Here is a 112,543-nt window from a genome sequence, read left to right as displayed (position 1 = left end):
CGTACGACCTGGTTGTCGAGGAAGGGGGCGTGGAGGCGCTGGCCCCGGATCTCGGCGGCCTGTTCCAGGACGCGGTGGTCGGCCGCCGCGCGGGCGAGGGCGGCACGCGCGCGTGCCTCGCCGGGGCGCTGGACGGAGGCCGGGAGGGTCGCCGCCCGGTTCAGGCGAACCGATACTTCAGCGAGGGCCTCGCCCGTCAGCCAGCGCGCCGCCGGGCCCGGCCGCGACCAGGTGAGGGCGGAGAGCGAGGCCTCCAGGGGGCCGAAGCCGTCCGGGGCCGTGCGGTTCGCCTCCAGGACCCGCCTCGCCGCCGCCTCCAGACCCGTGCGGTACGGGGTGCGGGCCAGCTTCCGCGCCGCCCGGTACACCGTCAGCGGGACGAGCAGCGAGCCCGCCGAGGGGCCCGAGGCCTTCGCGAGCGCCGTCACCGGACGCACCAGGGAGCGGCGCCTGCGGTCCATCAACAGGTCGGCGAGGCGCGCCGGGTGTGCGTCCAGGACCTGCTTCGCGCCCATGCCGGTGAAGTGGTCGGCGCTGCCGCCCGCGAGCCGCCTGCGGTGCCGCTCGGCCGTGACCAGGGCGGGTCCCGGCTCGTCGGTGAGCGGGCCGTCCAGGGCGGCGTACGGGAGCGCCTCCTCGCCTCCCGCGACGACGACGTGGTGGAGGCGCGGGTCCGCCGCGATCTCCCGCGCCCGCTCCAGCTCCGCCGTACGCCGCGCACCGGCCCTCGTCGCCAGGTCGTTGAAGGTGACGGCGAGCAGCCGCTCCCCCGCGCCCGTGCCGTGTCCGGTGATCGTGCCCGGCACCCCCGGGAGGCCCGCCGCGAGCAGGGCGAGCGTGCCGGAGGCGCTGCCGCCGGACAGGTCGGCGCCGATGCCGGGCGCCGGGCCCGCGCCCCGGGCCGCGCGCCGGTCGGCCGGTCCCATGCCGGGGACCGGGCCCGGGTCGGGGAGGGGCGTCTCGGGCGCGTGCCGGGGGGCGGTGAGCCGGGCTCGTACGGCCTCGATCAGGGCGTCCCGTACCCCTTCGACGGCCTGTCGGGGGTCGGCCTCGGGCGCCGCGACGGCGAGCGAGGCCACCTGCTCGTAGCCGGTGATCTCGCGCGAGCCCTCCCGCAGGATCAGCGCGTGGCCGGGCGGCACCCGCCGCACTCCCTCGTACGGGGTGGAGTCGCGCAGCGCCTCCGGGGTCTCGGGGCAGGCGAGCAGGGCGGCGAGGTGGCCGATGTCGAGCTGGGCCTCGACGAGGTCGGCGAGCGGCAGGGCGGCCGTGGCGTACGCGGTGCCGCCCGCCCACGGGGTGTGGAACACCGGCCGGGCGCCCGCGAGGTCGCCGGTGACGGTGACGCGGCGGCCGGTCTTCACGACGGCGGTGTAGCTGCCGGGCCAGGCGGTCAGGTGCCGCAACGCGCCCCCGCGCGCGGTGAGCAGGCCGATCCGCAGCTCCTCGTCGCTCGCGGCGCAGCAGCCGAGGACGGCGAGGCGGGTGTGGTCGTCGACGGCCACCACGCGCACCTCGTCGGGGCGCCAGTCGCCGACCGCCCACAGCGGATCGGGGTCGCCCCACAGGAGTTGTGCGCCCACCGGTTGCACCGTGCGCCCCTCGGCCGCGCGGTCGGGACCGGGGGCGTATCCGGGGTCGTACGGGGAGGACGAGGCGTACGCGCCGTTCACCGACCCCGCCCGGCCCCCCGCGGCCGTTGCGAAGCTCGCGGCGACACTGCTCCAGCCCACCAGCCATCGCATCGGCGCCTCCACATCCGTTTCGGTGGAGGACATGCTGCCACGACAACGGCGCACGGGGCGGGGTCCGGGTGCACGCGCGCGAAAGCCGAATGCGCCCCTGGCATGGGCCAGTTGAAGATCGGCTGCGCACCGGCGTCATTCGGCCAAATATCGATCCCCGTCGGAGGTTTCGGCGGGCGTCCGGGCGGGGCGCCGGGCCACCGGCGGCCCGGGAGGCGCTCCCGCCTCCCGGCACCGACCGCCGCCCGCGGGGAATGGGGCGGCGGTGTCCCCCAGCCCGCCGGTCCGGGACTCCGTTCCCGGCCGAGCGGGCCGACCCACGCGATATTCATGGAAGCGCTCCCCCGACGGCCGGACGAGAGCGCACGGCCGGGCGCACGGCCACACGGCGGGAGCACGAGCCGCTCCGCCGGCCCCGTCCGTCGCACGGTCACACAACAATCTCGCCATACGGAACACCGCCCCTTAACGGTGGGGATGCGGCGAACTACGCTGTGTTTACGAATGCCGCACGCCTATGCCCGGCGTCGTGGCGGCCGTCTGGGTGGTCGAGGGGTGGCGTCATGTCCAGGGAGCAACGCGGGCCGAACGAAAAGCTCGGCACGGTTCTCGCCCTCGCGGGAATCAGCAACGCCGGGCTCGCCCGGCGCGTCAACGACCTCGGTGCGCAACGGGGACTGACGCTTCGTTACGACAAGACCTCGGTCGCCCGGTGGGTGTCCAAGGGCATGGTGCCGCAGGGCGCCGCGCCGCACCTGATCGCCGCCGCGATCGGGCAGAAGCTGGGCCGGCCCGTGCCGCTGCACGAGATCGGGCTCGCGGACGCCGACCCGGCGCCCGAGGTGGGGCTCGCCTTCCCGCGCGACGTGGGCGAGGCGGTCCGCTCGGCCACCGATCTGTACCGGCTGGATCTCGCCGGCCGACGGGCCGGCGGGGGCGGCATCTGGCAGTCGCTCGCCGGGTCCTTCGCGGTCAGCGCGTACGCGACGCCCGCGTCCCGCTGGCTGATAACCCCCGCCGATCCGTCGGTGGAGCGTGAGGCCCCGCGGCCCGTCGGCGCCGGCGCGGCGGGCGCGTCGGCCGCGGAGCACGTGCGCGTGGGCCACAGCGACGTCGCCAAGCTCCGCGAGGCCGCCGAGGACGCCCGCCGCTGGGACTCCAAGTACGGCGGCGGCGACTGGCGTTCGTCGATGGTGCCCGAGTGCTTACGGGTGGACGCGGCGCCGCTGCTGCTCGGCTCGTACTCGGACGAGGTCGGCCGGAACCTGTTCGGCGCGACCGCCGAGCTCACCCGGCTCGCCGGCTGGATGGCCTTCGACACCGGGCAGCAGGAGGCCGCCCAGCGCTACTACATCCAGGCCCTCCGGCTCGCCCGCGCCGCCGCCGACGTGCCCCTCGGGGGCTATGTCCTCGCCTCCATGTCCCTCCAGGCCACCTACCGGGGCTTCGCCGACGAGGGCGTCGACCTCGCCCAGGCCGCCCTCGAACGCAACCGGGGGCTCGCCACCGCCCGCACCATGTCCTTCTTCCGGCTCGTCGAGGCCCGCGCGCACGCCAAGGCCGGCGACGGGGCCGCCGCCGCGGCCGCGCTCAAGTCCGCCGAGGGCTGGCTGGAGCGCTCGCGGGAGGGCGACGCCGACCCGACCTGGCTCGGCTTCTACTCGTACGACCGGTTCTGCGCGGACGCCGCCGAGTGCTACCGGGACCTGCGGATGCCGCGCGAGGTGCGGCGCTTCACCGAGCAGGCGCTGTCCCGGCCGACGGAGGAGTTCGTCCGCTCGCACGGGCTGCGGCTGGTGGTGTCGGCGGTGGCCGAGCTGGAGTCGGGCAACCTGGACGCGGCCTGCGCGGCCGGTACGCGCGCGGTGGAGGTGGCGGGGCGGATCTCCTCGGCGCGGACGACCGAGTACGTACGGGACCTGTTGCACCGGCTCGAACCGTACGGGGACGAGCCGCGCGTCATGGAGCTGCGGGAGCGGGCCCGCCCGCTGCTCGTCGCTCCGGCGTGACGGATCCGACGTGACGCACGTCCCACGGTGTGGGCGTTTAGCGGCATTGTCAGTGGGCCAGTGCACTATCGGGGTGGGAGGTGGCGCTGGTGTTTGACTGTGACGTGCTGGTGATCGGCGGCGGGATCGTCGGTCTCTCGACGGCGTACGCGGTGACGCGTGCCGCCCCCGGCACCCGGGTCACGGTCCTGGAGAAGGAGCACGCGCTCGCGCGCCACCAGACCGGGCGCAACAGCGGGGTGATCCACAGCGGGATCTACTACCGGCCGGGGTCGCTCAAGGCGCGGTTCGCGGTCGAGGGCGCGGCCGAAATGGTCAAGTTCTGTGCGGAGTGGGGCATTCCGCACGAGGTGACGGGGAAGATCATCGTCGCCACCGCGCGCGAGGAGCTGCCCCGGCTGCACGCGCTCGTGCAGCGCGGCCGGGAGAACGGCATCCCCGTGCGCGAGCTCGGCCCGGCGCAGATCAGCGAGTACGAGCCGCGGGTGCGGGGGCTCGCCGCGATCCACGTCGGCACGACCGGCATCTGCGACTACGGGGCGGTGGCGGAGCGGCTCGCCGAGGCCTCCGAGGCGCGGATCCTGTACGGCGCGGAGGTCGTCGCCGTCGACCGGCGGTCGTTCGGGGTGGCCGTGCGGACCGCCGACGGGCGCGTGGTGCGGGCGAAGGTCCTGGTCAACTGCGCGGGGCTGCACTGCGACCGGATCGCGCGGCTCGCGGGCGACGACCCGGGCATGCGGATCGTCCCCTTCCGGGGGGAGTACTACGAGCTCGCGGATCCGTCGCTTGTCCGGGGCCTGGTCTACCCCGTCCCCGACCCGGCCTTCCCGTTCCTCGGGGTGCACCTGACCCGGGGCATCGACGGCGGCGTCCACATCGGGCCGAACGCGGTCCCGGCGCTCGCGAAGGAAGGGTACGGCTGGTCCGTCGTCCGCCCGCGCGAACTCGGCGCCACCCTGGCGTGGCCCGGCTCGTGGGCGATCGCGCGGGCGCACTGGCGGTACGGGGCGGGCGAACTGCACCGGTCCGTGTCGAAGCGGGCCTTCACGGAGGCCGTGCGGCGGCTGCTGCCGATCGTGTCGGAGTCCGACCTGCGGCGGGCGGCGCCGGGGGTGCGGGCGCAGGCGGTGCTGCGGGACGGGACGCTCGTCGACGACTTCCTGATCCGCGAGGCGGCGCGGACGGTGCACGTCCTGAACGCGCCTTCGCCCGCGGCGACCGCTTCGCTGCCGATCGGGCGCGAGGTGGCGGGGCGGGCGCTGGCGCGGCTGTAGCCCGCCGCCCACACGGGCGCGGGGTCGGGCGGAGGGGCTTCCGGGCGGTCCGCCGTAGACTTGGTCGCATTGTGTCTGAGCAGATTGAGAACGGCCCGCAGCCCGTCGCCGACCCCGTCCAGCCCGCCCCGCGGCGCGGCAGTCGGATGTTCGCCCCCGGCGAGGGGCCCATGCCCGATCCCGCCGGGGCCCACCACGAGCGGCGGATCCGCAGCTTCCAGCCGCGCCGCAGCCGTGTCACGTACGGGCAGGCCGAGGCCATGCTCAAGCGGTGGCCCGACTGGGGACTCGACATCGACGGCAAGCGGGTCCTCGATCTCGAAGAGATGTTCGACGGACTGCCCGTCGTCCTCGAGATCGGCTTCGGGATGGGCGAGGCGACCGCCCAGATGGCCGCCGCCGATCCCGCGACCGGGATCCTCGCCGTGGACGTGCACACCCCCGGCCAGGGCAATCTCCTCGGGCTCGCCGACCGCAACGGGCTCACCAACGTCCGCGTCGCCAACGGCGACGCGATCATCCTGCTCCGCGAGATGCTCGGCGACGCCACCCTCGACGGCTGTCGGGTCTACTTCCCGGACCCGTGGCCCAAGGCCCGCCACCACAAGCGCCGGCTCATCCAGCCCGAGTTCCTCAGCCTCCTCGCGCCGCGGATGAAGCCCGGGGCCGTGCTCCACTGCGCCACGGACTGGGAGGAGTACGCCGTGCAGATGCTGGAGGTGCTCTCCGCGCACCCGGACTACGAGAACACGCAGGCCGACGGCGGCTACGCGCCCCGCCCCGACTTCCGGCCCCTCACCCGCTTCGAGGGACAGGGCCTCGACAAGGGGCACGTCGTGCACGATCTGCTCTTCCGGAGGAAGTAGCCCCGCTGTCGGTGCGGGTCGTTAGGGTCGATCACGTGTCGAACCCCGTGCCCGTCGAAGGACCCGTGCCCGTCGAGGGACCCGTTCCCGTACCGCACCGGGACGCCGAGGAGCCGGCCTTCCCCGCCGCCGCCGACCGGTCCCAGTGGCGCTATCGGCCCCGCCGGGCCTTCTGGCGCAGCCGGCTGGTCCGCGCGGTCGCCGTCGTCACCCTGCTCGCGCTCTGCGCCCTGGTCATCCTGGTGCTGGTCCGCGAGCAGACCGGCACGCAGGGCTTCCTCGTCGGCCTGGGCCTCGCCGTGCTTCCCGTACCGCTGCTCATGTCGGCGTTCCGCTGGCTCGACCGGGTCGAGCCGGGCCCCTGGAAGAACCTGCTGTTCGCGTTCGCCTGGGGCGCCTTCGCCGCCGCGCTCGTCGCGATCCTGGCGAACTCCTTCGCGGTCCGCTGGATCGCCACGGCCACGGCCGATCCGGACTCCGCCGACACCCTCGGGGCCACCGTCGTCGCCCCGGTGGTGGAGGAGAGCGCCAAGGCCGCCGCGATCCTGCTGCTGTTCCTGTTCCGCAGGAGGTACTTCGGCGGGCTCGTCGACGGGGTCGTGTTCGCCGGTTTCACCGCGACCGGCTTCGCCTTCACCGAGAACATCCTCTATCTCGGCAACGCCTTCGGCGAGGACCAGGAGTTCGGCTCGACCGGCCTCGGTTCGGTGACCGCCGCGACCTTCTTCGTACGGGTCGTGATGTCGCCGTTCGCGCATCCGCTGTTCACCGTGCTCACCGGCATCGGCTTCGGTTTCGCCGCCCTCGCGCCGCGCGGGAAGCGGCTGCGCCGGGTGCTGCTGCCGCTGACCGGGCTGCTGCTCGCCATGGGACTGCACGCCACCTGGAACGGCTCGGCCACCGTCGGCGGCCCGCTGGCCTTCTACGCGGTGTACGGGGCGCTCATGGTCCCGGCCTTCGGCCTGCTGACCTGGCTGGCGGTGTGGAGCCGGCAGCGCGAGCTGCGCACGATATCCGGGGAGCTCCCGGCGTACGCGGCGGCCGGCTGGCTCGCCCCCGCCGAGCCGGTCGCGCTGTCGTCGATGCGCGCCCGGCAGATGGCCCGCGCGTTCGCCGCCCGGACGTACGGCCCGCCGGCCGCCCGCGCGGTCGGCGAGTACGAGTCCTTCGCGACGACCCTCGCGTTCCTGCGGAACCGGGCCCGGCGCGGCGCGGCGGGACCCGACTTCCCGGCCCGGGAGCAGGAGCTGCTGCACCACCTGTGGCAGCGCCGCGCGGTCGCCTCCCCCGCCCTCACGTACGCGGCGCGGGCGACGGGCCGGGCCTGGGCGCCGCCGCAGTACCTGGACTACGACGGCTACAACCCGTATCGGAGTTAGCTCGCGGAAGCCTCGGTGAGGAGGGCCAGTTCCGCCTCCGTCAGCTTCAGGTCCGCGGCCGCCACCAGGGCCGGGAGCTGTTCGACCGTGCGGGCCGAGGCGATCGGCGCGGCGACGGTCGGCCGGGCGGCGAGCCAGGCGAGGGCGACGGTGGCGAGCTCCGCCCCGTGCGCCTCGGCGACCGTGTCGAGCGCGGAGAGCACGGCTTGGCCCCGCTCGGTCTCGGCGAGCGCGGCGGCGCGGTAGGCGCGGGCGCTCTCGACGGTCTTCCCGGGGCGGTACTTGCCGGTGAGGAAGCCGGCCGCGAGACCGTAGTACGGGACGGCCGAGAGCCCGGCCTGCTCGACGGTCTCCAGGAGCGGGCCCTCGTAGGTGTCGCGCGAGACCAGGTTGTAGTGCGGCTGGAGGGCGACGTACCGGGCGAGGCCTTCGGCCTCGGCGAAGTCGAGGGAGGCGCGCAGCCGCTCCGGGGAGATGTTGGAGGCGGCGACGGCACGCACCTTGCCGTCCTTCACCAGCTGGTCGAGGGCGGTGACGATCTCCTCGACCGGGACGGACTCGTCGTCGAAGTGCGTGTAGTAGAGGTCGATGTGGTCGGTGCCGAGGCGGCGGAGGGACTCCTCCGCGCCCGCCTTGATGGTGGTGGCGGACAGGCCCTTGAACCGGGGGTGGGCGCCGACCTTGGTGGCGACGACGATGTCGGAGCGGTTGCCCCGGGAGGCGAGCCAGCGGCCGATGACGGTCTCGGACTCGCCGCCCTCGTTGCCCTCGGCCCAGGCGGAGTAGACGTCGGCGGAGTCGACGAAGTTGCCGCCGGCGGCGGCGTAGGCGTCGAGGACGGCGAAGGACTGCGCCTCGTCGGCGGTCCAGCCGAAGACGTTGCCGCCGAGTGCCACGGGGAAGACGTGCAGATCGGAGCTGCCCAGCGGGCGGAGAGAGGTCATGTGTGGATCAACCCTCCCCGCCGCCGGGCCTATTCCGTGCGGGTTCTCAGGGGTTCAGGCCCTTGGACTGGAGCCAGGCCATCGGGTCGATGCCGGAGCCGCCGGGGGTGTGGACCTCCATGTGGAGGTGGGCGCCGGTGACGTTGCCGGTGGCGCCGACGCGGCCGATGGTCTCGCCGGTGGACACGGTCTGGCCGGCGCCGACCAGCATGGACGAGAGGTGGCAGTACCAGACCTCGGTGCCGTCCTCCAGCTCCAGGACGATCCGGTAGCCGTAGGAGCCGGACCAGCCCGCGGACTTGACGGTGGCGCCGTGGACCGCCTTGAGCGGGGTGCCCGTGGGGGCGGCGAAGTCGAGGCCGGTGTGGTAGCCGGAGGACCACATCGATCCGGACTGCATGTAGGTGGCGGTGAGGGTGTACGAGGAGACCGGCAGCGAGTAGCCGGCGGCGAGCTGGGCGAGGCGCGCGGCCTCGGCCGCCTTGGCCTCGGCCTCCGCCTTCGCCTTGGCCTCCGCTTCGGCCTTCGCCTTGGCTTCCGCCTCGGCCTTCGCCTTCGCGTCGGCGGCCGCCTTCTCCGCGGCGGCTTCCTTGGCCTCGGCCTCCGCGGCGGCCTTCTCGGCCGCCGCCTTCTCCGCCGCGGCCTTCTCGGCGGCGTCGGCGGAGGCCTGCTGCTGCTCGGCCTGCTGGAGGATGCGGGCGCGCAGGGCCTCGCCCGCGGCGGGGGCGGTGGTCTGCTCGTCGGCCGCGGTGGTGTAGGTGGCGGCGGTGAGCGGGTTGGCGGCGGCGGCCGTGGTGACGGGCGCGCTCTCCTCCTCGGGGAGGAGGTCGCCGACGCCGGGGAGGTCGTGGGCGTCCGGCAGGTTCAGGTCCGGGAGGTCCGGCAGCGATATGGCGACCGGCGGCTTGTCCTGCGCGGTGGCGAGGCCGCCCGCGCCGACGGCCGCGATCACGCCGACGCCGAGGACGGTGGAGGAGCGGGCGAAGTTGGAGCGCTGCTTGACGACCCGGTGCCGGCCGCCGGAGCGGCTCTCGGCGCGGAGGGAGCCCTCGGTGGGGTTCCACTCGGTGTCCGGGGCGGAAAGACCCGCACCGCCACCGAAGGCATCGAAGGGGGCTTCGGGTGCGGGGGTGTTGGACGCCACGGAGGCGCGCTCCTTTCCTTCCTTCTCGCCTACCGGGTTAGCTGACGGGTTCGGAGCAGGAAGGTCTCCTACGGGCCCCTCCGTACGAGACGAAGGCGTCCGATTCACCCCAATTGGTGGTTCCCCGGTTCCTTTTCAGGATTCGGCGCGTGCGCACGGTGCCGCCTCTTGCGACGGCTGGGACGACCGCGCTGCGTTATCGAACGTTAATAGACAGGGGGTCCCGATTCCAAGCCGTCGCTCTTGATCATTCATTGAATTGAGGGAGTATCGCCCGAGTTGAGCCCCCTTCAGAAAGGCGTAAGGGGAGGGTGGTGAAACCCTTGCGATCTGACGTTATGTCAATTGTTATCGCAGTGACACCCCTCGACTACGCCCGGTGACCGGACCCGCCCGGCGGCACCACCGGCATCGTCCGGCGCCGCTCGGGCTGCCCCGTCGCCGGGCGGCTCACCGCGAGCAGCGCCATGTCGTCCGTCGACCCGCCGCCCGTGTGGAGCCGTACGTCGTCCACGAGCGCGTCGAGCAGCTCCTCGGGTCCCGGGAAGATCCGCCCGGCGAGCCGCGCCGCCGGATCGTAGAAGACGCCCTGCGCGTTCCGCGCCTCCGAGAGGCCGTCCGTGTAGAAGAGCAGCGTCGCGCCGGCCGGGAACGGCCGCGCCTCGCCCCGGTCCGGCCACATCGCCAGCTCCCCCATGCCGAGCGGCAGCGCCGCCTCGCCCGGCTCCAGCGGCTCCACGCGCCCGTCCGCGTACAGCATCAGCGGCGGCGGGTGCCCGCGGTTGACGACCCGTACGAAACCGTCGAAGGTCCCGCTGCCGTCGCCGCGCGGGATCTCGGCCAGGACGGCCGTGGTGAACCCCTCGAAGGAGTCGAGGTCGTCCCGGCGAGTGCCCTCCCGGGCCAGGGCGCGTTCGAGGCGCTGCGCCACGCCCTCCAGGGTCCGCTCCTGCTCGGCCGCCTCCCGGAAGGCGCCGATGACGACGGCGACGGCCTCGACCGCCTCCAGCCCCTTGCCGCGGACGTCCCCGACCACCAGCCGCACCCCGTGCGGGGTGTCCTGGACGGCGAACAGGTCGCCGCCGATGAACGCGTCGGCCTGCGCCGCCTCGTACCGCGCCGCGCACTGCAGCCCCCCGATCCGCTCGGCGGGCATCGGTAGCACCGCCTTCTGCGCGGTCTCCGCGATGACCCGCGCCGAGGCGAGCCGTTCGCCGCTGCGGCGCACGACCCGGTTGATGAGGAGGGCGAGCGCGGAGACCGTGAGGACGGTCATGCTCTCGGTGAAGGCCGCGATCTCGTCGATGGTGCCGTTGTAGGCGTGCAGCCCGACGGAGGCGAGGACGGCGGCGATCCCGGTGATCAGGGTCGTGAGCGTGGAGAAGAAGGGCGCGGCGATCAGCGGGGCGGCGGAGAAGAGCGGCGCCGCCGTGTACTCGGGCGGGGTCGCCACGTCGAAGACGACACCGCCCACGATGACCAGCGGGGGCAGGGCGCGGATGAACCGCCGGGCGCCGCCGTACTCGGGGCGTCCCTCACCGCCCCGCCGCCCTCCGCCCGCCGCTCCTAGGGGGTGCCCCACCTGTGCTCTCCTGCCCGGTCCGACCGGCCGCGGTCCGCACCGCGCCCTCCCAGGGTGGCCGCCGCCGGACGGGGCGGCGACTCCCATGGGGCCGAGTGGCGTACGGGCCCGGCCGGCCGCCCCCACCCTCGTACGAGGCCGGCGCCCCACCCCGTACGAGAGTCGGCGCCCCACCCCGTACGAGGCCGGCGCCCCACCCCCGTACGGGTCAGTCGGCCGCCAGGCGCCCGCCCCGGCCGAGCAGTGCCATCGCCGCCGCGCACCCCACGCCCACCCCGCACAGCACCAGCCACGGCGTCGCCGACCAGCCGGTGACGTCGAGGAGCGCGCCCGTCCCCAGGTTCCCGAGGGTGATCCCGATCCCGCACACGGTGTTGTAGAGCCCGTAGTGGGTGGCCACCCAGCGCCCCCGGGACAGGGCGACGACCGTGTCCATCTCGTACGGGTAGAGCACCGCGTTCGCGACGGCCAGGACCGCCGCACACAGGAGCAGCCCCACCGGGCCGCGCCCCAGGGCGGCCGGGACCAGGAAGGCCCCGCCCATCAGGGCGAGCCCGAGGACGAGGCACCGCTCCCGGTCGAGCCGGCGCTTGCACCAGGCCGTGATCCGCAGCTGCCCGGCGAGCGCGACGAGCGCCGAGACGACGAACAGCGCGGTCGTCACGCCCGTGCCGCCCGCCGCGAGCGGCAGCGCCAGATAGACCTGGAAGGACAGCACGTACGAGCCGGTCATGGCGAGCGAGAAGAGCCAGAAGGTGCGGTGCGCGAGCACGGTGCGGAACTGCCCCCGCTGCTCCCGTGGCGCCTCGGAGACCCGTACGGGCAGATGCCGGAGCTGTACGAGGGTCAGGCCGGCGAACAGCACGGCGGCGACCACGCACGTCAGCCGGAACGACACCCCCGTCAGGGCCACCCCGACGAGCGGCCCGAGCAGGATGCCCGCCTGGTAGTACGCGTTGAACAGCGCGAAGGCCTGGACGCGCCGCTCCTCCCCCGCCTCCGCCGCCAGGTACGCCCGCACCGCCGGGTTGAACAGCGCCCCCGCGAGGCCCGTCGCGAGCGAGGCGGCGATCAGCATCGGCAGCGACTGCGCGAAGGCGAGCGCCCCGAAGCCGACCGTCCGCAGGGCGCAGCCGGCCACGATGAGCGGCTTGAAGCCGAGCCGGTCGGCGAGCGCCCCGCCGACGAGGAACATGCCCTGCTGGGAGAGGTTCCGGGCGCCGAGGACGAGGCCCACGGCCCAGGCGGCCATGCCGAGCCCGTCCGCGAGGTGCGCGGCCAGGTACGGCATGAGCATGTAGAAGCCGAGGTTGATGGTGAGCTGGTTGAGGAAGAGGAGCCGCACGGCCGGTTCGAAGGTGCGGCTCTGCTTCCAGATGCCCCCCTTGGCGGGGGCCGTCGCCGTGGTCACTTGGCCCGCTCCAGGACTCGGCGGGTCCAGCCGCTGACGGTCTCGGCGGAGACGTACCCGGCGGGGTCCTCCCGTACGGGACCGTCGAGCAGCCCGTGCGCCGCGCAGAACTCGTCGTTGAAGACGGTGTCGAAGTACCGCTGCGGCCCGTCCGGGAAGACGGCCGCGATCCGGGTCCCGCGCGGGCGCGTGCGGGCCAGCCAGCTGGCGACGAGCGCGACCGCGCCCACGCTCCAGCCGCCGGTCGCGAACTGCCGCGAGGCAAGCCGGCGGGCCGCCCGTACCGCCTCCGCCGGGCCCACCCAGTGGACCTCGTCGAAGGCGCCGTGGTCGACGTTGCCCGGGTGGATGGAGGAGCCGAGGCCCCGCATGAGGCGTTCCCCGGCCGGCAGGCCGAAGACGGTGGAGTTCACGGAGTCGACGCCGACGAGTTCGAGGGCCGGGCTGCTGGTGGCGCGCAGCGCCCGGGAGATCCCGGCCGAGTGGCCGCCGGTGCCGACCGCGCAGACGAGGACGTCGATCCGGTCGAGCTGCGCGGACAGCTCGGCGGCGAGCCCCCCGTACGCGGCGGGGTTGTCGGGGTTCCCGTACTGGTCGGGCCACCAGGCCCCGTCGAGCTCGGCGAGCAGCTCGGCGACCCGGTCCATCCGGGCCTGCTGCCAGCCGCCGTGCGGGCTCGGCTCGGGGACGACGTGGACCCGGGCGCCGTGGGCGACGAGCATCCGCTCGACGATCGGTTCGAGACCGGGGTCGGTGACGACGTGCACGGGATGGCCGTGGAGCACGCCCGCGAGGGCGAGGCCGAGACCGAGGGTCCCGGAGGTCGACTCGACGATCGGGGCGCCGGGCCGCAGGTCCCCGCGGCGGCGGGCCTGCTCGACCATGTGGAGGGCGGCGCGGTCCTTGATGCCGCCGAAGTTGAAGCCTTCGAGCTTGGCCCAGTAGCCGTCGTCCGTCCACAGCAGGGGGGTGTTGCCGACGGTCTGCTCGGCGACGGGCAGCGGGTAGCCGGTCAGTGGTGCGGTCATGATCGGTACGTCCTCGGGGTGGGTACGCGAAAGGGAACCTGGTCACGCGAGTGCGGGACCCGGTTCAGTTCCGGTCCACCCCGAGGGCGATGAGCAGTCGGCCCGGCTCGGGGCCGGGGCCCGCCCGGTTCCGGACGCAGCGCGCGCGGGGATCGGTGCGGAGGTCCGCCGTGTACGGCAGGAGCACGGCTCCGCCGGCGTCGGGCACGGCGAGCGGGGAGGCGGCGACCTGCGCGGGAAGGTGGGCGTCGAAGGTCCAGGCGTCTCCGGACCGCTCGCAGCCGTGCGGGAGCGCGGGGGCGGAGACGGTCGCGGTGCCGGAGGTCGGCAGCACGTGCCCGTGGGGGCCGTGGCAGACGCTCACGAGCAGGGCGAGGAGCGCGAGCAGGACGAGCACGGCGGGCGCCCGCCGGCTCACATCGCTCACACGCTCGTCACTCATGGTGCGCGTGAGGCTACGGTGGGGCGCAGCACGCCTGCAAAGAGGCGGGCCCGGTTTTGGCCACCGTTTACATCAGACAGGTCTCACGGGCAGGTCTCAGAGGTTCCGCTCCGCGTAGACCCTCATCGCGTCCCGGACGAGGAGCGCGGTGCCCTCGCCGTGCTTGTCGTAGTTCACGGTGAAGCGCGGGTCGTCGACGTACATCTGCCCGAGGCCGATCACGTACTCCTTGCTCGGCGTCGTGGTCGTCGACAGCCAGGCGATCTGGCGCCGCGTGATGGCCTGCACCTCCTCGCTGTCGGCGGCCAGGCCGTCCCGGGCCGCCTGCCCGAAGTCGCGGGCGATGCCGGCCTGCTCGGCCATGAACGCCTTTTTCTGCGCGTCGGTGAGCGAGCGCCACCAGCGGTCGCCCTTCTCGTACGCGTCGCGGCCCCAGCGCTCGGAGACCTCCTCCTCGTACCGCGTGTGGTCGAAACCGTCGAACACTTCCTCGGCCATGAGCTCTTCTCCCTTCTCGGTCTTGTCGAGAGTGGTCCGCACCGACGCGATCTGGCGTCCGATGCGCTCGCGTTCCTGCTCCAGGAGGGCGAGATGGGTGCGCAGGGCGGCGGACGTGTCCCGCTGCCCCGCGAGGACCTCGGCGATGGCGGGCAGCGAGAGCCCCAGCTCGCGCAGCAGCAGGATCCGCTGCAGCCGCACGAGCGCCGCCTGGTCGTAGTACCGGTAACCGTTCGCGCCGATCCGGCTCGGTTCAAGCAGTCCGCGCTCGCCGTAGTGGCGGAGGGTGCGGCTGGTGGTACCGGCCTTCTTGGCGATCTCCTGGATCGACCACTCCATGCCGAGAACGCTAAATCTTGACGTTGCGTAAAGGTCAAGCGGAGAGGATCCGGGAACCATGAAGCCCCGGAAGCCATGAAGCCCTGGAAACGACGAAGACCGGAAACGACGAAGACCCGGATTCCTGAGAATCCGGGTCTTCGTTGCTACTGAGTAGCGGGGACAGGATTTGAACCTGCGACCTCTGGGTTATGAGCCCAGCGAGCTACCGAGCTGCTCCACCCCGCGTCGGTGAACATGACTCTACGGCATGACCGGGGCGATCACGAAATCGGTTTTCCGTGGGCCGACGTCAGCAGCCGCAGTCGTCGGAGTCGACCGGCGCCGTCAGCGGGTCGGCGGCCTTCTCCGCGGGCCCCTCCCACGTCTCGTACGCGAAGCCCTCGCGCACCCAGTACTCGAAGCCGCCGAGCATCTCCTTCACCTGGAAGCCCAGCTCGGCGAGGGCGAGCGCGGCGCGCGTGGCGCCGTTGCAGCCGGGGCCCCAGCAGTACGTGACGACCGGCACGGACCGGTCGAGCAGCTGCTCGGCCTGCTCGGGGATGAGCGCGGTCGGCAGGTGGATCGCGCCGGGGACGTGGCCCTGGTCCCAGGAGGCGGTGGACCGGGAGTCGATCACCACGAAGCCCGGGTCGGTGCCCTCGGCGGCGGCGGTGGCGAGCGCGGAGGCCACGTCGGAGACGTCGGCGTGGAAGGCGAGGCTGGCCGAGAAGTAGGCGGCCGCGGCGGCGGGGGAGGCCGGCGGGGTGCGGAGTACGGGGTTGACCGGGGTCGTTGTCGTCGTCATGGTGATCAATCTACGGACGAAGATCACCGTGCTGAAGTGGGGATTCACGGTGGTCGGGGGCTTCGGCCGGGGAATCCCGGGCGTTCGCCGCGAGACGGCGGGGATCTCACGTACCGGGACCGTTGCCGGGGCCGTTTACCGGACCGCCCGGCTCGCCTCCGGTGTCACATCCAAGGGAATCGATCCGTCATGACGGCATGACGGGACGCGAACGGGGAGATCGACGAGTGGACCACACCGAGAAGGTGGACAAGGGGTTCCTGGCCCGGCGCTTCGACGCCGACCGCGGCCATCTGCGGGCGGTGGCGTACCGGATGCTGGGCTCGCTCAGCGAGGCCGAGGACGCCGTCCAGGAGGCCTGGTTCAAGCTCAGCCGCAGCGACGTCAGCGGCGTGGAGAACCTCAGCGGCTGGCTGACCACGGTCGTCGGCCGCGTCTGCCTGGACATGCTGCGCTCGCGCGGCTCGCGCCGCGAGGACCCGCTGGAGTACTACGTCCCCGATCCGGTGGTCCGGGTCGCCGACACCACCGACCCGGAGCACGCGGCCGAGCTCACCGAGTCCGTCGGGCTCGCGCTCCTCGTCGTCCTGGACACCCTGGGTCCCGCGGAGCGGCTCGCGTTCGTGCTGCACGACATGTTCGCCGTCTCCTTCGACGAGATCGCGAAGATCGTGGACCGCACCCCGGCCGCGACCCGCCAGCTCGCCAGCCGCGCCCGCCGCCGGGTGCAGGACGCCACCCCGGCGCCCGGTCCCGACGCGCGGCGGCAGCGGGAGATCGCCGACGCCTTCCTCGCCGCGGCGCACGGCGGGGACTTCGAGGGGCTGCTCGCCGTCCTCGACCCGGACGTGGTGCTGCGCGCGGACGGGGGCAGGACCCTCGCGGCCGTCTCCAAGGTCGTGCGGGGCGCCGAGGCGGTCATCGCGCAGGCCCTCACGTACGCGAAGTTCCGTACGGGCGTGCTGCAGGTCGTGGCCAACGGCCAGCCCGCGGTGGTGTCGGTCGTCCAGGGCCGCCCGGGCTCGATCATGACGTTCACGATCGTCGAGGACCGCATCGTCGAGCTGCACATCCTGGCGGACCCGGAGCGGATGGCCGTGCTCGGCCTCACGGAGGAGGACCTGGCCCGCGCGGAGTACTGAGCCGCGCGGAGCACTGAGACCGGGGCCGTACCGCGTGCGGCCCCGGCCGTGTGCGGTACGGCCGAATGCGACCCCGGTCGTGTGCGGCCCTCGCCGCGTGGGGCCCTGACCGAGTGCGGCCCTGACCGCGTACGGCCCCGGCCGAGTACGGCCCCGGCCGGGGGTCGGTCACTTCTCCCTGGCGGTCCACCAGCTCCCGACCGCCAGGGAGACGCCCGCGCTCGCGACGCCGAGGAGGGCGCCCGCGGCGACGTCGCCCGGGTAGTGCACCCCGGTGTGGACCCGGGAGTAGCCCACGGTCCACGCCAGGGCCGCGAGGGGCAGCGCGGCGGGCGGCAGCACCGAGCCGACGGCGGTGGCGAAGGCGACCGCCGACGCGGTGTGCCCGGAGGGGAACGACGCCGAGGCCGGCATGGGGACATGACGGCCCACCACCACCCGGGCCGCCTCCCGGTCCGGCCTCGGCCGGCGGACGAGCCGCTTGCCGAGCAGGTTCGCCGAGGCCGAGGCCACCGCGATCGCCCCGACCCCGGCGAGCGCGGCCCGGCGCGGCCGGCCCGGCACGAGCGCGAGCGCCGCCGCGACGGTGAACGAGATCTTGGAGTGGTTCGCCGCCGTGGAGAGCCGGCGGAACGCCGTGTCGAGCGTGGGCGTGGGGGTGGCGGCCACCGCCGCGTAGACGGCGCCGTCGACGGCCCGGATGTCGTGCAGGACCGCCCGGAGGGTCCCGGTCTTCGTGTCGTCGGTCATGCGCCGCTCCTAGTCAGGGGTACTGGGGTTCAAGAGGTACGGGTGTCCCACGGGTTTCCGTCGCCGGCGGCGGGCTCCTCGGGGAAGGCCAGCCGGGTCAGCCGCCGCCAGTCGAGGGGCGGCGGGGGCACCGGGGACCCCGGCCGGCCGCGGGGCACGAGGACCCGCAGGGCTCGGGGGCGGAGGGTGCAGACGACGGGCGTGGGCAGGGTCAGGGCCTCGCCGTCCACGGCGACGGAGATAGTGGCGCCCGGGGCGCCCCCGACCTCCACCCTGCGGGCCGTCAGGACCTTCAGGCCGGTCGCCCGGTTCCCCAGGACGGCCAGCTCGGCGGCCTGGGCGGCGCCGTCCACGCGGATGCCGATGACCCCGAGCTCGCCCCCGTCGAGACGCGTCCTGCGGGCGGCGACCGTACCGAGCGGATCGGGCGCCGCGTACGGGTTGTTGCTGACGAGGAGCGCCTGCTGCCCGGTGAGCGGGGTGGCGTCGGCGGTCGCGTCGAGGCGGTCGCCGAAACCGCCCTGGAGCAGGTCGGGCAGGACCTCGAGCGCCGTGCCGGCCTTGTCGTCGCGGTACTCGGGGCGCTGGACGACATCGGCGTACACCCCGAAGGAGACGGTGTTGACGAAGGGCCGCCCGGCGACGTCGCCGAGGTCGATCCGGAGCTCCTCGCCGTCGGTCAGGGCGTCGAGGCAGCGGGAGGGGTCGGTGCGGTCGAGGCCCAGGTCCATCGCGAAGTGGTTGCGGGTGCCGGCCGAGATCACCAGGAACGGCAGATCGTGCTCGGCGGCGACCTCGGCCACCAGCGCCTGGGTGCCGTCGCCGCCCGCCACGCCGAGCAGATCGGCGCCCTCGGCCACGGCCTTCCGGGCGAGCCCGCCGACATCGGCCGGGGCCGACGGGTCGAGCAGGATCACCCGGGCGCCGAGCGCCTCCGCCCGCTCGACGAGACCGAACCGCGCGACCTTCCCGCCACCTGACTTCGGGTTCATGATCAGTACGGGCCGGCGGGGCGGGGGGACGCTCTCCCCCCGCATCAGCGCCTTCCGCTCGTCCTCCGGGCGCCGCAGCGCGGCCCGCGCGCAGGACAGCGCGACGCCCCACAGGCCGAGGGCGACGAGGGCGTTCACCCAGACGCCCCCGGAGACGTACAGGCCGAGGGTCGTGAGGGGCGCGGCCGCGGCGAGGATCGCCCCGAACACCCGCACCGGCCCGCGGTGCGCGAGGAACCACCAGACGCCCGCGGCCGTCGCGGCGAGCCCCACGACCCCGCTCAGCAGGATCAGCATCCCGCTGCCGAGCGCGGTCAGCAGCGCCGCGCAGGCGCCCCCCACGGCGAACAGCGCATAGCGGGCCAGCTGCCGCGCCTCCCCCGCCGGATCACCGGAACCGCTCGCCGCCACCGACCCCACCTCCACACTCCGCGTCCACGTTTCCCCACGTTCCCCGGCGCCGCCCCCGTACGGAGCCGTTCGGACGAACGAAGTTCCGAGAAGAAGGACCGCGAAACGCCGAAGACAGTTCTCGGGAAGCGATGACTTTCCGACGGCAGCCTTGTCTTCACTCCCGTACGGAACCCCACGTCTTCACTCCCGTACGGCACCCCACCACGAAGCAGCCCCGGACGAACAGGAACGACCCCATGCGCATCGTCATCAGCGAGTTCATCAGCCTCGACGGCGTCGTCCAAGCCCCGGGCGGTCCCGAGGAGGACACCGACGGCGGCTTCGCGCACGGCGGCTGGACGCACCCCTTCTTCGACCCGGAGGTCGTGGGCGGCGCGTTCGACGAGGCGACCGCGCAGGCCGAGGCCCTCCTCTTCGGCCGCCGCACCTGGCAGACGATGGCCGCCGCCTGGCCGGAGCGGGCCGGCGACCCCTTCGCCGACCGGATGAACGCCCTCCCGAAGTACGTCGTCTCCGGCACCCTCGGCGAGGCCGACCTCGGCTGGAACACCACGCTCATCCCCGGCGACAAGGCCGTGGCCCGCCTCCGCGAACTCCACGGGACGCCCGGCGGAGACCTCCTCGTCATGGGCAGCCCCAGCCTCGCCCGCACCCTCCTGGCCGAGGACCTCGCCGACGAACTCCGCCTGATGGTCATGCCGGTGCTCCTCGGCGGCGGAAAGTCGATCTTCCCGGCGGACGGCGCCCTGCGCACCCTCGAACTGGCCTCCACGGTCACCAGCCCCCAGGGCGTCAACGTCTGCGTCTACCGCCGCCCGGAAGCCCACTGACCGCACAACGAGGGAGCGCATCCTGCATGTTCTCCTCGATGACACCCTGTCATCGAGGAGCGTTCACGACCCGCTCCTAGCGTCGCTGGCGCCCGGCAAGTCCGGGTGCGCCCGCCGCACGGCCCGCCAAGAGGCCGGTGCGCGGCGCCCAGCCTCCCCTAGGAGCATCCGCATGCGCATGTCCGTCAGAATGCTGACGGTCCTCGCCACGACCGGCGCGCTCGCCGCCGGTACGGCCGTGGTCGCCAACTCGGCCCCGCAGCACCGGGGCGACGACAACGAGATACACAACGTCATCTACCTGCTCGGCGACGGCATGAGCCGCTCCCACGTCGCCGCCGGTCGCGAGCGCTTCTACGGCGCCACCGGCAGGCTGAACATGGAGAAGCTGCCGAACTACGGCGCCGTCTCCACGTACGCCGTCGAGAAGGACAGCGACCAGCCCGCGCTGGTCACCGACTCCGCCAGCTCGGCCACCGCCTGGTCGTCCGGCGTGAAGACCTACAACGCCGCTCTCGGCGTCGACGCCTACGAGAAGCGCGTCGCGACGCTGATGGAGCAGGCCCACCAGGCCGGCTTCGCCACCGGCAACGTCTCCACCGCCGAGATCACCGACGCGACCCCGGCCGCCCAGTTCAGCCACGCGCTGCTGCGCGGCTGCCAGGGCCCGGTCTACTCGGACGCCTCCTGCCTGCCCAGGAAGGCCGACGGCACGTTCGAGGACAAGCCGGCCGACCAGACCATGATCACGCCGATCGCCGAGCAGATCGCCCGCAACGGCACCGCCGACGTCATCCTCGGTGGCGGCCTGGCCCGCTTCGAGCCGGACGACCAGAAGGCGCTCCAGGCCCAGGGCTACCAGGTCCTCGGCAGCTTCGGCGACCCGTCGCTGCCCGCGCAGACCGCCGCCTCCCAGCGGGTCGCCACCAAGGACGACCTGGCGAACGTCAAGCGCGGCAAGGTCGTCGGCCTGTTCAACCGCGGCAACCTGACCGTCGAGAACGCCAAGGCGAAGCTGCCGGCCGACGCGCCGCAGAAGCAGGAGCCGACGCTGGCGGAGATGACCCAGAAGTCCATCTCCCTGCTCAGCAACCGCTCCAGGAAGGGCTTCCTGCTCCAGGTCGAGGGCGCCCAGATCGACAAGCGCTCGCACGCCAACGACGCCGCGCAGACCCTCGACGAGGTCAAGGCGTTCGACGACGCCGTCAAGGCCGCGGTCGACTTCGCGAAGAAGGACGGCCACACCCTGGTGATCGTGACGGCGGACCACGAGTGCGCCGGCTTCAACATCATCGAGAAGGGCTCCTTCACCAACGCCGAGGCGGCCGCCCCGCCGGCCAACACCGACGCGGGCAACCCGGCGAACAACTCCACGCCGTCGCGCTCCTCCTCGGCCAACGTCAAGGACCCGGCCCGCTCCTCCGGCATCGTCAACGGCGCCGGCGCGAACGACCCGAAGAACTTCGGCCCGGCCACCTTCCGCACCCCGGACGACGCGGCGGACGTGAAGGACGGCAGCCCCGAGGCCAGCCTCTGGCTGGCCTACCTGTCCGGCAACCACACCGGTGCCGACGTCCCGCTGTACGCGTACGGCCCCGGCGGCAAGCGCTTCGCCGTCAGCCAGAACAACACCGACCTGTACAGCAAGATGTACCGCTCGCTGTTCGGCCGGGCCCCCCAGGCCCACTGACGGCAGCGCGGGGCCGGTGGCGCGACGACGCCCCGGCCCCGCGCCCCCACACCTCCAGGAGTACGCCGATGAGCCCGCTCACCCGCACCACGGCCGCCGCGCTCGGCCTGATCCTCCCCGCCATGGTGGCGCTCACCGGCTGCAGCGGCGGCACCGAGGACGACCACCGGGCCGCCGAGCAGCCGCCCGCGTCCGCGGCACCGGTCACCTTCCCGGCCCCGCGCACCGCGCCGGCTCCGGCCCCGACGCTCTCTCCGGCCCCGGCCAAGGGTGAAGTCCGCATCGAACAGGGCCCCTTCACCGACCGGGTGCGCCTCACCCGCCTCACGCTCACCCCGAAGCCCTCGGTCACCGGCCACCTCGCCATCACCTCCGACATCAGCGACGTCCTGGCGCTGGAACTGCGGGCCGCCTACTACGACTCCTCCGGCCGCCTCCTCGGCACCGGCACCTTCCAGTACCAGGAGGAGGGCGAGACCGGCCACGGCGAGGCCCACACCGGCCCCCGTGCCGCCGGCGACGGCATCGACTTCACCGTCCCCGCCAAGAACCTCAAGGGCGCCCCGACCACCGCGGTCGTCTCCGTCCCCGTACTCGTGAACGAGTAGCGGCAGCGCCCGGACCGGAAACCCCCGAACGCCGAAGCGCCCCGACCGGAAGGATCCGGTCGGGGCGCTCCTCTGCACCTGTAGGCCGTGTGGGACTCGAGCCCACAACCAATGGATGAGAAGTCCTGGCTGGGGTCGGATGGGTGGTGCAGCCTGGAGGCATGGGAGCGCGGTCGGCAAGCAGCTCCCTCACCAGGGGCGTTTCAGTTGCTGAGGCGGTTCAGCCGCCAGCCGATCGACCCACTGGGGTTCCCCCCGCCTGTCGCGCGGACGTTGAGGGTGAAGTCCGCCGGCGCGTTGGTGATTCTCTGGCTGACGATCGTGCCGTCGCACGCGGCGCTGGAGGGCTTCAGGCCAGTTCCTGTGATCTTTACGCTTGTGGTGCCGACGCAGACGACCTGGAGGGCGTAGCCCTTGCCGCGGTCGAGGACGGTCTGGGTATGCGCCCCTTCGGCCAGCCGCTCGAACCCCATGGCGACAAAGGCCGGATCGTCATCAGTTGAGCCGTCTCCGAGCGCCAAGCGCACCTGGGCCTCGCCCACGCTGCTCGTGGAAGCTGCAGTATTCGGGGAGCTGGTGTGTACGGGCGGAGTCGGCTCAGGGTCGGGTTGCGACGTACAGCCGGTCAAGCCGGCCGCCAAAAGACAGATGAGCACGCCGGCTGTGCGCTGTGGGCCTGTCATGAGGGAGTCTCCCAGTACTTCCATCCGGTCTCCCTCGTCGGGAGCTTCGCCGTCCAGCTCTTGACGAGAGTCTTGCCGCAACGGTCCGCGCTCGTCCTGTACTTGCCCCAGACGACCTTGAAGCCGTAGGAACCGTACTGCAAGTGCCCGTACTTCCGGGGAGAGACATCCTGCTGATAGGTGTGGCCGATGGTGTAGGTGAACTCTGCGCCGATCGTCGTGTTGATCGTCGCCTTGGCCGATGCGACCACGGCACTCAGTTCTGCTTCTCCACCTGCGGTGATCTCCGCCTTCACAGAGCCCGCCTTGGTGACACTGACGATCATTTTGCCACCTGGACCGTCCTTGAACGAGGTGCCCGGCAGCAGGGAGGGCACGAAGTAGCTGGTGCTGGAGACAATCGAGCGCCACTCCCGGTAGGGGTTGTCGCAGCGATGTGCCGAGCCTGTGTCGTCGGTGGCGTCGGGCAGCTGGGCGAGCGGGTCGTCGGAAGCGTTCAGCACGAAGGTTTCCCCCAGTTCATAGCTGGGGGCAGGAGTGGAGTCCTCCACGGGTGCCGCGGACGCGGAGCCTGTGAGGGCGGCAACCAGAGCCAACGTGAATGCAGGAACGGCAATTGCGCTGAGCTTTAAGCGAGATTCGATCATTTTCCCCTCCCCGTGCACCCCATTTTGGGGCGCTGCGAAGAACCTAATGATCACGCGGGCCGCTTTCTACTGCTTGCCGGCAACTCTGAGGTTTGCTTGAGGTTCGGCGTGATTCTGGGGGGTCCATCCAGGACAGGCATGTTCGCGCCACGCTTGACCTAGAAGGAAGCAATCTCTCCCCAGCAAAACGTGACATCAGTAGTGACACGAAATGCGGACCGGTATATAACCGGCCAGAAGTCGATAGCCAATGGCCGACAACCAACTACGCAGACCGGCGCGAAAGGAACCCTCTCATTCCCTGATGGCCACAGTGCGCCTGGAGAGGTAGACAGAAAGCCGAATCAATAGGTCTCGACCTCAGCGGCCAGCATGCGAAGCTCCTGCGCCTCTGGGACTCCGCTGTACCGGCGCAGGCGGACGCGCATGTCCTGCAAGGCGGCCTGGACCTTGACCCAGCGGATGCCGTCGGCGCAGTCGAGGAAGTCGCGCCAGGTGGCCAGGGTGCCGTCGACGTCGCCTTGGCGGAGGCGGACGCCGCCGAGGTCGGCGAGGACGATGGCGCGGGTACGGCGGCGGTCGAGGCCGTGGATGTCGAGGGCGAGGTGCTTGGTGGCCATGCGGCGGTCGTCGTCCTGGGCGGCGGCGTTGGCGAGGGTGGCCTCGTAGTAGGCAACGGCGCGCGGATTGTCGAGGTGGCGGCCGTGGTCCACGCAGGCTTCGCCGAGCTGGACGGCCTCGGCCCGGTAGCCGAGGTCGACGCACTGCACGGCGAGGCCACGGAGGGCCGTCGCGGACAGTTCCGGGTCGCCGGCTTCGGCGGCCAGGCGGAAGGCGTGGGCGTAGTAGCGCTGGGCGAGTCCGCGCAGTTCGGGGGTGTCGCCTTCGTCCTGGGCCATCCACCGTGCGCGGCCGGAGGACCGGATCAAGCGCCAGTGCGTCCCGCGCCGTGGCCGGCCCGAGGACGCCGCGGCCCTGGTGGCGTTCCTCGTAGGCCCCTCCGCCTCGTTCATCACGGGGCATTCCGTCCACGTCGACGGCGGCTGGCTGCTGCACTGAGACCGTCAACAAGTAAGGAGACGAACCGAAATGATCGAACGAGTCCGCGCCGTCCTCATCACCGCCGACGACACGATGCTGGTCATCCGCCGCACCCGGCCCGGCATCCCCGAGTACTGGGTCCTGCCCGGCGGCGGCGTCGAACCCGGCGACGAGTCCCGCGAGGCCGCCCTCCACCGGGAGATCCACGAGGAGATCGCGGGGAAGGCCGACATCGTCCGCCTTCTCCACACGCTGGAGTCCGACGACGAGCGCCAGCTCTTCTACCTCGCCCGCATCGCGACCTGGTCCTTCGAGGACCGCACCGGCCCCGAGTACAGCGCCGAAGGACGCGGCGAATACGCCCTGGAGGAGATCCCGCTGACCGTGGAGGGCCTCGACGGCATCGACCTCAGGCCCGAGGAGATCGCCCACGTCCTGCGGGGAGCCGTCAGCGCCGGAAGCCTCGGAGCCGGGGCATCGCTCTGAGCCTTCGAGTACGTCAACACGCCGCCAGGACCGGCACTGAGATGAGCCGGCCCTGGCGGCGCCCATGTACTGCTGCATGAACATGAGGGTGCGTTGCTTGGGTGGTCTCCGCGTCACCGACTCCTCGGCCGGGAGGCCATCGGCGTCATGCTCCAGGCCATGGGACGAAACAGCCAGCGCCGCCGGAGCGCACGCGTCGCTCGGGCAGCACACGACCTGAGGCCCGACCTCTCCGAGATCTCCCGGGTCCGAACCCGGAAGCGCCTGCGGGCGGACATCGCCACCTGGATGGAGAACCCCTCGAAGGGCCCCGGAGGGTCCTTCCTCGAAGGTGAACATCCCTCCGACCCCACCATGGTCATGGCGATCCTCATGGCCTGGCTCATCGGGGCAAGGGAGCAGATCGCCGAGGATCAGGCCCGGGACTCCGTCCTCTGGGTGTCGGACAACCTGGGAATCCAGCACGACGACCTTCTCCAGGTGTCGGGGTTCATCGGCCACCCGGACGCCCCCGACCTGACCCTGAACCAGGCGGTGGAGCACTACGGAGACCCGATGGCCTTCGTCCTCTCCATGGTGCTGCTGTCCGGCGGTCTGGTCGCCACGGTCGGCGACAGGGACCCGAACTGGCTCAAGCAGTTCGACCTGACGTCCTGAACGTATTCGGCCTCTGCCCCGGAGTACCGGCCCGTCCGCTCACGCATCGCTCACGCAAGCGCCCCCGAACGACGGAGCGCCCCGACCAGCCGAAACCGGTCGGGGCGCTCCTCTGTACCTGTAGGCCGTGTGGGACTCGAACCCACAACCAATGGATTAAAAGTCCACTGCTCTGCCAATTGAGCTAACGGCCCGTGGACAAGCACACCCGTGCAGCATAGCCCGAGAGGGCCCGGGAACCGATCGGGTATCCGACACCGGCCGCGCCGCGGGCCCGGTCGGTGTCGGCCGGGCCCGCGGAGGGACGGAAGGAATCAGAAGAGGGCCTTGAAGGCGTTCCAGCCGGAGCCGACCAGGACGCGGGAGCCGTACGGGCCGGTGCAGGTGCCGTTGTAGGCGTAGAGCCTGCCCGTCGTGTCGCGGGCCGCGAGGTCCGCGCAGCCGTCGCCGGAGATGTCGCCGGTCCCCACCAGGGAGGAGTAGCCGCCCCAGCCGCTGCCGACCTTCACGCGCGCGGTGACGCCGCCGGTCGCGGTGGAGTAGTACCGCCAGAGCACGCCCGAGGCGTCGACGCCGAGGAGGTCGCCGCGGCCGTCGCCGTTGAGGTCGCCGGCGCCGACGATCTTCTTGTACAGCTTCCAGTTGGCTCCGATCCTGACGCGGGCCTTCACCCGGTGGTCGGCCGTGCCGGCGTAGAAGTACACGTCGCCGGTCGACGCCTGACGCGCGACCAGGTCGGCGTATCCGTCGCCGTTCGCGTCGCCCGGGGACGTGAGGACGTCGTACTGTCCCCAGCCCGAGCCGATGGCGGTGTACGGGGAGGAGGCCGAGACCACCTTGTCGCAGCCCGGCCGGTAGGCCCGCAGCTGGTCGCCGACCCGGACGAGCACGTCGGCGCAGCCGTCGGCGTTCACGTCCCCGAAGGGCACCAGGACGGACGAGGTCGCGAACTTCGTGCCGGTCCCCGCGGTCCGCGCCGAGAAGCCGCCGTAGCCGTTGCCCTTGTACATGGACACCAGGCCCGCGGTGTCCATCACCAGGAGGTCGCCCTGCGTGTCGTTCCCGGCCAGGTCCCGCCAGGCCGGGCGGCCGCCGGTGACCGAGACCGTGCCGGTGAGGGACAGGTCCTTGCCCTGGCCGTCGGCCGTGCTCGCCGCCAGGTGCCAGGAGTACCGGCCGTTCACGACGGGCTTGCCCGCCGCCGTACGGCCGTCCCAGGAGACGTCGATGCGGCCCCGGGTCTCGCCGCCGCCGTAGCTGCGGATCACGGCCCCGGTGTACACGTCCCGCAGCGTCAGCTGCCAGATCGAGGCGGGCTTGGACAGCGTCCAGGACGGCTTCCAGCCGTCCTTCGCCCGCATGCCCGCCGGGACCTTCGCCGAGGCGGCGGTGAGGTCGGAGGCGGGCACGCCCGTCCACACCGTGTGGATGCGGTTGTCGGCGTCCTTGTACGCGACGCCCCCGCCGAAGCGGTCGACGGTCCAGGCCACCCGGCGGCCGCCGTACACGGGCGTGGAGTCGACGAGCGTACGGGCCGCCGCCGTGCCGGTGTGGAAGTCGGTGATCCGGAGGTACGGGCTGTTCCGGTCGACGTAGTAGCCGTCGCCGAGGAGGCCGCCGTCCCCGTACGAGCGGGGCAGCGCGATCCTGGCGCCGCTCTTCAGGTCGACGACGCCCTGCTTGGCGTACCGCGCGCAGGCCCAGTAGAGCCAGCGCCCGCCCGCGGTCTGGAGCTCCGTCAGCGGGCAGCCGGAACCGGTCGTGATCTTGCCGAGGTCCTTGCCGGTGGCCAGGTCCCTGCGGGCGACCTCGCCGTCCGTCTCCGTGCTCGTGAACAGCGTGTCGCCCCACAGGGCGACGGCGGCCTGCTCCTGCCGCGACACGACCTTCGAGGCGTCCAGGTCCACGACGATCGTCTCGGCGTCGGCGGCGAGTTCACCGGGGAACATGGGCTGCCCGCTCTGGACGACCGCCCAGCGGCCGAAGGCGTCGCCGATCCAGCCGTCGCTGTCGCCGTCGATGGTGACGCGGGTCGTCTTCCCCGTGGTGCCGCGGGCGATGACCGCCCGCTGGGTGTACGGGATCCGGGGGTAGGAGACCGTGCGGCCGTCGCCGGTGTCGAGGAGCGGCGAGCCGTTCCACTCGGCGTTCGCCTCGACGCCCTGCCAGGCCGGCGCGGACTGCCCGGTGTGGACCGGGCCGACGGGCAGCGTCCGGCCGTAGAAGCCGGGACCCTTCGGTCCGTCGTACTCCAGGGTGGTGAGCCGGCCGGCGCCCAGCGCGAGCGCGTCGATCTTCGCCGGGAGCGGGTCGAGGCGGCGCAGCTTCTCCAGGGCGGGTGCGCCGCCGCTCTTGCCCGGGACGACCTTGAGCAGGGACCAGTCGGTGGCGGAGGTGCCGCCGACGACGGCCGCGCCGGAACCGTCGCCGATCTGGGTGATCTCGCCCTCGGCCCGCTCCAGGAGGGTCTGCTGCTCGCCCGTCGGGGAGAGCGCGACGAGGCGGCGGTGGAGCGCCGCGTCCGTGCCCTCCTCGTCGTCGACCGCGAGGACCCGGTCGCCGACGAGTCCGATGCGGCGGACCGAGAGTCCCTCGGGCAGCGGGTAGGTCGTCTCGGGCGCGTCGAGGTCGGCCAGCTGCCGGATGTGGACCGTACGGCCGCTGTCGACCCAGGCGATGCGCTCCGGGGTCACCGCCACCGGCCCGGTGAGGACGTCGAGCGACGGGGTGGGCGAGGCGATCACGCGCATCGTCCCGGTCCGCAGGTCGACGACGCCGAGGTCGGTGTACGCGTACGAGGGGGAGCGGTCGAAGCGGATCACGGCCGTGTCGGCGTCACCGGCCACGAGCCGCGCCATGTGCAGGTCGGCGCCCTCGGGCCAGCCGGTGACGGGGACGGTCGTCCCGTCGCCGACGCGCCGGAGGAAGTAGCCGGTGGTGGTGGCGAGCGAGGAGCCGGGCGCGTACTGCTGGAAGAGCAGCGTCTCGCCGAGGATCCCCCGGAAGCTCGTGTCCTCCGGGATGGTCAGCGGCTGTTCCTCGCCGGTCCGCACGTCGCGGAGGTAGTGGGTGCCGATGCCGTGCTGGAGGTACACGTAGGGACCGCCGGTCCCCCGGTCGGCATAGGCGTCGTTGCCGTCGCCGTATCCCAGCGGCACGCTCGTGCCGCTCGCGAAGTCGGTCCACTGCGGCTCCTCGCCGCTGTGCTCGTCGGAGTCCTCCGTGCGGTGCGCGTAGCCCGTGGGCCCCACCGCGAGGACGGTCTCCTTCCGGGGCACGGTCCGCCAGTTCGGCGTGACGTCCAGCTGGTCGATGCCCACGACGGGCGCGGCCGTCGCGGTCGGCGAGAGGCCGATCCCCGAGGCGAGCAGCGCTGCGGCGAGGACGGCGGTACGCGCGCGGGGCAGCCGCGCGCGTGGGTGACGGGTCAAAGAGAGGTCCCTCCCCGGGGAAACCTGATGTGCGGGATGCGGGGAGGGGTCTGGGCCGGGCCCCCTGGCCGGCACTCCTCACCCGCGTCGGTCGTCCGGCCGAGCGTATCCCGGCCGAACGGTCGTACGAGACGGGGCCCGTGCGGCACCGGAGTGCTCGTACGGGCCCTGAGGGTCCTGCGTCAGGACAGCGTCTTGTACATCTGCCAGCCGCCGCCGATCTTCACCCGGGCGGCGAAGGCGCCGGTGCCGGTCCCGGCGTACCGCCACAGCACACCGGCCGTGTCCCGGGCCACCAGGTCCGCCTTGCCGTCACCGGTGAAGTCGCCGACGCCCACCAGGGAGTTGTAGGCCTGCCAGCCGCTGCCGATCCTGACCCGGGCGGCGAAGGCGCCGGTGCCGGTCCCGGCGTACCGCCACAGCACACCGGCCGTGTCCCGGGCCACCAGGTCCGCCTTGCCGTCACCGGTGAAGTCGCCGACGCCCACGAGGGAGTTGTAGATCTGCCAGCCTCCGCCGATCCTGACCCTCGGCTTGAACTTGCCCGTGCCGTCGTCGGCGTACATCCACAGCTCGCCGGCGGGCGTGCGGGCGAGGAGGTCGGTCCGGCCGTCGCCCGTCAGGTCGCCGGACGCGGTGAGGCTGTTGTAGATCTGCCAGCCGCTGCCGATCGTCCGCTTCGGACCGCTCGGCGCGAACGCCGTGCCGCAGCCGCCGTCGTACCGGGTCAGGACGCCCGCGGCGTCGCGCACCAGGAGGTCGTTGCACCGGTCGCCCGAGAGGTCCCCGAAGGGGACGACCGTCGAGGTGGCGGGCCAGCCGGCCGCCGAGGCGCCGGTGCCGAGGCCGCCGGTGCCCGTGCCGGTCCGCACGGCCAGCGTCCCGGTCGGGGTGAGGCCGAGCAGATCGCCCTTGCCGTCGCCACTGAGGTCGCGCCACTTGGGGAGCGGCTTGACGGGGGCGGGGGCGGTGGTGGCGGCCCGCAGCTGGGTGGTGAAGTCGCCGGTGGACTGCTCCCACACGGCGACGGGACGGTTGGCGGCATCGACGGTGACCAGACCCAGTGCATAGCCGCTGGTGTTGGTGGAGAGCGGCGTCGGGGTCGCGGACCAGGCACCGTCGACGCGCGAGGAGGCCATCAGCTTCCGGTTCGTGTTCCCCTGGGTCCAGACGGCGTGGAAGGTGCCGTCGGGGCCAGCCGTCAGGTCGAACTGGTCGTCGGGGACGTAGCCGGTGGAGATCGTCTTCAGCGCGGACCAGGTTCCGGAGGCGGACCGCGTGGTCGTCCGTGCGGTGAACCCGGTGCCCTCGTCGTAGGCGACGCCGAGCAGGGTGACGTCACCCTGCGGGTTGATGGCGACCTTGCGCCAGGCACCGGTCCGGAAGCCGTTGGCGGGCTCCTCGGCACCCCAGGTCAGGCTGCCGGCCGGACGCACGGCGATCACCTGCGTGTCGGACCCGGACGTCGGGTCGTCCGTCGACCTCCAGGCCAGCGCGGCGTGTCCGCCGCTGCCGACGGTCAGGGTGGGGCCGGTGGGGTAGGTACCGGGCTTGGAGACGGTGACCGGCTTCGACCACGTGCCGCCCGCCGCCCGGTCGGTGACCTTGACCTCACCGGTCTTGGCGTCGCCCTGGACGTAGGCGACGGTCGCCGTGCCCTGGGCCGAGTAGATGAGCTGCGGCGGGCCGTTGAGCCCCCCGTCCGCCACGGGCTCGTCGAGGCGGACCGGCTCGGACCAGGCGGCGTCCGGGGCGGTACGGACCGAGGAGTACACCCCGGCCTTCCCCGCCGAGAAGCCCTGCCAGACGGCGACGAGTTCGCCCGACGGCGAGCCGGCCAGTTGCCCGCTGTGCACCCAACCCGGGTCGCTCATGATGTCCGTCGGGTCGGACCACGTCGTGGCCCCGGCCGCGAGGGTGGCCATTCGGAACACACCGCCGGGCTTCTCGTCCCCCGGCCCACCGTCGTTCGGATACTCCATCCAGGCCGCCGTGACCGACCCGTCGGCCGAGACCGTGAGGTTGGCGTCGGAGCGCTCGCTCGGCAGGGTGCGCAGGACGTGCGCCGCGCTCCAGGCGGAACTGCCCGCCGGACGGTGCGAGACGACGAGCTCGGTCGTGCTGTGGTCCGCGGCGATCCGGTACCAGAGGGCGACGACCGTCCCGTCCTTGGCGGTCTTGAGGTCCTTGAGGCTGTGGATGGACGTGCCGTCCGTCAGCGGAGCGGACGCCGCCCACGGGTCGATCGCCGCGGCGGCGGCAGCGGCGGCCGGCACGGCGGTCGCCGTCGCGGCCAGCGGGCCGACGCCGGCGAGAAGGGTCGCGGCGGTGACGGCCGCGATGGAATGGCGTAGAAGAGCGCTACGAGGCACTCGGGTCCTCCCCTGAGGATCAAGTAGAGGCATGGAAAGACGGCGGCGCTCGTGCTGAACAGTAGGTTCGCGGCCCCCCGGCCGCACCGCCCCCATGCGAGTGCGCCGATGCTAACAGCCGTCCCCCACCTGTCGACAGCGATTTCGAACCCGTTCAAAGCAGCAGGGCCCGTACGCCACCGAAGTGTCGTACGGGCCCTGCTCAGCGTTCTACGCGATGTCAGCCGTTGCGCTTCCAGCGCGGCTTGTCGTCGCGGCGGCCGAAGGAGCCGCCGGTCGAGCCGGTGCTGCCGCGGTGGTCGTCACGACGGCCGTACGGGCGGTCGCCGCCCGAGCGGAAGCCGCCGGCGGGGCGGTCGTCGCGACGGTCGCGGTTGAACGGACGGTCGCTGCCGCGGTGGCCGCCGCGGTCGTCGCGGTTGAAGCCGCCCGACGGACGGTCGTCACGACGGAAGCCACCCGAGGGACGGTCGTCGCGGCGGAAGCCGCCGGACGGACGGTCGTTGTCACGACGCTCGAAGGAACGGCCGCCGCGGTCGTCGCGGTTGAAGCCGCCCGACGGACGGTCGTCACGACGGAAGCCACCGGACGGACGGTCGTCACGACGGAAGCCGCCACGGTCGCCACCGCGGTCGTCACGGTTGAAGCCGCCGGAGGGGCGGTCGTCGCGACGGAAGGACGGGCGGTCGTTGTCACGACGCTCGAAGGAACGGCCACCGCGGTCGTCGCGGTTGAAGCCGCCCGAGGGACGGTCGTCACGGCGGAAGCCACCGGACGGACGGTCGTTGTCGCGGCGGAAGCCGCCACGGTCGTTGTCCCGGCGGAAGCCACCGCGGTCACCGCGGTCGTCACGGTTGAAGCCACCGCGGTCACCGCGGTCGCGGCGCTCGAAGTTGCCCCGCTCGTCGCGGTAGGTCGAACGCTGCTCCTCGCGGCGCTCCTCGGCCTTCGCGGCGCGCTCGGCCTCGACGGCCGCGGCGGCGACCTCGGCCTCGGCGGCCTCGGTCACCTCGGCGACGGCCGCCTCCGGGTCCTCGCCGCGCTCGCGGGCGGCGCGGGCCACCAGGCGGTCGGCCTCCTCGCGGAGCTCGACGGCACGGCGCTGCAGGCGCTCCAGCTGCTTGGTGAGGTCGACGACCTCGCGCTCGGCCTGCTTGGCCGAGTTGTTCGCGGAGTCGGCCTGGACCTCGGTCAGCGAACGGGCGCCGGTGATCTCGGCGACCTCCGGGTCGAAGGCGCCGGCGCCGCCGACGATGTGGCGCGAGGCGTCGACGCCCGCGTCCTCCATCAGGCGGAAGATCTGGCGGCGCTGGTGCGGCAGGGCCAGGGAGACCACGACGCCGGAGCGGCCGGCGCGGGCGGTGCGGCCCGAGCGGTGCAGGTAGTCCTTGTGGTCGCCGGCCGGGTCCACGTTCAGGACCAGGTCGATGCCGTCGACGTGGATGCCTCGGGCGGCGACGTCGGTCGCGACGAGCGCGTTGACGTAGCCGTCCTTGAAGTCGGCCAGGGTGCGCGTGCGGGCGCCCTGGGTCATGCCGCCGTGCAGGGCGTCGGCCTTCACACCGGCCTCGCGCAGCTGCTCGGCGATGCGGTCGGCGCCCAGCTGGGTGCGGACGAAGATGATCGTGCGGCCCTTGCGCGCGGCGATGGCGGCGGTGACCGGGGCCTTGTCCTTCGGCTTCACGACGAGGACGTGGTGGGTCATCGTGGTGACGGCGCCGGCGGACGGGTCGACCTCGTGCGTGACCGGGTTCACCAGGTAGCGCTTGACGAGGGTGTCGATCTCGTTCTCCAGGGTGGCGGAGAAGAGGAGACGCTGGCCGCCCTCGGGGACCTGGTCGAGCAGCTCGGTGACCTCGGGCAGGAAGCCCAGGTCGGCCATCTGGTCGGCCTCGTCGAGGACGGCGACCTGGACCTGCTCCAGGGAGCAGGCGCCGCGGTTGATGATGTCGCGGAGACGGCCCGGGGTGGCGACGAGGATGTCGACGCCGCGCTCCAGGGCGTAGATCTGGTTGCCCATGGACGTACCGCCGCAGACGACCTTCATCTTGAGGCCGAGCACGTCGCCGTAGGGCTGGAGGGCGTCCGCGACCTGCATCGCGAGCTCACGGGTCGGGGTGAGGATGACGCCGCGGGGCTTCTTCTTCTCGGTGTGGCCGTCCGCGAGGGTGGCGAGCAGCGGCAGACCGAAGGAGAGGGTCTTGCCGGAGCCGGTGCGGCCGCGGCCGAGGATGTCCTTGCCGGCCAGGGCGTCCGGGATGGTCGCCGCCTGGATCGGGAAGGGGGTGGTCACGCCGTTCTGCGCGAGCTTGCGCACGACGCCCTCGGGCAGACCGAGGTCGCCGAAGGTGATGGTGGGCTCGTCGGACTCGGTCTCCTCGACGACCGCCTCGGCGGTGTCGTCGGACTCGATCTCCACGATCTCGACGGTCTCGGTGGCCTCTACGGCCTCGACGATCTCGTCGTTCTCGGGCATGACGGCGTGGTCAGAACTGAAAATGGACATGCGAAATGCGAAACCTTCCGGAGTCTCGGCACGCGCCCGTCAACTCCGTGATTTCGCAAACGACCGCCTCAATGCGGTCAGCCACGGCTAGGGAGAGTACGCGCCACGCGGCGCTCTTCTGTGTCGGCGCCGGGCAATAGGATCAAGCGATCTACCACCATACGGACTCTCCCCCACCTATGGCAAATCGGACTGCGTCACACCGGCTCGGCCTGCGGTGACGCCGCCGGCTCCGGGGGCGCGCCCGGTCCGTCCGCCGCCCGCATCGCACCCATCTGGGTGTCGGGTCCCGGCGTCGGCGGATCGCTGGGGTTCGAGGTCGGCTCCGGGGTCGGCTCGGGGGTCGGGGTGGGCGGCTCCGGGGTCGGGGTGGGCGGTTCCGGGGTCGGCTCCGGCGTGGGCGTGGACCCGCCCCCGTCCGGGCCCCCCGCACCTCCCCCGCTGCCGCCGCTCCCTCCGCTGCCGCCACTGCCCCCGCTGCCGCCGTTCCCGCCGCCGCCCGAGCCGCCGCCCGGCACCTCGTGGCCGCCACCCGTCGGCTGCGACTTCGGCGGCCCGCCGGACCCGCCCGGGCCCTCCACCGGCAGGACGGCGCCCGGCGAGGGCTTCGCGGTGCCCGACGGCGAGCCGCTCGGGACCGGGGACTCCTCGCCCGCACCGGCCGGGGCCGGCCCGCCCTTCTCCGGCCGGCCGTTCCACGAGCCGCCGCCCCCGCCCCGGACGCCCCCGCCGCCGTCGCTCTCGGCCGCCGCGCCGTGCTTCCCCCCGGACGCGCCGGGCGCCGGCTTCGCCCCCTCGTCACTCACACTCATACAGCCGCTCAGACCGGCACAGGCCGCGACGGCCAGCGCGGTGGCGGCCCATCTCACCGGGGTGGGCAAATGGCGCACGGGGGGCACCTCCAGGACACAACGGGCAGGAACGGAACGCGTCGCACTGCCCAACTCCCCCGGCACCACAAGGGACACGCGGGAAGAGGCCCGAGCCTCAGCCGTAACCGAGCGCGTGCAGCCGCTCGTCGTCGATGCCGAAGTGGTGGGCGATCTCGTGCACGACGGTGATCTCCGTCTCCGCGACCACGTCCTCGCGCGACTCGCACATCCGCAGCGTCGGCCCCCGGTAGATCGTGATCCGGTCGGGCAGCACCCCGGCGTACCACTCGCCGCGCTCGGTCAGCGGCGTCCCCTCGTAGAGCCCGAGCAGCTCGGGGTCCTCCGGGGAGGGCTCGTCCTCGACGAACACGGCGACGTTGTCCATCAGCCGTGTCAGCTCCGGCGGGATCCGGTCCAGGGCCTCGGCGACAAGCTCCTCGAACTCCTCGCGCGTCATCTCCAGCACGGGCCCATTCTCCCCCTGCCGGAATCCGTTTTGGCGATAGCGGCCGGCATCCCATATGCTTCTCACGTCCCCGACGCACTGAGAAGTGCGCAGGTGAGCCTCTAGCCCTCATCGTCTAGTGGCCCAGGACGCCGCCCTTTCAAGGCGGTAGCACGGGTTCGAATCCCGTTGGGGGCACGCAGTACCGTGTGCGAGACTAGTGATCGCGCACAAAGCAAGGCTCTGTGGAGCAGTTGGTTAGCTCGCCACCCTGTCAAGGTGGAGGTCGCGGGTTCAAGTCCCGTCAGAGTCGCTGAGGTCAGCAATGACCTCGTGGCTGGGTAGCTCAGTTGGTACGAGCGATCGCCTGAAAAGCGATAGGTCGCCGGTTCGACCCCGGCCCCAGCCACAGAGAGAAGGCCCCGTTCGAAAGAACGGGGCCTTCTTCGTTCCCCGAGAGGTGCGGCCGTACGGGAAGGGGCCCGCGCCCCTCCCCGCAGCCACCGCTCAGACCTCCTCGCGCCGCCGCGCCCTGCGGCCCCGCAGCGCGAACCCGAGGCCCACCGCCGCCACGACCGCGACGAGCAGCGCCCAGTCCGGCACCGAACGGCCGAGCGAGGCGACCCGCTCCTCCACGGCGAAGGACTCGTCCACCGACAGCAGGCCCGGCAGCGCCGTCGTCCCGTCGAAGACGAGGAACAGGGTGCCGAGGGCGATGAAGAAGAGGCCCGAGAGCAGCGAGGTGAAGTGCACCTCGAAGCGGCCGATACGGAGCGGGCGGCCGCGCAGCCAGCGCCGCCGGCCCAGCTCGTACCGGTCCCAGAGCAGCGCCAGGACGAACAGCGGGACGGCCATGCCGAGCGCGTACACCGCGAGGAGCAGTCCGCCGTACGCCGGGCTGCCGCTCAGCGCCGCCACCGTCAGGACGCTGCCGAGGATCGGGCCCGCGCAGAAGCCGGCGAGGCCGTAGACCAGGCCGAGGGCGTAGACGGAGAGCGCCGAGGTGGGCCGGATGCGGCCGCTCGCCTCGGCGATCCGGCGGGAGGTGAAGCCGAGGCCGAGGATCTGGAGGACGCCGAGCCCGATGATCAGCCAGCCCCCGGCGGTGACGAGCAGGTCCCGGTGGCCGTAGAAGAACCGGCCCGCGAGGGAGCCGGCCGCGCCGAGCGGGACGAGGGTGGTCGCCAGGCCCGCGTAGAGGATGCCGGTCCTGGCCACGAGCTTCGCGCGCGTGTCGATCGAGTACGCGAAGAAGGCGGGCAGGAGCAGGGCGCTGCACGGGCTGAGCAGGGCGAGGAGGCCGCCGAGGAAGGCGGCGAAGTAGCCGATGCCCGAGGTCACTGCTCGCCCTTCGAAGGCGCGGCCTTCGCCGCCGCCTCGATGGCCTCCGTGAAGGTCTCCAGGGGCTGGGCTCCGGCGATCGGGCGGCCGTTGATCAGGAAGGACGGGGTGGAGGTGGCGCCGAGCGCGTACCCCTGTTCCTGGTCCTTGCCGACGGCCTCCCGGGCCGCCGCGCTGTCGCTGTCCTTCGCGAACCGGCCGAGGTCGGCCACGCCGGCCTCCTTCGCGAGGGCGGCGAGGCGCTCCTTGCCGAAGCCCTTCTCCTTGGCGCCCTCGGCGTAGGCGGCCTTGTGGAACTCCCAGAACCGGCCCTGCCGCCCGGCCGCCCAGGAGGCGCGGGCGGCGTTCTCCGACTCCTCGCCGAAGATCGGGAAGTTCCGCCACTCGATGCGCAGGACGCCCTTCTCGACGTACTTCTTCACCAGGACGGGCTCGGTGTCGCGGGCGAACTTCCCGCAGTAGCCGCACTTGAAGTCGGCGTACTCGATGAGCACGACGGGCGCGTCGGCGCGGCCGAGGGCGAGCTTGTCGGAGGCGTCGCGGCGGGCGTACGCCTCCAGGTCGGCGTAGACGCCGGCGGAGGGGTCGGCGGAGACCTCGGCGACGGACGAGGAGCCGGAGGCGCCGGGGGACGCGGGCTTGGTGGCGGTGTACGAGGCGAGGCCGGCCAGTACGGCGGCAACCGCCACCCCGGAGACGATCATGAGCGGCTTGGACTTGGACGTGGACGTGGACGTGGGCATGCAGGAACGATAGGCATCCACCCCCGGGGAAGCCGCTCGTAAATGGGTTCGCCGCTTCTCGTCCGCAGGTGCGATCCTGGATCCCGTATGTCTACTTCCTTCGCCGCCCTCCAGTCCGTCCTGGCCGAGGTCTCGCTGCGGGACTCGCACCGGCTCGGCCGCCGTCTCGAAGGCGCCCGCCGCATCCGCAAGCCCGAGGCCCGCGCGGCCGTCCTGGACGAGATCGCCGCAGAGGCGGCCAAGGCCAAGGAGCGCACCGACGGGCGCGCCTCCCGCGTGCCCGCGGTCACGTACCCCGAGCAGCTGCCCGTCTCCCAGAAGAAGGACGAGATCCTGGAGGCGATACGCGACCACCAGGTCGTGATCGTCGCCGGTGAGACGGGTTCCGGAAAGACCACGCAGATCCCGAAGATCTGTCTGGAGCTGGGCCGGGGCGTCCGGGGCATGATCGGGCACACCCAGCCCCGCCGGATCGCCGCCCGCACGGTCGCCGAGCGCGTCGCCGAGGAGCTGAAGACCCCGCTGGGCGAGGCCGTCGGCTGGAAGGTCCGCTTCACCGACCAGGTGAACCCGGACGCGACCTTCGTGAAGCTGATGACGGACGGCATCCTGCTCGCCGAGATCCAGACGGACCGCGAGCTGCGCGCGTACGACACGATCATCATCGACGAGGCCCACGAGCGGTCCCTCAACATCGACTTCCTGCTCGGCTATCTGGCCCAGCTGCTTCCGAAGCGCCCCGACCTGAAGGTCGTGATCACCTCCGCGACGATCGATCCGGAGCGCTTCTCCCGCCACTTCGGCGACGCCCCGATCGTCGAGGTCTCCGGCCGTACGTATCCGGTCGAGGTCCGCTACCGCCCGCTCCTCGAAGAGGACAGCGAGGAGTCCGACCGGGACCAGATCACCGCGATCTGCGACGCCGTCGACGAGCTCCAGAAGGAGGGACCGGGCGACGTCCTGGTCTTCCTCTCCGGCGAGCGCGAGATCCGCGACACGGCGGACGCGCTGATCAAGAAGAAGCTCTTCAACACCGAGATCCTCCCGCTCTACGCCCGGCTTTCGCACGCCGAGCAGCACCGGGTCTTCCAGGCGCACTCCGGCCGCCGGATCGTCCTCGCGACGAACGTCGCCGAGACCTCCCTGACCGTCCCCGGCATCAAGTACGTGATCGACCCGGGCACCGCCCGCATCTCGCGCTACTCGCACCGGACCAAGGTGCAGCGCCTCCCGATCGAGCCGATCAGCCAGGCCAGCGCCAACCAGCGCAAGGGCCGCTGCGGCCGTACGAGCGACGGCATCTGCATCCGCCTCTACTCCGAGGACGACTTCCTCACCCGTCCGGAGTTCACGGACGCGGAGATCCTCCGTACGAACCTGGCCTCCGTCATCCTCCAGATGACCGCGGCCGGCCTCGGCGACATCGAGAAGTTCCCCTTCATCGACCCGCCGGACCACCGGAACATCCGGGACGGCGTGCAGCTCCTCCAGGAGCTCGGCGCGATCGACCCGGCGGAGAAGGACCCGAAGAAGCGGCTCACGCAGCAGGGCCGGAAGCTGTCCCAGCTGCCGGTGGACCCGCGGCTCGCCCGGATGGTCCTGGAGGCCGACAAGAACGGCTGCGTCCGCGAGGTCATGGTGATCGCGGCGGCGCTGTCCATCCAGGACCCGCGCGAGCGGCCGTCCGACAAGCAGGCGCAGGCCGATCAGCAGCACGCCCGCTTCAAGGACGAGACGAGCGACTTCCTCGCCTTCCTCAACCTGTGGCGGTACGTCCGCGAGCAGCAGAAGGAGCGCGGCTCCTCGTCCTTCCGCCGGATGTGCAAGCAGGAGTACCTGAACTTCCTGCGCATCCGCGAGTGGCAGGACATCTACGCCCAGCTGCGGACGGTCGCCAAGCAGATGGGCATCCATCTGAACGAGGAGGACGCGCCGGAGCAGTCCGTGCACGTCTCCCTGCTCTCCGGCCTGCTCTCCCACATCGGTCTGAAGGACGTGAAGGAGAGCAAGGAGAGCCAGGGCTCGAAGCGCGAGGGCACTCGGAACGAGTACCTGGGCGCGCGGAACGCCAAGTTCGCGATCTTCCCCGGCTCCGCGCTCTTCAAGAAGCCCCCGCGCTTCGTCATGTCCGCCGAGCTGGTGGAGACCTCGCGGCTCTGGGCCCGGGTCAACGCCCGGATCGAGCCCGAGTGGATCGAACCGCTCGCGCAGCACCTGGTGAAGAAGACGTACAGCGAGCCGCACTGGGAGAAGGACCAGGCGGCCGTGATGGCCTTCGAGAAGGTGACGCTGTACGGCGTCCCGATCGTCGCCGACCGCAAGGTGAACTACGGGCGGATCGACCCGGAGGTCTCCCGCGACCTGTTCATCCGGAACGCGCTCGTCGAGGGCGACTGGCGCACGCACCACAAGTTCTTCGCGGACAACCGCAAGCTGCTGACCGAGGTCGAGGAGCTCGAACACCGGGCCAGGCGCCGGGACATCCTCGTCGACGACGAGACGCTCTTCGACTTCTACGACAAGCGCGTCCCCGAACACGTCGTGTCCGGCGCCCACTTCGACTCCTGGTGGAAGCACAAGCGCCGCGAGGAGCCGGAGTTCCTCGACTTCGAGCGCGAGATGCTCATCAACGAGAAGGCCGGGGCGGTCACCAAGGACGACTATCCGGACTCCTGGCGCCAGGGCGCGCTGAAGTTCCGGGTGACGTACCAGTTCGAGCCGGGCGCGGACGCGGACGGCGTGACCGTCCACGTACCGCTCCAGGTGCTCAACCAGGTGACGGACGAGGGCTTCGAGTGGCAGATCCCGGGTCTGCGCGCCGAGGTCGTCACCGAGCTCATCCGGTCGCTCCCGAAGCCGATCCGCCGCCACTACGTCCCGGCGCCGAACTTCGCGACCCGCTTCCTGGACACGGTCGTCCCCGTCCAGGAGCCGCTGACGGGCGCGCTCGCCCGGGAGCTCCAGCGGATGGTCGGCGTCCCGGTGACGGCCGAGGACTTCGACTGGGCGAAGGTCCCCGAGCACCTCAAGGTGACCTTCCGGATCGTCGACGAGCGGCGCCGGAAGCTGGCCGAGGACAAGGACCTGGAGACGCTGCGGCTGAAGCTGCGTCCCAAGGCCCGTCAGGCGCTCTCCAAGGCCGCTGCGGCGGCCACGGGCGGCCCGGACGGCTCCGGGCCCTCCCTGGAGCGCACGGGCCTCAAGGACTGGACGATCGGGACGCTCACGAAGGTCTTCGAGACCAAGCGGGGCGGCCAGCCGGTCAAGGCGTACCCGGCGCTGGTCGACGAGGGCGACAGCGTGGCCGTGCGGCTCTTCGACTCGGAGGCCGAGCAGGCGCAGGCGATGTGGCGGGGCACCCGGAAGCTGATCATGCTGAACATCCCGGTGAACCCGGCGAAGTTCGCCTCGGACAAGCTGACCAACCAGCAGAAGCTGGCCCTGTCGTCGAACCCGCACGGCTCGATCCAGGCCCTCTTCGACGACTGCGCCACCGCCGCGGCCGACAAGCTGATCGCGGACCACGGCGGCCCGGCCTGGGACGAGGAGTCCTTCCGGAAGCTGTACGACAAGGTCCGCGCCGACCTGGTGGACACGACGGTGCGGACGGTGGGCCAGGTCCAGCAGATCCTGGCGGCCTGGCAGGCGTGCGAGCGCCGGCTGAAGTCGACGAACAGCCTGGCCCTGATCAACAACCTGACCGACGTGAAGGCGCAGCTCGCCTGGCTGATGCCGGCCGGCTTCGTCACCCGTACGGGCCTGAAGCGGCTCCCGGACCTGATGCGCTACCTGGTGGCGGTGGACCGGCGGCTCCAGCAGATGCCGACCGGGGTCCAGCGGGACACCACCCGGATGGAGAAGGTCCAGGAGATGCAGGACGAGTACGCCTGGCTCCTGGAGCAGCTCCCGAAGGGGCGTCCGGTGCCGTCCGAGGTCACCGACATCCGCTGGATGATCGAGGAGCTGCGGGTGAGCTACTTCGCGCACGCGCTGGGCACGGCGTACCCGATCTCGGACAAGCGGATCGTGAAGGCGATCGACGCGGCGGCCCCGTAAGGGGGCCCCGCCGACGGCGAGCGGCCCCGTAGCGGACCCCTCGCCGTCGGTGAGTTCGACCGCACCCCCTGACCTGCTGTACAGTCTGTCTCGCAGCCAAGGTCCTGTGGAGCAGTTGGTTAGCTCGCCACCCTGTCAAGGTGGAGGTCGCGGGTTCAAGTCCCGTCAGGATCGCAAAAACGAAGGCCCGCACCAGAAGGTGCGGGCCTTCGCCGTGCACCGAGGTCGCGCCACGCGGCGGAGCCGCGAATCGACACAGCAAGTCCCGTCAGGATCGCCTCGCCGAAGGCCCGCATCGTGAGATGCGGGCCTTCGTTGTGTTCCCGTGTCTTGACGGGGTCGCGCGCCCGCCGGTACCCCGGACTTCAGGGAATCGGGGGCCCACACCGGAGGTGGTCGCGCATGGCCGCGGCGTCCGCAGCACGGCATGACACACGAGCGCTGCTGCGTGCCCATCTGGCGGCCGCGTCGCGGTACGGACACCTCACCCGTCAGTGCGCGGTCTGCCATCGCCTCCTGCGGCTCGCCATGGAGCTCCCCGAGCCGGAAGAGCCGGCGGAGGTGGCGGAGGAGCCGGAGGCGGCGGCGGAGAGCAGTGAGGACGAAAGTCCCACCAGCCCATGACCAACGGCGGGTTGGGGGCGCTCCGCGAAGTGGGAGGCTGTTCCTTGGCAAGAGATCGCCGATGTGACGGGTGTCACTGAAACCGTTTCAGGAACGACCACACTTACACCCTCCCTACACCACCCCGATTTAATATGTGCAATTGCACCACTCCGGAGAGAGTGTGGCGCCGGGCACAAAAAAGATCGCGCTGGACCCGGCGGAGTCCAGCGCGATCGTTGACGAAGACCTGTTGGGGCAGGAGTCCGTCGGCAGTACTAGGGGTGGGCGACCGGATTGGGGGATCCGGACGGGCCCGGTGTTACGGGGTGTTGCAGGGTTCTGCAGGGTTCTGCGCGACCTCAGGCCTCGCTGCGCTGCTGCGGAATGCCCGCCAGCAGAGCGCGAACCTCGGCCTCGCGGTACCGGCGGTGCCCACCCAGGGTGCGGATGGACGTGAGCTTGCCCGCCTTTGCCCAACGGGTCACCGTCTTCGGGTCCACGCGGAACATCGTGGCAACCTCGGCAGGGGTCAGCAGCGGCTCGGCATCAGGGGTGCGAGCGGTCATGAGCGGCCTCCTCGGGAGAACCGAACCAATCTCGGTTCTTTCCTCTAAATTCTGCACCTTGACCCGCCTTGCCCGAAATGGCAGAAGCGGGTCGAGTCGGTTATAGGACGAACGGCTTGTCCTCGGCACTACAACTACACCATCCGTCCAGCCGCGTCGGCCAAACCGATGGAATTGCCCTCGCAGGTGTTCATCAGCGGCGGAAGTCGACCGACCATGCCATAACGGACAGTCACACCGCTGTGACGATCAGTCACAGAGCGATCAGGAGTCCTCAGACCCCCCATAGAGTGCAATGCTGAGCGTTCCGCCCGAACTTGGGCGGAAGGAACCCTCCCCGGACTCCTTGTCCTATTTTGGCACGAGGGTGGGCGATCGACGCAAGGGTGCGTTACGTGCTGTCCGTCACGCTTGAGCCAAAGGCCCGGATCGGGACCAACGTCCTTGCACGACGTCACCCGGTCGCCTGAAGATCATTTACACCCGCCTGACATGTCTTGTCGATACCGACCTGACGAATCTGTCCGACTGATGTCAGTTCGCGAACCGCAGGTCCCTGACCGTCCGCCAGCGTTCCGCGAGACGTCCGTACACCTCGCTCGCCGCCTCGCCGTCCCCGGCCCGCAGCGCGGCGATCCCCTCCGCCAGTTGGGCCGCCGAGCGATCCTCCGCCAGCCACCGGGCCGGCAGCGCGTGCACCAGCCCCCCGAAGTCCAGCTCCACGAGCGCCCGCGGATGGAACTCCTCCAGCCAGCGCCCCACCTCGATCAGGCCCTCCGTCATGGGACCGTCGTCGATCGACTCCCGCAGCGCCTTCAGCGCCCGCGCGAGCCGCCGCCGCGCCTGCGCCATCGTCGTCCGGTAGCGGAGCACCGGCGCCCGGCCCGCCGCGCGGTCCCCCGGCTCGTACTCCCTGTCCTCGTCCCCGAAGAGCGCGAACCAGCGCAGCGGCACCTGCCACACCCCGGTACGGATCCACGGCCGGGCGTCCGGGTTCCGCAGCAACCACCGCTCGTAGTCGCCGGCCACCTGCCGGCGCACCACCGGCGGCAGCATCGCGTCGAGCACCGGCGCCGGGTACGGACCGGCCGCCAGCTCCTCCATGGCCAGCCAGCCGCGCAGCCGGGTCCGCCACGGGCAGATCACCACCACCCCGTCCAGGTGCGCGACGAAGGCCTCCCCGCTCTCGTGGACCGGCACCGGCACCGGGGGCGTCGGCAGCAGGTCCGCGAGCGAGCGCCGCAGCTCCTCCTGCGCCCCCGGGGTGCGCGGCCGGCGGGCGTACCGGGCCCAGTGGGACCGCTCCGGCTCGGGGAACGCGGCCAGCGGCTCGTACACCCGCAGATAGGACGCGTAGGGAACGGGGACCGTGGGAGCGACCGACATGTCGCGAATCCTTCCACGGAGGTACTCCCCGAGGGGGTGATCCTCGGCACTGCGGCCGATCTACGCCCAGGTAGGACTTACCCTCTTGCCGAACTGGTCCTCCCCCACCCGTAGGGAGGGCCGCAAACCGCCGCTTCGTACTTGGGAGTCACCACCGTGACCGATGTGACCGGCGTTCCTGCTGACGTACTGAGCACCCTGTTCCACTCGGAGCAGGGTGGCCACGAGCAAGTCGTGCTCTGCCAGGACCGCGCCACCGGCCTCAAGGCCGTCATCGCCATCCACAACACCGCCCTGGGCCCGGCCCTCGGCGGCACCCGCTTCTACCCGTACGCCACCGAGGCCGAGGCGATCGCCGACGCGCTCAACCTGTCGCGCGGCATGTCGTACAAGAACGCCATGGCCGGACTCGACCTGGGCGGCGGCAAGGCCGTCATCATCGGCGACCCGGAGAAGATCAAGACCGAGGAGCTCCTCCTCGCCTACGGCCGCTTCGTGGCCTCCCTCGGCGGCCGGTACGTCACGGCCTGCGACGTCGGCACCTACGTCGCCGACATGGACGTCGTCGCCCGCACCAACCAGTGGACCACCGGCCGCTCCCCCGAGAACGGCGGCGCCGGCGACTCCTCCGTCCTCACCGCCTTCGGCGTCTTCCAGGGCATGCGCGCCGCCGCGCAGACCCTGTGGGGCGACCCGACGCTGCGCGGCCGCAAGGTCGGCGTCGCGGGCGTCGGCAAGGTCGGCCACTACCTCGTCGAGCACCTCCTGGAGGACGGCGCCGAGGTCGTGATCACCGATGTGCGCGAGGAGTCGGTGCGCCGGATCACCGACAAGCACCCGCAGGTCACCGTCGTCGCCGACACCGACGCCCTGATCCGCGTCGAGGGCCTCGACGTCTACGCCCCCTGCGCGCTGGGCGGCGCCCTGAACGACGAGACCGTCCCGGCCCTCACCGCGAAGATCGTCTGCGGCGCGGCCAACAACCAGCTGGCGCACCCGGGCGTCGAGAAGGACCTGGAGGCGCGCGGGATCCTCTACGCGCCCGACTACGTGGTCAACGCCGGTGGCGTGATCCAGGTCGCCGACGAGCTGCACGGCTTCGACTTCGACCGCTGCAAGGCCAAGGCGACGAAGATCTTCGACACCACCCTGGAGATCTTCGCACGTGCGAAGTCCGACGGCATTCCGCCGGCCGCCGCGGCCGACCGGATCGCCGAGCAGCGCATGGCGGACGCCCGCCGCGGCTGATCCGCACGGGGGCGGGCCCGCCGCAGGGGAGACCACGGGAAGCCCGTGGAGAGACTTCGCTCACGCCTCTCGGCGGGTCGGCCCTCAAGAAGAGGTTAAAATCGCGATTGACCAGCGAGGAAAGGGCACCTCGATGGTTCTGTACCGGGGTATGTGATGCGCGCGGCGTACCGTAGACCCACGGAAACAGGTACCGTTGAAGCCCTACGGACCGGTCTCTCTACCGAGAGTCCGTTCCGAATCATGAACGCGTGTCAAGACTCTGGGGCCGACGAGCCCCGTCACCGAGGGGGTCGAGCCATGGGGCGCGGCCGGGCAAAGGCCAAGCAGACCAAGGTCGCCCGCCAGCTGAAGTACAGCAGCGGCGGGACAGACCTGACGCGTCTGGCCAATGAGCTGGGCGCTTCGACTTCGAGCCAGCCGCCGAATGGCGAGCCGTTCGAGGACGACGACGAGGAAGACGACCCGTACGCCCAGTACGCGGATCTCTACAACACGGACGACGAGGACGAGGACGACGAGTCCGGTCCCTCTGCGTCCCCGCGTCGCGCTTGACCTTCTGAATCACCGAAACCCGGACCGGGGTCACCCGGCCGGGTTTCTGTGCTGTCCGCACACAAGACGCCTCTTCCGCACACGGGACGCCTCTGTGGGCGGATACGCCGACGGGGCGCCCCCTCAGGAGCGCCCCGCCTCGTACTTCTCGTGACTACTACTTCGACTACTGCTTCGCGGCGTTTCTAATTTGAATACGTGCCGACCAGCTCGGCGCCGGTCGTGTGCGCCCCGCGCTCGGTGATCTCGCCCGCGACCCAGGCCTCGACCCCGCGGTCCGCCAGCGTCGCCAGGGCCACGTCCACGGACCCGGCCGGCACGACGGCCATCATGCCGACGCCCATGTTCAGGGTCTTCTCCAGCTCCAGGCGCTCCACCTGACCGGCCTTGCCGACCAGGTCGAAGATCGCGCCCGGCGTCCAGGTCGAACGGTCGACCGTGGCGTGCAGCCCGTCCGGGATCACCCGCGCCAGGTTGGCGGCGAGGCCGCCGCCCGTGATGTGGCTGAAGGCGTGGACGTCCGTGGTCCGGGTGAGGGCCAGGCAGTCGAGCGAGTAGATCTTCGTGGGCTCCAGGAGCTCCTCGCCGAGCGTCCGGCCGAGCTCCTCGACCTGCTGGTCGAGGGTCATGCCGGCGCGGTCGAAGACCACGTGCCGGACGAGCGAGTACCCGTTGGAGTGAAGGCCCGAGGAGGCCATGGCGATGACCGCGTCCCCCATACGGATGCGGTCGGCGCCGAGCAGCCGGTCGTACTCCACGACGCCCGTGCCCGCGCCGGCGACGTCGAAGTCGTCCGGGCCGAGGAGGCCCGGGTGCTCCGCCGTCTCGCCGCCGACCAGGGCGCAGCCGGCGAGGACGCAGCCCTCGGCGATGCCCTTGACGATGGCGGCGACCCGCTCGGGGTGGACCTTGCCGACGCAGATGTAGTCGGTCATGAAGAGCGGCTCGGCGCCGCAGACGACGATGTCGTCCATGACCATCGCGACCAGGTCGTGGCCGATCGTGTCGTACACGCCCATCTGGCGGGCGATGTCGACCTTCGTGCCGACGCCGTCGGTCGCGGAGGCGAGCAGCGGACGCTCGTAGCGCTTGAGGGCGGAGGCGTCGAAGAGGCCGGCGAAACCGCCGAGGCCGCCGAGGACCTCGGGGCGCTGCGTCTTCTTCACCCACTCCTTCATGAGCTCGACGGCGCGGTCGCCCGCTTCGATGTCGACGCCCGCGGACGCGTAGCTGGCACCGGTGGTCTCAGACATGGGTGAGAACTTTCGTGTCGTCGTACTACAGCTCGTGCTGCTCGTACCGCCCGCGCCGCGGGTCGCGGCGCGGGCGGCGGGGTCTTACGGGCGACGGAGGGCGTCGGAGGCCGCGGTGGCGGCAGGTCCTGCGGCCAGCTCGGTCTCCAGGAGCTGCTTGCCGAGCAGCTCGGGGTCCGGGAGCTCCATCGGGTACTCGCCGTCGAAGCAGGCACGGCAGAGGTTCGGCTTCTGGATCGTGGTCGCCTCGATCATCCCCTCCAGGGAGATGTACGAGAGCGAGTCCGCGCCCAGCGACTTGCCGATCTCCTCGACCGACATCCCGTTGGCGATCAGCTCCGCGCGGGTCGCGAAGTCGATGCCGAAGAAGCAGGGCCACTTGACCGGCGGCGAGGAGATCCGGATGTGGACCTCGGCCGCACCGGCCTCGCGGAGCATCCGGACCAGGGCGCGCTGGGTGTTGCCGCGGACGATCGAGTCGTCGACGACCACGAGCTTCTTCCCCTTGATGACTTCCTTGAGGGGGTTCAGCTTCAGCCGGATGCCCAGCTGGCGGATGGTCTGGGAGGGCTGGATGAAGGTGCGCCCGACGTAGGCGTTCTTCACCAGGCCCGCGCCGAAGGGGATGCCCGAGGCCTCGGCGTAGCCGATGGCGGCCGGGGTGCCGGACTCCGGCGTCGCTATCACCAGGTCGGCCTCGACCGGCGCCTCCTTGGCGAGGCGGCGGCCCATCTCCACGCGGGAGAGGTACACGTTCCGGCCGGCGATGTCCGTGTCGGGACGGGCCAGGTACACGTACTCGAAGACACAGCCCTTGGGCTTCGCTTCCGCGAATCGCGAGGTGCGGATGCCGTTCTCGTCGATCGCGATCATCTCGCCCGGCTCGACCTCGCGGACGAAGCTGGCGCCGCAGATGTCGAGGGCGGCGGACTCGGAGGCGACCACCCAGCCGCGCTCCAGACGGCCGAGGACCAGCGGGCGGATGCCCTGCGGGTCACGGGCCGCGTAGAGCGTGTGCTCGTCCATGAAGACGAGGGAGAAGGCGCCCCGGACGTCGGGGAGGACCTTCGCGGCCGCCTGCTCGATGGTGAGCGGCGTGCCGTCCTCGTCCACCTGGCCCGCGAGGAGCGCGGTGACCAGGTCGGTGTCGTTGGTGGCGGCGACCCGGTTGGTGCGCCCCTCCTTCTTCGGGAGGTCGGCGACCATCTCGGCGAGCTGCGCCGTGTTGACCAGGTTGCCGTTGTGGCCGAGCGCGATCGAGCCGTGGGCGGTTGCCCGGAACGTCGGCTGCGCGTTCTCCCACACAGAAGCACCAGTGGTCGAGTAGCGGGCGTGACCGACCGCGATATGACCCTGGAGGGAACCGAGAGAAGTCTCGTCGAAGACCTGGGAGACAAGTCCCATGTCCTTGAAGACGAGGATCTGGGAGCCGTTGCTTACCGCGATTCCCGCGGATTCCTGACCCCGATGCTGGAGGGCGTAGAGCCCGAAGTACGTGAGCTTTGCGACCTCTTCACCCGGAGCCCAGACACCGAAGACGCCACAAGCGTCCTGGGGGCCTTTCTCACCGGGGAGCAGATCGTGATTGAGTCGACCGTCTCCGCGTGGCACGTTTCCGAGTGTAGACGGGCTCGACCACTGGTCCGAATTGGCGAAATGCAGAGGTGGCCGCACTCGTGCGATCGCACCAAATGATCGATTGCGGCTTGGAGGGGCCCACGAAGCAGGCGGGGTAAGGGATTCCGACCCCCGGGCCCCGTCGAGCGGACGCTCGTACCAGGCCCGGGGCGGTCCCGCGATGTGACGGACGCCGCAGTCGGCGGCCGCTCAGCGGGCGGTCGCGGCCGCCGTGAGGCCCTCGCCGGAGGCGTCGGTGAGCGTCAGGGTTCGGTGGTTCAGCCGATAGGTGAGCGGGCCGTCGAGGAGCTCGTACAGCCTCGTCTCCAGCTTCATCTGCGGGGGCGTGCAGATCATCCGGGTGGTCGCCGCCGGGCCCTCGACGGTGAGGGTCCGGGCCTTCTCGTCGAGGCGGGCGTGCGCGGAGAAGTTGTTGCAGCCGAGGTTGCCGGTGACCCGGCCGTCGGCGCCGATGACGAACCGGGCCTTGGCCCCGCTGCCGGCGGGCAGGGAGGATGCCGTGTCCCCCGAGACGAGACCGTCGATCTTCCACGTGGTGCCGCGCAGCGGGACGGCCGGCTCGGCGGTCAGCTCCAGGACGTTCCGGCCGTCGGGCGAGGTCAGCCGCAGGTCCTCGCCCTTGAGCGTCCCCTTCAGCGGACCGGAGAAGGCCTCCAGGAACTCCGGCTCGAAGGCGGCCCGGTCGCCGGAGCAGCCCATCATGGTGAACTGGTGCCGGGTGACGGTGAGGGTGTCCCCCTGCACGGCGACGTCGGCGCCGAAGGCGTTGCAGCCGCCGTTCCCCTGGGCCCGGCCGTTCTCCTCGAAGTCGACGCGGGCGCCGTCGGGCGCGGTGGACCTGCGGCCGTCGACCGTGACGGCGTCGACCGTCCAGTGCGTGCCGGCGACCGGCAGGTCCGGGGAGACGGTGCCCGCGCCGCCGGACCCGGTGCCTCCCTCCGTACCGCAGGCGGTGAGCAGCAGGAGGGGGACCAGGACGGCGAGTGCGCGTGGCTTCGGCATGTCGGTGGGACGGAGCGGGAGGGCGTACGGTTCCGGGCGTGGGCCGTCCGGGGGGCCGGGGCCGTCCGGGGCCCGGGCCATCAGGGGGAGCTCAGGCCATCAGGGGGAGGAGGTCCTTCAGATCCGCGCGCTCCCCGCTCGCGCTGACGTGCGCCTCGTCCAGCTTCGCCGCCCACTCCGTACGGCCCGTGGCGAGCCTGATCCAGGTCAGCGGGTCCGTCTCCACCACGTTGGGCGGGGTGCCCCGGGTGTGCCGGGGGCCCTCCACGCACTGCACCACCGCGAACGGCGGGATCCGCACCTCGACCGCCCCGCCGGGTGCCTTCACGGCGAGCGCGTCGGCGAGCAGCCGGGTGCAGGCGGCGAGCGCCTGCCGGTCGAAGGGGATGTCGAGACCGGCGGCCCGGTTCAAGTCGTCGGTGTGGACGACGAGTTCGACGGTACGGGTGACGAGGAAGTCCCCCAGGCGCATCGGCCCGATCCACAGGTCGAGCACATGGTCGTCGCCGTACTTGGCCAGCGCTTCCGTGAGCCTGGCGCCGGCCCGCTCGTACAGCTCGGGGACGGGCGCCCCCGTGAGCGTCTCGCGCGCCGCGTCGGAGATCTTCCCGGCCAGCGCGACCGTGGTGAAGGGCCAGTCGTGCGGAAGGAGCCGTCCCTCGGCGGCGGGCGGCCGGTCGAGGCCGCGGGCCAGCGAGTCGGCGATCCACGCGACGTGCCCGGCGAGGTCGGCGACCGTCCACTCCCCCAGGTGCGTGGGACGGGCCAACTGGTCCGGTGCGAGACCGCGTACGGCGTCGGCGACGTGCCCGAACTGGGCCAGGACTGCGGCCCGGGTCTTTGCGGAGTCGTACGTGCGGGGGCGCTTCTTGGCGGGTGGCATGGCCCGAGGCTAGCGCTGAGACTGGAAAGAGAAGGTCCCCTTTTTCGCGAGAGGCTGTGACGGGACCATGACCCACCACGAGCACCCCGACGCCGCCCTCGTGCGGCAGGGCTACGAAGCGTTCAGCAAAGGCGACATGGAGGCACTGGGCGCCCTGCTGACCAGTGACTGCACCCACCACGCGCCCGGCACCACCCGGTTCGGCGGGCACTTCAAGGGCCGGGACAACGTCCTCGGCATGTACCGGGACATGGTCGAGTACACCGGCGGCACCTTCCGCGTCGAACTCGACGGCGTCTTCGCCGACGGCCGGGGCCATGTGATCTCGACCCACAAGTGGTTCGCCGAGCACGGCGACCGCGGGATCGAGATGCGCGGCGCCCTCTTCTTCACCCTCGTCGGCGGCAAGGCCTCCGACATCGACGAGTGTGTCGAGGACATCGCCGAACTCGATGCCTTCATGTCCCTGGACGACTGACCGGCAACGGAAAGCCCCCGCCCGAAAGCGGGGGCTCACACCGTCTGCGTACCGACGATCAGGCCAGCAGGCCCGGGATCGTCGCCTCGTGCGCCTCGCGCAGCTCCGTGAGGGAGAGCGCGAACTCGCCCTGCACGTCCACCGCGTCGCCGTCGACGACACCGATCCGGGTCGCCGGCAGACCCCGCGCACCGCACATGTCGGTGAAGCGGAGCTCCTCGCTGCGCGGGACGGCGACGACCGCACGGCCGGCCGACTCGCTGAAGAGGAACGTGAAGGCGTCCAGGCCCTCGGGGACGACCAGGCGCGCGCCGTTCCCGCCGCGCAGGCAGGACTCGACGACCGCCTGCACGAGACCGCCGTCGGACAGGTCGTGCGCCGCGTCGATCATGCCGTCGCGGGAGGCCGAGATGAGGATCTCGCCGAGCAGCTTCTCCCGGTCGAGGTCCACGGCCGGCGGCATGCCGCCGAGGTGCTGGTGGATCACCTCGGACCAGGCCGAACCGCCGAACTCCTCCTTGGTGTCGCCGAGCAGGTAGAGGAGCTGGCCCTCTTCCGCGAAGGCGATCGGGGTGCGGCGGTTGACGTCGTCGATCACACCGAGGACGGCCACGACGGGCGTCGGGTGGATCGCGGTCTCGCCCGTCTGGTTGTAGAGCGAGACGTTGCCACCGGTGACCGGGGTGCCCAGCTGGAGGCAGCCGTCCGCGAGACCACGGGTGGCCTCGGCAAACTGCCACATCACGGCCGGGTCCTCGGGCGAACCGAAGTTCAGGCAGTCCGAGATGGCCAGCGGCTTCGCACCGGAGGCGGCGACGTTGCGGTACGCCTCCGCGAGCGCGAGCTGCGCACCCGTGTACGGGTCGAGCTTGGCGTACCGGCCGTTGCCGTCGGTCGCCATGGCCACGCCGAGGTTGGTCTCCTCGTCGATGCGGACCATGCCCGCGTCCTCGGGCTGCGCCAGGACCGTGTTGCCCTGAACGAACCGGTCGTACTGGTCCGTGATCCAGGACTTCGAGGCCTGGTTCGGGGAGGAGACGAGCCTGAGGACCTGGTCCTTCAGCTCGGCGCCGTTCTGCGGCCGGGGCAGCTTGCCGGCGTCGTCGGCCTGGAGCGCGTCCTGCCAGTCCGGGCGCGCGAACGGCCGGTGGTAGGTCGGGCCCTCGTGGGCGACGGAACGCGGCGGCACGTCGACGATCTGCTCGCCGTGCCAGAAGATCTCCAGGCGCTCGCCCTCGGTCACCTCACCGATGACGACGGCGATGACGTCCCACTTCTCGCAGATCTCCAGGAAGCGGTCGACGTGCTGCGGCTCGACGATCGCGCACATGCGCTCCTGCGACTCGCTCATGAGGATCTCCTCGGGCGAGAGCGTCGCATCGCGCAGGTGGACCTTCTCCAGGTCGACCCGCATGCCGCCGGAACCGGCGGAGGCCAGCTCGGACGTGGCGCAGGAGAGCCCGGCGCCGCCGAGGTCCTGGATGCCCGCGACGAGCTTCTCCTTGAAGATCTCCAGGGTGCACTCGATGAGGAGCTTCTCCTGGAAGGGGTCGCCGACCTGGACGGCGGGGCGCTTGGCCGGCTTGGTGTCGTCGAAGGTCTCGGACGCGAGGACCGAGACGCCGCCGATGCCGTCGCCGCCCGTGCGGGCGCCGTACAGGATCACCTTGTTGCCGGGGCCCGAGGCCTTGGCGAGGTGGATGTCCTCGTGCTTCATCACGCCGATGCAGCCGGCGTTGACCAGCGGGTTGCCCTGGTAGCAGGAGTCGAAGACGACCTCGCCGCCGATGTTCGGCAGGCCCAGGCAGTTGCCGTAGCCGCCGATGCCGGCGACGACACCGGGCAGCACGCGCTTGGTGTCGGGGTGGTCGGCCGCACCGAAGCGCAGCGGGTCGACGACCGCGACCGGGCGGGCGCCCATGGCGAGGATGTCGCGGACGATGCCGCCGACGCCGGTGGCCGCGCCCTGGTAGGGCTCGATGTACGAGGGGTGGTTGTGCGACTCGACCTTGAAGGTGACCGCGTACCCCTGGCCGACGTCGACGACGCCCGCGTTCTCGCCGATGCCGACGAGCATGGCGTCGTTGACGGGGGTCTTCTCGCCGAACTGCTTCAGGTGGACCTTGCTGCTCTTGTAGGAGCAGTGCTCGGACCACATGACGGAGTACATGGCGAGCTCGGCGCCGGTGGGACGGCGGCCGAGGATCTCGCGGATGCGCGCGTACTCGTCCTCCTTGAGGCCGAGCTCCTTCCAGGGCTGCTCGCTGTCCGGCGTCTCGCTCGCGTGCTTGACGGTGTCGAGGCTCATCAGGCGTTGACCAGCTTCTTGAGGATCGAGGTGAAGAAACCGAGGCCGTCCGTCTTGCCGGTGCCGATCAGCGGCTCGACGGCGTGCTCCGGGTGCGGCATGAGGCCGACCACGTTGCCCGCGGCGTTGGTGATGCCCGCGATGTCGCGCAGCGAGCCGTTGGGGTTCATGTCCAGGTAGCGGAAGGCCACCCGCCCCTCGGCCTCCAGCTCGTCGAGCGTGCGCTCGTCGGCGACGTACCGGCCGTCCATGTTCTTGAGCGGGACCTCGATCTCCTGGCCCTCGGAGTAGTCCGAGGTCCAGGCGGTCTCCGCGTTCTCCACCCGCAGCTTCTGGTCGCGGCAGATGAAGTGGAGGTGGTTGTTGCGCAGCATCGCGCCCGGCAGCAGATGGGCCTCGGTGAGGATCTGGAAGCCGTTGCAGATGCCGAGGACGGGCATGCCCGCCTTCGCCTGCTCGATGATCGTCTCCATCACCGGCGAGAAGCGGGAGATGGCTCCGGCCCGCAGGTAGTCGCCGTAGGAGAAGCCGCCGGCGAGGACCACGGCGTCGACCTGCTTGAGGTCCTTGTCCCGGTGCCAGAGCGACACGGGCTCGGCGCCCGCGAGGCGGGCGGCACGCAGCGCGTCCTGGTCGTCGAGCGTTCCGGGGAACGTGACGACGCCGATGCGTGCGGTCACGACTCCACCTTCACGACGAAGTCTTCGATCACGGTGTTGGCAAGGAAGGTTTCGGCCATCTCATGGATGCGGGCGAGGGCGGCGTCGTCGACCGGTCCCTCCACCTCCAGCTCGAAGCGCTTCCCCTGACGGACGTCGGCGATTCCGGCGAATCCCAGGCGAGGCAGTGCACGCTGCACCGCCTGCCCCTGAGGGTCGAGAATCTCCGGCTTGAGCATGACGTCGACTACGACGCGTGCCACTGGCACTCCCGGTGGTGTGTTGCGTGGGCGGTTCCCTCAGCGTACCTGCCTCCAAATTCTACGCGGGTAGAGATCTGAAGGATCCTACAAAAGCCCGGTTCAGAGCGGTGTGCGTCACACGGACAACCCCCACACGCCGAACGCACACTCCCGCCCAAAATTCGAGTGAAATATTGCGGACCGCATTGCACCGGGACACGCTGAAACAATTGCCGGGGCTTCCCCATACGACGCCTACCGCTGTACAAAGGAATCCAGAAGAAAGCAGCATTGTTCCGACACAGCCGTACGGTCGGCATCGTCGCACGTCAGGGGCGCCACAAGCGCTCTCCCGACCTCGGCGGCCGCAGGAAAGGACCGATATCCGTGGCTCAGCGTGTGGTGGTCACCCTCTCCGACGACATCGAAGGCGGAGAAGCTGCTGAAACGGTTGCGTTCGGCCTCGACGGGAAGATGTACGAGATCGACCTGAATGCTGCCAATGCAAAGAAACTCCGCAAGGCCCTCGCGCCCTACCTCGCCGCCGGACGCAAGATCCCCGTCCGGGCGACGGTCGGCCGGCGCCCCGCGGCCGACTCGTACACCCACACCGCCCTCGCCCCCGACCCGGCGGCGGTCCGCGCCTGGGCCCAGTCCAACAAGATGGACGTGCCCGCCCGCGGCCGGATCCCCAAGCGCGTCTACGAGGCCTTCCGCGCGGCGAGCTGAGCGGGGGCCCCGAGAGGGGTGACGGGGCGCGGGGCCGCCGGCCTCGGCTGCGAACCTCAGCCGCGAACCTCGGCCGTGCACCTCGGCCGTGCACCTCGGCCGTGCACCTCGGCCGAAGCCTCGGCCGAAGCCTCGGCCGAAGCCTCGGTCGGAGCCGATTTGCATTGCACCCCCCTTGATCGGCTAGAGTCTGGATCACGCCGAGGGGCGAGGCCGAAAAGCCGAGTCCCCAGCAGCGTGCGGGTGTAGTTCAGTAGCAGAACAGCCCCCTTCCAGGGGGAAGGCGCAGTGTGCGATCCCTGTCACCCGCTCTGCGAGAAACGCGTTACCGACCACTCCGGTGGATCAGGTAGAGTGGTGCTCGCACCGAGCAGCGAAAGCTGACCGGTAGCAATGCGGACGTGGCTCAGTTGGTAGAGCATCACCTTGCCAAGGTGAGGGTCGCGAGTTCGAATCTCGTCGTCCGCTCAGGGAGCAAAGGCCCCGGTTCTCAGGAACCGGGGCCTTTGTCGTACCCCCGGAGTGTTCCCCCGCCTCCCCGGGGCATGACATTTGTCAGCCGGGACGATGACAGCGCGCACTGCCCTCCGCCCCATACGGCCCGGAGGCTGGAGCCATGACAGCTGAAGCCCTGACACCGGCCATCGAGGCGACCGACCTGAGCCGCAGCTACGACGGCGGCTTCGAGGCGGTGCGCGGCATCTCCCTCTCCGTGCCCCGGGGCGAGATCCTCGCCCTGCTCGGCACCAACGGCGCCGGCAAGACCTCCACCGTCGAACTCCTGGAGGGCCTCGCCGCCCCGACCGGCGGCACCGTCCGCGTCCTCGGCCACGACCCGTACCGCGAACGGTCCGTCGTCCGCCCCCGCATCGGCGTCATGCTCCAGGAGGGCGGCTTCCCCTCCGACCTCACCGTCGCCGAGACCGTACGGATGTGGGCCGGCTGCACCAGCGGCGCCCGGCCGACCGGCGAGGCCCTCGGCGCCGTCGGTCTCGCCGACCGCGAGAAGGTGCGGATCAAGCAGCTGTCCGGCGGCGAACGCCGCCGCCTCGACCTCGCCTGCGCCCTCCTCGGCCGCCCCGAGGTCCTCTTCCTCGACGAGCCCACCACCGGCCTCGACGCCGAGGGCCGCCGCGACACCTGGGAACTCGTCCGCGCCCTGCGCGCACAGGGCACCACCGTCCTCCTCACCACGCACTACCTGGAGGAGGCCGAGGCGCTCGCCGACCGGCTCGCGATCATGCACCAGGGCCGGATCGTCCTCTCCGGCACCCCCGCCGAGGTCACCGCCGCCCAGCCCGCCCGGATCCGCTTCGCGCTCCCCGCCGACGTGCCCGCCGCCCGGCTGCCGCTCGGACTGAAGGCCGCCGCCGACGGCAGCCGCATCGAGATCCGCACCCACGCCCTCCAGGACGACCTCACCGCACTCCTCGGCTGGGCCCACGACCACGGCGTCCGGCTCGACGGGCTCGACGCCCGCACCGCCTCCCTCGAAGAGGCCTTCCTCGACATCGCCTCCCGCACGGAGGACACCCCCGCCGGCCCGAAGGAGCCCGTGATCCGATGAGTACCTCCACCCTCACCACCGGCCGGCCGTCCACCGCCCTCACCCGGCTCACCGCCCTCGGCCGGGCCGAACTCACCCTCCTCGGCCGCAACCGCAACAACCTCTTCGTCGCGGCCGCCATGCCACTGCTGATGATCTTCGTGCTGCGGTCCTCGCTCAAGAACGTCGACGAAACCACCCTCGGCATCTCCCCCGGCGCCGCCACCCTCATCGGCGGCACCGGCATGATCCTGCTGCTCGTCGTCTACATGAGCCTCACCTCCAGCCTCGTCGCCCGCCGCGAGGAACTCGTCCTCAAGCGGCTGCGCACCGGCGAGGCCACCGACACCGAGATCCTCACCGGCACCGCCCTGCCCGCCGCCGCCATCGCCCTCGTCCAGAGCGCGATCCTCACCGTCGGCGGCTTCACCCTCCTCGGCTCCGACGCCCCCGCCCGCCCCGACCTGCTCGCCCTCGGCCTCGTCGGCGCGATCGTGCTGCTCGCCGGGCTCGCCGCCGTCACCACCACCATCACCCGCACCGTCGAGAGCGCCGGCCTCACCACCCTGCCGCTCTTCCTGATCTCCTCCTTCGGCTCCGGCCTCTTCGTCCCCCACGACGCCCTGCCCGAGCTCGCCGCCGACCTCTCCCAACTGCTCCCGCTCAGCGGCGTCATGGAGTTCGTCCGAGCCGGCTGGCTCGGCACCGCCCACGCGGGCAGCCTGCTCACCGCCGCCCTCAATACAGTGGCCTGGGGCGTCCTGACGGGGTGGGCGGTCCGCCGCTGGTTCCGCTGGGAACCCCGGCGCTAGGGCGGGACCGGAGGGGAGACGGGACGCGATGTCCGCGATGACGGGATGGTGGTCACGGCGCAGCGTCGCCGGGAAGGTCGAGCTGTACACCCGGTGGACCTTCCACCTCATGGCCCCGGTCGAGGTCCTCGCGTTCGGCGGCGCCCCGCTGAGCAGCGGCGGGCGCAGCGGGCTCGGCACGGGCGGGGCGCTCGGCCTGGCCCTGTGGGTCCTGGTCCACGCCGTGCTCTGCGGGGTGGTCGCCTCCCGCGCCCTCGACCACACCACCGGCACGCGGCCGCGTCCCGTCCGGCTCGCCGCCGCCCTCGCCGCCGCCACCCTCCTCGCGAACCTCGCCGTCTCCGGCCTCTGGGCGGCCGGGGTGCTGACCGACGCCTCCGTCGTCGCGAGCGTGCTCGTCGGCACCTCGGTCTTCACCACCGGCGCGCTCGTCTTCTGCCTGGACCGGGTGCGGCACATGGCGTACGCGGTCGCCGGCACCGCCGTCGCCGCCGCGCTGCCCGTCACCGCCTTCGGCCACGGCGCCCCGGAGGGCCTGATCACCCTGGTCGGCGTCCTCGTCGGCGGCGGCGCCTACGCCTCCGCCTGCGGCTTCTCCTCCTGGCTGCTCGGCGTCGTCCAGGAGCTGGAGCGCTCCCGCGACCTCAAGGCCCGGCTCGCCGTCGCCGAGGAGCGGCTCCGCTTCGGCCGCGACCTGCACGACGTCATGGGCCGCAACCTCTCGGTGATCGCGCTCAAGAGCGAGCTGGCCGTCCAGCTCGCCCGGCGCGGCCGCCCCGAGGCCGTGGACCAGATGGTCGAGGTCCAGCGGATCGCCCAGGAGTCCCAGCGGGAGGTGCGGGAGGTCGTCCGCGGCTACCGGGAGGCCGACCTGCGGGTCGAGCTGGAGGGCGCCCGGGGCGTCCTCGACGCCGCCGGCATCGCCTGCGCCGTCGACGCCCCCGCCCTCGACCTGCCCGTCGAGGTGCAGTCCGCGCTCGGCTGGGTCGTCCGCGAGGCCACCACCAACGTGCTGCGGCACGGCGACGCCCGCCGCTGCGCGATCACCCTGCGCGCCCGGGAGGGGGAGGCCGTGCTGACCGTGGAGAACGACGGGGCGGCGGTACGGGACGAGGCCGGCGCCCCCGGCCGTACCGGCTCGGGACTCGCCGGACTGCGCGAACGGCTCGGGGCGGTGGGCGGCACCCTGGAGGCGGGGTTCGCGGATCCGCAGTCCTTCCGCGTCACCGCCCGCGTGCCGTCGGCCGCCCCGCGGCCCGCCCCTCAGTCCGCCCCGTCCGCCGCCCGAGAGGCCGCCGCCCGAAAGCCCGAGACCCGAGAGGCCGCCACCCGAAAGCCCGACGCCCGACAGGAACCCGACGCCCGACAGGAAGAGGAGACGGTCGCGTGACCGAGCCCGTGCGCGTACTGCTGGCCGACGACGAACACCTGATCCGGGGCGCCCTCGCCGCCCTGCTCGCCCTGGAGGACGACCTGGTCGTGGTCGCCGAGGCCGCGACCGGCCCCGAGGCGCTCGCCATGGCCCGCGCCCACCGGCCCGACGTCGCCGTCCTCGACCTCCAGATGCCGGGGGCGGACGGTGTGACGGTGGCCACATCGATCCGGGACGAACTCCCCGACTGCCGCACGATGATCGTGACCAGCCACGGCCGCCCCGGCCACCTCAAGCGGGCGCTCGCGGCGGGCGTCCGCGGCTTCGCCCCGAAGACGGTCAGTGCCCAGCGGCTGGCCGAGCTGATCCGTACCGTCCACGCCGGAAACCGTTATGTGGACCCCGAGTTGGCTGCCGACGCGATCGCCTCCGGGGACTCGCCGCTGACCGCCCGCGAGGCCGAGGTGCTCGAACTCGCCGCCGACGGCGCCCCCGTCGCGGAGATCGCCCGGCGGGCCGCACTCTCCCCCGGAACGGTCCGGAACTACCTCTCTTCCGCCACCGCGAAGCTGGGTGCGGAGAACCGTCACACGGCGGTGCGTCTCGCGCGGTCCAGAGGTTGGGTATAGTTAGCAGCGCGCTACGGCGCATGCGGACGTGGCTCAGTTGGTAGAGCATCACCTTGCCAAGGTGAGGGTCGCGAGTTCGAATCTCGTCGTCCGCTCAGAAAGCGAAGGCCCCGGTTCTCAGGAACCGGGGCCTTCGTCGTGTGTGCCTACGGCGGCAGGAGGCCGGGATGCCGTACGGGCCCCGCTTCCGGGCCCGTACGGCATCTGCCGACTAGAAGCTGTCGGACCAGGCGTTCCCGGTCAGCAGCTCGTACGCCTCGATGTACTTGGCGCGGGTCTTCTCCACGACCTCCTGCGGCAGCGCCGGCGGCGGCTGCTCGCTCTTGCGGTCCCAGCCGGAGGCCGGCGAGGTCAGCCAGTTCCGCACGATCTGCTTGTCGTACGAGGGCTGGGCGTGGCCCGGCTCCCACTCGGCGGCCGGCCAGAAGCGGGAGGAGTCCGGGGTGAGGACCTCGTCGGCGAGGACGAGCGTCTCGCCCGCGAAGCCGAACTCGAACTTGGTGTCGGCGAGGATGATCCCGCGGTCGCGCGCGATGTCCCGGGCCCGGGAGTAGACCGCGAGGGTCGTCTGACGCAGCAGGGCGGCCGTCTCGGCGCCGACCTGGCGGGCGACCTCCTCGTACGAGACGTTCTCGTCGTGGTCGCCGACGGCGGCCTTGGTGGCCGGGGTGAAGATCGGCGCGGGCAGCTCGGAGCCGTCGGTCAGACCCTCGGGGAGCGCGAGGCCGCAGACCGTGCGGGACTCGTTGTACTCCAGGAGGCCGGAGCCGGTGAGGTAGCCGCGGGCGACGGCCTCGACCGGGACCATGTCCAGCGACTTGCAGATCAGCGTGCGCCCCGCCCAGTCGGCGGGGGCGCCGGTCGGCAGCTCGGTGGAGATCACGTGGTTCGGGACCAGGTCGACGAGCTTGTCGAACCACCACAGGGAGAGCTGGGTGAGGACCCGGCCCTTGTCGGGGATCTCGGTGGGCAGCACCCAGTCGTAGGCCGACATGCGGTCGCTCGCCACCATGACGAGGTCGCCCGCCTCGTTCCGGTACAGGTCGCGGACCTTGCCCGTGTGGAGATGGGTCAGGCCCGGGACCTGGACGGGCTCGGGCTTTTCTACGAATCCGGACACGGTTCCTCCGCGTAGGTTGATCCAGGGAACGTGTCCGATTCTCTCGCACGTGGGGACGAATCCCGCCGTCGGACCCTGTGAGCCCCCGCTCACTCCCTCTTGCAGATGCGGTCGAGGAGGTTCGCGGTGGCCCGCTGGACCCGGGCGTCGACGTGGCCCGGCCGGTCGAGCGCCGGTGACCAGGCGAAGGTGCCGGACGCGAAGACCCAGGCGCCGGACGGGGCCCGGTAGAGACTCGTCTCCTGGTGGCGCAGGGCGCCTTCGCTGTCCCGGTACGGCGAGTGGGAGAGCAGGATGCGGCCCTGGTGCTCCGGGAGCGCGGTGCGCGGGAAGTAGCGGTCGGCCTCGCCCGCGACCATGCCCGGGAGCTCGTCGCCGTCGCCCGCGCCGGTGGCCTCCCAGAGCCAGTGGTCGGCGTTCCGTACGACCAGCGGGTGTGGTTCGGGCACCCGGCCCGCGTACTGGATGCCGAGGAGCTGCTGCTCGGGCCGGTCGACCTCGCGCCAGAGCGCGGGGCGGCCGGGGCCGCGGCGCTTGCGGCAGGTGAGGAGGCGGTCCGGCACCCCGGACGGCGAAGGGGCGAGCTCCACCTGCCAGTACATGGTGTTGGCGGAGAGGAAGACGAGCGAGGTGCCCTGGTCGCGGGCGAGTTCGACGGTCCGGCGCATCGGCGCCGACCAGTACTCGTCGTGGCCCGGGAAGACAAGACCCCGGTAGCGGCTCGGGTCGACCCGGCCGGCGTGCAGGTCGCGCGTCTCCGCGTACGCGAGGTCGTAGCCGTAGCGCTCGGCCCAGCGGATGAAGTCGTAGGCGTGCCCGACGTGCAGGGGCAGCCCCGCGCCCGCGTACGGACGGTCGAAGGAGACGGTGACGGCCGCCTCCTCCTCGCCGAGCAGCCTGCCCTCCTCGTCCCAGGCGTGGTACAGGCTGGCGCCGGTGTGGCCGTCCTCCGGGTAGAGGTTGTACGCCTGCCAGGTCACGTCCGGGAGGACGAGCAGCAGATCCGCCGGGTGGTTGTCGCGGACCGTGAAGGGGATGTGCGAGCGGTACCCGTCGACGGTCGTGAGCACGGCGACGTACGCGCCGATCGACCAGTACGTGGGGACCTGCAGCCGCCAGGACTGCCACCAGTGGTGGCAGGAGACCGTGCGGTCGGCGGTGAGCGGGGCCGGCTGGACGATCCCGGAGAGGCGCGGGCTGGTGGTGATCTTCGCGGCGCCGTCGCCGCCGTAGTGCCCGATCCGGTAGACGTCGACCGAGAACTGCTGCGGCGGGTCCACGGTGATGTGGAAGTCGATCGACTCGCCCGGTGCCACGGCCCCGCCGGACGCGAAGCCCTTGATCTGGCGCCGGACGTCGTCGGCCGTGCGCGGGCCGCCGCTGCCGCCCCGGGCCAGGACCTCGTCCGCGTACCAGGGGACCATCTGGCCGGTGTCGTCGAAGTAGTTGTCCGAGCCGCGCAGCCAGGGCAGCGGGCCCTGGCCGAAGGGATCGGAGACGGCGTGCGCGAGCGCACCCGACTCCCACCGTCTGATCTGCTCCGCCCCCATGTGCGCCCCTCCCTCGACTCCCCCGGGTCGGCCGGTCAGTGCCTCTGGATCGTGCCTCTGTCAGTCGCGGTCTCCAGCACATCACATAACGCACGCACTCCGTCACCGTTCGTCGTGAATTGACGAGAGCGGAAGCCGTACCTCCGGGTATTCGGGGGTCCGGCGGGCCCTCAGACCAGGCGTACGGGCTTCTCCGGGCGCACCCCGGTGCGGGTGAGCCAGGCCCGCAGGGGCTCCGGGTCGCCGTCCTCGACGAGGGCGAGGACCCGGGGACCGAGGTCCGCCGCCCGCTCGCCCCCGACGAGCAGCGCCGGACCGTCGAGCCAGTCGAGGCCGGGAGCGGCCTCGGCGGTGTCCACGGCCGCACAGCAGACCATGGCGGTCACGTGGTCGGCGAGCAGGTCACGGCCGGTACGGGGCGGCTGGAGCGGGAACAGCGGCAGGGGCCCGTCGGGGCCGCTCACGACCACGTGGGGCGCGGCGGTGCCGGCCCGGTCGGCCTTCTCGGCGGTACGGGCGGACTCGGCGGCCGCGACGACCCGGGCCTCCCGGGCCGCCTCCTCCCGCGCGAGCAGCGCACTGAGCGCCCCGGCGAGCGCGTCGGCGGCGGGATTGACGGGCTCTTCGTCGCCCTCGTCGTCCTCGTCGGGGAAGTCGGGGGCGGCGGGGTCGGCGGGGAGGTCGGGGGCGGCTTCGGGCCCGGCCTCGGGCGCGGGTCCGACCTCGGACTCGGACTCGGGCGCGGGCATGGGGGCGAACTCCGACCCGGTCTCGAATCCGGTCTCGGATCCGTTCTCCGACCCGGTCTCGGACCCGGTCTCGGATCCGGTCTCGGACCCGGTCTCGGACCCGGTCTCGGACCCGGCGTCGGCCTCGGGTCCGGCATCCGGCCGGGGAGTCGTCAGGTGGGCCATCACGCGGGTCAGGGTCGGGCCGGCCGCGTCGGAGGTCCGGCCTCCGGCGGCTTCGGTCACGCCCAGGCCGTCGAGGACCTGGTGGAGGCGGGCCGCGTCGGTGCGCCACTTCCGGTCGACGACCTCCTCCGGGTACTGGCTCCACTCCACCGGGGCCCAGTCGGGGCCGGGCTCGGCCGGGCCGCCGTGGAAGAGACGGGCGGCGAGCAGCGAGGTGGCCTCGTCGACGGCGCCCGGCTCCTCCAGGAGGTCGCAGGCGGGGCGCTCGCCGAGCCGGGAGGAGAAGCCCTCCGCGAGCCGGTCCCGGCGGGAGAGCTCGGTCAGGGCGGAGACCACGCCCGCGTCGAGCTTGGCGGGCCAGCGGCCCATGCGCCAGGCGGGCAGCGCGACCCGTGTGAGGAGCCGGTCCCAGCCCGCGTAGGCCAGGCCGACCTGCTCCTGGGCGACGATCCGTACGCCGTAGTCGACGGCCTGGGCGCGCTCCGAGCCGGCGGCGGCGACCCCGCGCTCCATCTCGGCGGCGTGTCCGCGGCAGGCGCGGAGCAGCACGCGGGCGACCTGCCCGACGCCGTGGGCGCCGAGCCGGCGGAGCGGATCGAGGCCGGGGCTCCGGGGCACGGCGACGGCGGCGTCCAGGCCGCGGACGAAGCGGCGGGCGGCGGCTATGTCGGGTTGGGCGGCCGGTCCCGTACCGGCGACGACGGGGGCGAGGACCGCCCGCAGCTCGCCGACGCGCATCCACCACAGGAAGGGCGAGCCTATGACCAGGACCGGGGCGCCGTCGCCGCCGGACGTGCGGTGGAGATGGCGGTGGGCCCGGTGGGTGCGGTCCTCCAGCCAGCTGTCGCAGTCCGGGGTGAGGGCTATCGCGGCGGGCGCCGGGACGCCGAGCCGGTGGGGGGGGCCCGGGGGGAGCCGGTACAGATCGGGGGCGGCGGTCTCGGCGAGCTCCACCGTCGGCGTGGCAGCGGGGCGGGCCCGGGCGATGACGAGGGCGACGGCCGCGGCGGCGAGGAGGACGAGCACGGCGAGGACGGTCACGACCCAGCGGGCCGCGTCCCAGGCCGCTCCCGTGAAGTGGCCGGTGACCCCGCCCGCGTACAGGACGACGGCCACCGCGGCGGGGAGCACCGCGAGGCCCAGTGCCCTGCCGCGGACGCGGAGGACGGCGAGGGCCCGGGAGTGCGCGGCGCGCGCACCCCACTCCTCGCCGACAACGGAACCGGTACCGGACACGCCGTTCATCACCCCCTCCTGCCCTCGACGGGATTGCCTGTGGCGGTGTTGCTCACCCCCCCCACTGTGGCACCCGCCACTGACATCGCAATGCCGGTGGGCCAAGTGCCGGAATGCCTTCGCCGCACCCTAGTTGGGGCTGTGGCGGGCGTCATCCGTATGGCCGAGCCGTCACTCGATGGAATGGCTTTGGGTAAAGGTGATGGCGCACTTGTGGCCGTGTGGTGCACAGGTTCGGCACCCCACGGCCACAAGTGGAATCACAAGGATTCAGGCGAAAACGAGCGGAATCAGGCCTCGGCGGCCTTCCGCGCGATGTCCGTACGGTGCTGCGAACCGTCAAGGCGGATACGGCCGACCGCCGCGTACGCGCGCTCGCGGGCCTGCGCCAGGTCCGAACCGGTGGCGGTGACCGACAGGACCCGCCCGCCGGCGCTCAGGACGGCACCGTCCTCGCCCCGCTTCGTACCGGCGTGGAGCACGTACGCGTGCGGGGCGTCCTTCTCCGCGACCTCGTCCAGGCCCTCGATCGGGTCGCCCGTGCGCGGGGTGCCCGGGTAGTTGTGCGAGGCGACGACCACGGTGACGGCGGCGTCGTCGCTCCAGCTCAGCGGGGCCTGGTCGGCCAGGGTGCCGTTGGCGGAGTGCAGCAGGACGCCCGCGAGCGGGGTCTTCAGGCGGGCCAGGACGACCTGGGTCTCGGGGTCGCCGAAGCGCGCGTTGAACTCGATGACCCGGACACCGCGGCTGGTGATCGCCAGACCCGCGTACAGGAGGCCGGAGAACGGGGTGCCGCGACGGCGCAGCTCGTCGACCGTCGGCTGCAGGACGGTCTCCATGACCTCGTCGACCAGCTTCGGGTCGGCCCAGGGCAGCGGCGAGTAGGCGCCCATGCCGCCGGTGTTCGGGCCCTCGTCGCCGTCGAGCGCACGCTTGAAGTCCTGCGCGGGCTTCAGCGGGAGGACGGTCGTGCCGTCGGTGATCGCGAAGAGGGAGACCTCGGGGCCGTCCAGGTACTCCTCGATGACGACACGCTCGCAGGCGAGCGCGTGCGCCCGGGCCTGCTCGATGTCCTCGGTGACGACGACGCCCTTGCCGGCGGCGAGGCCGTCGTCCTTCACCACGTACGGAGCGCCGAAGGCGTCGAGCGCCTCGTCGATCTCGGCCGGAGTGGTGCAGACGTAGCTGCGGGCGGTGGGGACCCCGGCGCCGGCCATGACGTCCTTGGCGAAGGCCTTGGAGCCCTCCAGCTGCGCCGCCTCCCGGGACGGGCCGAAGACGGGGATGCCGGCCGCGCGGACGGCGTCGGCGACGCCGGCGACGAGCGGGGCCTCCGGGCCGACGACGACGAGGTCGGCGCCCAGCTCGGTGGCGAGCGCGGCGACGGCCGCGCCGTCCAGCTGGTCGACGGGGTGCAGCTCGGCGACCTCCGCGATTCCGGCGTTGCCGGGCGCGCAGTGCAGAGCGGTGACGTCGGGATCGAGGGAGAGAGAGCGGCACAGGGCGTGTTCGCGGGCGCCGCCGCCGATGACGAGGACCTTCACGCCTGCCAGGGTAGCCCGCGGGGCGGGATGCCCTTTGTGCGGGCCACCGAGCGAGACGCCCCTACTGGTTCGGATATTCCTCCACAACCGTGGCTCCGAGCTCGCGCACGATCAGATCGTGCCCGGACAGCGCCGACTCGACGAGATCCGGGTCGTCCTCCTCGGGGACGTCGTCCTCGGGCGCCACGGTCTGCGGCGCCGGAGGCGCGTACGCGGGCGCGGAAGCGGGCGGCGGAGCCTGCTGGAAGGCGGGAGCCGAGGCGGGCTGCGCCTGTACGGGGGCGGGCGGCGGGGCCTGCTGGAAGGCGGGGGCCGGGGCGGGGGCGGGCACGGCGGACCGACCGCCTCCTCCTCCGTTGAAGCCGCCGCCTCCACCGAAGCCGCCGTTTCCGCTCCCGCCTCCGCCTCCGAAGCCGGTGGCGGCGGGCGGGGGCGCGGAGCCACCCGAGGGGTCGATGATCGCCTCGATCTTCCAGTTCACGTTGAACTGCTCGGCGAGGGCCTGCTTGAGGACCTCCTCGCTGCCGCTGCTCGCGAAGTTGTCGCGGGCGCCGGCGTTGAGGAAGCCGAGCTGGAGGGTCGTACCGTCGAACCCGGCCACCTGGGCGTTCTGGCTGAGCAGGATCCAGGTGAAGCGCCGCCGGTTCTTCACGGCGTCGAGGATCTGCGGCCACAGGTTCCGCACCTGGGCCGTGTCCCCGCCCGAGGAAGCCGGAGCGGCGGACTGCGGCGCGGGCTGCGCGTGTACGGGCGCGGGGGCCGGGGCGGCGGGCGCCGCGGGCGCGGACGCGCCGGGCCAGGCGCCGGGAGCGCCGCCGCCGGGGGTGGCGGCACCGGGCCAGGCACCGGGCCGGGGCCCGTCCTGTACGGGGGCCTGCACGGGGGCGGGCTGCTGAACGGGCGCGGCCTGCTGAACGGGCGCGGGCGCCGGGGCCGGCGGGGGCGGGGCCATCGGGGTGTGGGCCTCGGGCCCGGGCACGTACGCCATGGCGGGCGCCGGCGGTCCGGGCGTGAAGACGGGCGCGGGCGCGGCGGCAGCCCCACGCTCGAGACGGTCGAGCCGCGCCTGGAGGGAGCGCTCGTCGTCGAAGGCGGCGGGCAGCAGCACGCGCGCGCAGATCAGCTCCAGCTGGAGGCGGGGCGAGGTGGCGCCGCGCATCTCGGTCAGCCCGGCGTTCACGAGATCGGCGGCCCGGCTGAGCTCTGCGGCCCCGAACACCGACGCCTGCGCCTGCATGCGCTCGATGACGTCGACGGGGGCGTCGACGAGCCCCTTCTCGGCGGCGTCGGGCACGGCGGCGAGGATCACGAGGTCCCGCAGCCGCTCAAGCAGATCGGCGACGAACCGCCGGGGGTCGTTCCCGCCCTCGATGACCCGGTCGACGACCTCGAACGCGGCGGCGCCGTCCCCGGCTGCGAAGGCGTCGACGACGGAGTCGAGCAGGGACCCGTCCGTATAACCGAGGAGAGAGGTCGCCATGGCATAGGTCACACCGTCGTCGGCGGCACCGGCGAGCAGCTGGTCCATGACGGACATCGAGTCACGCACGGACCCGGCACCGGCGCGGACGACGAGCGGCAGCACGCCGTCCTCGACGGGAATGCCCTCGTGCCCGCAGACCTCGCCGAGGTAGTCCCTCAGGGTGCCGGGGGGCACGAGCCGGAAGGGATAGTGATGGGTCCGGGACCGAATGGTCCCGATGACCTTCTCGGGCTCGGTCGTGGCGAAGATGAACTTGAGGTGCTCCGGCGGCTCCTCGACCACCTTCAGGAGGGCGTTGAAGCCCGCCGAGGTGACCATGTGGGCCTCGTCGATGATGTAGATCTTGTACCGGCTGGAGGCGGGCCCGAAGAAGGCCTTCTCCCGCAGGTCACGGGCGTCGTCCACACCACCGTGGGAGGCGGCGTCGATCTCGATGACGTCGATGGACCCGGGCCCGTTCCGCGCGAGGTCCCGGCAGGACTGGCACTCGCCGCAGGGCGTCGGAGTGGGACCCTGCTCACAGTTCAGACACCGCGCGAGAATGCGCGCACTGGTCGTCTTTCCGCACCCTCGGGGCCCGCTGAACAGGTACGCGTGATTGACCCGGTTGTTCCGCAGGGCCTGCTGCAACGGGTCGGTGACATGCTCCTGCCCGATGACCTCGGCGAAGGACTCGGGACGATAGCGGCGGTACAGCGCGAGAGACGACACGTATACGAGGTTATAGGCGCCCACCGACAACCCGGGAAAACAAGCCCGCACCGGGACGGGCCGGGGAACGAACGGGCCGAGAAACGAACGGGCCGAGAAACGAACGGGCCGGGAACGAACAGGCCGGGAACGAACAGGCCGGGAAACGAACGGGCCGGGAAACGCAAGCGCCCCCCACGCACCCGCCAGAGCCGACCTACCCTTGCTGCCTTCCGGCCCTGGGGGAGTTCAGTCAGATAGCGCCACGTGAGGGGCTCCGCCCAGAGTACCCGATCCACGCCCCTCCCCGGCCACCCCCGTCGACCTGCACCCTTCGACGACCCCCGCCCGCGATCGTGTGCACGAGCACCCTCTCCGGTCATGTAATGTTCTCCACGGAGGATTCGCCTAGAGGCCTAGGGCGCACGCTTGGAAAGCGTGTTGGGGGCAACCCCTCACGAGTTCGAATCTCGTATCCTCCGCCAGTGCCTCACCGGGCACGTTGTCGAAGGGCCCCACCGTTCGCGGTGGGGCCCTTCGACGTTGCCTCAGCCCTCGTTGTCCTGGTCTTTGTCCACAGGGAGCTTTTCCGGAGGCCCCCAGATCGCTTCAGCGATCTTCCGGGCCACGTCCTTCAGCATGGCGTCCGGCACGTGGAGGTACCGCGCCCGCATCCGGGAGGACGTGCCCGGCTCCCACCCCATGATCTGGTCGATGACGCGGTCCGGGACCCCGAGCAGCATGAGCACGGTGGCAGCCGTGTGCCGGGCATCGTGCAGGCGCGCGTCACGCACCCCCGCGTCGCCCAGCAGCTTCTTCCAGTCGTGGTAGTCCGTGTTCGGGCTGAGCGGGCCACCGAGGGGCTTGGTGAAGACGTAGTCGGACGGTGTCCACAGGTTCCCCGCCTTCGCCCGTTCGAGGGCTTGCGCCTCCCTGTGGGCACGGAGCATCACGACCAGCGGACCGGGCAGCGGAACGGCCCGGCGGCCGGCCCGCGACTTGGTGTTCTTGGTCTCCCTCCGCACCTGCTCGCGCTTGGGGCAGTACCCGGCCTTGCGACCGCATGGCGACGCTTCGGCGCATCCGTGCGCGTACTTCGGCCGCAGTCGGTTCCGGCGCAGCTTCAGATACTCGTTGTCCAAGTCCACGTCAGACCATCGCAGACCGAGGGTCTCGCCCTGGCGCAGTCCGAGGGCGAGCGCGAGCATCCAGCGAGCGCTGTTGCGACGCTTGTTCACCGCGATCAGTAGGCTCTGCACCTCTTCGACGGAGTAGGGCTCGATCTCGTCTTCGTCGCCCTCCATCCGGGGCGGCTTGGCCAGGGCGGCGGCATTCTTCGCCGCGTAGCCGCGACGGACGGCTTCTCCGAGCGCAGTACGAGCGGTGCGGTGGGCCTGGTGAGCCGTGGCGGGCTTACTGCCGTTCTTCTGCATCCGGCGGTACAGGCTTTCCAGGTGCTCGGGCTCCAGGCGGTCCATGCGGTGCTTCCCAATGCCGGGAACGAGGTGCACGCGCACTGCCACTTCGTAACCGTCGTACGTGTTCTCGCTGACGACGTCCTTGGCGATGTTCTCGACCCAGTGACACAGCCACTTCTCGACGGTCCACAGCTTTCCGGGCTGCTGTGCGGTGCCCTGGTCTCGCTGCTTCTCCCGCCGCTTGACCTCATCCTTCAGGGCGTCTTCCGTGGGGCGCGTGATGTGCCTGCGATAGGGCTCCCCGTTGTCCTTGTAGCCCATCGGCACTCGGGCGTGCCAACGACCGTCCTTACCGAAGTAGATGGCCGTTTCGCCGTTCGCCCGGCGGGTGCGCTTCTTCTGTCGTTCCACAGTGATCCTCTTAGGCGGCCGGCCGATGGGCGCGGCGGAGCTGGGTGGCGAATGCGATGACGGCGTCGGCAGGGACGCGGCGGAGTCGGCCGAGCGGTACGGACTCCAGCTCGCCGGTGCCGATGTACCGGTAGCAGAGGGTCCGGCCGATCTGGAGACGGCGAGCTGCCTCCTCGACGGTGAGCAAGACGAGCGTGGAGTCAACGGTCACTTCGGATAGGGACGCGTCCATGCGGCGCTCCTTTGGCCTGGGGCGTGATCGGAGGTGGCTGTTGTGTCCTAGGTGGGGATTTCTGCGTCATTGCGTCATCAGCGTCATTCGCGCCTCTGACCTGCGGGTTTGTGTGACGCAGAGGCTTGCGGGCTGCGTCATCGGTGACGCAGCCGTCCGTCACGGGATGACGCAGGTGACGCAGGATGACGCAGACATTCGGGCTCTGCGTCACCCGCGTTGATGCAGCTCAGGGGCCGTTTTGGGACCCGTTGTGACGCAGGTGACGCAGCGTTTCCTACTTAGGAAAAGAGCGGGGTGGTGTTTGTTGTTGTGCGCGCCTTAGAGCGTGAAGAGGGAGCCGCAGAGCGGCACGCCCTTGGAGCGGCGGCGCGGCCGCCGAAGAGCAAGAGGAGCACGTCCTCGCGTGGCGGCGTGCTCCTCTTGCCTGTGCGGTGGCCCGTGCGGCGCGGTCTAGAACATCCCGGCCTGCTCGTCCGGCTCCGGCGGCGTGGGGCGGGTCATCTCGATGTAGCGGGCCGTGCCGGTCCGGCCCCAGTCGACGAGCACGCCGCGCGCGGCGAGGACCGGCTGAATGCGCTTGAGGCGGTCGGAGAGGACCTTTCCGGTGGTCGGCCACCCCTTGGGCAGGGGACGGCATTCCTCGCCGGTGTAGAGCTGCGTGAGGCAGTGCAGCCACTCGGACGACGACATCCGGATCTCCGCGCCCGGGTCGATGCCGGCGGCGTGCTTCAGGACGGTCTGGGCGAGCAGATCGCCCTCGATGACGTCGTCGTTCAGATCGTCCAGGCTGGCCCGGTAGGCGTCCAGCGCGCCGAAGCTCGTGGCCGCGTCGAGCTGCGCGCACAGGTGCGCGAAGTCCGCCATGCGCAGGTCGGTCGGGATCTCGGCCTCGGTCGCGCGGACCTTGACCGTGAGGTCGAGCAGCGAGCCGAGGATGATCGGCAGGATCTCCCCGAACTCGGCCCACAGCTCCGCCTCGGTCCGCCGCACGCGCGGGCGCTCCAGGCGGAGCGGGAGGAGCCGTTCGGCGAGGTCGGGCCGGATGACGCCGACGTCGATACCGGTCAGCAGCAACGGCTTTCGGTAGCGGGAACGGACGACGTCGCCGTCGGTGAACAGGGCCCGCTTGACGTTCTCGGCGCCGGTGACGATGCAGCACATGGCGTCGGACATGTCCGGCGTCAGGTGGGAGAGGTTGTCCAGGGCGGTGACCCATCCGGCGGCCACGGCCGCGATGAGGTTCTCCTCGTCCTTCGGGGCGCGGCGCAGGTCGCTGCTCATGCCCTCGATGATCCGGACGAGCATCCGGGCGCCGGTGGACTTGCCCGCGCCCTGGGGGCCGGTGAGGAACGGGGCGGGGACGGGCACGGACGGTCCGAGACAGCCGATGAGCCAGGCGATCGCGAGGCTCTCGGTCTGGGCGTTGGCGAAGTTGCACAGCCGCAGCAGGAGGTCGAGTCCCTTGCCGTTGGTGTCCTTGGCCGGCAGGGGCAGCTCGCCGGTGAGCTGGGTCCGCCGCCAGCACACCTCCTGCGGGTCGGGGGTGCGGATCTCCCAGCCGGTGGGGTGGATGCGGACGGACTGGCCGTCGTTGCGGCCCAGGTCGAGCCAGGTGGCGCCGTCGAACCCGGGGGCGACGCGGATGTGGACGGGCTGCACCTGCTCGCTCATGGCCAGTGCCTCGATCAAGTCCAGAGCCTCCTTGAGTGCGGTTCCGTTGAAGACGCCGTAGCCGTCCTTGAACAGGCCGACGATGAGTTCCTGGCGGTGGCTGCCGGTCGTTCCCTGGGAGCGGATCGGGCGGGCGACGGGGTGGCCGTTGCGCTGGGCGTACACGGTGCCGTCGGCGGTGCGGAAGTACCGGAAGTTGCTGCGCGCGTAGTCGCCGATGATCTCGCGGGCCGGATTCTTCTCGTCCTCGGACATGTCACATCCCCAGTGCGGTCTGGGCGTTGGTCCAGGCATCGGTGCAGTGCCGGGGCGACTCGCCCTTGGCCTGCGCGGCGGTGAACAGGCGGGCGATGTGGGCCTCGGTGAGGCAGCCGCACCGGCCGTGGGTGGACAGCACCGCGAGGAACGTCCGGTACACCGTGTGGTGGACCCCGTCGGCCGCCTCGGTGATCCGCTGCTCGGCCATGGCGATCCCGCGCTCCAGGTAGGCGGGCGAGCGGTGACGGCACTGCCCGCCCCCGGCCGGCGCGGGCACCGCGGCCGCGAGCGAGGCCGGCCGGGCGGTGGACGGCGCCTTCTCGGCGAGCGCACGCGCGACGTCCGGCAGCTCCGCCAGGGTGCCGGTGCCGGGGCCGAGCCACCGGGCGTAGGACATGGTGGACTTCAGGTCGACACCGTCCCGGACGCCGTTCACCGAGCGCATGGTGCCCGAGTAGATCCAGTGCTGCCCGCGTGTGGTGGGCACGGTCGCGGTGGGCGGAAGGTGGGTGCGGGCCCAGTCGACGGCGGCCGGGTTGTCGAGGTCGACGACGGTCACGCCGGCGCCGCCCGGGTGGTAGCCGATAGCCCGCGTCCGGCGCCATGCGGCCGCCCACTGCGGGGAGGCGAGGACGGTCGGGTCGGTGGTGGCGGCGGCCCAGCCGTGGCACGGCCACGGGCAGACGCAGGGGCCCGGGGTGGCCATGTTCGGTCGCCCGCCGCAGGCGAGGTCGTCGCAGGCGCGGCAGTTGCCGAGGGGGCGTTTGTCGGCCCGCAGGGGCAGGACCGGGAGCCCCATTTCGGCGAGGCCAAGGGCGGTGGTGGGGATGCTGTTCACGCGGCCACCCCCGCCCGGGTCTGGGAGAGGAATGCGGTGCCGAGCCACTGGGAGAACGCGGGCGGGATGGCCTCGGTGAGTTCCTCGCGGACGTCGGTCCACGTGATGCCCATGGCGGCCTGCATCTCCGGCACCGTGGCCTTGCCGCCGCCGTTCCCGTACGGGGCGACGTACGGTCCGTCCCGGTAGACGCCGTGCCGGTGTCCGCGCACGTAGCCGCGGTGCTTGGGGTGGGCCGGCTGAGCGGTGCTCCAGCGGCCGAGCTCGAAGTTGCGGTGACGCAGGACGCCGAGGGAGAACATCTCCCCGCACAGCCACACGTCCTTGCGGATCTCCGCCTTCCCATTGGGCTGCTCGATGACGTACGGCAGCCCGGACGCCTCCAGCAGCTCGCGGGTGGGCGGGACGAGGTCGACGTGGGTGCCGCCCCAGCCCTTGGATCGATTGGTGCCGACGGTGAGGGCGCATCCGGCCTGGCAGGGCGGGGAGGTGTGGACGAACGCGTACCGCTCGATCTCCCCGGAGGCGATCAGGGCGGCGAGGTACTCCAGGGCGTCGGCCCGGGCGAAGGTGAAGGGGTAGTTGGGGCGCGGGGCGATGTCGACGCCGACGACGTCGAACCCGGCGCGGTGGTAGCCCGTCCCGGCGCCGCCGGCGCAGCAGAACAGGTCCAGCAGCAGTGGCCTGCGGCCATCTCGCCGGATCAGGGTGGGTTGGGTCATGCTGGGTGTCTCCAGTTCTCGATGCTGGATGTGAGGGCGGCCCCAGGCTTTGGCGAGACGGGGGCCGCCCTTCGTGCTGTCACGCGGCGAACAGGCCGCGTTGCCCCGGCTCGATGTCGATGTCGACGACGTCGCGCTGCGGGGAGACGCTGGGGACCGGGGCGAGGACGGTCACCCGCTGGTCGGTGACGGGGCCGTCGTTGTGGAAGCGCCAGGTACCGACGTCGTGCTGCGGCCGGCCCTTGGACGGCGGCGTGTAACGACGGGCCTCGGTCGGGTGGGTCGCGTTCCAGTCCTCCGCGCACACCTTGTGGACGGCCTCACCGGCGTGGGACCGCATCGGGGTCGGCCGGCCGCACAGGCAGCACGGCCGGTCCCGCGTGTGGTCGAAGTGGCGGCCGTCGCCCCAGTCGAGGAGAGGGTTCATGGCCGGGCCGCTTAAAGGTTCGAGACGGTCTGGATGAGGGATTCGGTGAGCTGGTTGATGGGCTTGGAGGCGCCGGTGGAGGCGAGGAAGAACCCGAACATCACGGCGATGAACGCGGCACCAGGGCCGAGGGACTTGGAGCGCAGGAGGAAGAACAGGACGAGTCCGAAGAGCGCGACCAGGGAGACGGTCACGACCATGGCGGTATCTCCTTTGACGGCGTGCTGGGGTGGCTGGGAGGCTGCGCGGGCCCCGGGTGCTCGCAAGCTCGGGGACATGGACCGGTGGCCGCGCTGGCGAGCGTTTGCTTCGAGCGAGCCCGCCCGTAGGCGGGTGGCCGCCGGTCCCACAACGTGGTTCAGCGGGTGCCGGCGCGGTGGATCGCACGGCCGTGGTTGTGCAGGCGCCGTCCGACGCGGAGGCGCTTGCCGTGGCCCTTGCAGCGGCGGCAGGGCTTGGACCGCTTGGGGCGTCCCTTGCGGTCGAGGACGACCTTGGCGCCGAGGCCACGGCACTTGCGGCAGGTCCCGAACGGAGACGCCGCACACAACAGTGCGTAACCGGCGAGGGCGGCGAGCAGAAGCAGGGTACTAGCGGTGAGCATGGGCGGGCTCTCCCTTGCCTGGGGCGGTTTCCGGGGTTTTCGCAGGTGGGCCGCTAGACGCTAGTGCGCAGGTCAGCGACCCTGTGGGGTGCTAGCGCGGCTGCTAGACCTAGCAGCGGATGCTGCTAGGTCTAGCGGTGGTGCCGGGGTCAGGCGGCGGCCCGGTCGGCGTTACGGCGTGTGAGGGCGGCGGTGATGTCGGTGCGGTCGATGCCGCGTCGGTTGGCGCCCTTGCCGTCGTCGGTGGTGCCCCAGACCTGGCCCGGCTTGATGCCGTACGGCTTGAGGGCGGCCGTGACGTTCTCGCCCTTCCACCCGGCATAGGTGTCGGGCCGGAGGGAGGTCAGACGGGTGGCGATGCGCTCGCACCACACGGCCTTCTCGCCCTCGTGGATGACGTCGAGGACGTCGGCGAGGATGTCGTTGCCGCTGGTCTTGTCGGGGCCCTTGCCGATGGCGTGGCCGGTGACGTTGCCGTACTCCTCGCGGGCCTTGCGGGCGCGGGCGACGACCTGTTCGGCGGCGACGGCGTCGACGAACGCGGAGGCGACGATGCGGGGGTCGTCGCCCTCGCCGGCCATCCAGCAGATGCCCCGGTCGGAGCGGGAGAACATGGTGGCCCGGTATCCCGACTTGTACATCGAGGTGCCCAGCACCATGTCGTTGGCGGGCTGGCCCATGACCTTCAGGCAGAACCTGAGGATCGCGTTCGCGGAGATGCCGGTGGGCAGGGACTTGGCGTCGGGGCGCTGGGTGCCGAAGAGGGTCACGATTCCCAGGGCGGGGCCGCGTTTGACCAGGTCGGTGCAGATCGCCTCGATCTCCGCGCCGTGTTCGGCGTGCTCGAAGGGCACCTGGCACTCGTCGAACCCGACCACGATCGGGTGCAGCCCGAGGGACTTGTCGTCGGCGAGGGCGGGGGTGACCTTCGACTCCGGGCAGCGCGAGCGCGGCAGGGACTTGATGACCTTCGCCCGGCGTCGCAGCTCGTCCTTCAGCTCCCGCAGCGACTCGACGACGTAGCCGATGTCGTCGTCTTCCTCGCCGGCGCGGTAGCGGTGGCAGATGGGTTCGAGGGCGCCGAAGTCGCCGGTGCCCTTGAAGTCGAACGCGTGGATCTCCGCGCGGGGGTCGAGGGCGGCGATGAGCAGGAGCAGCCGCATCAGGAACGTCTTGCCCATACGGGGCACGGAGCCGACGACGACGGCCGCGAACATGAGCGTGACCGTGACGTCCCGCATGCGCTGGTCGTTGCCGAACACCACCGGCTTGAACAGGTCCACGCTGCCGGTCTTCAGCAGCGGCCAGGCGGGCTTGGTGGTCTCGTTCATCGGCTTGTCCCCCACCCACAGCACCAGTCGTCCCTCGTGCTCGGTGGGGTCGGGGGCGGGCCAGACGCAGCCGACCTTGCGGCGCAGGCCGGAGGCGAGGGGCTTGCGCGCCTCCATGATGTCCTCGGGCGTGACGCCGTAGGGCAGGTCGAGGTCGGCGCGGTAGCCGGGCCCGTCGCGCACGATCTCGCTGGTGAACCGCAGGCCGTTCATGTCGCCGCCCTTCTTGATGGCGGCGGAGATCTTCGCGTTGCCGATCGAGTCCAGACCGCGCAGCACGATCGAGCCGGTGAGCTTTTGGATCTCGGTCTTCAGTACGGCCGGGCCGACGACCGGGGAGTCGGGCTGCTGCCCGCCCATCCCCAGCAGCAGCACCCCGCCGGTGGCGAAGAGGAACAGGTAGGCGGGGGCGACGACGTACAGCCACAGGGCGAAGGAGGCGCCGAACACGAGGGACACGAGGGTGACCAGACCGCGCAGCCGGATCCGTCCGGCGCGCAGCTTGGCCAGCCGCATGTACTCCTCCACGTCCTCGGTCCGCACCGCGTAGTCCCGCAGCGGAGCGGCCTCCCGGTCCCACACCCACCGGTTGGTGGAGGCGACGAACCGGCACGCTCCCCGCGGCGACATCAGCGCCAGGCGTCCGGCATATACCGGCACCCGCACCCCGTGGTACAGGGCGGCGTAGCCGACGTTCGCGCCGGTGTGGCGGGCGGTGGCGAGGAAGTCATGGCGGTTGGTGAGCCATCCGGCGAGGACCGGCTTGCGCTTCTCGATCGTCACCTTCGGGTCGGGCAGGTTCGGGTTGTCCACCGGCATCGGGGCGGTGGGCGTCTCGTCGTCGCGGTCTATGTCGGGCACCGGCCGCAGGTGCGCGGCCACGGGCGTCTCGGTCATGCTGGGGTTCTCCTGCTGCTCGAAAGAGTGGAGGGCAGAGGCCCCGGGGACGGCGCGGTTTCCTTGGCCGGGACGGCCGTCCCCGGGGCACCGCTACTTCTTCTTGGCGTTCTTCTCGGCGCGCTCGCGGGCCTTGTCGATGACGCGGTCGACCTTGGCCTCCAGGTCGGCCTGGTAGACGGTCTCGCCGGCGATGCCGCGCTTGCACATGCGGGCGACGTACCAGGCGACCTGCGTCTTCTCTCCGGCGGTCAGCTTCGGGGTGTCGGCCATGGCTACTTCTCCTCGCTCTGCTGCGGGTTGGTGGTCTGGGCGGCCTCGGTGGTGGCGGCGGCCTGCGCGAGGCGGGCCCACACGGCGGCCTCCTCGACGGCGGCGGCGGTGGGGTGGCCGCCGTAGATGGCGTTGCGGAGCAGCTTCTCCGCCTTCTCGCGGTACTCCTGGCTGGTCACGGGGTCCCTCCCGGGGCCGGGGCTGTCCCGACTCCCCGCCCACCCCCGGCCCGGTTGGCCGAGGGGTGGACGGGCAGGCGTCAGCGGCGGCGCTTGCGGGTCTTGGTCAGGGTCTTGGCGGCGGCCTTGCCGTCCGGGCCGCCGATCGACCGCACGACGGTCACGACGCCCCAGGACAGGACGGCGGCGAGGAACGCGAGCAGGGCCAGGTTCGCGGCGATCGCGGTGAGCGCGCCGACGAGCAGGGGGCCGAAGTAGACCCCGGCGGCGACCGTGCCGGCGCCGATGCCGGAGCCGAGCGCGATGCGCTGGACGGTGCGGTCCGGCGGCGCCTGGTGGATGTGCTGGTGGACCACCTGCGGCACGGCGGCGGGCTGGATCGGGGTGGGGAGGTGGTCGGCGTAGGTGTAGGTGCCGTCCGGGAGCCGGACGACGGGGGTGGGCTCGGGGAGGTGGTTCACGGAGGTCACGTCCTCTCGTGGCCGCTCAGGCGGCGGTGGTGTCGGGGTAGGCGCAGGGGGTGCACATGCCGAGCGAGGGCGGGATCCGGTACCCGGCGTCCCGCCCGCACTGCGGGCAGATGCGCCGGGCCGCGTTCGCCCGCTCCAGAGCCGCCCAGCGGGCCGGGGTCATCGGCCGGACCGGCAGGGCGAGGTCGACCCGGTAGAGGAAGGCGATGAGCGGTTCGCGCCGGCGGCGGCGGCGTTCGAGCTGGGCCACGACCGGCTGACCGCCGGGCCGCAGCCCGATCGCGCGGAGCTGCCGGACGGTGGCGAGGCCCTCGGGCGCGAGGCGCCAGCGGTAGACGGGGAGCGTGCTCATGAGGCGGTCGTGGTGACGCGTCGCCAGGCGGCCCGCAGCCGGGTCTCGCTCGCACTGTGACCGGCCGCCCGGAACCGCAGCGACAGTTCACGGTAGGACAGTGGCGGCGTCTCGCTGCTGTGGAGCTCGGTGACGATCCGGTCGAGCTCGGCATCGTCCAGGGCGGGCGCGTCGAGGGCGGGGACGGGTTCGAAGGGGGCCCAGACGGGGAGCTCCCAGCGGGGCTGTGACGTGGGTGTGACGCGGTCCGTCACGCAGGTCAGGGCCCGTGCGGTGCCCTCGCCCTGCCGGGCCGTCTCCAGCGTCGCCCACGCTCCGGAGAGCCGTTCGGCGGTTTTGGCCTGGACCCGTGCGACGCGTGACCCGGTCTCCGTCACGGCCGTCAGCCGGGTCTCCTCCGTGCCTGCCTGCGCCCGCAGTCGGGCACGGGCCACGGCCGCCTCGTCCCGTGCCTCCTGCTGGATGCCGCGGATCGCGTCCAGCGCGACCGGGGTGAGCGCGGTCCGCTCCCACATGCCGTGCACGAGCCACAACGCCTTGGCCGCAAGCGGGAGCCAGGAGATGGCGAGCCAGGCGCCGGTGGACTCCTCGCCGAGGGCGTGGGCGACCAGGACGCCGGTCGCGGCGAGCCCGAAGGCCCACCCGACGATGGTGACGGGGGTGGAGTGGTCGCCCTGGGCGGCGAGGCGCCGCTCATAGGCGAGGGTGGCCAGCCAGCCGCCGTCGAGGCCGAGCCCGACCACCAGGGCGATCTGCCAGGGCATCGAGCCGCCGAGCCACATCACCACCACGGCCAGCGTGAGGACCATGGACACCACCGTCATGGCGACGGCCGGAGCGACGGTCACGAGCTGCTTCCTCATCCCTCCTCCTCCGTCCGGTCGGAGCGGAAGGGCATGTAGGTGACCGGGTATTCAGCCGTCCAGCGGCGGATGTAGGCCGCGTCGTCGTGCAGGTCCGGGTGGCTGCGGTGACGCAGCAGGGACTGCAGAGCAATGCGGACGTCCATCGTGCGACGGTCCAGCAGCTGGTAGTGCTTGCGCTCGTCGGTGTCCTCGACCGACGGCAGCGGGATGTCCAGGGCCTCGACGATCGCGGACAGCAGGTCCACGACATCGGCCGGGAGCATGTCGCGTCCGCTCACGCCGCATTCTGCGGGGGTCATCGCTCCTCACCCGCCTCGGCGAACTCCTCGCAGCGGTCGGCGCGGAGCAGGAGCCGGTCGACGCCGATCACGCCGAACCCGGCGATAGCGGCGACGAGCACCCCGTCCTTGATGCTGGTGACGGCGCACCAGATCTCGACAGCGATGCACAGGAGACCGAGGGCCCAGAAGGCGAGGGGGTTCACGCGGCACCGCCCGCCTGCGCCAGGCCGGCGCGGTTGGTCAGGTTCCGGCGCTCCGCCATGACCCGGTTGCGGGCCCGGCGGATCCGCCGCTCGTCCAGCTCCGTGGCCGGGCGGTCGAGGGTCATGATCTGCGCGTCGAGCAGGTCGACCTTCGCCAGGATCAGCGGCATCTCCTGCTCGATCGCGTCCAGCTCCGCATCCGACGGCTCACCGTCGAACGGGGTGGCCGTAACAACGGCCTGAAGTGCAGCGATGGACTTCATTGGGTGTGTTCCTCTCAGACAGGAACGGCCCGAACCGACCCCCCGGTGCTCGAACACCGGGGGGTCTCGCCGTTAGAACCAGGAATCTCCGGCTCCCCTCGGCCCCTCCCGTACGGCACCCGAGAGGGCCGGACAGGCGGGGGAGGCAACCGGCCGCAGCAATCGCCGCGACTGAGCGCAGGTGTTTCAGGTGGTGCAGGTGTCTCGCCTTCAGGAACACGAGCTCCCGTTTAGGCATGCGAGACGGCGACCTTTCGGTCTCGCCCTCCGGGGTGACCAGGGACCCGGGACCCTCGGCCCGCTCTGTCCCGGGCCCCTTGACCTCAACTGGCCCGGAGATAGGGCACGTTGAGGTCCCGCGCTCACCGACCGGCTAACCGGCCCGGCGGGCACGTCCCTAAGGTTCCCTAGGGTTCCCTGTGGTGTCAAGCAGTAAGCTAGGGAACCTCAGGGAAGTCGCGAGAGGGAGCGAGAGACATGGCAGGTCAGGCCGATAATCGGGCGCCCTACGCAAGGATTGCCGCCCACTACGCCGAGCTGATCGCGTCCGGTCAGCTCCAGCCGGGCACTCTCCTGCCGAGCATCAAGAACCTCTCGGAGGAGTGGAAGGTAAGCACTGCTACGGCTGAGAAGGCTCTGCGGAAGCTACGCAACGAAGGACTCGTCCGAGGCATCCATGGCATCGGCACGGAGGTCCTCGACCAGCCCGCCCCCATGTCCTCCGGATCCCAACGGCAGGACCGGGGGCGCCGCACCGGGTCCAGCTGGGGGGATGGCGAGAGGTCTGATTCACATCAGGCATCTGTGGTGCCGGCGCCTGCTGATGTGGCGCAAGCGCTGGACATCCAGCCGGGCACCGAAGTGGTCCGCCGGAGCCGCGTGTATCGGGACCGGCACGGCATCGTCGCCCACAGCACGTCATGGATTCCCGCTCGGTACGGCCGGATGATTCCTCAGCTTGCGACGAGTGAGCGGCTGACGGGGGGAACCTCCCTTCAGCTCATCGCCCAGGCGACAGGCCACCCGATCAGCCACCGAATCGACACCGCGTCCGCCTCCCCGCTGACAGCGGAGTACGCGCGCCTGCTGGAACTGGATCCCGAAAACCCGCCTGCGGAGCCAGTGGTCGTCATGACCGCGAAGTTCATCGATAGCGAGGGCAACATCGTGGAGTACGGCGTAGACCTTGGAGGGCCCGGCCGGACGTGGCGAACAGAATCGGAGGTCTCGTCGTGAGCGGCATGGACGACACCATGACGAACGTGCCGCCAAAGCCGCCGGTCTGTGTCCTCATGGCCGGCCTGCCTGGCTCTGGGAAGACCACACTCTCGCGCACTCTTACCGCGCGCGGGTTCGTGCGACTTTGCCCAGATGAGGAGATGTTCCGCAGGCACGGCGTGTACGGGGTGGACTTCCCACGAGGCGTCTTCCCTGTTCTTGAACAGCCGGTGCTCGCGGATGTGGCGATCGAGCTCAGGAACCACCTCAAGGCTGGACACAGCGTCGTCGTCGACCACGGGTTCTGGACTCCGGAGGACCGTGCGAAGTGGCGAGCGATCGCTACGGATGCCGGAGCGGCCCCTGTGCTTGTCTACCTTGCGGCAAGCCATGCGGAGCTGTGGGAGCGGATCAGTAGGCGAAACGCATTTCACGCTAACGACCCCAACTCGATCTACTTCTCCGAGAGTGACCTTCAGCGATACCGCACCCGCTTCGTCCCTCCTCAAGCAGATGAACCACATGTGCGGTACGACGGTGATCCCGCGAACGTCACCAGGGCCCTAGATGCCAGGATTCCCCCCACCTGACCGACAGGAACTGAGACGGGCGAGGCCCCGCTTTATTGGGGCCAGCGCGCGGCGCGGCGCCGTTCAGGTTCCGCCGACTGTGTGGGTATGGCGGTCCGGCAGTCGCGGGGTGGTCTCTTCATAGCCGCGTGCTGGGGGTCGGTGCGTGCAATCATGCTGTTTTACAAGCGTGTTACTCGATGCGGAGGGGTGGCATGGCAGCGCTGCGGTGGGTGCTGGCGGTGGTGGCCTCAGTGGTGGCGTTTTTCGCCGTCGCGGTGCCATGGGCTGTGTTGTCTCCGGGTGGGAACGACCCTTGGGATGTGATCGGCCCGGTCGCGGGGGTGGTCGCGGCCGGCGTGCTGGCCGCTCTTGGCTGGTGGGCCTCCCAGGCGTCTGCGCCCGGCGGGGGTGGACCGGTGCGCCGGGTGCGGCAGTCGGCGCGTACGAAGGGCAAGGTCAAGCAGACCGCTGGCAGCCACGGCTCGTCGGCACGGTCGGGGCGTCGTCCGCTGCGGGAGAGCATCCGGCAGAAGGCGCGCGGCGGGGGCGACGTGGACCAGGTCGCTGGCGACCGGTCCTGACCAACCAGAACGCAGGGGGATCCAGTGGGGCTGGGGCGGAAGCAGACGCAGCAGCGTGCCCGCGCGGGCAGGGACGTCACGCAGATCACGACCGACGTGCATGTTCAGGTGCCGCCTCCGCGGGCGCCGGAGGTCTCCTGGCCGGTCTGGGTGGGCAACGTTCCTAGGCTCGCGGCGGCATTCCAACCACGCGCAGTGGCCTGGTCGTCCCTTCACCGGTCCCGCAGCGAGCAGGGTGAGGGTAAACCGGTGCTGTCGCAGGTCCTGGCAGGGGACGGTGGGGTCGGCAAGAGCCAGCTCGCCGCCGCACTGGCGCGGGAACTGCGCGATGAGGACCGAGGGCAGGACAGCGGGCTTGACCTGCTCTTGTGGGTCAGCGCCACGGAGCCCGACCAGATCATCACTGCCTACGCCGAGGCTGCCGAGCAGCTGCGGCTTGCTGGCAGCGCAGACGATGCCACCGCCGCACGGGCGTTCCTGGCCTGGCTATCGGCCACCAACCGGCGGTGGCTAGTGGTGCTCGACGACATCACCGACCCAGTGGCCGTCGATGCGTGGTGGCCGGACGGCAACCCCCGCAACGGCCGTGTCCTGGCCACAACCAGACGCAGGGACGCCCTGCTGAGTGGCCAGGGCCGCCGCCTGATCCACCTTGATCTCTACACTCCCACAGAGGCGACGGCCTACCTGCACCGCCGTCTGTCCGACGCCGGGCATCCCCAGCTCTTCGAGGACGGTCCCGCAGGTGAATTGTCCCAGGCTCTGGGTCTGTTGCCGCTCGCTCTCGGCCACGCCGCCGCCTACATGATTAACAAGCGGTGCGACGTCGGCACGTACCTCACCGGCTTCCAGGCAACGGACAGCAAACTCGCCGACCTTCTCCCACCGGAGGCAGACACCGAAGGCTACGGCCGGCCCGTCACCACGGCGCTTCTGCTCTCCCTAGACGCCGTCCAAGCCTCCGACACCACTCAACTGGCCCAGACGCTGCTCCAGCTCATCGCTTTGGTGGACCCACTCGGACACCCTGCAGCTCTGTGGACCACGCCACCGGCGCAAAACTACCTACGCACATCGCGACCGTCCCGCCGTCGTTGGCTGCGCAGACGGCAACTGGCCGTCACCGAAGAGGAAATCCACTCCGCGCTGGACTGCCTGCGCACCTACGCGCTCGTTGCACAGGACAGCGTCCAGGCACCGATCCGTATGCACGCCCTGACAGCACGGGCCGTGCGCGAGACAATCAAGCACCAGGCGCTCCCCCCGATCGCCCGTACCGCGGGCGATGCGATTCTCAGCCTGTGGCCCGACATCGACCACCAGGACCGAGACCTCTCCGCGACCCTGCGTGTGAACACCATGCTGCTGGATCAGCACACATACCCATTGCTGTGGCAGCCCACCACGCACACATGCGTGTACCGAGTCAGCCGCAGTCTGACCGCAGTAGGCCTGTACGAGCAAGCCGTCGAATACGACCAAAGCGTTGTTCAGCGCAGCACCGACCACCACGGTCCGGACCACCCCGACACCCTTGGCACCCGCAGCAACCTGGCCAACTCCTACACCAATGCCGGACGCATCCAGGAAGCCCTGGAACTACGCGAGCGAGTACTGGCCGACCGCGAACGCCTCCTCGGCCCAGACCACCCCGACACCCTTGGCACCCGCAGCAACCTGGCCAACTCCTACACCGATGTCGGACGCATCCAGGAAGCCCTGGAACTGCACGAGCGAGTCCTGGCCGACCGCGAACGCCTCCTCGGCCCGGACCACCCCGACACCCTTGGCACCCGCAGCAACCTGGCCAACTCCTACACCGATGTCGGACGCATCCAGGAAGCCCTGGAACTACGCGAGCGAGTACTGGCCGACTTCGAAGGCTCACTCGGCCCGGACCACCCCGACACCCTCACGGCCCGCAGCAACCTGGCCAACTCCTACACCGAGGCCGGGCGCAACCAGGAAGCCCTGGAACTGCACGAGCGAGTCCTGGCCGACCGCGAACGCCTCCTCGGCCCGGACCACCCCGACACCCTTGGCACCCGCAGCAACCTGGCCAACTCCTACACCGATGTCGGACGCATCCAGGAAGCCCTGGAACTACGCGAGCGAGTACTGGCCGACTTCGAAGGCTCACTCGGCCCGGACCACCCCGACACCCTCACGGCCCGCAGCAACCTGGCCAACTCCTACACCGAGGCCGGGCGCAACCAGGAAGCCCTGGAACTGCACGAGCGAGTCCTGGGCGACCGCGAACGCCTCCTCGGCCCGGACCACCCCGACACCCTCACGGCCCGCAGCAACCTGGCCGTCTCCTACACCGAGGCCGGACGCATCCAGGAAGCCCTGCAGCTGGATGAACGGGTACTGGCCGACCGCGAACGCCTCCTCGGCCCGGACCACCCCGACACCCTCACGGCCCGCAGCAACCTGGCCGTCTCCTACACCGATGTCGGGCGCATCCAGGAAGCCCTGCAGCTGGAAGAACGGGTACTGGCCGACCGCGAACGCCTCCTCGGCCCGGACCACCCCGACACCCTCACGGCCCGCAGCAACCTGGCCGTCTCCTACACCGAGGCCGGACGCATCCAGGAAGCCCTGCAGCTGGAAGAACGGGTACTGGCCGACCGCGAACGCCTCCTCGGCCCGGACCACCCCGACACCCTCACGGCCCGCAGCAACCTGGCCAGCTCCTACACCGATGTCGGGCGCATCCAGGAAGCCCTGCAGCTGAAAAAACGGGTACTGGCCGACCGCGAACGCCTCCTCGGCCCGGACCACCCCGACACCCTTGGCGCCCGCAGCAACCTGGCCAACTCCTACACCAAGTCCGGGCGCAACCAGGAAGCCCTGGAACTACGCGAGCGAGTACTGGCCGACCGCGAACGCCTCCTCGGCCCGGACCACCCCGACACCCTTAGCGCCCGCAACAACCTGGCCAACTCCTACACCAAGTCCGGGCGCAACCAGGAAGCCCTGGAACTACGCGAGCGAGTACTGGCCGACCGCGAACGCCTCCTCGGCCCGGACCACCCCGACACCCTTAGCGCCCGCAGCAACCTGGCCGTCTCCTACATCAAGTCCGGGCGCAACCAGGAAGCCCTGGAACTACGCGAGCGAGTACTGGCCGACCGCGAACGCCTCCTCGGCCCAGACCACCCCGACACCCTTAGCGCCCGCAACAACCTGGCCGTCTCCTACACCGATGTCGGACGCATCCAGGAAGCCCTGGAACTATGCGAGCGAGTACTGGCCGACCGCGAACGCCTCCTCGGCCCAGACCACCCTCACACCCATGCCACTCGCGAGATCACCACCATCATCCGCGGTTTGGTCGAAGCCTTGCAGGAACCGAGTACAGCAACCGTGACGGCCGTTCCCGCCTCCGAGACCCTCGCAGAAGACCACGAGAAGCCACAGTGACCGTCTACGACCGATCCACACGGTTTACGGAACGGAAGGTCCTACGTCCCGCCAAGCGTTGTCCTGGTCTTTGTCCAGTACGCCGTAGGACGCGGCCGTTCACCTGCATCCACGATGCATACCTGAACGGCCGCGCGAACACCTGCGAATGTCCGCGAACGGTGGAGCGGACAGTTGGAAAGCGTGTTGGGGGCAACCCCTCACGAGTTCGAATCTCGTATCCTCCGCCAGTGCCTCACCGGGCACGTTGTCGAAGGGCCCCACCGTTCGCGGTGGGGCCCTTCGACGTTCTCCGGCCCAGCGGCGGATCCCGCTTGGTCACGGACGCGGGACGACCCTGCACGAGCGGCGCGGACCGGCTCGCCGGCCGGCACGCACGTCGTACAGGGCCGTCGGTGGTCACACGGAGCAGGGGCGGTACTCGAGGCTCAGCTCGCGGTCGACGGCGTAGCTGGTCCGCATCGACGCGTCGATGACCTGCTGCCAGGAGCCGTACTTGGCGTACAGCTGGTCCGCGGTGGGGCCCAGGGGGTTGCCGTACTTGGCGATGTTCCGCTCCTCCAGGATCCGGACCTCCTCGGGGGTCATGCCGGCGCGGGTGATCTCCTTGGCCTGGTTGCGCATGTCGACGAGCTCCCGGGCGATCTCCTCGTCCGTGGCGCCCGCCTCCCGCATGTCGCGCTCGGTGCGGTGCATGTCCTCCAGGAGCCCGTGGTACTGCATCCGGGTCCGCTGGGCCTCGACCTTCTCGTCCATCGGCAGGACGCGGATCCGGCACACGACCGGGTCGGCGCTGGGACAGGGGTCGTCGGCGGAGACGGGAGGGGCGAGGGGGGCGGTGATGACGGAGCCGCAGGCCTCCGCCGCACCGGCCACGGACGAACCGGCGGTACCGAGGAGGGCGACGGCGGCGACGAACGGGACGAGGGCCCGGGCACGGCTCAGGAAGGAAGAGGAAGGACGCATGCGCGCATCCTTGGGGAGCCCGCCGCGCCCCTTCACGCAGGCGCACCGGTGATCACCGGTGATCACTCCTACGGGGACGGTGATGCGACCACCACGCCCCATCGTTCATTTCATCCCGAGATGCACCTTCTGGGTGCAGCGCCTTTACTGGGCCGTACCTGTTGCCGAGCGCCGTACGGCGAGCTCCTGGAGGCTGGACGTGGCCACGTTGACCGTGTGGAAATTCGATGCGCCCGAGGGGGCCGCAGCCGTGGAGGACACCCTGCTCCAGCTGCAGAAGCAGGAACTGATCAAGGTCCTCGACGCGGCGACGGTCAGCTGGCCGGCGGACGCGGGCAAGCCGAAGACGAAGCAACTGCACGACCTCACCGGCGCGGGCGCGCTCTCCGGCACCTTCTGGGGCATGCTCTTCGGCCTCCTCTTCTTCATGCCCCTGCTCGGCGCGGCGGTCGGGGCGGCGGCGGGTGCGCTGGGCGGGAAGATGGCGGACGTCGGCATCGACGACGACTTCATCGACTCGGTCAAGTCGAAGGTGACGCCCGGGACTTCGGCGCTGTTCCTGCTCTCGCAGGACGCCGTGGTCGAACGCATCCGGGAGGCCTTTCCGGGCGGCCACACGGAGCTGATCCACTCCAACCTGGACAGCGAGAAGGAGACGAAGCTGCGCGAGGTGTTCGCGGGCTGAGGGGGTGAGGGATGGGGGGGCGGGGGGATGGGTGCCGGGCAATCGCGGCGCGTGCGCGCCAACAGTGCTGCGCCCAGGTGCAGTTGACCCGACCCACGCACCACCCCGCTGACTACGGAGGCGTCCGGCTCACCCCGAGCCGGACGCCTCCGCCGATGACGGCCATCGCCCAATTCACACCCGACAAAGCGACCGGGCCCGCCGCGGCACCTCGCCAACACCCTGGGCGTCAACGGCTTCTACCCGGCCGAGGAACTCAACTCGCCTTCCGATAGCGCGCACCGACTGAGACGACGGCTGTGACCTGCAGCGATGTCGCGCAGGGATGAGCGGTGGACTGGAAGGGCCCATTCACTGGATCGAAGGGTGATTCGAGGAAGGGACGTTCCTTCTCGATCTCATCTGTAGTGATGCCGATACTTTCTGTGATGACCAGTCGGCACATTCACTTCAACCAGGGGATATCGATGAGGAAGTTGGCGGCAGCTGTGGTGGCTGCGGGGTTGTTCGTTGGAGGCATGGGGGTAGCGGCGGCCGACTCGTGGCACGAAGTAGCGACCCTCAAGACGAAGGGGGCGCAGTTCACGGACGCAAGGTACAAGTGGGAGCCGGTAGAGGTGCAGCAGGGCGCCTTCCACGTCAAGGGCCGGCTGCGCGACCTCGACGTGAACGACGGCCACAACGTGTATCTGCTGGTGAAGGTGCACGGTTACGGGTGGAATCGCTTCGATGGTACGCAGAAGAAGTCCGTCTTCATCGACAAGCTCGTCCACGACGGTGCGACTCGATACACGAGCACGGCCGACGTACGCGTATGCGTGAACCGCGGCTCCCTTCACCCTGACAACTGCTCGCCGACGAAGCACTTCAAGCGCCCGTAGGGAAGCCAACCTCGCGGGAGGTGCTCACCAGCGCCTCCCGCCCCCATAGGAGTGCGCAGCACGATGGACGTCATCCTCCGCGCCGAGGGCGTGGATCTCTTCTACGGCACCCAGCAGGCGGTAACCGGTGCCGATTTCTCGCTCAAGCGCGGCGAAGTGGCCGCCATCATGGGCAGCAGCGGATCAGGCAAGTCGTCCCTGCTGTACTGCCTCGCCGGGGTTCTGCCGCCTTCCAACGGCACGGTGACCTTCGACAGCAAGCAGCTCTCGTCCCTCCCCGACGGGGAGCTCAGTGCGCTGCGTCGTACGCGCCTGGGGTTCGTCTTCCAGTACGGGGAACTGCTGCCGGAACTGACCGTCGAGGAGAACGCAGCGCTCCCTCTCCGGCTCGCCGGGATCAGTAAGTCCCACGCCCATGCGATGGCCGGCCAGGTGCTCGGGCGGCTGGGGATGGGCGATCTGTTGCGGCGCAGGACGTCGAAGTTGTCGGGTGGCCAGAGTCAGCGTGTGGCAGTTGCGCGGGCTCTGGTCCACCGGCCGGACGTGGTGTTCGCCGATGAGCCGACCGGGGCGCTCGACAGCGCCAACGCGGCTGCCGTACTGGATGAATTCCTTCAGCTTGCCCGGAGGCAGAAGACCGCCGTCGTCATCGTCACTCACGATGCCGATGTCGCCGCGAAGGCCGATACCCAGTACACGATGTCGGACGGTGTGCTGGCCCAGCGGGTGGCTGTGTGAACGCGTTCGTCCTTGGCATGCGCTTGCTATTGCGCAGCGGGCGCAGGGCCCGGGTCCGGTTCCTCCTGATGGCCTTCGGGTCCGCACTCGGCGTTGCCTGCCTGGCCGCCTCACTCACCATTCCGACGATCATCGCTGCCAGCGATGCTCGGGTGACGATCCGATCGGTACAGTCCGCCAAGAACAGCAACGCCGTCTACCAAGAATTCCTGGACCCCTACGGCTCACAACCGTTGCGACGGATCTTCATTGCTCGCACAGGCCCTGGGCCTCTGCCGGTTCCCCCGGGAATCAAGGAACTCCCTCGTGCAGGCGAGGCAATCGTTTCGCCGAAGCTGGGCGAGATCTTGGCTGCCAACCCGCACGCTGCGGGACTCGTACCCGGCCGTGTGACCGGCACGATTGCCCCGCCGGGGCTCGCAGGTCCCGACGAGCTTTACGCCTACATCGGCACCAGCCCGGATGAGCTAACCGGGGCGGCGGCGCTCGGTCACTTCGGCACCGAGTACATGCAGCACGAGCTCATCGAGCCATCCACCCTGGACATCCTGCGGTTCACTCTCGGCTGCATCGTGCTGCTCCCTCTCGTCATCTTCCTCTCTGTCTGCGCGCGGCTCTCCGGAGAGTCTCGTGCGCGCCGGCTCGCCGCGCTTCGGCTCGTCGGCCTCAGTGCGAAGGACACGTTGCGGGTCAATGCCGGAGAGATCGTGGTCGCCGCCTTCGTCGGGGCATTGGTTGGACTCATCGGTTATCTCGGGTGCAACGAAGTCATGGCCCGGGTCGGATTGCCAGGACTGCACTGGTACCCAGCCGATGGGCGGCCCGAGGGGGTAACCATCGCCGTTTGTCTACTGGGGTGTCCGGCTCTCGCGTGGGCCGTAGGCCAGATCAGTGCGCGGCGGGCTACCCAGTCTCCCATCAGCGTCCGCCGCACTGGCGAAGGGAAACCTCCCAAGAAGTACGGGACGTTCTTACTGGTCCCCGGGCTCGGGATTATCGGCGGATACTGCCTGCTCAGTGCGTTGGGTCGGGATCCGTCAGGTGACTCTGGCAGCGCTGCACTGGTTCCTGGCGCAGTACTGTTGACCGGGGCGGGGCTTGTATTCGGGCTGGCTCCGATCACATCGTGGCTGTCCAAGCGCCTTGCATCAACGTCGAAATCGCTGCCTCTGTCGTTGGCCATGCGACGCACGGAAGTCGACCCTGGTGGCGCACTTCGGGTCGTGACCGGTCTTGTGCTGCTGGTATTCGGTGCCTCGCTCACGCAAGGGGTACTCATCGAACTGGATCAGGTCAGTCGCCGGACGGCCCCAATTCAGGAGTACAGCCTTCCGGTGTCGCAGCTGAGTACACAGCAGCGCACACAATTGACCGCTTTGAGTGGAGTGCAGGCCCATGGTCTGATCGCCCCTTCATGGATCCCTACCGTGGAGGAGGACCTGCCCAGGGTCCAGGGCGTCATTGCTACGTGCGCTCAATTGGCGGCCTTCACCAAGACAACACACGGATGCGTCGACAACAAGGTGCTGCGGATCAAGGATCCGACCTTCTTATTTGACGAGGACGCCCGCCCCGGCGCCAGCTTCCCGTTCCTACTCAACAGTGGGCGGAAACTGGTTGTCCCTGTACCTCAGGATGTCGTCACCGTTCAAGCCTACGAGCCCTCGGAGTTTGTCGGGCCAAGCCTGCTCATTCCTCCCTCACTGCTCCCCCAAGGCACTCAGCTCGCAGACTCGCGCTTCGTTCTAGTCAGCGCCTCCGACCCCGGCACCGTCCGTGCCGTTCTCGACGGGATCGGGGCCATCGCGCCCACCGCATCCGTCGAGCCCGTGGGGATCGTCATCGACTCGCTAGCTCAGTTGACCGTGATTCGGAGTCTGCTGGTGGTCGGGATGGTGCTCGGGCTCGTGATCGGGGTGGCCGCGTTCGTCGTGTCTGTGGCCGATCGGGCCATGGAGCGGCGGGGGCAGGTGACGGCGTTGGCCTTGTTGGGGGCTCGGGCGGGGACCTTGCGGGTGGTGCAGGTGGTGCAGGTGGTGTTGCCGTTGGTGGTGGGGTTGGGGGCGGCGATCGTCACCGGGTGGCTCGCCGAGTCCAGTTATCTGATCACCGGGGGTGGTGCGGTGCACTGGGACTGGGAGGGGTTGCCCTTGCTGTTCGCCTGTGCGCTGGGGGTCGTGCTCGCCGCCGCGGTCGCCTCCGTTCCCATGGTGCGGCGGCACATCGATCCCGAGCACATTCGGCGGGACTGATCGTTCGGGGTCCTGTCCTTCAGGTGTCCGTTCGCTTACCCGGAGGTCATTCGGGACTCGCCGCTCGCCACGCACAGGGAGCTCGTCTCCTGGTGGAAGGGCGAGGACGGCAGTGGGCCACGAGCACGCCGACGTGCTCGTGGCCCACTGCCGTGCCGGAGGCGAGCAGTTCCTCATGCCGTCAGTTCGTGGGTCGTGCGGCTCTCGATGCGGGTCCTCAGGGTCAGCGTCGTCGCCGCTGATGCCGTGCCCGCCACCAGCGCCGTCCACCACAGGGTCGCCGGGCCCAGCGTCGTGTACGTCGTCACTCCCAGGGTGAGGGCGCCGAAGCGGGCCACTCCCCACGTCCAGCTGAAGGCGCCCTGGTAGCGGCCGCGGGCGTGGGCCGGGGCCAGGTTGGCGAAGAGGCCTGCCGCGATGCCCGCCACCACCACCTCGCCGAGTGACCAGACCACGACCGACAGCGTGTAGCCGGCGATGCTGTCAGCGAGACCGGTCAGCGCGACTCCCAGCGCTATCAGTGCGCTGCCCGTGCTCTGTACCGCCAGTTGCGGGAACCGGGACAGCCACGCCGTCGCGAACGGCTGCAGCGCGACCACCATGACCGCGTTGATCGCCGCCATCGCCCCGTACACCGCCGGCGAGAGGCCGCTGTCGCGGACGGCCAGCGGGAGCGCGACCTCGGTCAGCGAGTAGACGAAAAGCTGGACGCCGAAGAGGGGGAGCAGGAGCATCGCCAGGCGGTCTCGAGCCACCACCCCGTAGCCGATGCCGTCCTGAGAGCGCTCCGCCGGGGCCGACCGCTTCGGTTCCGGGAGGCGGACCGCCACCACCAGCGCGTACAGCAGCATCGAGCCCGCGTCCACCGCGAACAGGAGCCAGTAGCCCTGGGCCGCCAGATAGCCGCCCAGGACGCCCGACACCGCCGTGCCGATGTTCACGCCCCAGCCGAAGAGGGCGTACGCGCGCCGGCGCCGTTCGCTGTCGACGGCGTCCGCCAGCATCGCGTACGCCGCCGGGGAGACCGTGCTGCCGGCCGCGCTGATCAGCAGCGCCGCCGCCGCCATCGTCCACACCCCCGGCGCCAGGAACAGCGCCCCCTGCGCCGCCGCCGCGCCGATCAGGCCGATCAGCATCGTGGGGCGGCGGCCGATGCGGTCCGCGAGGATGCCGCCCACGGCCGGGCCGATCAGGTTGCCCGCGCCGAGCGCGCCGAGGACGTACGTCGTGTCCCCGCCCGTCACTCCCCGCGAGGCGAGGAAGAAGACCAGGAACGGCGTGACCAGGTAGCCGAGGCGGTTGACGATCGTTCCCGCGAAGATCGTCCAGACGACGGACGGGAGGCTGCGGAACGCTGAGGTGGACGTGCGTGTCGAAGGCATGGGGGGAGTTTGGTTTTCCGCAGTCCTGACCCTCCAATGATTAAGGTCAGAGCGAATCCATTCGCCTACTCCAGGACGTGGCACGCATGGAAGCCGGGCTCAGTTTCTCCGCCGCCGACCTCGCCCAGACCCGTTTCGCCGTCTCCCCCATGTGGGAGGTCGTCACCAGCTACCGCATCGTCGCCCACCGGCCCGACTCCGCCCCCCACGGGCGCTGGGCCGCCCAGGTCCGGCCCCGGATCGTCCGCGCCGGGCTCGATCGCGGCTGGCTCGCCGCCCTCATCCCCGGCAGCGGCTACCTCGCCGACTTCCTCAACCCCACCCCCGCCGGGCCCTTCCCCACCCTCGACGCCGAGCTCGACGCCATCCGCCGCGCCCCCGCCGAGGACGTGATCGACGACCTCGACACCTTGGAGGGGAAGAGGGTCGACCCGGCTCGGCTCCGGTCTCTGCGCGAGGATCCCCCGGCCGTCCTCCCCAAGGTCGCCGACGAGATCGAGACGTACTGGGAGCTCGCCCTCGCCCCCTACTGGGCCCGCATCCAGAAGGTCCTGGAGGCCGACGTCTTCCACCGGGCGCGGCAGGTCGCCGAGCACGGTTCGGCGCGGGTCCTGAGCGAACTCCACGAGACCGTACGGTGGGACGACGGCACCCTGCGGCTCGTACGGCGGCACTGCTCCCTCACCCGCGACCAGGCCGGATCCGGGCTGCTGCTCATCCCCTCCGTCTTCGCCTGGCCCCAGGTCCTCACCCGGTCCGTTCATCCTGATCCTCCTCAACTCGCCTATCCCGCACGAGGGTTCGGCGGAGTTTGGGAGCCTCGCACCACCGCCGCCACCGATGCCGTCGCCGCCGTCCTCGGTCGCTCCCGCACCCTGCTCCTCACCGAGCTCGACACCCCCGCCTCCACCACCCAGCTCGCCGCGCACTGCGGCATGTCCGCCGCCGGCGTCTCCCAGCACCTCATCGCCCTCCGGAACGCCGGCCTCGTCACCGCCCACCGCAGCGGCCGCTCCGTCCTCTACGCCCGTACCGCCGTCGCCGATCAGCTCCTTCATCCGTGAGGTTCGTGAGGTTCGTGAGGGAGGATGGGGTGGTGATCTTCCCTTCCGGGTCTTTCAGCTCTTCCGGCTCTTCCGGGTCTGCCGGGCCTGCCGGGCCTTCCGGGGCTTCTTGGACCGAGCGTGTTCTCGTACGTGACGGGGTACGGCTCTCCTGCCGCGACTGGGGCGGTTCCGGGCCCGACGCCCTCCTCCTCCACGGGCTCGCCGGGCATTCCGGCGAGTGGGACGGCCTCGCCCGGCTGCTCCGGGACGCCGGCCACCGGGTCGTCGCCCTCGACCAGCGCGGGCACGGTGCCGGCGAGCGGCATCCGGCGGACGTCTCGCGTGCCGCGTACGTCGCCGACGTCGTCGCCGTCGTCGAGGAACTCGGGCTCGTACGGCCCCTGTTGGTCGGGCAGTCGCTCGGCGGGCACACCGCCCTCCTCACCGCCGCCGCCCACCCCGGTCTGCCGCGCGCCCTCGTCCTCGTCGAGGCCGGGCCCGGCGGTGCCGAGCCCGGTCTTCCGGAGCAGATCGGGGGCTGGCTGCGGGCCTGGCCGGTGCCGTTCCCTTCGCGGGAGGCCGCCGTCTCGTACCTGGGGAACGGGAAGCGGGCCGTGGGAGAGGGGTGGGCCGATGGGCTCGAGGAGCGTGACGGTGGGCTTTGGCCCCGTTTCGAACCCGACGTCATGGAGCGGTCCCTCGACGAGCTCACCCGGCGGGACTTCTGGGCGGAGTGGGCCGCCGTCGACTGCCCCGCCCTCGTCGTCCTCGGCGAGGAGGGGATCATCAGCGGTGACGAGTACGCGGAGATGGCGCGGATCCAGCCCCGGCTCCACGGCGTGAGCCTGCCCGGCGTCGGGCACGATGTGCATCTGGAGCGGCCCGAGGTGCTCGGCGGGCTGATCCTCGAACTCCCGCACTGACCCCTTGCCGCCGGCCGACCCCCACATGGCGGGCGTGAACTGTTCCCTGCCCACCACCCGGAGCAGCGCGAGGCGCTCCCCCGCCTCCGTGCCCGGCGGCGGGGTGCAGAGGACGAGGCGCTGTTCGAGGAGGAGGACGAGTTCGTGAGGACCGTGACGGAGTTCCTCGACTCGACCGGCTCCTGAACCATCATGGGGCCCATGGGAGAGACCAGGATCATCGATGCGGCCGAGCGGCGGGCCCGGCTCGGGGTGCGGCACCGGCTGGCCGGGAGCGCGCGGGCCGGGTCGGCGGCGGAGGTCGCGGACGCGCTGGTGGCGCTGCACGGGACGGATCCGGCGAGCGTGTTCCTCGCGGTGGCGGCCCGGCTGGCCGAGGGCGTCGAGCCGGTCGGGGCGGTGGAGCGGGCGCTGTACGAGGACGGGTCCCTGGTCCGTATGCACGGCATGCGGCACACGGTCTTCGTCTTCCCTTCCTCCCTCGCCGCCGCCGTCCAGGCCTCGACGACCCGGCCCGCTGCCGTACGCGAACGCACCACGCTCCTCAAGCACTTGGCGGCCGGCAGCGACTTCGACGGGGAGTGGCTCGCGGAGACCGAGCGGCTCGTACTCGGAGAGTTGGCCGTACGGGGCGAGGCGACCGGGGCCGAACTCGGCGGTGCCGTACCGAGGTTGAGGTCGACGTATGTGTACGGGGCCGGGACGCGCCAGGAGGGCGTGCAGTCGGTCGCCAGCCGGGTGCTGCGGGTGCTCGGCATGGAGGGCCGGATCGTACGGGGCAGGCCGCAGGGTTCGTGGACGTCGAGCCGCTTCCGGTGGGCGCTCGCCGAGGAGCATCCCGTACGGGATCCGGCGGAGGCGCGGGCGGAGCTGCTCGGGCACTGGCTCGGGGCGTGCGGGCCTGCGACCGAGGCGGATCTGACGTGGTGGACGGGGTGGAAGGTCACCGACGTGCGCAAGGCGCTCGCGGCGGTGGGGGCGGTGTCGGTGGCGGTGGACGGGGGGACGGGGTTCGTCCTGCCGGACGACCTGGAGCCCGTGGCGTCGCCGGAACCGTGGGCGGCGCTGCTGCCCGCGCTCGACCCGACGGCGATGGGCTGGCAGGGCCGTGACTGGTACCTGGACCCGGACCATCGGGCGGCGCTGTTCGACCGCAGCGGGAACATCGGGCCGACGGTGTGGTGGAACGGCCGGATCGTCGGCGGCTGGGCGCAGCGCCCGGACGGCTCCCTCGTCCGCCGGCTGCTCGCCGACGTGGGCGCGGAGGCGGAGCGGGCGATCGGGGCGGAGGCGGAGCGGCTCGCGGAGTGGCTGGGGGACGTGCGGGTGACGCCCCGGTTCCGGACGCCGTTGGAGCGGGAGTTGAGCGCCCACTAGGGCCTGTCCGACCCTGATCCGCCGGACAGGCCCTAGTGGCGGGCCTCCAGGCCCGGGACGCCCAGGTCGTAGAGGCCGTCGAGGACCAGGTCGACGCCGACGGCGGCGAGCAGCAGGCCGAGCAGGCGGCCGAGGAGCTCGATCGTGGCGTGGTGGGTGCGGCGCAGGATCCGGGCGAGGAGCAGGACGCAGACGAGGTCGAGGACGATGACCGACACGTACGCGCCGACGACCGTCGAGCGCCAGGTGAAGGAGTCGCGGGCGGCCGCCTCGATGAGCACCGCGGTCATGGCGAGCGGGCTCACGACGTACGGCATGAGCAGCTCGCGCACCCCGCTGACCAGGTCCGGGGAGTCCTGGTGGGTGCCGTCGGAGCCGAAGTGGAGGCCGAGGACGAGGCCGACGGCGTAGATGAAGAAGATGACGCCGCCCGCGAGCTGGAGGGCGGGCGTGCTGATGTGGAAGAGGTCGAGCAGCCAGGGTGCCGCGATGCCGGTGACGAGGCCGACGAGGACGGCCGCGCCGGAGGAGATGAGCGCGATGGTCCGCAGCTGGCGGACCTCGTGGACCTGGGCGAGGCCGGCGAAGGCGAGGAGCACCTTCGGGGGCCCGACGACGGAGAAGAAGGCGATGAAGGCGGCGGAGAAGGTGAGTGCGTTCACACCGGAGATCTTGACCGGCTTCCTGGGGCGGTCGGGTGATTTCTTCCGTTTTCCCGGTTTCCCTCCGCGCGGTGTCGAGAACGGCGGCCCGGCTCCGACTCTGCTGCGAGAGGCAGTGACAGCAGCAGTCGCAGAACGAGCGAGGAGGTCGTCATGAAGTACCTGGTGATGGTGCAGGGATCGCAGGCCGACTACGAAGCGATGGCGGGCCGCGGCTCCGCGCAGTACCCCGCCTGGGACAAGGCACAGCTCCAGGCGATGTTCGACCACATGAACGCGGTCACCGAGGACGCGGCCGCGCGCGGCGAGATGGTCGACGCCCAGGGCCTCGCCGCCCCGTCCACGACCCGCTTCGTCACGGTGGACGGCGACGGCGAGCCGGTCGTCACCGACGGCCCGTACGCCGAGACCAAGGAGGTCCTCGCCGGCTACTGGGTCCTCGACTGCGCCTCCCTGGAGCGCGTCACGGAGATCGCCGCCCAGGTCGCCCGCTGCCCGGTCCCGCCCGGCTCCCCCGACTACCCGGTGGTCATCCGCCCGATCGACGAGACGGGCCCGGGCCAGGACTGAGCCCGGTGCGGACGCTCAGTGCATCCCGTGGGCCCCGCCCGACGCGCGGGGCCTTCCCCCGGGGACGAGGAGCGGGGCCGTCAGGGCCGCCGCGGCGGCCGTGACGGTGCAGACGGTGAAGGCGGTGGTGAAGCCCGTCGTGACGGTGCCGAGGGCGAGGGTGGAGGCCACGGCCACTCCGATGCCGCCGCCGAGCTCGTGGCAGGTGTTGACGATGCCGGAGGCGAGGCCGGCCTCGTGCGGCGGGATCAGGCCGAGGGCGGTCGTGGTCGCCGTGACGAAGACCGCGCCCAGGCCGAGGGCCGCCGTCGCCAGGGACGGCAGGAGGGTCGTCCAGGGGTCGGCGGTCGCGCTCACCAGGGCGAGCGGCAGGCAGCCCGCGGCCGTCAGGGCCGTGCCGGCGGCCGCACAGACGCGTGGGCCGGCCGTCGTGACCAGGCGGGAGCCGAGGTGCGCGCCGACCGCCGTGGTGAGCGCGACCGGGAGGAAGAGCAGGCCGGTGCGGAAGGCGTCCAGGCCGTGCACGTGCTGGAGCCACATCGAGCCCAGGAAGAAGAACGCGATCAGGAGCGCCGTCGCGACCAGCATGAGGAGTGAGCCCGCCACGACCGGGCGCCGGGTCAGCAGCCGGAGGTCCATGAGCGGGGTGCGGCTCCTGCGTTCCGCCGCCGCGAACGCCGCGTAGAGGGCGACCGCGCCCAGGAGCGGGAGCAGGGTTCCGGCCGAGGTCCAGCCCGCGTCGCCCGCCCCGACCAGGCCGTAGAGCAGCGCGCCCGTGGCCGCGGTGACCAGGAGGGCTCCCGGGACGTCCAGGTGCCCGGCCCCTGTCGTGCCCGTGTCCTTCGGGAGCAGTTTCGGGAGTACGGCGAGCAGCGCCAGGCCCGTCGGGACGTTCACGTAGAAGATCCAGGGCCAGCCCGGGCCGGCCGTGAGGGCGCCGCCGAGGAGGACGCCGACGGCGGAGCCGGTGCCGCCGACGGCCGCCCAGACGCCGAGGGCCCTGGCCCGTTCGGGGCCGTGGAAGGTGGTCGTGACGAGGGCGAGGGCCGCCGGGGAGAGGAGTGCGGCGCCGATGCCCTGGATCACCCGGCCGGAGAGCAGGACGGCGGCGTTCGGGGCGAGGCCGCAGGCCAGTGAGGCGGCGGTGAAGAGGGCGAGGCCGGTGAGGAGGACCCGGCGGGCGCCGAGGGCGTCGGCGAGCCGTCCGCCGAGGAGCATCAGGCCGCCGAAGCAGAGGGTGTACGCGGTGACGACCCAGGTCAGGGCCGTACGCCCGAGGTCCAGGTCGGCGGCGACGGCGGGCAGCGCGACGTTCACGACGGTGACGTCGAGGATCAGCATGAACTGGGCCGCGCAGATCAGCGCGAGGGCCGTCCAGCGGCGCGGGCGGACGTGGGCAGGGGTGGGTAGGGCGGTGTGTGTCCTGGGCATAACTGAACTGTACGGCACAGTACAGTTGAACTCAAGAGTACAGTTCCCTTGCTAGGCTCCCCGCATGGATCCCAAGCCCGCCCCCACCGGCCCCCGCGCCGCCCGCAAGCGGCAGGCCGTCATCCGGGCCGCCCGCGAGCTCTTCCTCCGCGAGGGCTTCGGCGTCGGCATGGACGCCATCGCCGCCGAGGCCGGCGTCTCCAAGGTGACCGTCTACAACCACTTCGGCAGCAAGGAAGCCCTCTTCACCGCCGTCGTCGCCGGCGCCCTCGACGAGCCGCTGCAGGGGGACGCCGACGGCCCGGACCTCTCCCGGCTCGCCGACGCCGAGGACCTGCGCGCCGCCCTCACCGAGGCCGGGCGCGCCTGGGCCCGGGCCGTGCGCGCCGACGAGGAGGGCCGCGCCCTGCGCACCCTCGTCACCACCGAGCTGCACCGCTTCCCCGACCTCGGCCGCGCCTGGCGCGCGCACGGCCCGGCCGGCCACCACCCCGCCGTCGCGGACGCCCTGCGCGCCCTCGCCGACCGGGGTCGGCTCGCGATCCCGGACCTGGAGGTCGCGGTCCTCCAGCTGTACTCGCTGCTCGTCTTCCCACAGATGGTCTTCGAGCAGTACGGGACGGAGCTCACCGAGGAGCTGAGCGAGCGGCTCGTCGTGGACGGGGTGGAGATGTTCCTCCGCCGCTACGCGCCCTGACAGGTGTCATCCTTGGTCTTCGACGGAACCCCGCGTCGGGGAGTAAATTACCCCCTGGGGTATCTGTGGAGGAGTGGGTCACAGTGGAACTCGATCTCGCGGGCGCCGAGCTCAAGGCCGTCCTGAACCGGCTGCGCCGGGCCCAGGGCCAGATCTCCGGCGTGATCCGGATGATCGAGGAAGGGCGGGACTGCGAGGAGGTCGTCACCCAGCTGGCCGCCGCCTCCCGGGCCCTCGACCGGGCCGGGTTCGCGATCATCGCGACCGGGCTCCAGCAGTGCCTGACCGACATCGAGGGCGGCCGCAAGAACGGCGAGGACCCCGAGGCGATGCGGGCCCGGCTCGAGAAGCTCTTCCTCTCGCTGGCCTAGAACCGGCCCGGAACGAAAAGCAACGAAAAGCAGAGTGCCCCCGGGGGTTTCCCCCGGGGGCACTCCTGTCCCAGCGGACGGCGGTCAGGACATCAGTCGTCCGCCAGGCCCTGCAGGCGCTTGGCGATGCGGGTCAGGCGCGCGCCCTGGTAGCGGGCGGCCGCGAGGACCTCCTCCGCCGGGGCGCCGTTCGCACCCGGGTGGGCGGTGCCGTACGGGTTGCCGCCGGCCGCGTAGACCGCCGGGTCCGTGAAGCCGGGCGAGACGATGACCGAACCCCAGTGGTGGAAGGTGTTGTAGAGCGCGAGCAGCGTCGACTCGTTTCCGCCGTGGACGTTGTGGGCACTGGTGAAGGCGGTCGCGGGCTTGTCCGCCATGACGCCCCGCTGCCAGAGGCCGCCCGTCGTGTCGACGTACTGCTTCAGCTGCGCCGAGACGTTGCCGAAGCGGGTGGGGGAGCCGAGCGCGTACGCGTCCGCCCACTCCAGGTCGTCGAGCGTGGCGATCTCGACGTCGCCGGTGGCGTCCACGTGGGCGCGCCAGGCCGGGTTCGCGTCGATGGCGGCGTCGGGGGCGAGCTCGGGCACCCGGCGCAGGCGCACCTCGGCACCGGCCTTCTCGGCGCCCTCGGCGACGGCCTGGGCGAGCTGATGGACGGAACCCGTGGCCGAGTAGTAGATGACGGCGACCTTGACGGACATGGCGGACTCTCCTCAGCCGAACTCGACGAGCGAAGCGGATTGCTTTCCGCTTCCACGCCTTCGAGGTTAAGCGGATTGCTATCCGTTTCGCAAGGGCAACAGGTATGCTCGCATCAGAAAGCGACCGACGGGGGAACGGGGCTCAGCGAACAGGAGTCGGCAGATGAGCACGGAGAACCCCCAGTCCGGAGACCGGTCCCGAGACCGGTCCGGAGACGGTGCGGCGGTGCCGGTACTCAGCCTGCTCCCCACCGTCGACGCCCCCGCCCCCGAGCGCGCCGACGCGGCCCGCAACCGGCGCCGCATCCTCGACGCGGCCGCCCGGATCGTCGCCGAGGAAGGCCCCGACGCCGTCACCATGAACCAGGTCGCCCACGCCAGCGGCATCGGCGTCGGCACCGTCTACCGCCGCTTCGGCGACGTCTCCCAGCTCCTGTGGGCGCTCCTCGACGAGCGCGAGCGCCTGTTCCAGGAGGCGTACATGAGCGGACCTCCCCCGCTGGGCCCCGGCGCCCCCGCCGCCGAACGGCTCGACGCCTTCCTCGACGCGCTCGTCGACCGGGTCGCCTCGCAGCGCGCCCTGCTGCTCGCGGCCCACTCCGCCGCGCCCCGCGCCCGCTACCACAGCGGCGCCTACCGGGTGATGCACACGCACATGGCCCTGCTCATCGGCCGGCTCAGGCCGGGCAGCGACAGCACGCTCCTCGCGCACCTGGCGCTCGCACCGTTCTCGCCCGACGTCATGCACCACCTGACGGTCGAGCAGGAACTGCCGGCCGACCGGCTCAAGGCCGGCGTGCGGGAGCTGCTGACCCTGCGTAGCTAAGGCAGTGTGCGGGAGCCGCTGACCCTGCGGAGCCGGGGCCCGTCCGTGGCGGATGGTGGACCGGCGGGCCCCCGGCGGCGCAAGATCACGCCATGACCACGTACTTGATCCTGCACGGCTTCCAGAACCGCCGCCCGCCCGCCCACTGGCAGCACTGGCTCGCCGGGCAGCTGCGCGAGCGCGGCCACGAGGTCCGCTACCCCCAGCTGCCCGCGCCGGACGCGCCCGACCTCGACGCCTGGCTCGACGCCCTGGAGGAGCACGGGCAGCGCCCGGCCGAGGGCGAGTTCGTGGTCCTCGCGCACAGCCTGTCGGTGCTGCTCTGGCTGCGCGCCGGGGCGCGGCGGCCCGATGCCGACCGGGTCCTCCTGGTCGCCCCGCCCTCCCCGCAGGTCACCGCCTCGATCCCGGAGATCGCCGCCTTCGCCGACGGCCTCGACCTGACGGAGGCGGGACTCAAGGCGCGGCTCGTGTACGGGGACGGGGACCCGTACTGCCCCGAGGGCGCCGACCTGCACTACGGCATCCCGCTCGGCCTCGACCTGGACCTCGTACCGGACGGCGAGCACCTCAACCCCGACTCGGGGTACGGGGAGTGGCCCTCGGTCCTTGAGTGGTGCGAGGACCCGACCGTACGGGTGCGGGGAAATGTGAACCCGTAAGGGCCGTGAGCGGGCCGGAAAACAGGCTGCCCAGCGGCCCTTGGACCAGTAGCGTCGGCCGGATGCATCCCGTGACCGCACCGTACGACCAGGGCCTGCTCGACGTGGGCGACGGCAACCGCATCCACTGGGAGGTCTCCGGGAACCCGGACGGCAAGCCCGCGCTCGTCGTGCACGGCGGGCCGGGCTCCGGCTCATCCCCGGGCAGCCGGCGCTGGTTCGACCCGGAGGCGTACCGGATCGTCCTCTTCGACCAGCGCGGCTGCGGGCGCTCCACCCCGCACGCGAGCGACCCGGCCGCCGACCTGTCCGTGAACACCACCGCGCACCTGGTGGCCGACATGGAGCGGCTGCGGGAGCACCTCGGGGTCGAGAAGTGGCTGCTGTACGGCGGGTCCTGGGGCTCGACGCTGATCCTGGCGTACGCGGAGGCGTACCCCGAGCGCGTCTCGGAGATCGTGATTGCGGCCGTCACGACGACCCGCCGCTCCGAGACCGCCTGGCTGTACGAGGGCGTCGGCCGCTTCTTCCCCGAGGCCCACGAGCGCTTCCGCGCGGGGGCGGAGCACGCGGCGGACCTGGTCGGGGAGTACGCGGCCCGGATGAACCACCCCGACCGGGCCGTACGGGAGAAGGCGGCGGCCGACTGGTGCGCCTGGGAGGACGCGGTCCTCTCGCCGGAGGGCATGGGCACCCCGTACACCGACCGGGTCGACGACACCCGGCTCGGCTTCGTCCGGATCTGCTCGCACTACTTCGCGCACGGCGCCTTCCTGGAGGAGGGCGCGCTGATCCGCGACGCGCACCGGCTCGCCGGCATCCCCGGGGTCCTGATCCACGGCCGGCTCGACATGGGCGGGCCGCTCACCACCGCCTGGGAACTGGCCCGCGCCTGGCCGGACGCCGAGCTGCACGTGGTGGAGAGGTCGGGGCACCTGGGCGGCGAGGAGACCGGGGGGCTGATCCTGGCGGCCCTGGACCGCTTCGCGAAGAACGGCTCCACGAAGGGCTGAATACGGCCGAACGGGCGGGAATTGATAATTCCACATTTCATTCCTGTTCGACCTGACAGGAATTGCGGCAGATCTGTTCACAGAATGCCCCCACGATCGCTAACTTCCCCTCAACCTCGTCCGTACCGGGAAGGGACTTCTGTGAACGCATCCCAGCGCCGAGCCGCGGCCATCCTCGCCGCCGCCGCCCTCGCCACCCCGCTGGTCCTCGCCTCCCCCGCCACCGCGGGACAGGACCCGGCCGCCGCACCCGCCCGCGACGCCGCACGGCTGGCGAAGAAGCTGGTCCGCGAAACCACCGCCCAGGACGCCTACAAGCACCTGCAGAAGTTCCAGGCGATAGCCGACTCCGCCCGCGGCAACCGCGCGGCCGGCACGCTCGGCCACGACGCCTCGGCCGCTTATGTGTACACGCAGCTCAAGAAGGCCGGGTACGACGTCCGGTACCAGCAGTTCGACTTCGTCTACACCGAGACGCTCGCCGAGAAGGCCTCCGTCGTCGCGCCCGCGCCCCGGACGCTCGGCATCAAGGCGATGACGTACACGAAGTCCACCCCGGTCGGCGGCATCACCGCCGAGCTCGCGGCCGTGCCCGTCGACGCCGACGGAACCACCGGCTGCGAGCCGGGCGACTTCGCCTCCGGCACCTTCACCGGGAAGATCGCGCTGATCAAGCGCGGCGGCTGCACCTTCGCGGTCAAGCAGCAGAACGCCGCCGCGGCCGGCGCCGCCGGCGCGATCGTCTACAACAACGTCGACGGCGCCCTCTCCGGCACCCTCGGCGACCCGGCCTCCGGCGCGATCCCCACCGGCGGCATCAGCCTGGCCGAGGGCACGCAGCTCGCCGCCGACCTCGCCAAGGGCCCGGTCTCGCTCTCCTTCGAGATCCGCCAGCTCCAGGAGAAGCGTTCCACCAACAACGTCATCGCGGAGACCAGGGGCGGCAACGCCGCCAACACCGTCATGCTCGGCTCCCACCTCGACTCCGTCACCGCGGGCCCCGGCATCAACGACAACGGCTCCGGTTCCGCCGGTCTCCTGCAGACCGCCCTGGAGCTCGCCAGGTCCAAGGACAAGGTCCGCAACAAGATCCGCTTCGCCTGGTGGTCGGCGGAGGAGGTCGGCCTCCTCGGCTCCGAGCACTACGTCGACAGCCTCACCGCGCTCGACAAGAAGGAGATCAAGCTCTACCTCAACTTCGACATGATCGCCTCGCCGAACTACGGCCTGTTCGTGTACGACGGCGACAACTCGGACGGCGTCGGCGCGGGCGCCGGCCCCGAGGGATCCGCCCAACTGGAGCGCGACATCACCGACTTCATGGACAGGAGCGGGGCCCCGCACGAGGGCACCGACTTCACCGGCCGCTCCGACTACGGCCCGTTCATCGCGGTCGGCATCCCCTCCGGCGGCACCTTCACCGGCGCCGAGGGCATCAAGACCCCTGCCCAGGCCGCCAAGTTCGGCGGCACGGCGGGCGTCGCGTACGACGTGAACTACCACGCCAAGGGCGACGACATCAGCAACATCGACATGACGGCCTTCGACGTGAACATCGACGTCATCGCCAACGCCGTGGGCACCTACGCCCACGACCTCTCCTCCCTGCGCAAGCCGGTCGTCTCCGTCCCGACCACCGGCGACGCGGGCAGCGGCGGCGGCCTGCACGGCGACCACGACGAGGTGACGCAGTAGCTACCGCCTCCGGCGGGCCGTCCCGAAGAGCGAGCGGCTGATCTCCCGGCCCAGCTGGGTCCCGACCTACCGGGCCAGGGACTTGAAGATCCCGCTGCCCACCACCTGTTCGGCGAGCGAGGGCTCCTCCTTCCGACTCTTCGGAGCGGGGGCCCTCGCCGCTTCCTTCTCCTCGGCGGCCCGGAGCGCCGCCGCCTCCGCCGCCCGCTGCTCGGCGGTCAGCCTCTCGTACGCCGACTCCCGGTCCACCGCCTCCGCGTACCGCCCGTACAGCGGCGAAGCCTTCACCGCCGCGTCCAGGGCCGCCGCGTCCACCGGCCCCATCAGCGACTCGGGGGCCCGCAGCCGGGTCGCCGCCACCGGCGTCGGCGCGCCCTTCTCGCTCAGTACGGTGACCACCGCCTCGCCCGTGCCGAGGCCGGTCAGCACCTCCTCCAGGTCGTACGGCGAGTTCGGGAAGGTCCGCACCGTCGCCTTCAGGGCCTTCGCGTCGTCCGGGGTGAAGGCGCGCAGCGCGTGCTGCACCCGGTTGCCGAGCTGCCCGAGCACGTCCGAGGGGACGTCCTTCGGGGTCTGCGTCACGAAGAAGACCCCGATGCCCTTCGAGCGGATCAGCCGCACCGTCTGCGTGATCGACTCCAGGAACGCCTTCGACGCCCCGCTGAAGAGCAGGTGCGCCTCGTCGAAGAAGAAGACCAGCTTCGGTTTGTCGAGGTCGCCGACCTCGGGCAGGTCGTTGAAGAGGTCCGCCAGCATCCACATCAGGAAGGTCGAGAACAGCTGCGGCTTGTCCTGCACGGCCGGCAGCTCCAGGACCGAGACGATCCCGCGCCCGTCCGCCGCCGTCCGCAGGAGCTCGCCCGTGTCGAACTCCGGCTCCCCGAAGAAGCCCGCCGCGCCCTGCTGCTCGAAGGCCGTGATCGACCGCAGGATCACCCCCGCCGTGACCGTGGAGAGGCCGCCGATCCCCTTGAGCTCGGCCTTCCCCGTGTCCGAGACCAGGAAGGCCACCACCGCCCGCAGGTCCTTGAGGTCGATCAGCTCCAGGCCCTTGGAGTCGGCGTAGTGGAAGATCAGGCCGAGGGACTGCTCCTGCGTCTGGTTGAGCCGGAGCACCTTGGAGAGCAGCACCGGGCCGAAGCTGGTGACCGTCGCGCGGACCGGGATGCCGGGGCCGGTGCCGCCGAGCCCGTAGAACTCGCAGGGGAAGCCGCGCGCCCGCCACTCCTGGCCGACCTCGGCGGCCCGCTGCCTGACCCTCTCGCCGTCCTGGCCGGGGGCCGAGACGCCGGAGACGTCGCCCTTGATGTCGGCGAGGAAGACCGGCACGCCGTTCGCCGACAGCTGCTCGGCGATCAGCTGGAGCGTCTTCGTCTTGCCGGTGCCGGTGGCTCCGGCGACGAGGCCGTGCCGGTTCAGTACGGGCAGCGGGATGCGGATGCGCGCGTCCGGGTGACAGACGCCGTCCCAGAGCAGGGCCCCCAGTTCGAGTGCGGGTCCTTCGAAGGCGTACCCGGCGGCGATCTCGGCGGCGGGCCCGGCCGGAGAGGCGGGGGGCGTCCCGGCCGTTCCGGGGGTCGGCGGCTGCTCGCTCGCGCTCATGACGGCACCCCAATTTCCCTTTTGTCACGGTTCGCACCAGCATCCCACTGCCCCCGCGTGGCTGCGCCGGGAGCCGCTCGCCCGGTAGGCTTTCCGTGTGATCTTCAAGCGCATCGGAAACGGAAAGCCGTATCCCGACCACGGCCGGGAAAGCACCCGGCAGTGGGCGGACGTCGCCCCGCGCCCGGTCCGCCTCGACCAGCTGGTGACCACCAAGGGCCAGCTGGACCTGGAGACCCTGCTCGCCGAGGACTCCACCTTCTACGGCGACCTCTTCGCGCACGTCGTGAAGTGGCAGGGCGACCTCTACCTCGAGGACGGACTGCACCGCGCCGTCCGCGCGGCGCTCCAGCAGCGCCAGGTGCTGCACGCCCGCGTCCTGGAACTCGACTGAGCCCTCGGGCACCCCGGCCGACTGATCCTTTCGGGGTCAGTTCGCCCCCATCCGGACGCGATCACATGATCATCAAGTAGGCATCGCCGACGGGCGGCATTACGCTGCGTTCATGAGCATGCTCACTCCCCCCGGCATGGGCGGTAAGTACCGCATTACGGGGGATGTCTACCCCCGCATGCGCCGCCCCCACCGCCGGCGCAGGATCGTCCTCGCGTCCGCCGCTGCCGTGGTCGTGCTCGGCGCGGCCGGCTGGGGGACGCTGCAGCTCGTCGACGTCTTCTCCGGTGACGGGGGGACGAAGACGACGGCCGGGAAGCAGGCCGACTGCAAGCCCGCGCCCAAGCCGACCACCGCGCCCGCCGCCGCCTTCCCCAAGCCCGCGCAGATCACGGTCAACGTCTACAACGCGACCCCGCGCAGCGGGCTCGCCAAGACGACCGCGGACGAGCTGAAGAAGCGCGGCTTCAAGATCGGCAAGGTGGGCAACGCACCCGTCGCCTACGACAAGAAGGTCCCGGGCACCGGCCTGCTGCTCGGCGCGCCCGCGGCCGTCAAGGGCGCCCTCCCGGTCCTCGGCACCCAGCTCGCGGGCACCACGAGCAAGGCCGACACACGGGCCACGCCGGATGTGGACCTGATCATCGGAACCGCGTTCAAGACGCTGTCCCCGAAAGCGACGGCGGACGCGGCCCTGGTCGCCCTGACCAAGCCCGCGCCCGTACCGACCGGAAAGTGCTGAGGACTTCTACTCCGCGGAGCCGTACATGCGGTCGCCCGCGTCGCCCAGGCCCGGGACGATGTAGCCGTTCTCGTTGAGCCGCTCGTCGACCGAGGCCGTCACGACGGTCACCGGCGTGCCCGCGAGCTCGCGCTCCATGACCTCGACGCCCTCCGGGGCGGCGAGGAGCACGACCGCGGTCACGTCGTCGGCGCCGCGCTTGATGAGCTCCTGGATCGCCGCGACCAGCGTGCCGCCGGTCGCCAGCATCGGGTCCAGGACGTACACCTGGCGGCCCGAGAGGTCCTCCGGCATCCGCGTGGCGTAGGTCGACGCCTCCAGCGTCTCCTCGTTGCGGATCATGCCGAGGAAGCCGACCTCGGCCGTCGGGAGCAGCCGGACCATGCCGTCGAGCATGCCGAGCCCGGCCCGCAGGATCGGGACCACCAGCGGACGCGGGTGCGACAGCTTCACGCCGGTCGTGGGCGTGACGGGGGTCTCGATGTCGACCTGCTCGGTCCGCACGTCCCTGGTGGCCTCGTAGGCGAGCAGGGTGACCAGCTCGTCGGCGAGACGGCGGAAGGTCGCGGAGTCCGTGCGCTTGTCGCGCAGGGTGGTGAGCTTGTGGGCGACCAAGGGGTGGTCGACGACGTGGAGACGCATGACTCAACAGTAGCCCGCCGCGCACTGGCGTCGACCCATGGCGCTGGGGGAAAGTGGGGGCACAGGGACCCAGCGATGGGGTGGTGTGGCCCATGCCCGACCTGGAAGAACCGGCCGAGGAAGCCGCCGAGGGGGCGGCCCGGGCGCCGGCGGGACCGGAGACCGACGCGGAGCGCCGCAGGCGCCGCGCCCAGTTCCTCCGCGAGCTGAACGAGGCCAAGGCGCTGCGCGAACGGGTGCAGCCGCGACGCGCCCGGGCCGCCCGGATGCGCCAGGCGATGCGCATGCGGACCTTCCGCTGGTGAGGTCCGACGCACCGGGCGGATGATCCGTTGTGCGCCCCCTCCGTGCGCCGGGGTCGCACGCCCACCCGATCGCGGGGTCGTTCAGACTGATGCACGACGCAAGAGCCGAAGACCTCTCCAGACGGCGTCGTATCTGTCACGATGCCGATTGGGCGGGGCATCAGGCTCGCGCCGCCGGAACGTCACACCTCTGATCAGTGGGAGAGAGTCAGGTGTACTTCGCCGCACTGCTCGCGCGCACCGAAGACGGGTGGGAAGCGAGCGACACGGAGCTCGACGACGTGGAGACCCTGTCGGATCTGGCCGAGCTCGCCCGTGAGGCCTCGGACGACGACACGGTGATCGTCTTCATCGAGCAGGAGGACGCGTGGTTCGGGATCGTCCGGATCGAGGGTGAGGAAGACCCTCGCATCTACGTCTCGGACGGGGCCGCCGCCGCCCGTTCCTCGTACGGGGAGATGCTCACCCGGGAGCTCCTCGGTGACGACCTGGACGACCTGGTCGACGACCTCGACGACCTGGACCTGGACGGCACCGAGGACGGGGAGCCGCTCGACGCCGACGAGGACGACGAGGCGGGCTCCGTCGCCGCCGAGGCCGTCCCGGCCGCCCCGGTGGGCGACCGGCTGATCCTGGCGGACCTCGGGATGTCGGCGGAGGACCTGCTGGCCCTCGACAGCGACGCGCTCGCGGAGATCGCGGACGCGCTGGGCGCCGCCGAGGTCCTGGAGGCCGTCCGCTAGTGACCCCTGCAGTACCTGTTCCCGAGCGGCCGACCGGTGCGACGCCGGCCGCCGTTCCCGACCCCGTACCGAACCCCGACCCGGGCGCGGCGCCCGATCCCGTGCGGGACGCCGTTCCCGACCCCGTACGGGACGCCGGCCCGGACGCCGTACGGAACCCCGAACCGGGCGCGGCATCCGACTCCGTACGGGACGCCGGCCCGAACGCGGCGCCCGACCCCGTGCGGGACCCCTGGCGGGAGGCCATGCGGCTCGCCATCGCCGAGGCCGATGCGGCCGCGCCGGCCGGTGACGTACCGGTCGGCGCGGTCGTGCTCGGCCCGGACGGCGCGGTGATCGCCCGCGCGCACAACGAGCGGGAGGCCACCGGCGACCCCACCGCGCACGCCGAGGTGCTCGCCCTGCGCCGGGCCGCCGCGGCGACCGGCGAGTGGCGGCTGACGGGCTGCACGCTGGTCGTGACCCTGGAGCCGTGCGTGATGTGCGCGGGCGCACTCGTCCAGTCGCGCGTCGAGCGGGTGGTGTTCGGGGCGCTCGACGAGAAGGCGGGCGCGACCGGTTCGCTCTGGGACCTCGTACGGGACCGTCGGCTCAACCACCGCCCCGAGGTGATCCAGGGCGTCCTCGGCGAGGAGTGCGCGGCCCAGTTGACGGCCTTCTTCCGCACCCGCTGACCTGCGACGGGATACGGATTTCATCGCAGCGGAACTTTGGGCTAAGCTCTCTCTCGGTAGCGTGTCCGAGCGGCCGAAGGAGCTCGCCTCGAAAGCGAGTGTGGCGCAAGTCACCGAGGGTTCAAATCCCTCCGCTACCGCTTCGATCGAAGGGCCCGACGCATCAAGCGCCGGGCCCTTCGGCGTATCTCCCCTCCGTACCGGACCCGTACGGGACTCGTACGCGAAAGGCCCCGGTCCGCGCTCGTCGCGCGGCCGGGGCCTTCTCACGCAGGACGGGGGGAACGGCATCGGGGGGACAAGCCGCTCCCCCCGACGAGAACCGGTCCGGCAAGTCCTGCGCCGCGTTCAGGGGGGAAGCCCGCGGCACGGACCCCGCAGTGCGGGCCGGTTCCTTCGAGCCCCGCCGATTCCTGCCAGATCCGCCGGGCTCGACATCCATACTGCTCGCCCGTCACCCTTCCGTGTGGCGGCGAAAGGCCCGGATCGCAGGGCCCTTGGTCCATAAGGGCTCGGTTAGAGTGGCGCGGTCGTACGGGCGGGGGAACTGGGGAGGGCGGGGCAGTGGCGCAGGCGAAGAAGGTCGCGCTGTACGCGGTCATGGTCTTTATCGTGTACACGATCGTCACCTCCCCGGCCCGGGCGGCCGATCTGGTGCAGGTAGGGTTCGAGGGCATTTCCAGCGCAGCCCAGGGAGTCGGTCAGTTCATGACCGAACTCATCAATTAGGAGCTCTCCGTGATCCGCCACCTGGTCCTCTTCAAGCTCAACGACGGCGTCAAGCGCGACGAGCCGCGCGTGGTCGCCGGTGTCGAGGCGTTCCGCGCGCTCGGCGGGCAGATCCCGGAGCTGAAGTTCTGGGAGTGCGACTGGAACATCACGGACCGGCCGATCGCGTACGACTTCGCCATCAACTCGGCCGTCGAGGACACGGACGCGCTCCAGCGCTATCTGGACCACCCGGCGCACCAGGCGGGCGTCGCCCAGTGGCGCGAGTTCGCCACCTGGGTCATCGCGGACTACGCCTTCTAGTCCTCGCTCGTACCGGGGCCCCCTGCCGTCGCGGCGGGGGGCCTTTTCCGTGCGTGACCTCCCCTTTTTCCGCCAACATGCCCTCAACACGTGACTATGCGGTGCTTGCACACAGTGGACATGTCTTGTGATGCTATGACCGCTTTTGACGGATGAGTTGACCGTAGTTGACCCAGTGACCCAGTTACCCAGTCGACCAGCAAGACCAGCCAAAGGGGTGGCGTGAACGTGCCGGCCAGTACAGCACCTCAGGTCCCGCCCCAGCACGAGGCGGGCGGAGCCGTGGACACCCCGCGCCCCCGGCCCCAGAGCAGCCGCGGCGCCGACACCCGCGCCCTCACCCAGGTGCTCTTCGGGCAGCTCAAGGACCTGGAGCCCGGCACCCCCGAGCACCACCGGGTGCGCGGGGCCCTCATCGAGGCCAACCTGCCGCTCGTGCGGTACGCGGCGGCCCGCTTCCGCTCCCGCAACGAGCCGATGGAGGACGTCGTCCAGGTCGGCACCATCGGCCTCATCAACGCCATCGACCGCTTCGACCCCGACCGCGGCGTGCAGTTCCCCACCTTCGCGATGCCGACCGTCGTCGGCGAGATCAAGCGGTACTTCCGCGACAACGTCCGGACCGTGCACGTGCCGCGCCGGCTGCACGAGCTCTGGGTCCAGGTGAACGGCGCCACCGAGGACCTGACGACCGCTCACGGCCGCTCCCCCACGACCGCGGAGATCGCCGAGCGGCTGCGGATCGGCGAGGACGAGGTGCTCGCCTGCATCGAGGCCGGCCGCTCGTACCACGCCACCTCCCTGGAGGCCGCACAGGAGGGCGACGGGCTGCCCGGACTGCTCGACCGGCTCGGCTACGAGGACCCCGCCCTGGCCGGCGTCGAGCACCGCGACCTCGTCCGCCACCTGCTCGTCCAGCTGCCCGAACGGGAGCAGCGGATCCTGATGCTGCGCTACTACAGCAACTTGACCCAGTCCCAGATCAGTCAGGAGCTCGGCGTCTCCCAGATGCACGTGTCAAGGCTCCTCGCCCGCAGCTTCGCCCGCTTGAGATCCGCAAACAGGATCGAGGCGTAACCGGAACGGGTAGACCGGTTCGGAGCAGTTCTCCGACACCCCAAATGCCGTACACCCCTTGTTTCCTGCGGAAATGTCAGCTGTCTGTGTCGACAAGTCACTACAGCGTGTTGCCGACATGTGACATTCTGCTGGAACCGAGTTTGCCGCAGCCCCGCCGCCGGTATTCAGGTGGAGGCTGCGTTCCTCAGATGGTCGCGGCCACCGCGACCGTCCGCGACCTCAAGGGGGTGGCATGTCCACAGAACTGGGCAGCTCGAAGGTGCTCACGCTCACGCCCGTTCCCGTGCCCACGCAGACGACGGCGCCGACCGCGACCGACAGCACGGAGACCGCGGAGACCGCGCCGCCGCCGATGACGGTCACGCCCGGAGCCCTCGACACCCGCACCCTCTCCCGCTCCCTGTTCCTGCGCCTGCGCGCCCTCGACGACGAAGGCGCCGCCGCCGACAGCCCGGAGCGGACCTACGTCCGCGACACCCTCATCGAGCTCAACCTCCCCCTCGTGCGGTACGCGGCGGCCCGCTTCCGCTCCCGCAACGAGCCGATGGAGGACATCGTCCAGGTCGGCACCATCGGCCTGATCAAGGCGATCGACCGCTTCGACTGCGAACGCGGCGTGGAGTTCCCGACGTTCGCGATGCCGACCGTCGTCGGCGAGATCAAGCGTTTCTTCCGCGACACCTCCTGGTCGGTCCGCGTCCCGCGCCGGCTCCAGGAGCTGCGCCTCGCCCTCACCAAGGCCAGCGACGAGCTCGCCCAGAAGCTCGACCGCTCCCCCACCGTCCCCGAACTCGCCGCCGTGCTCGGGGTGTCGGAGGAGGACGTCGTCGACGGCCTCGCCGTCGGCAACGCGTACACCGCCTCCTCGCTCGACTCCCCCTCGCCCGAGGACGACGGCGGCGAGGGCTCCCTCGCGGACCGCCTCGGCTACGAGGACTCGGCCCTCGAAGGCGTCGAGTACCGCGAGTCGCTCAAGCCGCTCCTCGCCAAACTGCCGCCCCGGGAGCGGCAGATCATCATGCTCCGCTTCTTCGCGAACATGACGCAGTCGCAGATCGGCGAGGAGGTCGGCATCTCCCAGATGCACGTCTCGCGGCTCCTCACCCGCACCCTCGCCCAGCTGCGCGAGGGCCTCATCTCCGACTGACTTCCCCGAAACCCCGGTTTGTTGACGACTCGTCAGCCAGACTGGGGCGTATGAGGCGTAGGAAGCCGGGACTCGTGGCGGTGGCGCTCTGCCTCGGTGGGGCGCTGACCGCGTGCGGTGGCGGAGGAGACGGCGAGGGGTACGCGGCGGTCGGCGCCGTCCCCTCCCCCAAGGGCGCGACCGGCCCCTCGGGTGTGGTCAGGCT

106 protein-coding genes, 11 tRNA genes, 1 other RNA gene, 1 pseudogene and 1 riboswitch (1 of these 120 cut by a window edge) are annotated in these 112,543 nt (G+C 71.4%); of the genes and pseudogenes, 57 read left to right on the top strand and 62 right to left on the bottom strand.

What is annotated here, in order from left to right; translation table 11 throughout:
• Positions 1-1,745 carry the 5' portion of an asparagine synthase-related protein gene (locus tag SVTN_RS20235; protein WP_078908421.1) on the bottom strand. Its footprint begins 433 nt before the window's first position, so 1,745 of the gene's 2,178 nt are visible here — the first part of the coding sequence; it begins with the start codon at positions 1,743-1,745; the stop codon falls past the left edge of the window.
• A 563-nt stretch (positions 1,746-2,308) separates the two neighbouring features.
• On the opposite strand from SVTN_RS20235, the gene SVTN_RS20230 reads away from it, so the two are divergent.
• The 4 genes from SVTN_RS20230 to SVTN_RS20215 all read left to right on the top strand — a co-directional run bounded on the left by SVTN_RS20230 (position 2,309) and on the right by SVTN_RS20215 (position 7,273).
• A complete protein-coding gene (locus tag SVTN_RS20230; RefSeq protein WP_041130365.1) occupies positions 2,309-3,754 on the top strand; it encodes an NsdA family TPR-like regulatory protein in 1,446 nt (481 codons plus the stop codon).
• 89 nt (positions 3,755-3,843) lie between these two features.
• Complete coding sequence (lhgO, locus tag SVTN_RS20225) at positions 3,844-5,028, top strand: L-2-hydroxyglutarate oxidase (protein WP_041130364.1); 1,185 nt, start codon at positions 3,844-3,846, stop codon at positions 5,026-5,028.
• Between the two features lie 146 nt (positions 5,029-5,174).
• Positions 5,175-5,894: a tRNA (guanosine(46)-N7)-methyltransferase TrmB gene (trmB, locus tag SVTN_RS20220; RefSeq protein WP_086829634.1), complete on the top strand. Its 720-nt coding sequence runs from the start codon at positions 5,175-5,177 to the stop codon at positions 5,892-5,894.
• A 65-nt stretch (positions 5,895-5,959) separates the two neighbouring features.
• On the top strand, positions 5,960-7,273 hold the full coding sequence (locus tag SVTN_RS20215) for a PrsW family intramembrane metalloprotease (RefSeq protein ID WP_245727931.1): 1,314 nt from the start codon (positions 5,960-5,962) through the stop codon (positions 7,271-7,273).
• Here the strand turns inward: SVTN_RS20215 and SVTN_RS20210 are convergent.
• The 9 genes from SVTN_RS20210 to SVTN_RS20170 form a co-directional block, all read right to left on the bottom strand.
• Positions 7,270-8,217, bottom strand: coding sequence for an aldo/keto reductase (locus tag SVTN_RS20210; protein WP_041130361.1), 948 nt, complete (start codon positions 8,215-8,217; stop codon positions 7,270-7,272). The genes SVTN_RS20215 and SVTN_RS20210 overlap by 4 nt on opposite strands.
• A 46-nt stretch (positions 8,218-8,263) precedes the next feature.
• Entirely contained in the window at positions 8,264-9,361 is a 1,098-nt protein-coding gene (locus tag SVTN_RS20205; protein ID WP_041130360.1) for a M23 family metallopeptidase, read from the bottom strand.
• An 11-nt stretch (positions 9,362-9,372) separates the two neighbouring features.
• Positions 9,373-9,519, bottom strand: a riboswitch (cyclic di-AMP (ydaO/yuaA leader).
• Positions 9,520-9,731: 212 nt separating this feature from the next.
• Positions 9,732-10,943 (bottom strand): PP2C family protein-serine/threonine phosphatase, encoded by a 1,212-nt coding sequence (locus tag SVTN_RS20200; protein ID WP_041130359.1) that lies wholly within the window; start codon positions 10,941-10,943, stop codon positions 9,732-9,734.
• A 208-nt stretch (positions 10,944-11,151) separates the two neighbouring features.
• On the bottom strand, positions 11,152-12,354 hold the full coding sequence (locus tag SVTN_RS20195; protein WP_052499221.1) for an MFS transporter: 1,203 nt from the start codon (positions 12,352-12,354) through the stop codon (positions 11,152-11,154).
• Entirely contained in the window at positions 12,351-13,382 is a 1,032-nt protein-coding gene (locus SVTN_RS20190) for a PLP-dependent cysteine synthase family protein (protein ID WP_041130358.1), read from the bottom strand. Before SVTN_RS20190 ends, SVTN_RS20195 begins: the two co-directional genes overlap by 4 nt.
• A gap of 64 nt (positions 13,383-13,446) precedes the next feature.
• A complete protein-coding gene (locus SVTN_RS20185; RefSeq protein WP_159026479.1) occupies positions 13,447-13,824 on the bottom strand; it encodes a hypothetical protein in 378 nt (125 codons plus the stop codon).
• A gap of 96 nt (positions 13,825-13,920) precedes the next feature.
• On the bottom strand, positions 13,921-14,661 hold the full coding sequence (locus tag SVTN_RS20180) for a MerR family transcriptional regulator (RefSeq protein ID WP_041130356.1): 741 nt from the start codon (positions 14,659-14,661) through the stop codon (positions 13,921-13,923).
• Between the two features lie 154 nt (positions 14,662-14,815).
• Positions 14,816-14,889, bottom strand: a tRNA-Met gene (locus tag SVTN_RS20175).
• Between the two features lie 64 nt (positions 14,890-14,953).
• Positions 14,954-15,448, bottom strand: coding sequence for a rhodanese-like domain-containing protein (locus SVTN_RS20170; protein ID WP_041134081.1), 495 nt, complete (start codon positions 15,446-15,448; stop codon positions 14,954-14,956).
• A gap of 197 nt (positions 15,449-15,645) precedes the next feature.
• On the opposite strand from SVTN_RS20170, the gene sigJ reads away from it, so the two are divergent.
• The gene (sigJ, locus tag SVTN_RS20165; protein WP_052499220.1) at positions 15,646-16,590 is read left to right on the top strand and encodes an RNA polymerase sigma factor SigJ; all 945 of its coding nucleotides are present in this window, start codon (positions 15,646-15,648) and stop codon (positions 16,588-16,590) included.
• 168 nt (positions 16,591-16,758) lie between these two features.
• Here sigJ and SVTN_RS20160 read toward each other — a convergent pair whose 3' ends face one another.
• A complete protein-coding gene (locus tag SVTN_RS20160; RefSeq protein WP_041130355.1) occupies positions 16,759-17,340 on the bottom strand; it encodes a phosphatase PAP2 family protein in 582 nt (193 codons plus the stop codon).
• 29 nt (positions 17,341-17,369) lie between these two features.
• Positions 17,370-18,743: a diacylglycerol kinase family protein gene (locus SVTN_RS20155; protein WP_041130354.1), complete on the bottom strand. Its 1,374-nt coding sequence runs from the start codon at positions 18,741-18,743 to the stop codon at positions 17,370-17,372.
• A gap of 239 nt (positions 18,744-18,982) precedes the next feature.
• Here SVTN_RS20155 and SVTN_RS20150 point away from each other — a divergent pair, with 239 nt between their 5' ends.
• The 3 genes from SVTN_RS20150 to SVTN_RS20140 all read left to right on the top strand — a co-directional run bounded on the left by SVTN_RS20150 (position 18,983) and on the right by SVTN_RS20140 (position 21,874).
• Positions 18,983-19,576, top strand: coding sequence for a dihydrofolate reductase family protein (locus SVTN_RS20150; protein ID WP_041130353.1), 594 nt, complete (start codon positions 18,983-18,985; stop codon positions 19,574-19,576).
• A gap of 172 nt (positions 19,577-19,748) precedes the next feature.
• Positions 19,749-21,266 (top strand): alkaline phosphatase, encoded by a 1,518-nt coding sequence (locus tag SVTN_RS20145; protein ID WP_041130352.1) that lies wholly within the window; start codon positions 19,749-19,751, stop codon positions 21,264-21,266.
• 68 nt (positions 21,267-21,334) lie between these two features.
• Positions 21,335-21,874 (top strand): hypothetical protein, encoded by a 540-nt coding sequence (locus SVTN_RS20140; protein WP_041130351.1) that lies wholly within the window; start codon positions 21,335-21,337, stop codon positions 21,872-21,874.
• Between the two features lie 203 nt (positions 21,875-22,077).
• Here the strand turns inward: SVTN_RS20140 and SVTN_RS20135 are convergent, their stop codons facing one another.
• The 3 genes from SVTN_RS20135 to SVTN_RS20125 form a co-directional block, all read right to left on the bottom strand.
• Entirely contained in the window at positions 22,078-22,416 is a 339-nt protein-coding gene (locus SVTN_RS20135; RefSeq protein ID WP_041130350.1) for a hypothetical protein, read from the bottom strand.
• A 137-nt stretch (positions 22,417-22,553) separates the two neighbouring features.
• Positions 22,554-23,204, bottom strand: coding sequence for a hypothetical protein (locus SVTN_RS20130; protein ID WP_245727598.1), 651 nt, complete (start codon positions 23,202-23,204; stop codon positions 22,554-22,556).
• Positions 23,205-23,548: 344 nt separating this feature from the next.
• On the bottom strand, positions 23,549-24,103 hold the full coding sequence (locus tag SVTN_RS20125) for a hypothetical protein (RefSeq protein ID WP_174518271.1): 555 nt from the start codon (positions 24,101-24,103) through the stop codon (positions 23,549-23,551).
• Between SVTN_RS20125 and SVTN_RS42180 the strand changes: the two genes are divergently transcribed.
• The 3 genes from SVTN_RS42180 (at position 24,081) to SVTN_RS45620 (ending at position 25,388) form a co-directional block, all read left to right on the top strand.
• Entirely contained in the window at positions 24,081-24,263 is a 183-nt protein-coding gene (locus SVTN_RS42180; RefSeq protein ID WP_342669683.1) for an SDR family oxidoreductase, read from the top strand. The two genes, SVTN_RS20125 and SVTN_RS42180, sit on opposite strands and share 23 nt — an antisense overlap.
• Positions 24,264-24,293: 30 nt before the next feature.
• The gene (locus SVTN_RS20120) at positions 24,294-24,731 is read left to right on the top strand and encodes an NUDIX hydrolase (protein ID WP_041130349.1); all 438 of its coding nucleotides are present in this window, start codon (positions 24,294-24,296) and stop codon (positions 24,729-24,731) included.
• A gap of 159 nt (positions 24,732-24,890) precedes the next feature.
• Positions 24,891-25,388 carry a hypothetical protein gene (locus SVTN_RS45620; RefSeq protein WP_245727597.1) on the top strand — a complete coding sequence of 166 codons (498 nt, stop codon included), beginning with the start codon at positions 24,891-24,893 and terminating at the stop codon, positions 25,386-25,388.
• Positions 25,389-25,509: 121 nt separating this feature from the next.
• Here SVTN_RS45620 and SVTN_RS20110 read toward each other — a convergent pair.
• The 6 genes from SVTN_RS20110 to SVTN_RS20085 all read right to left on the bottom strand — a co-directional run bounded on the left by SVTN_RS20110 (position 25,510) and on the right by SVTN_RS20085 (position 35,035).
• Positions 25,510-25,582: transfer RNA gene (locus SVTN_RS20110), tRNA-Lys, on the bottom strand.
• Between the two features lie 120 nt (positions 25,583-25,702).
• On the bottom strand, positions 25,703-28,819 hold the full coding sequence (locus SVTN_RS20105) for an FG-GAP-like repeat-containing protein (protein ID WP_052499219.1): 3,117 nt from the start codon (positions 28,817-28,819) through the stop codon (positions 25,703-25,705).
• Between the two features lie 182 nt (positions 28,820-29,001).
• Positions 29,002-31,191 (bottom strand): FG-GAP repeat domain-containing protein, encoded by a 2,190-nt coding sequence (locus tag SVTN_RS20100; protein ID WP_041130348.1) that lies wholly within the window; start codon positions 31,189-31,191, stop codon positions 29,002-29,004.
• A 220-nt stretch (positions 31,192-31,411) separates the two neighbouring features.
• Positions 31,412-33,697 carry a DEAD/DEAH box helicase gene (locus SVTN_RS20095; RefSeq protein WP_041130347.1) on the bottom strand — a complete coding sequence of 762 codons (2,286 nt, stop codon included), beginning with the start codon at positions 33,695-33,697 and terminating at the stop codon, positions 31,412-31,414.
• A 197-nt stretch (positions 33,698-33,894) separates the two neighbouring features.
• The gene (locus SVTN_RS44830) at positions 33,895-34,587 is read right to left on the bottom strand and encodes a hypothetical protein (RefSeq protein WP_167352185.1); all 693 of its coding nucleotides are present in this window, start codon (positions 34,585-34,587) and stop codon (positions 33,895-33,897) included.
• Between the two features lie 97 nt (positions 34,588-34,684).
• Entirely contained in the window at positions 34,685-35,035 is a 351-nt protein-coding gene (locus SVTN_RS20085) for a metallopeptidase family protein (RefSeq protein ID WP_041130346.1), read from the bottom strand.
• 104 nt (positions 35,036-35,139) lie between these two features.
• Between SVTN_RS20085 and SVTN_RS20080 the strand changes: the two genes are divergently transcribed.
• The 3 genes from SVTN_RS20080 (at position 35,140) to SVTN_RS20070 (ending at position 35,423) form a co-directional block, all read left to right on the top strand.
• Positions 35,140-35,212, top strand: a tRNA-Glu gene (locus SVTN_RS20080).
• Between the two features lie 41 nt (positions 35,213-35,253).
• Positions 35,254-35,327, top strand: a tRNA-Asp gene (locus SVTN_RS20075).
• 22 nt (positions 35,328-35,349) lie between these two features.
• Positions 35,350-35,423, top strand: a tRNA-Phe gene (locus tag SVTN_RS20070).
• A gap of 98 nt (positions 35,424-35,521) precedes the next feature.
• Here the strand turns inward: SVTN_RS20070 and SVTN_RS20065 are convergent.
• Positions 35,522-36,355 (bottom strand): cytochrome c biogenesis CcdA family protein, encoded by an 834-nt coding sequence (locus SVTN_RS20065; RefSeq protein WP_041130345.1) that lies wholly within the window; start codon positions 36,353-36,355, stop codon positions 35,522-35,524.
• Positions 36,352-37,098 carry a DsbA family protein gene (locus SVTN_RS20060; RefSeq protein WP_041130344.1) on the bottom strand — a complete coding sequence of 249 codons (747 nt, stop codon included), beginning with the start codon at positions 37,096-37,098 and terminating at the stop codon, positions 36,352-36,354. Before SVTN_RS20060 ends, SVTN_RS20065 begins: the two co-directional genes overlap by 4 nt.
• Positions 37,099-37,185: 87 nt before the next feature.
• On the opposite strand from SVTN_RS20060, the gene hrpA reads away from it, so the two are divergent.
• The 3 genes from hrpA to SVTN_RS45615 all read left to right on the top strand — a co-directional run bounded on the left by hrpA (position 37,186) and on the right by SVTN_RS45615 (position 41,778).
• Positions 37,186-41,154, top strand: a complete 3,969-nt coding sequence (gene hrpA / locus SVTN_RS20055; RefSeq protein ID WP_041130343.1) for an ATP-dependent RNA helicase HrpA — start codon at positions 37,186-37,188, stop codon at positions 41,152-41,154.
• A gap of 100 nt (positions 41,155-41,254) precedes the next feature.
• Positions 41,255-41,328 (top strand) — tRNA-Asp (locus SVTN_RS20050).
• 228 nt (positions 41,329-41,556) lie between these two features.
• Positions 41,557-41,778, top strand: coding sequence for a DUF6274 family protein (locus SVTN_RS45615; protein ID WP_041130342.1), 222 nt, complete (start codon positions 41,557-41,559; stop codon positions 41,776-41,778).
• Positions 41,779-42,119: 341 nt separating this feature from the next.
• Here the strand turns inward: SVTN_RS45615 and bldC are convergent, their stop codons facing one another.
• Positions 42,120-42,326 (bottom strand): developmental transcriptional regulator BldC, encoded by a 207-nt coding sequence (gene bldC / locus SVTN_RS20040; RefSeq protein WP_003949541.1) that lies wholly within the window; start codon positions 42,324-42,326, stop codon positions 42,120-42,122.
• A gap of 534 nt (positions 42,327-42,860) precedes the next feature.
• Entirely contained in the window at positions 42,861-43,712 is an 852-nt protein-coding gene (locus SVTN_RS20035; RefSeq protein WP_041130341.1) for a DUF8083 family protein, read from the bottom strand.
• A 156-nt stretch (positions 43,713-43,868) separates the two neighbouring features.
• Between SVTN_RS20035 and SVTN_RS20030 the strand changes: the two genes are divergently transcribed.
• Positions 43,869-44,960, top strand: coding sequence for a Leu/Phe/Val dehydrogenase (locus tag SVTN_RS20030; protein WP_041134074.1), 1,092 nt, complete (start codon positions 43,869-43,871; stop codon positions 44,958-44,960).
• A 300-nt stretch (positions 44,961-45,260) separates the two neighbouring features.
• The gene (locus SVTN_RS20025) at positions 45,261-45,515 is read left to right on the top strand and encodes a DUF3073 domain-containing protein (protein WP_041130340.1); all 255 of its coding nucleotides are present in this window, start codon (positions 45,261-45,263) and stop codon (positions 45,513-45,515) included.
• A 185-nt stretch (positions 45,516-45,700) separates the two neighbouring features.
• Here SVTN_RS20025 and purM read toward each other — a convergent pair whose 3' ends face one another.
• From purM to SVTN_RS20005, 4 genes are all read right to left on the bottom strand, one after another.
• Positions 45,701-46,768 carry a phosphoribosylformylglycinamidine cyclo-ligase gene (gene purM, locus SVTN_RS20020; RefSeq protein ID WP_041130339.1) on the bottom strand — a complete coding sequence of 356 codons (1,068 nt, stop codon included), beginning with the start codon at positions 46,766-46,768 and terminating at the stop codon, positions 45,701-45,703.
• Between the two features lie 84 nt (positions 46,769-46,852).
• Positions 46,853-48,379: an amidophosphoribosyltransferase gene (gene purF, locus SVTN_RS20015; RefSeq protein ID WP_041130338.1), complete on the bottom strand. Its 1,527-nt coding sequence runs from the start codon at positions 48,377-48,379 to the stop codon at positions 46,853-46,855.
• A 216-nt stretch (positions 48,380-48,595) separates the two neighbouring features.
• Positions 48,596-49,408, bottom strand: coding sequence for an META domain-containing protein (locus tag SVTN_RS20010; RefSeq protein WP_041134073.1), 813 nt, complete (start codon positions 49,406-49,408; stop codon positions 48,596-48,598).
• A gap of 91 nt (positions 49,409-49,499) precedes the next feature.
• Complete coding sequence (locus SVTN_RS20005) at positions 49,500-50,291, bottom strand: maleylpyruvate isomerase family mycothiol-dependent enzyme (RefSeq protein WP_041130337.1); 792 nt, start codon at positions 50,289-50,291, stop codon at positions 49,500-49,502.
• A gap of 67 nt (positions 50,292-50,358) precedes the next feature.
• Between SVTN_RS20005 and SVTN_RS20000 the strand changes: the two genes are divergently transcribed.
• Positions 50,359-50,769 (top strand): nuclear transport factor 2 family protein, encoded by a 411-nt coding sequence (locus SVTN_RS20000; RefSeq protein WP_041130336.1) that lies wholly within the window; start codon positions 50,359-50,361, stop codon positions 50,767-50,769.
• Between the two features lie 58 nt (positions 50,770-50,827).
• On the opposite strand, the gene purL is transcribed toward SVTN_RS20000, so the two are convergent.
• From purL to purS, 3 genes are read right to left on the bottom strand one after another with little or no spacing between them, the layout of a single operon-like run.
• Complete coding sequence (gene purL, locus SVTN_RS19995) at positions 50,828-53,077, bottom strand: phosphoribosylformylglycinamidine synthase subunit PurL (RefSeq protein ID WP_041130335.1); 2,250 nt, start codon at positions 53,075-53,077, stop codon at positions 50,828-50,830.
• Positions 53,077-53,757 carry a phosphoribosylformylglycinamidine synthase subunit PurQ gene (gene purQ / locus SVTN_RS19990; RefSeq protein WP_041130334.1) on the bottom strand — a complete coding sequence of 227 codons (681 nt, stop codon included), beginning with the start codon at positions 53,755-53,757 and terminating at the stop codon, positions 53,077-53,079. The genes purL and purQ overlap by 1 nt, the downstream gene beginning before the upstream one ends.
• Positions 53,754-53,999 (bottom strand): phosphoribosylformylglycinamidine synthase subunit PurS, encoded by a 246-nt coding sequence (gene purS, locus SVTN_RS19985; RefSeq protein ID WP_015035032.1) that lies wholly within the window; start codon positions 53,997-53,999, stop codon positions 53,754-53,756. Before purS ends, purQ begins: the two co-directional genes overlap by 4 nt.
• Positions 54,000-54,365: 366 nt before the next feature.
• Here purS and SVTN_RS19980 point away from each other — a divergent pair, with 366 nt between their 5' ends.
• From SVTN_RS19980 to SVTN_RS19945, 8 genes are all read left to right on the top strand, one after another.
• On the top strand, positions 54,366-54,707 hold the full coding sequence (locus tag SVTN_RS19980; protein ID WP_041130333.1) for a histone-like nucleoid-structuring protein Lsr2: 342 nt from the start codon (positions 54,366-54,368) through the stop codon (positions 54,705-54,707).
• 239 nt (positions 54,708-54,946) lie between these two features.
• Positions 54,947-55,018: transfer RNA gene (locus tag SVTN_RS19975), tRNA-Gly, on the top strand.
• 84 nt (positions 55,019-55,102) lie between these two features.
• Positions 55,103-55,175, top strand: a tRNA-Gly gene (locus SVTN_RS19970).
• 148 nt (positions 55,176-55,323) lie between these two features.
• The gene (locus tag SVTN_RS19965; RefSeq protein ID WP_041130332.1) at positions 55,324-56,274 is read left to right on the top strand and encodes an ABC transporter ATP-binding protein; all 951 of its coding nucleotides are present in this window, start codon (positions 55,324-55,326) and stop codon (positions 56,272-56,274) included.
• A complete protein-coding gene (locus SVTN_RS19960) occupies positions 56,271-57,065 on the top strand; it encodes an ABC transporter permease (RefSeq protein ID WP_041130331.1) in 795 nt (264 codons plus the stop codon). The genes SVTN_RS19965 and SVTN_RS19960 overlap by 4 nt, the downstream gene beginning before the upstream one ends.
• Before the next feature lie 28 nt (positions 57,066-57,093).
• A complete protein-coding gene (locus SVTN_RS19955; protein WP_063782265.1) occupies positions 57,094-58,455 on the top strand; it encodes a sensor histidine kinase in 1,362 nt (453 codons plus the stop codon).
• The gene (locus tag SVTN_RS19950) at positions 58,452-59,066 is read left to right on the top strand and encodes a response regulator transcription factor (protein WP_041130330.1); all 615 of its coding nucleotides are present in this window, start codon (positions 58,452-58,454) and stop codon (positions 59,064-59,066) included. Before SVTN_RS19955 ends, SVTN_RS19950 begins: the two co-directional genes overlap by 4 nt.
• Before the next feature lie 22 nt (positions 59,067-59,088).
• A tRNA-Gly gene (locus SVTN_RS19945) sits at positions 59,089-59,161 on the top strand.
• A 116-nt stretch (positions 59,162-59,277) separates the two neighbouring features.
• Here SVTN_RS19945 and SVTN_RS19940 read toward each other — a convergent pair.
• From SVTN_RS19940 to ffs, 6 genes are all read right to left on the bottom strand, one after another.
• Entirely contained in the window at positions 59,278-60,186 is a 909-nt protein-coding gene (locus tag SVTN_RS19940; RefSeq protein WP_041130329.1) for a phosphoribosylaminoimidazolesuccinocarboxamide synthase, read from the bottom strand.
• Positions 60,187-60,275: 89 nt separating this feature from the next.
• Positions 60,276-61,736 carry a N,N-dimethylformamidase beta subunit family domain-containing protein gene (locus tag SVTN_RS19935; protein WP_041130328.1) on the bottom strand — a complete coding sequence of 487 codons (1,461 nt, stop codon included), beginning with the start codon at positions 61,734-61,736 and terminating at the stop codon, positions 60,276-60,278.
• A gap of 170 nt (positions 61,737-61,906) precedes the next feature.
• Positions 61,907-63,895, bottom strand: a complete 1,989-nt coding sequence (locus SVTN_RS19930) for a hypothetical protein (RefSeq protein WP_099055212.1) — start codon at positions 63,893-63,895, stop codon at positions 61,907-61,909.
• Between the two features lie 281 nt (positions 63,896-64,176).
• Complete coding sequence (purD, locus tag SVTN_RS19925) at positions 64,177-65,430, bottom strand: phosphoribosylamine--glycine ligase (protein ID WP_041130327.1); 1,254 nt, start codon at positions 65,428-65,430, stop codon at positions 64,177-64,179.
• Between the two features lie 61 nt (positions 65,431-65,491).
• On the bottom strand, positions 65,492-67,624 hold the full coding sequence (locus tag SVTN_RS19920; RefSeq protein WP_041130326.1) for a DNA polymerase III subunit gamma and tau: 2,133 nt from the start codon (positions 67,622-67,624) through the stop codon (positions 65,492-65,494).
• A gap of 160 nt (positions 67,625-67,784) precedes the next feature.
• An RNA gene (ffs, locus tag SVTN_RS41465) (signal recognition particle sRNA small type) lies at positions 67,785-67,883 on the bottom strand.
• Between the two features lie 117 nt (positions 67,884-68,000).
• On the opposite strand from ffs, the gene SVTN_RS19915 reads away from it, so the two are divergent.
• Positions 68,001-68,088 (top strand) — tRNA-Ser (locus tag SVTN_RS19915).
• A 63-nt stretch (positions 68,089-68,151) separates the two neighbouring features.
• Here SVTN_RS19915 and SVTN_RS19910 read toward each other — a convergent pair.
• The 17 genes from SVTN_RS19910 to SVTN_RS19835 all read right to left on the bottom strand — a co-directional run bounded on the left by SVTN_RS19910 (position 68,152) and on the right by SVTN_RS19835 (position 79,302).
• Entirely contained in the window at positions 68,152-69,432 is a 1,281-nt protein-coding gene (locus tag SVTN_RS19910; RefSeq protein ID WP_041130325.1) for a tyrosine-type recombinase/integrase, read from the bottom strand.
• 10 nt (positions 69,433-69,442) lie between these two features.
• Positions 69,443-69,664 carry a helix-turn-helix domain-containing protein gene (locus tag SVTN_RS19905; RefSeq protein WP_041130324.1) on the bottom strand — a complete coding sequence of 74 codons (222 nt, stop codon included), beginning with the start codon at positions 69,662-69,664 and terminating at the stop codon, positions 69,443-69,445.
• 453 nt (positions 69,665-70,117) lie between these two features.
• Positions 70,118-71,593 carry a hypothetical protein gene (locus SVTN_RS19900; RefSeq protein ID WP_041130323.1) on the bottom strand — a complete coding sequence of 492 codons (1,476 nt, stop codon included), beginning with the start codon at positions 71,591-71,593 and terminating at the stop codon, positions 70,118-70,120.
• Position 71,594: 1 nt separating this feature from the next.
• Positions 71,595-72,395 (bottom strand): bifunctional DNA primase/polymerase, encoded by an 801-nt coding sequence (locus tag SVTN_RS19895; RefSeq protein WP_052499217.1) that lies wholly within the window; start codon positions 72,393-72,395, stop codon positions 71,595-71,597.
• A gap of 35 nt (positions 72,396-72,430) precedes the next feature.
• The gene (locus tag SVTN_RS19890; protein WP_041130321.1) at positions 72,431-73,156 is read right to left on the bottom strand and encodes a DNA cytosine methyltransferase; all 726 of its coding nucleotides are present in this window, start codon (positions 73,154-73,156) and stop codon (positions 72,431-72,433) included.
• A gap of 79 nt (positions 73,157-73,235) precedes the next feature.
• Positions 73,236-73,583, bottom strand: a complete 348-nt coding sequence (locus tag SVTN_RS41060) for a hypothetical protein (protein WP_052499216.1) — start codon at positions 73,581-73,583, stop codon at positions 73,236-73,238.
• Positions 73,584-73,594: 11 nt separating this feature from the next.
• Positions 73,595-73,783 (bottom strand): hypothetical protein, encoded by a 189-nt coding sequence (locus SVTN_RS19880; RefSeq protein ID WP_041130320.1) that lies wholly within the window; start codon positions 73,781-73,783, stop codon positions 73,595-73,597.
• A 158-nt stretch (positions 73,784-73,941) separates the two neighbouring features.
• Complete coding sequence (locus SVTN_RS19875; RefSeq protein ID WP_041130319.1) at positions 73,942-74,187, bottom strand: hypothetical protein; 246 nt, start codon at positions 74,185-74,187, stop codon at positions 73,942-73,944.
• Positions 74,188-74,336: 149 nt separating this feature from the next.
• Positions 74,337-76,415, bottom strand: a complete 2,079-nt coding sequence (locus tag SVTN_RS19870; RefSeq protein ID WP_041130318.1) for a cell division protein FtsK — start codon at positions 76,413-76,415, stop codon at positions 74,337-74,339.
• Positions 76,416-76,508: 93 nt separating this feature from the next.
• Positions 76,509-76,688 (bottom strand): DUF6257 family protein, encoded by a 180-nt coding sequence (locus SVTN_RS19865; protein ID WP_041130317.1) that lies wholly within the window; start codon positions 76,686-76,688, stop codon positions 76,509-76,511.
• Positions 76,689-76,690: 2 nt separating this feature from the next.
• Positions 76,691-76,867, bottom strand: coding sequence for a hypothetical protein (locus SVTN_RS44315; RefSeq protein ID WP_159026478.1), 177 nt, complete (start codon positions 76,865-76,867; stop codon positions 76,691-76,693).
• An 80-nt stretch (positions 76,868-76,947) separates the two neighbouring features.
• Positions 76,948-77,328, bottom strand: coding sequence for a DUF6251 family protein (locus SVTN_RS19860; protein WP_041134069.1), 381 nt, complete (start codon positions 77,326-77,328; stop codon positions 76,948-76,950).
• Between the two features lie 25 nt (positions 77,329-77,353).
• On the bottom strand, positions 77,354-77,689 hold the full coding sequence (locus SVTN_RS19855; protein ID WP_041130316.1) for an RRQRL motif-containing zinc-binding protein: 336 nt from the start codon (positions 77,687-77,689) through the stop codon (positions 77,354-77,356).
• Positions 77,686-78,552: a hypothetical protein gene (locus tag SVTN_RS19850; protein ID WP_041130315.1), complete on the bottom strand. Its 867-nt coding sequence runs from the start codon at positions 78,550-78,552 to the stop codon at positions 77,686-77,688. Before SVTN_RS19850 ends, SVTN_RS19855 begins: the two co-directional genes overlap by 4 nt.
• A complete protein-coding gene (locus SVTN_RS19845; protein ID WP_159026477.1) occupies positions 78,549-78,854 on the bottom strand; it encodes a hypothetical protein in 306 nt (101 codons plus the stop codon). The genes SVTN_RS19850 and SVTN_RS19845 overlap by 4 nt, the downstream gene beginning before the upstream one ends.
• Positions 78,851-79,039 carry a hypothetical protein gene (locus SVTN_RS19840; protein WP_041130313.1) on the bottom strand — a complete coding sequence of 63 codons (189 nt, stop codon included), beginning with the start codon at positions 79,037-79,039 and terminating at the stop codon, positions 78,851-78,853. Before SVTN_RS19840 ends, SVTN_RS19845 begins: the two co-directional genes overlap by 4 nt.
• The gene (locus tag SVTN_RS19835; protein ID WP_041130312.1) at positions 79,036-79,302 is read right to left on the bottom strand and encodes a DUF6284 family protein; all 267 of its coding nucleotides are present in this window, start codon (positions 79,300-79,302) and stop codon (positions 79,036-79,038) included. Before SVTN_RS19835 ends, SVTN_RS19840 begins: the two co-directional genes overlap by 4 nt.
• Before the next feature lie 477 nt (positions 79,303-79,779).
• Here SVTN_RS19835 and SVTN_RS19830 point away from each other — a divergent pair, with 477 nt between their 5' ends.
• From SVTN_RS19830 to SVTN_RS41050, 4 genes are all read left to right on the top strand, one after another.
• Positions 79,780-80,538, top strand: a complete 759-nt coding sequence (locus SVTN_RS19830) for a GntR family transcriptional regulator (protein ID WP_041130311.1) — start codon at positions 79,780-79,782, stop codon at positions 80,536-80,538.
• 5 nt (positions 80,539-80,543) lie between these two features.
• A complete protein-coding gene (locus tag SVTN_RS19825; RefSeq protein WP_245727596.1) occupies positions 80,544-81,110 on the top strand; it encodes a P-loop nucleotide/nucleoside kinase family protein in 567 nt (188 codons plus the stop codon).
• Between the two features lie 194 nt (positions 81,111-81,304).
• The gene (locus SVTN_RS19820) at positions 81,305-81,673 is read left to right on the top strand and encodes a hypothetical protein (protein ID WP_041130310.1); all 369 of its coding nucleotides are present in this window, start codon (positions 81,305-81,307) and stop codon (positions 81,671-81,673) included.
• Positions 81,674-81,922: 249 nt separating this feature from the next.
• Positions 81,923-85,099, top strand: a complete 3,177-nt coding sequence (locus SVTN_RS41050) for a tetratricopeptide repeat protein (protein ID WP_159026476.1) — start codon at positions 81,923-81,925, stop codon at positions 85,097-85,099.
• A 399-nt stretch (positions 85,100-85,498) separates the two neighbouring features.
• Here the strand turns inward: SVTN_RS41050 and SVTN_RS19810 are convergent, their stop codons facing one another.
• Positions 85,499-86,065 carry a hypothetical protein gene (locus SVTN_RS19810; RefSeq protein WP_041130309.1) on the bottom strand — a complete coding sequence of 189 codons (567 nt, stop codon included), beginning with the start codon at positions 86,063-86,065 and terminating at the stop codon, positions 85,499-85,501.
• A 199-nt stretch (positions 86,066-86,264) separates the two neighbouring features.
• Between SVTN_RS19810 and SVTN_RS19805 the strand changes: the two genes are divergently transcribed.
• The 4 genes from SVTN_RS19805 (at position 86,265) to SVTN_RS19790 (ending at position 90,621) form a co-directional block, all read left to right on the top strand.
• A complete protein-coding gene (locus tag SVTN_RS19805; RefSeq protein WP_041130308.1) occupies positions 86,265-86,750 on the top strand; it encodes a DUF1269 domain-containing protein in 486 nt (161 codons plus the stop codon).
• 332 nt (positions 86,751-87,082) lie between these two features.
• Positions 87,083-87,631 carry a hypothetical protein gene (locus SVTN_RS19800; protein WP_245727595.1) on the top strand — a complete coding sequence of 183 codons (549 nt, stop codon included), beginning with the start codon at positions 87,083-87,085 and terminating at the stop codon, positions 87,629-87,631.
• 63 nt (positions 87,632-87,694) lie between these two features.
• Positions 87,695-88,369 (top strand): ABC transporter ATP-binding protein, encoded by a 675-nt coding sequence (locus SVTN_RS19795; protein WP_041134065.1) that lies wholly within the window; start codon positions 87,695-87,697, stop codon positions 88,367-88,369.
• On the top strand, positions 88,366-90,621 hold the full coding sequence (locus SVTN_RS19790; RefSeq protein WP_099055211.1) for an FtsX-like permease family protein: 2,256 nt from the start codon (positions 88,366-88,368) through the stop codon (positions 90,619-90,621). Before SVTN_RS19795 ends, SVTN_RS19790 begins: the two co-directional genes overlap by 4 nt.
• Before the next feature lie 173 nt (positions 90,622-90,794).
• On the opposite strand, the gene SVTN_RS19785 is transcribed toward SVTN_RS19790, so the two are convergent.
• Complete coding sequence (locus SVTN_RS19785; protein WP_041130307.1) at positions 90,795-92,003, bottom strand: MFS transporter; 1,209 nt, start codon at positions 92,001-92,003, stop codon at positions 90,795-90,797.
• Between the two features lie 86 nt (positions 92,004-92,089).
• On the opposite strand from SVTN_RS19785, the gene SVTN_RS19780 reads away from it, so the two are divergent.
• From SVTN_RS19780 to SVTN_RS19770, 3 genes are all read left to right on the top strand, one after another.
• Entirely contained in the window at positions 92,090-93,067 is a 978-nt protein-coding gene (locus tag SVTN_RS19780) for an ArsR/SmtB family transcription factor (protein ID WP_041130306.1), read from the top strand.
• A gap of 32 nt (positions 93,068-93,099) precedes the next feature.
• A complete protein-coding gene (locus SVTN_RS19775) occupies positions 93,100-93,972 on the top strand; it encodes an alpha/beta fold hydrolase (protein WP_245727594.1) in 873 nt (290 codons plus the stop codon).
• A gap of 201 nt (positions 93,973-94,173) precedes the next feature.
• Positions 94,174-95,349, top strand: a complete 1,176-nt coding sequence (locus SVTN_RS19770; RefSeq protein WP_425428990.1) for a winged helix DNA-binding domain-containing protein — start codon at positions 94,174-94,176, stop codon at positions 95,347-95,349.
• A gap of 32 nt (positions 95,350-95,381) precedes the next feature.
• Here SVTN_RS19770 and SVTN_RS19765 read toward each other — a convergent pair whose 3' ends face one another.
• Positions 95,382-96,011, bottom strand: coding sequence for a MarC family protein (locus SVTN_RS19765; RefSeq protein ID WP_041130304.1), 630 nt, complete (start codon positions 96,009-96,011; stop codon positions 95,382-95,384).
• A 153-nt stretch (positions 96,012-96,164) separates the two neighbouring features.
• Here SVTN_RS19765 and SVTN_RS19760 point away from each other — a divergent pair, with 153 nt between their 5' ends.
• On the top strand, positions 96,165-96,581 hold the full coding sequence (locus SVTN_RS19760) for a YciI family protein (protein WP_041130303.1): 417 nt from the start codon (positions 96,165-96,167) through the stop codon (positions 96,579-96,581).
• Between the two features lie 15 nt (positions 96,582-96,596).
• Here the strand turns inward: SVTN_RS19760 and SVTN_RS19755 are convergent, their stop codons facing one another.
• Complete coding sequence (locus SVTN_RS19755; RefSeq protein ID WP_041130302.1) at positions 96,597-98,012, bottom strand: MFS transporter; 1,416 nt, start codon at positions 98,010-98,012, stop codon at positions 96,597-96,599.
• Between the two features lie 64 nt (positions 98,013-98,076).
• On the opposite strand from SVTN_RS19755, the gene SVTN_RS19750 reads away from it, so the two are divergent.
• The gene (locus SVTN_RS19750; protein WP_041130301.1) at positions 98,077-98,709 is read left to right on the top strand and encodes a TetR/AcrR family transcriptional regulator; all 633 of its coding nucleotides are present in this window, start codon (positions 98,077-98,079) and stop codon (positions 98,707-98,709) included.
• 83 nt (positions 98,710-98,792) lie between these two features.
• Positions 98,793-99,080, top strand: coding sequence for a metal-sensitive transcriptional regulator (locus tag SVTN_RS19745; RefSeq protein WP_030685455.1), 288 nt, complete (start codon positions 98,793-98,795; stop codon positions 99,078-99,080).
• A 92-nt stretch (positions 99,081-99,172) separates the two neighbouring features.
• Here SVTN_RS19745 and wrbA read toward each other — a convergent pair whose 3' ends face one another.
• Complete coding sequence (wrbA, locus tag SVTN_RS19740; RefSeq protein WP_041130300.1) at positions 99,173-99,781, bottom strand: NAD(P)H:quinone oxidoreductase; 609 nt, start codon at positions 99,779-99,781, stop codon at positions 99,173-99,175.
• Between the two features lie 163 nt (positions 99,782-99,944).
• Here wrbA and SVTN_RS19735 point away from each other — a divergent pair, with 163 nt between their 5' ends.
• The 4 genes from SVTN_RS19735 to SVTN_RS19720 all read left to right on the top strand — a co-directional run bounded on the left by SVTN_RS19735 (position 99,945) and on the right by SVTN_RS19720 (position 103,977).
• The gene (locus SVTN_RS19735; protein WP_041130299.1) at positions 99,945-100,607 is read left to right on the top strand and encodes a TetR/AcrR family transcriptional regulator; all 663 of its coding nucleotides are present in this window, start codon (positions 99,945-99,947) and stop codon (positions 100,605-100,607) included.
• A 92-nt stretch (positions 100,608-100,699) separates the two neighbouring features.
• The gene (locus SVTN_RS19730) at positions 100,700-101,269 is read left to right on the top strand and encodes an RBBP9/YdeN family alpha/beta hydrolase (RefSeq protein ID WP_041130298.1); all 570 of its coding nucleotides are present in this window, start codon (positions 100,700-100,702) and stop codon (positions 101,267-101,269) included.
• A gap of 62 nt (positions 101,270-101,331) precedes the next feature.
• Positions 101,332-102,282 carry a prolyl aminopeptidase gene (pip, locus tag SVTN_RS19725; RefSeq protein WP_041130297.1) on the top strand — a complete coding sequence of 317 codons (951 nt, stop codon included), beginning with the start codon at positions 101,332-101,334 and terminating at the stop codon, positions 102,280-102,282.
• 141 nt (positions 102,283-102,423) lie between these two features.
• Positions 102,424-103,977 (top strand): M28 family metallopeptidase, encoded by a 1,554-nt coding sequence (locus SVTN_RS19720; protein WP_041130296.1) that lies wholly within the window; start codon positions 102,424-102,426, stop codon positions 103,975-103,977.
• Here SVTN_RS19720 and SVTN_RS19715 read toward each other — a convergent pair.
• Positions 103,978-105,579 (bottom strand): annotated as a pseudogene (locus tag SVTN_RS19715) (helicase HerA-like domain-containing protein). It lies immediately after the preceding gene.
• A gap of 97 nt (positions 105,580-105,676) precedes the next feature.
• Here SVTN_RS19715 and SVTN_RS19710 point away from each other — a divergent pair.
• Entirely contained in the window at positions 105,677-105,973 is a 297-nt protein-coding gene (locus SVTN_RS19710) for a type II toxin-antitoxin system VapB family antitoxin (protein ID WP_030209440.1), read from the top strand.
• A gap of 112 nt (positions 105,974-106,085) precedes the next feature.
• Positions 106,086-106,715, top strand: coding sequence for a LytR C-terminal domain-containing protein (locus tag SVTN_RS19705; RefSeq protein ID WP_041130295.1), 630 nt, complete (start codon positions 106,086-106,088; stop codon positions 106,713-106,715).
• A 6-nt stretch (positions 106,716-106,721) separates the two neighbouring features.
• On the opposite strand, the gene upp is transcribed toward SVTN_RS19705, so the two are convergent.
• On the bottom strand, positions 106,722-107,357 hold the full coding sequence (upp, locus tag SVTN_RS19700) for a uracil phosphoribosyltransferase (protein ID WP_017240523.1): 636 nt from the start codon (positions 107,355-107,357) through the stop codon (positions 106,722-106,724).
• Between the two features lie 92 nt (positions 107,358-107,449).
• Here upp and SVTN_RS19695 point away from each other — a divergent pair, with 92 nt between their 5' ends.
• From SVTN_RS19695 to SVTN_RS19665, 8 genes are all read left to right on the top strand, one after another.
• Positions 107,450-107,662 (top strand): hypothetical protein, encoded by a 213-nt coding sequence (locus SVTN_RS19695; RefSeq protein ID WP_078908418.1) that lies wholly within the window; start codon positions 107,450-107,452, stop codon positions 107,660-107,662.
• Positions 107,663-107,874: 212 nt separating this feature from the next.
• The gene (locus tag SVTN_RS19690; protein ID WP_041130293.1) at positions 107,875-108,405 is read left to right on the top strand and encodes a tRNA adenosine deaminase-associated protein; all 531 of its coding nucleotides are present in this window, start codon (positions 107,875-107,877) and stop codon (positions 108,403-108,405) included.
• A gap of 245 nt (positions 108,406-108,650) precedes the next feature.
• Positions 108,651-109,079 (top strand): tRNA adenosine(34) deaminase TadA, encoded by a 429-nt coding sequence (tadA, locus tag SVTN_RS19685; protein WP_041134062.1) that lies wholly within the window; start codon positions 108,651-108,653, stop codon positions 109,077-109,079.
• 55 nt (positions 109,080-109,134) lie between these two features.
• Positions 109,135-109,219 (top strand) — tRNA-Ser (locus SVTN_RS19680).
• Positions 109,220-109,643: 424 nt separating this feature from the next.
• The gene (locus SVTN_RS44825; protein WP_167352206.1) at positions 109,644-109,808 is read left to right on the top strand and encodes a hypothetical protein; all 165 of its coding nucleotides are present in this window, start codon (positions 109,644-109,646) and stop codon (positions 109,806-109,808) included.
• A gap of 9 nt (positions 109,809-109,817) precedes the next feature.
• A complete protein-coding gene (locus tag SVTN_RS19675; RefSeq protein WP_041130292.1) occupies positions 109,818-110,111 on the top strand; it encodes a Dabb family protein in 294 nt (97 codons plus the stop codon).
• A 228-nt stretch (positions 110,112-110,339) separates the two neighbouring features.
• A complete protein-coding gene (locus tag SVTN_RS19670) occupies positions 110,340-111,188 on the top strand; it encodes an RNA polymerase sigma factor SigF (protein WP_041134061.1) in 849 nt (282 codons plus the stop codon).
• Between the two features lie 235 nt (positions 111,189-111,423).
• A complete protein-coding gene (locus SVTN_RS19665; RefSeq protein ID WP_041130291.1) occupies positions 111,424-112,338 on the top strand; it encodes an RNA polymerase sigma factor SigF in 915 nt (304 codons plus the stop codon).
• Positions 112,339-112,543: the final 205 nt, after the last annotated feature.

Origin of the sequence: Streptomyces vietnamensis (assembly GCF_000830005.1) — a bacterium.
Classification (GTDB): domain Bacteria; phylum Actinomycetota; class Actinomycetes; order Streptomycetales; family Streptomycetaceae; genus Streptomyces; species Streptomyces vietnamensis.
Note: the sequence above shows the minus strand (reverse complement) of the source record. Positions and strands in the feature narration are given on the sequence as shown.

Bases quoted from the DNA above. Each gene is read 5' to 3' on its own strand.
- SVTN_RS20125 (WP_174518271.1), bottom strand. From the start codon at position 24,103: ATGGCCCAGGACGAAGGCGACACCCCCGAACTGCGCGGACTCGCCCAG.
- pip (WP_041130297.1), top strand. From the start codon at position 101,332: ATGCATCCCGTGACCGCACCGTACGACCAGGGCCTGCTCGACGTGGGC.
- hrpA (WP_041130343.1), top strand. From the start codon at position 37,186: ATGTCTACTTCCTTCGCCGCCCTCCAGTCCGTCCTGGCCGAGGTCTCG.
- purM (WP_041130339.1), bottom strand. From the start codon at position 46,768: ATGTCTGAGACCACCGGTGCCAGCTACGCGTCCGCGGGCGTCGACATC.
- SVTN_RS19845 (WP_159026477.1), bottom strand. From the start codon at position 78,854: ATGACCCCCGCAGAATGCGGCGTGAGCGGACGCGACATGCTCCCGGCC.
- SVTN_RS19895 (WP_052499217.1), bottom strand. From the start codon at position 72,395: ATGGGGCTCCCGGTCCTGCCCCTGCGGGCCGACAAACGCCCCCTCGGC.
- SVTN_RS19955 (WP_063782265.1), top strand. From the start codon at position 57,094: ATGTCCGCGATGACGGGATGGTGGTCACGGCGCAGCGTCGCCGGGAAG.
- SVTN_RS19930 (WP_099055212.1), bottom strand. From the start codon at position 63,895: ATGAACGGCGTGTCCGGTACCGGTTCCGTTGTCGGCGAGGAGTGGGGT.
- SVTN_RS20210 (WP_041130361.1), bottom strand. From the start codon at position 8,217: ATGACCTCTCTCCGCCCGCTGGGCAGCTCCGATCTGCACGTCTTCCCC.
- SVTN_RS19695 (WP_078908418.1), top strand. From the start codon at position 107,450: ATGCCCGACCTGGAAGAACCGGCCGAGGAAGCCGCCGAGGGGGCGGCC.
- SVTN_RS41060 (WP_052499216.1), bottom strand. From the start codon at position 73,583: ATGAACCCTCTCCTCGACTGGGGCGACGGCCGCCACTTCGACCACACG.
- SVTN_RS19850 (WP_041130315.1), bottom strand. From the start codon at position 78,552: ATGAGGAAGCAGCTCGTGACCGTCGCTCCGGCCGTCGCCATGACGGTG.
- SVTN_RS20035 (WP_041130341.1), bottom strand. From the start codon at position 43,712: ATGTCGGTCGCTCCCACGGTCCCCGTTCCCTACGCGTCCTATCTGCGG.
- SVTN_RS19855 (WP_041130316.1), bottom strand. From the start codon at position 77,689: ATGAGCACGCTCCCCGTCTACCGCTGGCGCCTCGCGCCCGAGGGCCTC.
- SVTN_RS19935 (WP_041130328.1), bottom strand. From the start codon at position 61,736: ATGGGGGCGGAGCAGATCAGACGGTGGGAGTCGGGTGCGCTCGCGCAC.
- SVTN_RS19785 (WP_041130307.1), bottom strand. From the start codon at position 92,003: ATGCCTTCGACACGCACGTCCACCTCAGCGTTCCGCAGCCTCCCGTCC.
- SVTN_RS19760 (WP_041130303.1), top strand. From the start codon at position 96,165: ATGAAGTACCTGGTGATGGTGCAGGGATCGCAGGCCGACTACGAAGCG.
- SVTN_RS19835 (WP_041130312.1), bottom strand. From the start codon at position 79,302: ATGAAGTCCATCGCTGCACTTCAGGCCGTTGTTACGGCCACCCCGTTC.
- SVTN_RS20000 (WP_041130336.1), top strand. From the start codon at position 50,359: ATGACCCACCACGAGCACCCCGACGCCGCCCTCGTGCGGCAGGGCTAC.
- SVTN_RS19705 (WP_041130295.1), top strand. From the start codon at position 106,086: ATGAGCATGCTCACTCCCCCCGGCATGGGCGGTAAGTACCGCATTACG.
- SVTN_RS19965 (WP_041130332.1), top strand. From the start codon at position 55,324: ATGACAGCTGAAGCCCTGACACCGGCCATCGAGGCGACCGACCTGAGC.
- SVTN_RS19900 (WP_041130323.1), bottom strand. From the start codon at position 71,593: ATGTCCGAGGACGAGAAGAATCCGGCCCGCGAGATCATCGGCGACTAC.
- SVTN_RS20025 (WP_041130340.1), top strand. From the start codon at position 45,261: ATGGGGCGCGGCCGGGCAAAGGCCAAGCAGACCAAGGTCGCCCGCCAG.
- bldC (WP_003949541.1), bottom strand. From the start codon at position 42,326: ATGACCGCTCGCACCCCTGATGCCGAGCCGCTGCTGACCCCTGCCGAG.
- SVTN_RS20190 (WP_041130358.1), bottom strand. From the start codon at position 13,382: ATGACCGCACCACTGACCGGCTACCCGCTGCCCGTCGCCGAGCAGACC.
- SVTN_RS19750 (WP_041130301.1), top strand. From the start codon at position 98,077: ATGGATCCCAAGCCCGCCCCCACCGGCCCCCGCGCCGCCCGCAAGCGG.
- SVTN_RS20140 (WP_041130351.1), top strand. From the start codon at position 21,335: ATGAGCCCGCTCACCCGCACCACGGCCGCCGCGCTCGGCCTGATCCTC.
- SVTN_RS20145 (WP_041130352.1), top strand. From the start codon at position 19,749: ATGCGCATGTCCGTCAGAATGCTGACGGTCCTCGCCACGACCGGCGCG.
- SVTN_RS45620 (WP_245727597.1), top strand. From the start codon at position 24,891: ATGGGACGAAACAGCCAGCGCCGCCGGAGCGCACGCGTCGCTCGGGCA.
- SVTN_RS20010 (WP_041134073.1), bottom strand. From the start codon at position 49,408: ATGCCGAAGCCACGCGCACTCGCCGTCCTGGTCCCCCTCCTGCTGCTC.
- SVTN_RS45615 (WP_041130342.1), top strand. From the start codon at position 41,557: ATGGCCGCGGCGTCCGCAGCACGGCATGACACACGAGCGCTGCTGCGT.
- SVTN_RS19890 (WP_041130321.1), bottom strand. From the start codon at position 73,156: ATGACCCAACCCACCCTGATCCGGCGAGATGGCCGCAGGCCACTGCTG.
- SVTN_RS19665 (WP_041130291.1), top strand. From the start codon at position 111,424: ATGTCCACAGAACTGGGCAGCTCGAAGGTGCTCACGCTCACGCCCGTT.
- SVTN_RS19825 (WP_245727596.1), top strand. From the start codon at position 80,544: ATGGACGACACCATGACGAACGTGCCGCCAAAGCCGCCGGTCTGTGTC.
- SVTN_RS20005 (WP_041130337.1), bottom strand. From the start codon at position 50,291: ATGCCACCCGCCAAGAAGCGCCCCCGCACGTACGACTCCGCAAAGACC.
- SVTN_RS19905 (WP_041130324.1), bottom strand. From the start codon at position 69,664: ATGGACGCGTCCCTATCCGAAGTGACCGTTGACTCCACGCTCGTCTTG.
- SVTN_RS19780 (WP_041130306.1), top strand. From the start codon at position 92,090: ATGGAAGCCGGGCTCAGTTTCTCCGCCGCCGACCTCGCCCAGACCCGT.
- SVTN_RS20160 (WP_041130355.1), bottom strand. From the start codon at position 17,340: ATGACCGACGACACGAAGACCGGGACCCTCCGGGCGGTCCTGCACGAC.
- SVTN_RS19865 (WP_041130317.1), bottom strand. From the start codon at position 76,688: ATGGCCGACACCCCGAAGCTGACCGCCGGAGAGAAGACGCAGGTCGCC.
- SVTN_RS19795 (WP_041134065.1), top strand. From the start codon at position 87,695: ATGGACGTCATCCTCCGCGCCGAGGGCGTGGATCTCTTCTACGGCACC.
- purL (WP_041130335.1), bottom strand. From the start codon at position 53,077: ATGAGCCTCGACACCGTCAAGCACGCGAGCGAGACGCCGGACAGCGAG.
- SVTN_RS20180 (WP_041130356.1), bottom strand. From the start codon at position 14,661: ATGGAGTGGTCGATCCAGGAGATCGCCAAGAAGGCCGGTACCACCAGC.
- SVTN_RS19770 (WP_425428990.1), top strand. From the start codon at position 94,174: ATGGGAGAGACCAGGATCATCGATGCGGCCGAGCGGCGGGCCCGGCTC.
- SVTN_RS19810 (WP_041130309.1), bottom strand. From the start codon at position 86,065: ATGCGTCCTTCCTCTTCCTTCCTGAGCCGTGCCCGGGCCCTCGTCCCG.
- SVTN_RS20060 (WP_041130344.1), bottom strand. From the start codon at position 37,098: ATGCCCACGTCCACGTCCACGTCCAAGTCCAAGCCGCTCATGATCGTC.
- SVTN_RS20150 (WP_041130353.1), top strand. From the start codon at position 18,983: ATGCGCATCGTCATCAGCGAGTTCATCAGCCTCGACGGCGTCGTCCAA.
- SVTN_RS19880 (WP_041130320.1), bottom strand. From the start codon at position 73,783: ATGGTCGTGACCGTCTCCCTGGTCGCGCTCTTCGGACTCGTCCTGTTC.
- SVTN_RS19960 (WP_041130331.1), top strand. From the start codon at position 56,271: ATGAGTACCTCCACCCTCACCACCGGCCGGCCGTCCACCGCCCTCACC.
- sigJ (WP_052499220.1), top strand. From the start codon at position 15,646: ATGACGGGACGCGAACGGGGAGATCGACGAGTGGACCACACCGAGAAG.
- SVTN_RS19830 (WP_041130311.1), top strand. From the start codon at position 79,780: ATGGCAGGTCAGGCCGATAATCGGGCGCCCTACGCAAGGATTGCCGCC.
- SVTN_RS20095 (WP_041130347.1), bottom strand. From the start codon at position 33,697: ATGTCCATTTTCAGTTCTGACCACGCCGTCATGCCCGAGAACGACGAG.
- SVTN_RS19870 (WP_041130318.1), bottom strand. From the start codon at position 76,415: ATGACCGAGACGCCCGTGGCCGCGCACCTGCGGCCGGTGCCCGACATA.
- SVTN_RS19735 (WP_041130299.1), top strand. From the start codon at position 99,945: ATGAGCACGGAGAACCCCCAGTCCGGAGACCGGTCCCGAGACCGGTCC.
- upp (WP_017240523.1), bottom strand. From the start codon at position 107,357: ATGCGTCTCCACGTCGTCGACCACCCCTTGGTCGCCCACAAGCTCACC.
- SVTN_RS20230 (WP_041130365.1), top strand. From the start codon at position 2,309: ATGTCCAGGGAGCAACGCGGGCCGAACGAAAAGCTCGGCACGGTTCTC.
- SVTN_RS20120 (WP_041130349.1), top strand. From the start codon at position 24,294: ATGATCGAACGAGTCCGCGCCGTCCTCATCACCGCCGACGACACGATG.
- wrbA (WP_041130300.1), bottom strand. From the start codon at position 99,781: ATGTCCGTCAAGGTCGCCGTCATCTACTACTCGGCCACGGGTTCCGTC.
- SVTN_RS20170 (WP_041134081.1), bottom strand. From the start codon at position 15,448: ATGACGACGACAACGACCCCGGTCAACCCCGTACTCCGCACCCCGCCG.
- SVTN_RS19820 (WP_041130310.1), top strand. From the start codon at position 81,305: ATGGCAGCGCTGCGGTGGGTGCTGGCGGTGGTGGCCTCAGTGGTGGCG.
- tadA (WP_041134062.1), top strand. From the start codon at position 108,651: ATGCGGCTCGCCATCGCCGAGGCCGATGCGGCCGCGCCGGCCGGTGAC.
- SVTN_RS19875 (WP_041130319.1), bottom strand. From the start codon at position 74,187: ATGCTCACCGCTAGTACCCTGCTTCTGCTCGCCGCCCTCGCCGGTTAC.
- SVTN_RS19730 (WP_041130298.1), top strand. From the start codon at position 100,700: ATGACCACGTACTTGATCCTGCACGGCTTCCAGAACCGCCGCCCGCCC.
- trmB (WP_086829634.1), top strand. From the start codon at position 5,175: ATGTTCGCCCCCGGCGAGGGGCCCATGCCCGATCCCGCCGGGGCCCAC.
- SVTN_RS20185 (WP_159026479.1), bottom strand. From the start codon at position 13,824: ATGAGTGACGAGCGTGTGAGCGATGTGAGCCGGCGGGCGCCCGCCGTG.
- SVTN_RS19755 (WP_041130302.1), bottom strand. From the start codon at position 98,012: ATGCCCAGGACACACACCGCCCTACCCACCCCTGCCCACGTCCGCCCG.
- SVTN_RS20130 (WP_245727598.1), bottom strand. From the start codon at position 23,204: ATGATCGAATCTCGCTTAAAGCTCAGCGCAATTGCCGTTCCTGCATTC.